This is a genomic window from Cupriavidus sp. MP-37 (genome assembly GCF_020618415.1).
Classification (GTDB): Bacteria; Pseudomonadota; Gammaproteobacteria; order Burkholderiales; family Burkholderiaceae; genus Cupriavidus.
On sequence record NZ_CP085344.1, the window covers coordinates 1,777,260 to 1,890,763 of the forward strand.

Genomic DNA, 113,504 nt, shown 5'->3' on the forward strand with positions numbered 1-113,504 from the left:
CGTGCTGTTCCTGGTGGCGCAGACCTACCTGCAGGACGTGATGAAGCTGGCCAGCGACGGCACCGCCGCGCTGCCGCTGCTGTCGGCGCTGCTGCACCCCGACCGCTGGCTGCTGTGGCTGGGCCTGCTGTTCGTGCTGAGCGTCTATTATTTTCCGCAGGGCGTGGTGGGGCGGCTGCGCGGCAGCGCGCCGGTCCAGGACATCGCCAGCTGAGCGGAGACTGCCCATGTACGTGATCGACTGGCTGCACCGGAACGCGCAGCATTTCCCCGACAAGGTCGCGCTGGTGGACGTGGAGAGCGGCCGCCACGTGACCTATCGCCATGTCGACGAGCGCGCCAGCCGCTTTGCCGAATACCTGCGCGACCATCTGCGCCTGGCACCGGGCACGCGCGTGGCGGTGCTGGCGCACAACAGCTCTGACTACCTCGAGATGCTGTATGGCTGCGCCAAGGCGGGCATGGTGATGGTATGCCTGAACTGGCGCCTGCCCGCGGCCGAACTGCTGCCGATCCTGCAGGATTGCACTCCGCAAGTGCTGGTGGCGGGCGACGGCTTCCTCGGCGTGGCGGCGGAGCTCGCCCGTGCCATGCCGTTGCGCGCGGTGCTGCACCTGGCCGATGACGAAGCCGCCGACGTGCCCGGCGGCTGGACCGAATATGAAGCCGTGCTCGATGCCGCGTCCGGACGCATCATCGAGATGCCGTGCCGCGACGAGCATGAAATCTGGCACCTGCTGTACACCTCCGGCACCACCGGCAAGCCAAAGGGCGTGATCCAGACCTACGGCATGGTGTTCTTCAACGCCGTCAACGCGATGCTGGCGAACCAGATCACGCGCGATGACGTATTCCTCAACGTGCTGCCGTTCTTCCATACCGGGGGGCTGAACCTGTACGCCAACCCGGTGCTGCACGCCGGCGGCACGGTGCACATCATGCGGCAGTTCGAGCCACAGGCGGTGCTGGCCCGGCTCGACCGCGGCAGCGGCGAGGGCATCACCATGTTCTTCGCGGTGCCGGCGATCTACCTGTTCCTGAGCCAGCATCCGCGCTTTGCCCAGACGGACTTGTCGGGCGTGCGCAATATGGCGGCAGGCGGCTCGCCGGTGCCGCGGCCATTGCTGGAGGCCTACCTGGCCAAGGGCGTGACCATCCGCTTCGGCTTCGGCATGACCGAGACCGGACCCACGGTGTTTGTTTGCGACGAGGACACCGCGCGCCGCAAGCTCGGCAGCATCGGCAAGCCGGTCGGGTCGATGCTGACCCGCATCGTCGATCCGCTCGGCGTGGAGGTAGGCCCTGGCGAGCGCGGCGAATTGCTGATCAAGGGGCCGGGCGTGACGCCGGGCTACTGGAACCTGCCCGAGGCCACCGCGCAGGCGCTGCGCGACGGCTGGCTGCATTCCGGCGACATCGCCTATTGCGACGAAGACGGCGACTACTACATCGTCGACCGCGCCAAGGACATGTTTATCTCGGGCGGCGAGAACGTCTATCCGGCCGAGGTCGAGAACGTGCTGTTCCAACTGCCGGGCGTGGCCGAGGCCGCGGTGATCGGCACGCCAGACCCGCGCTGGGGTGAGGTCGGCATGGCGCTGGTGGTGCTGCGCCCCGGTGCCGCGCTGGACGCCGATGCCGTGGTCGCCCACTGCAAGGCGCACCTGGCCGGCTACAAGGTGCCGCGCCAGGTGCGCTTTCTCGAGGCGTTGCCGCGCACGCCGTCCGGCAAGGTGGAAAAGCACAAGCTGCGTGCGGGCCTTGCCGGCAACAACGGCTGAGGCGCGCACCAGTTGTCGTGGTTCTTGACGTTGTACCGTTGTTCGCGGTCGCAGTCTTCGCAGCTTTCGCAGTCTTCCATCGACGTATGTCTCGACGGCCCCGGCACGGGGCGACAGAAGGAGGTTGACATGCAATCCACGCAGCATTCGCCGCGGTGGCACCGCGGCCTCAGGCTCACGGCACTGGCGGCGGCCGCATCGCTGCTGGCGGCCTGCGGGTCCAGCGACGACAACGGCAACGGCAACGGCGGCAAGCCCAATACCAAGCCCGCCTATATCGGCGCGGTCACCATCAACAGCTACGACGGCGCCACCGACGACCTGCTGACCGCGGGCCTCGGCAAGGACGGGCTGGCCAGCAGCACGGCACCGCTGCCGCTCAACCCGACCGCGCCGACCGCGGCCGAACTGCGGCGCTATGCGATCTATACCAACTACCGCGCCATCGTCGACACCAGCGCCGGCGGCGGCTATGGCTCGCTCTACGGGCCCAACGTCGATGCGCAGGGCAACGTCACCGCGTCGGAAGGCAAGGTCGCGGGCGTCGAGTACCTGGCGTATTCGGACGACGGCTCGGGCCAGCAGAACGTGACCATGCTGGTGCAGATCCCGACCACGTTCAACCCCGCCAGGCCGTGCCTGATCACCGCGACGTCGTCGGGCTCGCGCGGCGTGTATGGTGCCATCGGCACCGGCGAGTGGGGCCTGAAGCGCGGCTGTGCGGTGGCCTATACCGACAAGGGCACCGGTGCCGCGCCGCATGACCTCGATACGGACACGGTGGCGCTGATCGACGGCACCCGCACCACGCGCGCGGCCGCCGGCAACAACGCGCACTTCGCCGCGCCCGCCGGCGCCACCTCGCTGGCGGAATTCACTGCCGCCAATCCGCACCGGCTCGCGTTCAAGCACGCGCATTCGCAGCGCAACCCGGAGAAGGACTGGGGCAAGTTCACGCTGCAGGCGGTGGAGTTTGCGCTGTGGGCCATCAATGACCGCTTCGGCGCCGTGTCGGCCAACGGCACGCGCCAGCGCACGCTGGACCAGGACAAGGTGCTGGTGATCGCATCGAGCGTGTCCAATGGCGGCGGCGCCGCGGTGGCGGCCGCGGAGCAGGATGGCGGCGGCCTGATCGACGGCGTGGCGGTGGCCGAGCCCAACCTGAACATGCCGCCCAACACCGGCATCGTGGTGCGCCGCGGCGCGGCCCAGGTGGCGGCTTCGGGCCTGACGCTGTACGACTACACCACCACGGCCAACCTGCTGCAGCACTGCGCCGGGCGCGCCACCGCGCTGACCCAGGCGCCGTTCTACGCCAACCCCACCATGGCGCCGTTCTTCGCCGCGCGCTGCCAGACGCTGGCCGAGAAAGGGCTGGTCACCGGCGCCAACACGGACCAGCAGAGCGCCAGCGCGCTGCAGGCGCTGCGGGCCGCGGGCTGGGAACCGGAATCGGATGACCTGCACCCGTCGCTGGCTGCGTTCGACGTAGCGGCCGCGATCGCGGTCACCTACGCCAACGCCTATGCGCAAGCCAGCGTGACCGACCGCCTGTGCGGCTACAGCTTTGCCGCGACGCTGACGGACCTGAAGCCCGCCGCGATCGCGCCGGCCCCGCTGGCGTCGATGTACGCGACCGGCAACGGCATTCCGCCGCAGGCGCCGGTCCAGCTGATCAATGACCGCGATCCGCAGCACGGGCCTTACCTGAACCTGCCGTCCGTATCCGCCTCGACCCAGCGCGCCGACCTGAACTACGACGGCGCCAGCTGCCTGCGCAACCTGCTGACCGGCTCCGATGCGGCGGCACTGGCACTGCAGGCCGGCCAGGCGCTGACGCTGCGCAATGGCAACCTGCGCGGCAAGCCGGCGCTGATCGTGCATGGGCGCAGCGACGCGCTGCTGCCGGTCAACCATACCTCGCGCCCGTACCTGGGCCTGAACCGCCAGCAGGAAGGCGTGACCAGCAAGCTGTCCTACGTCGAGGTCGAGAACGCCCAGCATTTCGATGCCTTCATCGGCGTGGTGCCGGGCTACAGCAACCGCTATGTGCCGCTGCACGTCTACCTGAACCGGGCCCTCGACGCGGTCTACGACAACCTGACCACGGGCAAGGCGCTGCCGCCGTCGCAGGTGGTGCGGACCACGCCGCGCGGCGGCACCCTCAACACGCCGGCGCCGGCGCTGCTGCCGACCAACGTGCCGCCGATCGCCGCCACGCCGGCGCCCGGCAACGCCATCACCGTCAACGCCAATACCGTACAGGTGCCCGACTGATGCACGACGACCCGCCGCGCGTCCTGTCGCAACGCGATTTCGACCGCTTCGCCGCGCTGTCGCGCGACGATAACCCGATCCACTGCGATCCGGCCTTTGCCCGTGGCACGCATTTCGGTGCCACGGTGGCGCACGGCATGTTGCTGTTCTCGCTGCTGTGCGCGCACAGCGCGCGGCAGTTGCCGCGGCCGGCTTTGCCGGTCGCGCAGGCGCTGATGTTTCCCGCGCCGGCGTTCGTTGGCGATGCCGTGCAGTTCGGCCTGTCCCCGCAGCCGGCGCCGTCGGGGCTGACGGCCTATGCCACCACGGTGAGCAGTGTGGGTAACGGCCAGACGCCGCGGGTGACGGCCACCGGCGCATCGCGCTGGCTGGCGGACGCGAGTCCTGCGGCACTGGCCGGCCTGCCGGCGGGACCGGAACCTGCGGCCGAGGACGGCGACGCCGCCCTGTACGGCCTGCGTCCGGGCCAGCATGCGGCCGCCGTGCGGACCTTCACGGCGGCGGACCTGGACGAGTACATCGCGCTGACCGGTGACGCCAACCCGTTCCACGCCGATGCGGGCTTCGCCCGCGCGCGGGGCTTTGCCGGGCCGGTGGTGCCGCTGCCGTTGCTGGCGGGCATGTTCTCCGACCTGCTCGGCACCCGGCTGCCCGGGCGCGGCACCGGCTGGATGAAGCAGTCGCTGCGGCTGGCCGCGCCGGCCCGGCTCGATGAACCGCTGACGGCGCGGGTGCGGATCGTGCGGCTGCGGGCGGACAAGGAACTGGTCAACCTGGCCAGCGTGGTCATCGGCGCCGACGGCCGGGTGGTGGTGCAGGGCGAGTCGCTGGTGCTGGTGCGCAACCTGGCCGACAAGGCTGCCGACCGCGCGGCGTAATGGCGCGCGTACCGCGGGCATCACATGCCGGCGCGGCAGCATAGATGCTGCGCAATGCGGATTACGCGATTCCGCGCGGAATGCGGCCTTGAAATGTCACGGCAAAGCCTTATCTTTCGGTATGACATCGAGTGTCCGGCAGGGCATACGGGCGCGCCGGCAAGCGGCCGGCGCCAGCGCCCCCGCATCAGGACACGACCTATCCGAGAGAGGGAATCCTTATGCGTCTTGACAAGCTGACCACCCGGTTCCAGGAAGCGCTGGCTGATGCGCAAAGCCTGGCGCTGGCCAACGACAACCAATACATCGATCCGCAGCACGTGCTGCGTGCCCTGCTGGCGCAGGACGACGGCGCCGCCAAGGCGCTGCTGGCGCGCGCCGGCGCCAACGTGCAGGGCCTGCAGACGGCGCTGGACGCCGCCATCAAGCGCCTGCCGCAAGTGCAGGGCACCAGCGAGGTCCAGATCGGCCGCGACCTGGTGAACCTGCTCAATGCCACCGAGAAGGAAGCGATTAAGCGCGGCGACCAGTTCATCGCCAGCGAGCTGTTCCTGCTGGCCGTCGCCGACGACAAGGGCGATGCCGGCCGCCTCGCGCGCGAGCACGGGCTCAACCGCAAGTCGCTGGAAGCGGCGATCCAGGCCGTGCGCGGCGGCGATTCGGTCAACAGCGCCGAGGCCGAAGGCCAGCGCGAGGCCCTGAAGAAGTACACCATCGACCTGACCGAGCGCGCTCGCATCGGCAAGCTCGATCCCGTCATCGGCCGCGACGACGAGATCCGCCGCGCGATCCAGATCCTGCAGCGCCGCACCAAGAACAACCCCGTGCTGATCGGCGAGCCGGGCGTCGGCAAGACCGCCATCGTCGAAGGCCTGGCGCAGCGCATCGTCAATGGCGAGGTGCCCGAGAGCCTGAAGAACAAGCGCGTGCTGGTGCTGGACATGGCCGGCCTGCTGGCCGGCGCCAAGTACCGCGGCGAGTTCGAGGAGCGGCTCAAGGCGGTGCTGAACGACGTCGCCAAGGACGAGGGCCAGACCATCGTCTTCATCGACGAGATCCACACCATGGTCGGCGCCGGCAAGGCCGAGGGCGCGATCGACGCCGGCAACATGCTCAAGCCGGCGCTGGCGCGCGGCGAGCTGCACTGCATCGGCGCGACCACGCTGGACGAATACCGCAAGTACATCGAGAAGGATGCCGCGCTCGAGCGCCGCTTCCAGAAGGTGCTGGTCGACGAGCCGACCGTGGAGGCCACCATCGCCATCCTGCGCGGCCTGCAGGAAAAGTATGAGCTGCACCACGGCGTCGAGATCACCGACCCGGCCATCGTCGCCGCGGCGGAGCTGTCGCATCGCTATATCACCGACCGCTTCCTGCCCGACAAGGCCATCGACCTGATCGACGAGGCCGCCGCGCGCATCAAGATGGAAATCGATTCCAAGCCGGAGTCGATGGACAAGCTCGAGCGCCGCACCATCCAGCTGAAGATCGAGCGCGAGGCGGTCAAGAAGGAGACCGACGAGGCTTCGCTGAAGCGCCTGGAGCTGATCGAGCAGGAGATCGCGCGCCTGGAGAAGGAGTACGCCGACCTCGACGAAATCTGGAAGGCCGAGAAGGGCGCCGCGCAGGGCACGGCCGCGCTGAAGGAAGAGATCGAGAAGGTCAAGCTCGAGATCGCCAAGCTGCAGCGCGAAGGCAAGCTCGACAAGGTGGCCGAGCTGCAGTACGGCAAGCTGCCGGGCCTGGAAGGCAAGCTCAAGGCCGCGACCGATGCCGAGGCGCGCGAGCAGAAGCAGCCCAACAAGCTGCTGCGCACGCAGGTGGGCGCCGAGGAAATCGCCGAAGTGGTCAGCCGCGCCACCGGCATCCCGGTAGCGAAGATGATGCAGGGCGAGCGCGAGAAGCTGCTGAAGATGGAAGACCGCCTGCATGCGCGCGTGGTCGGCCAGGACGAGGCCGTGCGGCTGGTGTCCGACGCCATCCGCCGTTCGCGTGCCGGGCTCGCGGACGAGAACCGGCCTTATGGCTCGTTCCTGTTCCTGGGCCCGACCGGCGTCGGCAAGACCGAGCTGTGCAAGGCGCTGGCCGAGTTCATGTTCGATTCGGAAGAGCACCTGATCCGCATCGACATGAGCGAATTCATGGAGAAGCACAGCGTCAGCCGCCTGATCGGCGCGCCGCCGGGATACGTCGGCTATGAAGAAGGCGGCTACCTGACCGAAGCCGTGCGCCGCAAGCCGTACAGCGTGGTGCTGCTCGACGAAGTCGAGAAGGCCCATCCGGACGTCTTCAACGTGCTGCTGCAGGTGCTGGACGACGGCCGCCTGACCGACGGCCAGGGCCGCACCGTGGACTTCAAGAACACCGTGATCGTGATGACGTCCAACCTCGGTTCGCAGATCATCCAGTCGATGGCGGGCGAGCCGCAGGAAGCGATCAAGGGCGCGGTCTGGCAGGAAGTGCGCACGCATTTCCGGCCGGAATTCCTCAACCGCATCGATGAAGTCGTGGTGTTCCACGCGCTCGACCAGAAGCATATCGAGTCGATCGCACGCATCCAGCTGCAGCGCCTGCAGGCCCGCCTGGCCCGCATGGACATGACGCTGGAGGTCAGCGACGACGCGCTGGAAAAGATTGCGAGCGCGGGTTACGACCCGGTGTTCGGGGCGCGGCCGCTCAAGCGCGCGATCCAGCAGCAGATCGAGAACCCGGTGGCACGGGCCATCCTCGAAGGCAAGTTCGCGGCCAAGGACGTGGTGCCGGTGGATTATGCGGACGGCGAGTTCACGTTCGGGCGGAAGCTGGATTGATCCCCGCTGCGCCTCCCCGCAAGGGGGCGCCGACAAGCATTGCGAAACCATCCCTGCGCGAGCGCGCAGGGATTTTTTTTCATCGTCGACGCCGTGTAATGCGGTCCGCATGCGTGCAAATATTTCACGCGGCAATGGGTGGCGGGGCGGCGGCCGCCAAGGCATGGCAGGCCGGCACCGAGTGGCACGCTTTTCGCGTTGCAAAAGGGTTGAGTTTCCGTACAAGGCGCTGCGCCGACGCAGCCCGATCCCCCAGGAGCCCTTTATGAACGACAAGCCTTTCCTCACAGACGTCAAGACGCTGCGTGAGCGTGCCCGCCAGCACATCGATGAAGGGGCGGTGACCGCGGGCTATGCCGCCGATCGCGACACCGTGCTGAAGCTGCTGAACGACGCGCTGGCCACCGAACTGGTCTGCGTGCTGCGCTACCGCCGCCATTACTTCATGGCCAAGGGCCCGAACTCGAAGAGCGTGGCCGATGAATTCCTGGCGCATTCCAACGAAGAACAAGGCCATGCCGACCAGATCGCCGAGCGCATCGTGCAGCTGGGCGGCGAGCCTGACTTTGCCCCGGACGGCCTGACCAGCCGCTCGCATGCTGAATATGTGGCCGGCACCTCGCTGACCGACATGATCAAGGAAGACCTGGTGGCCGAACGCATCGCCATCGACAGCTACCGGGAAATCATCCAGTTCCTGGGCGAGCGCGATCCGACTTCGCGCCGGCTGATGGAATCGATCCTGGCCGTGGAAGAGGAGCATGCCGACGAGATGGCCGACCTGCTGAGCCGGCAGGGCGGCGGCTGATGCGATTGCCGCGCACTTGATATGGGTCAAGCCGCGGCGGCGGCCGGCCCGATAAGATCGGCCCTGTCATGGAGATGCGGGGGCGCTCTTCATGACTTGTCTACCCGTTTCCAGAATGGAAACTTCGCCCGCACCGGTTTGCCGGTGCGGGCGTTTTCTTTTGTGCGTGCCGTCGGAGCCACCTGCGCGCGCAAGCTTCCGTGCCGGCGCGTGCCCCAACGGGCATGCCCATATTTCCGCCGGATCTTATGCAGAAAACGGCGAAGGATCGGCGAAAGCCTTCGTTCCGTTCCGGTTGCCCCGTCGGTAGTCTTGCTCCTGACACAAGCCGGCCCCGCCAGGGCAGGCAATGCAAACAGGCGCACGGCGCCATTCACGACACTGACGGGAGCAACACAAGATGATCCGCAAACTGGCCATCGGCCTGGCTGTCCTGGCAGCAATCAGCGCGGCGCAGACCGCGAGCGCTGCCAACCTGCTGAACGTTTCCTACGATCCGACGCGTGAGCTGTATGTCGATGTCAATGCCGCCTTTGCCAAGGCCTGGAAGGCCCAGGGCGGCGACGCCGTCAGCGTGCGCCAGTCGCACGGCGGCTCGGGCAAGCAGGCGCGCTCGGTCATCGACGGGCTCGACGCCGACGTGGTCACGCTGGCGCTGGGCTACGACATCGACGCCATCGCCGAGAAAGGCCTGATCAAGCCGGACTGGCAGAAGCGCCTGCCGCACAATGCCTCGCCGTACACCTCGACCATCGTGTTCCTGGTGCGCAAGGGCAATCCCAAGGGCATCAAGGACTGGGGCGATCTGGTCAAGCCGGGCGTGCAGGTGATCACGCCCAATCCCAAGACCTCGGGCGGGGCACGCTGGAACTACCTGGCGGCGTGGGGCTATGCATTGCGCCAGCCGGGCGGCAACGATGGCAAGGCGCGCGAGTTCGTCGGCGAACTGCTCAAGCATGTGCCGGTGCTCGACTCCGGCGCGCGCGGCGCCACCACCACCTTTGTCGAGCGCGGCCTGGGCGATGTGCTGATCGCCTGGGAAAACGAAGCCATCCTGGCGATCAAGGAGCTGGGCCCGGACAAGTTCGACATCGTCGCGCCGTCGGTGTCGATCCTGGCGGAGCCGCCGGTGGCGGTGGTTGACAAGGTGGTCGACAAGAAGGGCACGCGCAAGGCGGCCGAGGCCTACCTGCAGTTCCTGTACACCGAGGAAGGGCAGGAGATCGCGGCGAAGAACTACTACCGCCCGATCTCGCAAAAGGTCGCGGCGAAGTACGCGGCCAATTTCCCGAAGGTGAAGCTGTTCACCATCGACGAGGTGTTCGGCGGCTGGCAGAAGGCGCAGAAGACCCACTTCGCCGATGGCGGCTCGTTCGACCAGATCTACCAGCCCGGCAAGAAATAAGAGCCCCAGACCGGCGGACCGGGCCGCGTGGGGCGGCCGCAGCGCCCGCCGGTCCATCAGACCAAGGAAGCCCGATGTCCATCCTGACGCTGTCCGGCAGCCCGTCGGCCCAGTCCCGCTCCGGTCTCGTGCTGGCGCACGCCCGCATCGAAGCGCCGCTCGACGCGGTGCCCGGCGCCTATGTCCGGCGCGCCGCCGCCACCGCGGTGGCCGAGCGATGTTCCGCCTGATCTGATGGATTGACCGCAGTGGCGCCGGCCCGCCCGGCGCAACGGCAGCGACGCCATGCCACCCGCCACGCGGGGCCGGCAGGGAGGCTGGCTGCCGTGACCATCCCGGACATCGATCTGGCCCGCAGCACCTCGGCGCGGGCCCAGGAGGACCTCACATGACAACAACCGACCCGCTGCGCACGGCAAACCAGCGCCGCCGCCTGGTTACCGCCGCGCTGGTGCTTGCCGCCGGACTGGCCTACGGCCTGCTGCCCGGCCGCGCCCAGGCGCAGTCGAACCATATCGATCCCAAGGTGCTGCGCATCGGCTACCAGAAGTACGGCACGCTGACGCTGCTGAAGGCGCGCGGCACGCTCGAGAAGCGCCTCGCGCCGCAAGGCATCAGCGTCAGGTGGACCGAGTTTCCGGCGGGGCCGCAACTGCTTGAAGGACTCAATGTCGGCGCCATCGACTTCGGCACCGTCGGCGAGGCGCCGCCGATCTTTGCCCAGGCCGCGGGGGCGCAGCTGGTCTACGTCGGCAACGAGCCGCCGGCACCGGTGGCCGAGGCCATCGTCGTGCCCAAGGGCTCGGCGCTGCGCTCGGTCGCCGACCTGCGCGGCAAGCGCGTGGCGCTGAACAAGGGCTCGAACGTGCATTACCTGCTGGTGCGCCAGCTGGAGCAGGCCGGCATTCCCTACAGCGAGATCCAGCCGGTCTACCTGCCCCCGGCCGATGCGCGCGCCGCCTTCGAGCGCGGCGCGGTGGATGCCTGGGTGATCTGGGACCCGTTCCTCGCCGCTGCCGAGAAGCAACTGGGCGCGCGCGTGCTCGCCGATGGCCGCGGCGCGGATGGCAGGAACGTGGTCAGCAACCACCAGTTCTACCTGGCCTCGCGCCCCTATGCACAAGCAAGGCCGGAGATCGTCAGCCTGATCCTGGACGAATTGGCCACGCTGGGCACCTGGGCGCAAAAAAACCCCAAGGAGGCCACCACGGTGCTGACCGGTGAAACCGGGCTGCCGGCCGATGTGCTCGCGCTTGCGGTCTCGCGCTTCTCGTACGGCGCGCGTCCGGTCAGCGCCGAGGTGCTGGCCGAGCAGCAACGCATTGCCGATGCGTTCCATGCGCTGAAGCTGATTCCCAAGCCGGTCAGGGTTGCCGATGCGCGCTGGAACGCGCCGCAGCAGCAGGCCCGGCGATAACACACCAGCGAACAAGAACAGGAGCACGACATGCAGGTATTCTGGTTTATCCCCACCCATGGCGACAGCCGCTACCTCGGCACTTCGGAAGGCGCGCGCGAGGTCAGCTTCGATTACCTGAAGCAGGTCGCCGTGGCCGCCGATACGCTGGGCTACGAAGGCGTGCTGATCCCGACCGGGCGCTCGTGCGAAGACCCATGGGTGGCGGCATCGGCGCTGGCGGCCGTCACGCAGCGCCTGAAATTCCTGGTCGCGGTGCGCCCCGGCCTGATGGCGCCGACGCTGGCGGCGCGGATGGCGGCAACCTTCGACCGCATCTCCAACGGCCGGCTGCTGATCAACCTGGTCACCGGCGGCGATACCGCCGAGCTGGAAGGCGACGGCCTGTTCCTGGACCACACCGCGCGCTACGAGGCCTCGGCCGAGTTCCTGCGCATCTGGCGCCAGGTGCTGGCCGCCAGCCATGACGGTGACAAGGTGGATTTCGAGGGCAAGCACCTGAGCGTGAAAGGTGCCACCGTGCTCTATCCGCCGCTGCAGCAGCCGCATCCGCCGGTGTACTTCGGCGGCTCGTCGGCGCCGGCGCATGCGCTGGCCGGCGAGCAGGTCGATACCTACCTGAGCTGGGGCGAGCCGCCCGCTGACGTGGCGCAGAAGCTCGACGACGTGCGCCGGCAGGCCGCGCGCCATGGCCGCACGGTGAAGTTCGGTATCCGCCTGCATGTGATCGTGCGCGAGACCGAAGCCGCTGCCTGGGCTGCAGCGGACGACCTGATCAGCCGGCTCGATGACGAGACCGTGGCGCGTGCGCAAGCCGTGTTCGCCAAGATGGATTCCGAAGGGCAGCGCCGCATGGCCGCGCTGCACGCCGGCGGCACCCGCCGCACGCGCGAGGCGCTGGAGATCAGCCCCAACCTGTGGGCCGGCGTTGGCCTGGTGCGCGGCGGTGCCGGCACCGCGCTGGTGGGCGATCCGCACACCGTGGCCGAGCGCATGCGCGAATATGCCGAGTTGGGCATCGATACCTTCGTGCTGTCCGGCTACCCGCACCTGGAAGAGGCCTATCGCTTTGCCGAACTGGTGTTCCCGCTGCTGCCGCGCTCGGTGCGCGACAAGCTGCCGGGCAGGGTGCTGTCGGGCCCGTTCGGTGAAGTCATGGCGACTGGCATCGTGCCGCGCGCCGCGCAGAGTTGAGGGGACGGCAAGCATGAACGCTCCTCTGTTACTACCGTCGCGCCAGGCACCCCGGGCACTGGCGCGCGCGCTGGCGCCGTGGATCGTGCCGGTGTTGCTGATCGTTGCATGGCAACTGGCCTCGCAGAACGGCTGGCTCTCCAGCCGCGTGTTGCCGGCCCCGCTGGCCGTGGTGCAGGCCGCCTGGGAACTGGCGCGCTCGGGCGAGTTGTGGAAGCACGTAGGGGTCAGCACCTGGCGCGCGCTGCTGGGGTTTGCCATCGGCGGCGGGCTGGGCCTGCTGCTGGGGCTGCTGACCGGCACCTTCCGCAGCGCCGCCACGCTGCTCGACAGCACGCTGCAGATGGTGCGCAACATCCCGGCGCTGGCGCTGATCCCGCTGGTGATCCTGTGGTTCGGCATCGACGAGACCGCCAAGCTGTTCCTGGTGTCGCTGGGCGTGTTTTTCCCGGTGTACCTGAACACCTACCACGGCATCCGTTCGGTCGATGCGGGGCTGGTCGAAATGGCGCGCAGCTACGGCCTGTCCGGCTGGCAGCTGTATCGCGAGGTGATCCTGCCCGGCGCGCTGCCGGGCATCCTGGTGGGGGTGCGCTTTGCGCTCGGGCTGATGTGGGTGGTGCTGATCGTCGCGGAAACCATCTCCGCGCAGTCGGGCATCGGCTACATGACCATGAATGCGCGCGAGTTCCTGCAGACCGACGTGGTGCTGGTCGGCATCCTGCTGTACGCGCTGCTGGGCAAGCTGGCCGACTGGCTGTCGCGCGGGCTGGAGCGCTACTGGCTGCGCTGGCACCCCGGCTACGCCGCGGCCTGAGCGGCGCGGCATCCAATCAAGGCAAGGAGAGCGAGATGCAGATGTATCCGGTGGAACAGGCGGCCCTGGCCGAGCTGGAAGCGGGCCTGGCGCGGCGCCAGGCCACCCCGGCGGCGGCCGCGGCGCCCGAGGCGCCTGGCAAGGCGGCGGGCGGGGTGGCGCTGCGCGTGAGCCAGGTGGTCAAGCGCTACGACGGCCGCGCGGTGCTGCACGACGTGGCGCTCGACGTCGCGCCGGGCGAGTTCGTGGCCATCGTCGGTCGCAGCGGCTGCGGCAAGAGCACGCTGCTGCGGCTGGTGGCCGGGCTGGAAGCGGCCGATGGCGGCAGCATCACGGTCAGGGGCGAGGCCGTTGCCGCGGGCCGCGCGCGGGCGGCCGACGTGCGCGTGATGTTCCAGGACGCGCGGCTGCTGCCGTGGAAGCGCGTGCTGGACAACGTGGCGCTGGGCCTGCCGCGGGCACGCCGCGCCGAAGCCGCCAGGGTGCTGGCGCAGGTAGGCCTGGCCGAGCGCGCGCAGGCGTGGCCGGCGCGGCTGTCCGGCGGCCAGCGCCAGCGCGTGGCGCTGGCGCGCGCGCTGGTGCATCACCCGCAGCTGTTGCTGCTCGACGAGCCGCTGGGCGCGCTCGATGCACTGACACGCATCGAAATGCAGGCGCTGATCGAAGCGCTGTGGCGCAGGCTGGGCTTTACCGCGCTGCTGGTCACGCACGACGTGTCCGAAGCGGTGGCGCTGGCCGACCGCATCGTGCTGATCGAGGACGGCCGCATCGCCATGGACACGCGCGTGGCGCTGGCGCGTCCGCGCGAACGCGGCACCGCTGGCTTTGCGCAACTGGAGGCCGAGGTGCTGCAGAGGGTGATGCGGCCGTCGCCAGCTGCGGCCGGTGCTGCCGGTGCGCAGCCTGCCGCGCCAACTGCGGTGGCGCCGCTGAATGTGAGCTGGGCGGCCTGACGGCATCGCGCCCGGCCACGCATGGCCTTAGTGCCGGCCGCGCATATCGTCAGTGCCGAATCTTCATACGCCGGCGCCCGCCAAGCTCCTATCATGAGCAGGCAGGGGCTGCTGGCATCGCGCTTGCCCTTACCAATCAGACCGCCGGCCCGAGCGGCCCGGTCAACCCAAGGATCACCATGCCAGGCGTGCATGAACCCGCGGGCGCAGCGTCTGCGCTCCAACGCTATCTCGAATCGCTGCCGCGCCAGCCGCTGGCGGACCGGCAACTGTGGCGCGATGCGCGCGGGCAGGTGCAGGGCCAGTTCTTCAACTGCTCGCTGACCAGCGCGTTCGAGCCGCTGGTCACGCTGGCCGACCGGCAGGTGGTGGCGCATGAAGGCGCCATCCATACCTACGCCGAGGACGGCGTCGGCCTGGCGGCGTGGAAGCTGTTCGCGATGGCGGCGGACGACCACACGCTGGTGTCGCTGGACCGGCTCTCGCGCCTGTTGCATGCCATCAACTACTTTGCCGCGGACGGCGAGCACAAGCTGGTGCTGAACGTGCACAACCGGCTGCTGGCCGCGGTGGCCGACGACCACGGCGCGGCCTTCCGGCGCGCGCTGCAGTCGCTGGGGTTGCCGCTGGAGCGCTTTGTGATCCAGGTGCCGGCCAGCGCCAATGACGACCTCGGGCTGCTGCTGCATGTAGTCGGCAACTACCGGCGCAATGGCTTTGCGGTGAGCCTGCAGGCCTCGGATCCGGCGGAGGCGGGGGCGCTGATGGCGCATGCGCTGCCGGACTGGCTCAAGCTCGACATGCGCCGCACCTGGACCGACCGCCAGCTGTCCGGCCTGCGCGCCAGCGCGGCCAGCGCCGGCGTCACGCTGATCGGGCGGCGCCTGCAGGATGCCGAGAGCATCGAGCGCCTGCAGGCCGCCGGCATCGGGCTGGGGCAGGGCGCCTTTGCCGGCGGGCTGGTGAGCGCGGCCGGGCTGCGCGCGGTAGACGGTGCGGCTGCGCATGCCGCAAGACCCCATGCACTGAGCGAGGAACCGGTATGACGCAATCGGACAGGACCGCGCCGGGCCGCGCCACGCGGCTGGAAATTCCCCGTCATCTGCAGATGCTGACGGTGCCGGGGTTGCACGGCAGTGGCCCGGGGCACTGGCAGAGCCGCTGGGAACAGCAGTTTCCGGACTGGCAGCGGGTCGAGCAGCACGACTGGTCGCGGCCGAGCCTGCCGCTGTGGGCCGAGCGCGTCTCGGAAGGCGTGATGCGGGCCCGGCGCGTGGCCGCGCGCGGCGCCGTGCTGGTGGCGCACAGCTTCGGCTGCCTGGCCACGCTGCGCCAGGCGGCGCTGGACCCGGTCGGCATCGCCGGCGCGTTGCTGGTGGCGCCGGCGGATCCGGACAAGTTCGGCGTGGCGGCATTGCTGCCGGCCTACCGGCTGCCGTTCCCGACCATACTCGCGGCCAGCCGCAACGACCCGTGGATGCCGCAGCGCACCGCATTCTCGTGGGGCACGCTGTGGGGCAGCGAGCTGGTCGACGTCGGCTATCTTGGGCATATCAATGCCGATTCGGGCCTGGGCGAGTGGCCGGAAGGCCTCGCGTTGCTCGATGCGCTGGTGCAGCGTATCGCCCAGGCCGGCGACAGCGGCACCGCAAGTGCTTCAACCACCCCTTGGGAGGCAGGGGTGGAGGTCGCCTCGACGGTCCCTTATATCTAAACCGTCTAAGAAAATTCATAAAGATTCGTTCTTTTTATAAAGGCGGCTCTGCAGAATCTGTCTCGTAGGCCGGCGCAATATGCGCCGGCGTCATAAAGAACGGCGTGCCGGACCGGGCCCAGCCTGGCAGCGCACCGCTCACAGACGAGACGACATGCCTCCATCCATCTCCCTGGCGGACACGCCGCCGCCAGTCGCCCCCCGCGCGCCCGAGTCCGGCGCGCGCGCGCCGCGCAACCCGTCCAGGCAGCGCTTCACCGTGCTGCCGGGCTTCGGCCTGTCGCTCGGGTTCACGCTGTTCTACCTGACGCTGATCGTGCTGGTGCCGTTGTCGGCCACGTTCCTGAAGACGTTTACGATGACGTGGGACGCGTTCTGGAGCGCGATCACGGCGCCGCGCGTGGTGGCATCGCTGCAGCTGAGTTTCGGCGCGTCGCTGATCGCGGCCATCGTCAATACGGTGTTCGGGCTGATCGTGGCATGGGTGCTGGTGCGCTACCGCTTCGTCGGCAAGCGCCTGATCGATGCGCTGGTCGACCTGCCGTTCGCGTTGCCGACCGCGGTGGCGGGCATCGCGCTGACCGCGCTGTTCGCCGGCAACGGCTGGATCGGCCGCTACCTGGAGCCGCTCGGCATCAAGGTCGCGTTCACGCCGCTGGGCGTGGTGGTGGCGCTGACCTTTATCGGCCTGCCGTTCGTGGTGCGCACGGTGCAGCCGGTGCTGGAAGACGTCGAGCAGGAACTGGAAGAAGCGGCGGCCAGCCTGGGTGCCAACCGGCTGCAAACCTTCCGCCGCGTGATCCTGCCGGCGATCCTGCCGGCGCTGCTGACCGGCTTCGCACTGAGCTTCGCGCGCGCCACCGGCGAGTACGGCTCGGTGGTGTTTATCTCGGGCAACATGCCGATGGTGTCGGAGATCGCGCCGCTGATGATCTATTCCAAGCTGGAGCAGTACGACTATGCCGGCGCCACCGCGGTGGCGGTGGTGATGCTGGTGATCTCGTTCGCGCTGCTGCTGCTGATCAACCTGCTGCAGGCCTGGACGCGCCGCCACCAGTCGGGTGCGCGCGCGGCGCTGGCACCGGAAGCGCCCGCCACGGGCAAGGAGTTCTGAGATGGCCGGAGCAATCTCGGCACGCCTCGGCGGGCAGGGCGGCGCCAGGGCCCACCACCGCTTCGATGCAACGGGCGAGGCGCCATGGGTGCGCTACACGCTGATCGCGGTGGCGGTGCTGTTCCTGACGCTGTTCCTGTTCGTGCCGCTGGCGTCGGTGTTCTATGAAGCCTTGCGCAAGGGCGTGCAGACCTACTGGGAAGCGTTGGTCGAGCCCGACGCGCTGGCCGCGATCCAGCTCACGCTGACGGTGGCGGCGATCGCGGTGCCGCTGAACGTGGTGTTCGGCGTGGCGGCGGCGTGGGCCATCGCCAAGTTCGATTTCCGCGGCAAGAACCTGCTGATCACGCTGATCGACCTGCCGTTCTCGGTGTCGCCGGTGATCTCCGGCCTGGTCTACGTGCTGCTGTTCGGCGCGCAGGGCTGGCTGGGGCCGTGGCTGGAAGCGCACGACATCAAGATCATGTTCGCGGTGCCGGGCATCGTGCTGGCGACGATCTTCGTGACCTTTCCCTTCGTGGCGCGCGAGCTGATCCCGCTGATGCAGGCGCAGGGCAGCGAAGAGGAGGAGGCTGCGATCGTGCTGGGCGCGTCGGGCTGGCAGACCTTTCGCCATATCACGCTGCCCAATATCCGCTGGGGCCTGCTGTATGGCGTGATCCTGTGCAATGCGCGGGCGATGGGCGAGTTCGGCGCGGTGTCGGTGGTGTCGGGCCATATCCGCGGGCTGACCAACACCATGCCGCTGCACGTGGAGATTCTTTACAACGAATACAACTTCGCGGCCGCGTTCGCGGTGGCGTCGCTGCTGACACTGCTGGCGCTGGTGACCCTGGGCATCAAGACGCTGGTGGAATGGCGCGCCCGCAAGGAAACCGAAGAGGCCGCGCCGGAGCGGCCGCTGGCAAGCCTGCCGGCTTCAGTGCAAGGACAAGCATCATGAGCATCCAGGTCAAGAACGTAGAGAAGCGCTTTGGCGATTTCGTCGCGCTGGACCATGTCTCGCTCGATTTCGAAGAGGGCGAGCTGACCGCGCTGCTGGGGCCGTCCGGCTGCGGCAAGACCACGCTGCTGCGCATCATCGCCGGCCTCGAGCGCGCCGATGCCGGCCAGATCCTGCTGGCGGGGCGCGATGCCTCGGACCAGCATGTGCGCCAGCGCCAGGTGGGCTTCGTGTTCCAGCATTACGCGCTGTTCAAGCATATGAGCGTGTTCGAGAACGTCGCCTTCGGCCTGCGCGTGAAGCCGCGCGCCGAGCGCCCGAGCGAAGCGCAGATCCGCGAAAAAGTGCATGCGCTGCTCGATCTCGTGCAGCTCGACTGGCTGGCCGATCGCTACCCGTCGCAACTGTCGGGCGGGCAGCGCCAGCGCATCGCCCTGGCGCGCGCGCTGGCGGTGGAGCCGCGCGTGCTGCTGCTCGACGAACCGTTCGGCGCGCTCGATGCCAAGGTGCGCAAGGAACTGCGCCGCTGGCTGCGGCGCCTGCACGACGAGCTGCATGTGACCAGCGTGTTCGTCACGCACGACCAGGAAGAAGCGCTGGAAGTGGCCGACCAGGTGGTGCTGATGAATCGCGGCCGCGTCGAGCAGCACGGCTCGCCCGAGGCGGTCTACAACCATCCGGCCACGCCGTTCGTGTTCGGCTTCCTCGGCAACGTCAACCTGTTCCACGGGCGGCTCGAAGTGGGCGAGAGCGGCGGCCTGCTGCATACCGGCGAGGCGGTGCTGCCGGTGGTCGGCAGCGGCCACGAGAGCGCCGGCGATGCGGTCGCCTATGTCCGCCCGCACGACCTGGACCTGGAGCGCTATGCGCCCGGCGCCGACGGCATTGCCGTGACGCTGCGCCGTGCATTGACGCTGGGCCCGGTGGCGCAGCTCGAGCTTGAGCGCGAAGACAACCAGGACGTGATCGAAGTGGCGCTGCCGCTCGAGCGCTTCCGCCACGCGGGCTTCCGCGAGGGCGAGCTGCTCGCCGTGCGCCCGCGCCAGCTGCGCGTCTTTACGCAAGCCAACGGCACCGCCCCCACCCAAAAACCAGAGGCCGCACGATGAACTTCCAGCAACTCCGTTCGATCCGCGAGGCGGTGCGCCGCCAGTTCAACCTGACCGAGGTCGCCAACGCGCTCTATACCTCGCAGCCCGGCGTGTCGCGCCAGATTCGCGAGCTGGAAGAGGAACTGGGCGTCGAGATCTTCGAGCGCTACGGCAAGCGGCTGACCGGGCTGACCGAGCCCGGCCGCGAGATCGTGCGCATCGTCGAGCGCCTGCTGCTCGAGGCCGAGAACCTGCGCCAGGCCGGCGACGAATACGCCGGCCGCCACACCGGCCGGCTCACCGTCGCCACCACCCACACGCAGGCGCGCTATGCCTTGCCGCGCGTGGTGCAGGCCTTCCGCCGCGAATACCCGCATGTGACGCTGGCACTGCAGGAGGCGTCGCCGACGCATATCGTCGAGCTGCTGCTGACCGGGCAGGCCGATATCGGCATCGCCACCGAAGCGCTGGCGACCGAGGCCGGACTGACTTCGTTCGAGGCGTACAGCTGGCAGCACGTGCTGGTGGTGTCGCCGGACCACCCGCTCACGCGGCTGCCGGAACCGACGCTTGAAGACGTCGCCGGCTTCCAGCTGATCACCTACGACGCCGGCTTCACCGGCCGCCGCAAGATCGACAGCGCCTTTGCCGAGGCCGGCCTGCAGCCCGAGATCGTGCTGACGGCGCTCGACGCCGACGTGATCAAGACCTATGCCGAACTGGACCTGGGCGTCGGCATCATCGCCTCGATGGCCTATGACGAGCGCAAGGACTCGGGCCTGGTGCGGATCTCGGCCGACCACCTGTTCGCGCCCAACACCACCAGCGTGGCGGTGCGCCGCGGCGCCTACCTGCGCGGCTATGCGCACGCCTTCATCAACATGTTCGCGCCGCACCTGTCGCGCGATACCGTGAGCAGCGCGCTGTCCGAGCAGGACCGCCAGGCCCTGGCGGCCTGACCGGCGCGCGTCGCCGGCGGCACCTGCGCGCGCTGGGGGCCACGCCGTCCGCACCCGCACGGTGCCGTTCGCACCCCGTGCCCGCCGTTCGTCGCAACAGACTTTCTTCAGCCCCCGCCGCGGGGTACATTCCCTGCACGTGCCCGCGCTGGCATTCCGGCTGGCGCCGCACGTGTACCGCAGCGCAACAAAGTTTGCGCACGGCCGCCGGTCGGCAAGGACCGGGCAAGGGAGAGAGAGACGATCATGCGCGACGACGAACCGCTGCTGCGCTGGCAGTGGCGTGGCTATGCCCGCAACCACCAGCATCCCCGCAACCTGCTGCTGCATATTGTGGCCGTGCCGATGTTCATGGCCGGCACCGTGCTGGGCCTCTACGGCTTGCTGCGCCTGAACTTGCCGGCGATCGCGCTGGGCCTGGTCTGCATGGGCATGTCGATGGCGCTGCAGGGCCGCGGCCACCGGCTGGAAGCCCATGCGCCGGAGCCGTTTGCCGGGCCCGCTGACATCGCGGGACGGATTCTGGCCGAGCAATGGATCACCTTTCCGCGCTATGTGCTGTCGGGGCAATGGTGGCGCGCGCTGGTCGGCCGCGACCCGGCGCCTGTGCGTTCCGGCGATGCGACCGGACAGGGTGGCTGACGACCCGCATGTCGCCGTCACATCACCTGCTGTATTGCGCACGGCGAAAGCCGCGCTAACATGAACGCCATGGACCGCTGCTTCTCACACGCCTGCACCGCCATCCCGTCGCGCCTGAATATCCTCGGGCGCGACCTGCTGTTCGTGCTGTGCATGAACTCGGTGATCGCCATCAGCCTGAACTACGGCTTCCAGACCGGCGGCTCGCTGTGGCACAACTTCGTCTACAGCCAACTGATCGGCCTGTCGATCTGGGCGCTGATCGACATCCCGCGGGTGGTGATCTGGTGGAACGACCGGCCGCGGCGCTGGCCGTTCCTGCTGCTCGCCGCCGCGGCGGTGCCGGCCGGCGTGATATTCGGCAGCTGGGCCACGCGCGTGGTGCTGGACCTGCCGCCCAAGTCGGCCGACGAGGCCGGCGGCATGCTGCGCATGTGCCTGGTGGTGGGCATGCTGGCGGCCGCGTCGATGATCTATTTCTACTGGTCGCGCGAGAAGCTGGCGTCGCTGGAGCGGCAGGCGGCGCTGGACGCGCTGCAGCGTGAGGAAGCCGAAAAGCAGCTGGTGCGCGCGCAGCTGATGGCGCTGCAGGCACAGATCGAGCCGCACTTCCTGTTCAACTCGCTGGCCAACCTCGACGGGCTGATCGCCACCGATCCGCCGGCGGCGCGCCAGCTGCTGCAGCGGCTGATCGGCTTCCTGCGCATGTCGCTGGCGCATACCCGCGCCGAGCAATGCACGCTGCGCCAGGAGTTCGAGCTGCTGCGCAGCTATCTCGAGATCCAGGCGATGCGTTTCGGCCAGCGGCTCTCGTACGACATCGACCTGCCGCGCGAACTGGCGAAGGTAGAGATCCCGCCGATGCTGATCCAGCCGCTGGTGGAAAACGCGGTCACGCACGGCATCGAGCCCTGCATGATCGGCGGCCATATCCGGCTGTCGGCGCGCGCGGCTGGCGACAATGCGGTGCAGGTGGTGATCGCCGATACCGGGGTGGGTTTCGGCCATGCCTCGGGCAAGGGCTCGGGACTGGGCATCACCCATGTGCGCGAGCGGCTGGCGCGCATCTTCGGCGCGGCGGCGACCATGCAGATGGAAGAAAACACGCCGCGCGGCGTGGTGGTGCGGCTGACCTTGCCGCTGGAGCGCCCGGCCGAGGCGCCCACCGTGACCCAGACCGTCACCGCCGTGCCGGAAGGCATGCCGGTATCCGCCCCGGCCATGCCGCGGCTCTGACGGCCTGCCGGTTCGCCTGACAAGAACTAGCGCTGCAGGCGCCGGTATCGGTGCGCCTGCAGCGCCACCAAGCTGCTGACGCCAACGTCCCCACGCCCCCCAACGCCCCCACGCCCCCATGACCCCGACTCTGCTGATTGCCGACGATGAAGCGCTGCTCGCCCGCGTGCTCGAATCCGAACTGGCGGCCCTGTGGCCCGAGGCCAGGGTGGTGTCCGTGGTCCACGACGGCGTGGCGGCCCTGGCGGCGGCGCGCGAGCACCAGCCGCGCGTGGCCTTCCTCGATATCCGCATGCCGGGCATGAGCGGCATGGACGTGGCGCGCGAGCTGATCGAATTCGATGCTCCGCCGCTGGTGGTGTTCGTCACCGCCTACGACCAGTTTGCGCTGGAGGCCTTCGAGCGCGCCGCGGTGGACTACGTGCTCAAGCCGGTGCAGCGCGAACGGCTGGAAGCGACCGTCCAGCGCCTGAAGGACCGGCTGGCCGCGCCGGCGGAAGCGGAAGGCGGCGACGAGGAAGCCGCGGTGGCCGAGACCGACCGGCTCGGCCAGTTGCTGGCTCGCCTCGAATCGCTGGAAAACGCCGCCCCTGGCGCGCCGCAGCGGCAGTACCTGCGCTTTATCAAGGCACTGGTGGGGCAGGAGGTGCGCATCATTCCCGTCGATGAAGTGATCTACCTGGAAGCCACCGACAAATACGTCAACGTGGTCTCCGGCGCCGGCGAAGCGCTGATCCGCACCAGCCTGCGCGAACTGACGCAGCAGCTCGATCCCGAGCGCTTCTGGCAGGTGCACCGCGGCACCGTGGTCAACATCAGCTGCGTGGCCAGCGCGGTCAACCAGTCGCTGGGCCGGCTGTCGCTGCGGCTGCGCGACCGCCCGGAACTGCTGCCGGTGGCGCGCCAGTACGCGCACCTGTTCAAGCAGATGTGAGGGCGAGGGCAGGACATGCGCCGGCCCGGGCCGGGGCGGCGCGGCCGCCACCTGCCAGCAGCGTGCGCGGGTTTTCCTCTATGATGCGGGCTTCGGCCCGTATTTTTTGCCCGCCGCCCAGCCCACCGCATCGCCCCTCCGACCGCCCGCGCCATGTCCACCGCCGCCCTCGAACCCACGCCCAATTCCCTTCGCCACGACGCCCAGGTGATCGGGCTGGTGGGGCTGGCGCATGGGGTCTCGCATTTCTACCACCTGTTGCTGGCGCCGCTGTTCCCGTGGATCAAGGCGGAGTTCGGCCTCAGCTATGCCGAGCTAGGCCTGCTGATGACGGTGTTCTTCGCGGTCTCGGCGGTGGTGCAGACCGCGTCCGGTTTTGTCGTGGACCGCTTCGGCGCACGGCCGGTGCTGTTCGGCGGGCTGGCTTGCCTGGGCGCCGCGGCCTTGCTGCTGTCGGCCAGTCACGGCTATGCCGGGCTGCTGTTCGGCGCGGCGGTGGCGGGGCTGGGCAACGGCGTGTTCCACCCGGCCGACTTCACGCTGCTGAACAAGCATGTGTCGCAGCCGCGACTGGGCCACGCGTTCTCGGTGCACGGCATTTCGGGCAACCTGGGCTGGGCGGCGGCGCCGCTGTTCCTGGTGGCGATCGCCAACCTGGCCAGCTGGCGCGTGGCGCTGGCGGCGGCCTCGGCGGTGGCGTTTATCGTGCTGGCGGTGCTGGTGGCGCTGCGCCACGTGCTCGACCCGCGCGAAGTGCAGGGCGCGGTGGGCCGGCCCGCGGCGCGGGCCGCGGGGGCGGGCGGCAGCGTGCTGGGCTTTCTGCGCCTGCCGCAGGTGTGGGTGTGCTGGGGCTTCTTCCTGCTGACGACGTTCTCCGCCGCCGGCATCCAGAGCTTTGCGCCCACCGCGCTGACTTATCTCTACGGCATGCCGTTCACGCTGGCCACCGCGTCGTACACCGTCTACATGCTGTGCAGCGCCGGCGGCATGATCGTCGGCGGCTTTGCCGCCAGCCGCACCAGCAATCATGACCGCTTGATCGCGGTGAGCTTTACCGTGTCGGGGCTGATGGCGGTGCTGGTGGGGCTGAACCTGGTGCCGGCGCTGCTGGTGCCGGTGCTGATGGGCGTGATCGGCTTTGGCGCCGGCACCGCCGGCCCCTCGCGCGACCTGCTGGTGCGCGCGGCGGCACCGGCCGGCGCCACCGGGCGCGTCTACGGCGTGGTCTATTCCGGGCTGGATATCGGCCTGGCCTGCGGCCCGCTGTTCTTCGGCGCGCTGATGGATGCCAGGCTGCCGGCCTGGGTCTTCTTCATGATCGGCGGCTTCCAGCTGCTGTCGATCTTTACCGCGGTGACCGTCGGCAACGGCAACCGCTCGCGCAGCCAGGCCGCGGCACGGGCGGAGGCCGCCTAGCCCGGGCCAGACCACCTGGCGCGCCAGCCCACCGCTATCCGAATCCGCTTGCCTGAGGAACGTTTCCATGCCAACGACGCCGGCCAACGCCACCCAGCCTGAAGAGACCGATCGTGGCACGCCGCTGCCGGGCGGCCATATCCTGGTCGATGCGCTGCTGGCGCACGGCGCCGAGCTGGCCTTCGGCGTGCCGGGCGAAAGCTACCTGGCGGTGCTCGATGGCTTCCACCGCCGCCGCGACCGCTTGCGCTTCATCGTCTGCCGCCAGGAGGGCGGGGCCGCGGTGATGGCCGAAGCCTACGGCAAACTGACCGGCCGTCCCGGGCTGGCCTTCTGCACGCGCGGGCCTGGCGCCACCAATGCCAGCATCGGCGTGCATACCGCGTTCCAGGACTCGACCCCGATGATCCTGTTCATCGGCCAGGTCGGCACTGATTTCATCGACCGCGAGGCCTTCCAGGAAATCGACTACCGCCGCATGTTCGGCCAGATGGCCAAGTGGGTGGCGCAGATCGACCGGGTCGAGCGCATCCCCGAATACATCGCGCGCGCTTACCAGACCGCCACCTCGGGCCGTCCGGGCCCGGTGGTGCTGGCGCTGCCGGAAGACATGCTGGCGCAGACCGCCGCGGTGCCGCAGTTGCAGGCCTATCAGCGCGTCATGGCCTGGCCCGGCGAGGCCGAGCTGGCGCGGCTGGCCGAAATGCTCGACGCCGCCGAGCGCCCGTTCGTGCTGGCCGGCGGCAGCGGCTGGACGCCGCAGGCCTGCGCCGACCTGCAGGCCTTTGCCGAGCGCTTCAGGCTGCCGGTGGGCTGCGCCTTCCGCGGCCAGGACCTGTTCGACAACCGCCATCCCAACTACGCCGGCGATGTCGGCATCGGCATCAATCCCGCGCTGGCCGAGCGCATCTGCAACGCCGACCTGGTGCTTGCGATCGGCCCGCGGCTGGGCGAGATGACCACCGGCGGCTACGCACTGATCGCCGCGCCGCGCCCCGTCCAGAAGCTGGTCCATGTGCACGCCGGCGCCGAAGAGCTGGGCAGCGTGTACCAGGCCGACCTGATGATCCAGGCCGCGATGCCCGCCATCGCCGCGCGCCTGGCCGGCCTGCAGCCGCCGGCCGCGCCCCGCTGGCAAGCCTGGACCGAAGCCGCGCACGCCGATTACGAACGCTACCTGCAGCCGCCGCCGTTCACCGGGCAGGGCGTCGACATGGCCGAAGTCATCCGCACGCTCGACCAGTCGCTGCCGGCCGACGCGGTGGTGACCAACGGCGCCGGCAACTATGCCGGCTGGCTGCACCGCTATTTCCACTATCGCCCGTTCACCGCAGGCGGCCGCGGCCAGCTGGCGCCGACCAGCGGCGCGATGGGCTATGGCGTGCCGGCGGCAGTGGGTGCCAAGATCGCCTTCCCGCAGCGTACCGTGGTGGCGCTGGCCGGCGACGGCTGCTTCCTGATGAATGGCCAGGAACTTGCTACGTCGATGCAATACCAGGCGCCGGTGATTATCATCGTCGTCAACAACGGCATGTACGGCACCATCCGCATGCATCAGGAACGCGAATACCCGACGCATGTGTCCGGCACCGAGCTGCGCAATCCCGATTTTGCCGCGCTGGCGCGCGCCTATGGGGCACGCGGCGCTACCGTGACCACCACCGGGGCCTTTGCGCCGGCGTTGCGCGAGGCGCTGGCCGCGCCGGTGTCGACGCTGATCGAAATCCAGGTGGACCCGGACGTGATCACGCCGCGCACCACGCTGAGCGCGATCCGGGCGCAGGCGCTGGCCAGCCAGAAACCGTGACGCTGCGCGACCCGACCGCATACTTTCTTACCGACCAGGAGACCCCGAGATGAAGCCCGTCACCACCGACCTGTGCGACGCCCATGAAGACCGCCTTGCCGACGGCACGCTGCGCGTGATGGCGCCGGTGTTCCGCGCCTTCGGCAAGCAGCTTGCGTTTGCCGGTCCGGCGGCGACGCTCAAGGTATTCGAAGACAACTCGCTGGTGCGCGCCACGCTGGAGTCGCCGGGCCACGGCCGCGTGCTGGTGATCGACGGCGGCGGCTCGCTGCGCTGCGCGCTGGTGGGCGGCAACCTGGGCCTGCTGGCCGAGAAGAACGGCTGGGTCGGCATCGTCGTCAATGGCTGCATCCGCGATACCGCCGAACTGGACGTGTGCGACATCGGCATCCGCGCGCTGGCCGCGCACCCGCAGAAGAGCCAGAAGCGCAACGTGGGCGAGAGTGAGGTCACGGTGCAGATGCCGGGCGCCGTGGTGCGCCCGGGCAACTGGATCTATGTCGATGCCGACGGGATCCTGGTCGCCGACGAAAAGCTGGAGCGCTGAGCATGCCGCGCGTCTTTGTCTACGGCACGCTGCGCGCCGGCGAGGTCAACGACCTGAACGCCGCCGCCCGGCGCCACGGCATTGCCGCGCCCACGCTGCTGGGCACGGCTGCGGTGGCCGGCAGGCTCTATGACTTTGGCACCTATCCCGGCCTGGTGCCGGATGCCGGCGGCGGGCCGGTGGTCGGCGATATCTACGAGATTGCCGAAGCCCTGCTGCCGGTGCTGGATGAAATCGAGGAAGTTTATCCGGGGCAAGCGACGCTGTTCGTGCGCGAGGAACAGGCGGTGCAGCTCGACGGCCAGCCCGTCGCCTGCCTGCTGTACCCGGTGGCCGACGCCGCGGTCGCTACGCTGCCGCGCATCGACAGCGGCGACTGGGTCGCCTATCGGCGCGCCCGCGATACGGCCGCGGCCTGAATCCGGGACGCGTTTCAAACAGGCGCGCCCATTTGCGGTGCCCTTGGCGGCGCCGTTTGCTTTTTTTTTGCGTAGCATGGCCGACCATGACATCGACCCATGGAACCGACGGCCATGCCTGCTCCGCAAGTCCCGCAGCCAGTCTCGCAATCGTGCTTCATCGATGCCGGCGACGTGAGCCTCGCCGCTAGGCGCTGGGGCGAGCCCGGGCCGATGCGGCCCACCGTCGTGCTGGTGCATGGCTATCCCGACAACAGCGAGGTCTGGCACGCCGTGGCGGCGCAGCTGGCCGGGCGCTTCGACGTGGTGGCCTACGATGTGCGCGGCGCCGGGCGCTCGACCGCACCGCAGGCAACCGCGGCCTACCGGCTGCAGAAGCTGGCCGACGACTTCATCGCCGTGATCGACGCGGTGTCGCCGCAGCGCGCGGTGCACCTGGTCGGCCACGACTGGGGCTCGATCCAGGGCTGGGAATTCGTTACCGATCCCCGTCTCCAGGGGCGCATTGCCTCCTTCACCTCCTGCTCCGGCCCGTGCCTGGACCACGCGGCCATCGCGCTGCGCGAACTGCGCCAGCAACAATCGCCGGCGGCGCTGGGTCAGGCGCTGCGCCAGCTTGTGGCATCCTGGTACATCGGCTTTTTCCACTTGCCATGGCTGCCCGAGTTGTCCTGGCGCCTCTGGCTGGGCCGGGCGTGGCCCAGCTACCTGCGCCTGACCGAGGGCTTGCGCGTCGGACCGAACCCCACCCAGGCCGCGGACGGTTGCCATGGCGTGCGGCTGTACCGCGCCAATATCCTGCCGGCGCTGCGCGCGCCACGACGCCGAGCTGCGCATGCGCCGGTGCAGCTGATCGTGCCGCTGCATGACCGTTACGTGAAGCCCGCGGTGACCGAGGGCATGCACCGCTGGACCTCGCAACTCTGGCGCCGCACGGTGCCGGCGCAGCACTGGCTGCCATTGGCGGACCCGGCCGGGTTTGCGGCGATGGTCGGAGAATTTGTCGACCATATCGAGGGCGCGCCGGCCTCAACGGCGCTGCGCGCGAGTCGCGTCCACTAGCAGTTTGCGCCACATCTGCCCATTTTTCATTATGTGAAAAATGGTTTTGGACCACAAAAATACCGGTTTGCGAAGCACAACGCCATTTCTCATGATGGAAGATTCTGTCCCGCATCATGGAATATTTTTGGCAACTATATGATTTAAAAGAAAAATAAAACCAGGGCAAGGCACGGGTTCGGGGTTGTTGCGACGCCGCAGCGTTCTCTACACTCTTATATAAGACACAGGACCTTGGGAGCGTAACCAGCGGCCAGCGCATCGGCGACGCGACGCAGCCCGGGTCAGGCGAGCACGAAATCGTCAGCCATCCCCCATCACGTTCAGGAGAGTGATCATGAACCGCCAAGAGCAGATCCAGGCCCTGCAGAAAGACTGGGATACCAATCCGCGCTGGAAAGGTATCCGGCGCAACTTCACGGCCGAAGACGTGGTGCGCCTGCGTGGATCGGTCCAGGTGGAGCACACCCTGGCACGCCGGGGGGCCGAGAAGCTGTGGAAGCTGTTGCACACCGAGCCGTTCGTCAACTCGCTTGGCGCGCTGACCGGCAACCAGGCCATGCAGCAGGTCAAGGCTGGCCTGAAGGCGATCTACCTGTCGGGCTGGCAAGTCGCCGGCGACGCCAACCTGGCCGGCGAAATGTACCCCGACCAGTCGCTGTACCCGGCCAACTCGGTGCCGCAAGTGGTCAAGCGCATCAACAACACCTTCCAGCGCGCCGACCAGATCCAGTGGAGCGAAGGGACGGGCGACACCGACTTCTTCGCCCCGATCGTGGCCGACGCGGAGGCCGGCTTCGGCGGCGTGCTGAATGCCTTTGAACTGATGAAGGCCATGATCGAAGCGGGCGCCGCCGGCGTGCACTTCGAAGACCAGCTCGCCTCGGTGAAGAAATGCGGCCACATGGGCGGCAAAGTGCTGGTGCCGACCCGCGAAGCCGTCGCCAAGCTGACCGCCGCGCGCCTGGCCGCCGACGTCTCGGGCGTGCCGACCCTGGTGATCGCCCGTACCGACGCCGAGGCCGCCGACCTGCTGACCTCGGACATCGACGACAACGACAAGCCGTTCTGCACCGGCGAGCGCACCGTGGAAGGCTTCTACCGCGTCCGCAACGGCCTGGAGCAGTCGATCTCGCGCGCGCTGGCCTACGCCGAGGTGGCCGACCTGGTGTGGTGCGAAACCGGCAAGCCGGACCTGGAGTTCGCCAAGAAGTTTGCCGAAGCCGTGCACGCCCGCTTCCCGGGCAAGATGCTGGCCTACAACTGCTCGCCGTCGTTCAACTGGAAGAAGAACCTCGACGACGCCACCATCGCCAGGTTCCAGCGCGAACTGGGCGCGATGGGCTACAAGTTCCAGTTCATCACGCTGGCCGGCTTCCACTCGCTCAACTATTCGATGTTCAACCTGGCCTACGGCTACGCCCGCAACCAGATGAGCGCGTTCGTCGAATTGCAGGAAGCCGAGTTCAAGGCCGCCGAGAAGGGCTTCACCGCGGTCAAGCACCAGCGCGAAGTCGGCACCGGTTACTTCGACGCTGTGACCCAGACCATCGAAGGCGGCCAGTCGTCGACGACCGCGCTGAAGGGTTCGACCGAAGACGAGCAGTTCTTCGAAGACAAGAAAGTGGCCTGACTCTCCTGGTCACTCCCGCCGGCTCGTGGGTCCGGCGGGATTCGGAAGGGCGTGCGACCATCACGCTCTTCCTTTTAGGCGACGCGCCGTTCTCTCTCAGGGACGGCGCGATTTTTTTATTCTCAATGCGACTGCCGCACATGCGCCGGATGCGGGAGCGCGTACCGGCGATTCACTCGAAGGTGCCAGCCGCCTTGGAGAGCGTCCACCCCACGCCGAGACATAGACCAACCCATCCAAGCGCGATCAGGGCGACGTCGTGCCAGTTCATCGTGCGACGCCCAGGCCGACGCAATTTGAAGGTGTCCCGTGACGAAGGCATGGCTGTCTCCCTCGAAAGCATGGGAACAGGCTAGGGCACCGATCCGGGATTTCACGGAACGATTTGTAAAGGTTTGTTGCGGTGCGGATGAGCCACTCCCATTGATCCGGCAAGTCCATTCCCTTCATCGCGCGGGCGGGCACGACCGTGGTTCCTGCGGCCGGACCGCGCTGACTCGCTGGGGGAATCGCTGCAAACGTGCACGGGGCCGCCGCACTTTTTGCGCCCTTCGAACTGGAAGATTATCCAAATGCAACAAATTGTCATTTTTGGCGGCTTGCAGCATTTGGGTGATTCCCTCGCGCGGGCAGATGGCTTAAAGTGCCGGGGCCTTTATCGGCACACTCCGAGCCACCTGACCCAGAACAACATCATGAAAGCAACTCTCTCGCTCGCTTCCTGCGCCGTCGCGGCGGCACTGCTGGCCGGCTGTTCCGGCGGCATGCCCACCAGTGTCGACGGCATGCTGAGCGCCGGCACCTCGCTGGCCAAGGCTGCCACGCTGTCGGACGCCGATGTCAAGAGCCTGTCGGACCAGGCCTGCGCGGAATCGGACAAGACCAACAAGATCGCCGCGGCCAACAGCACTTACAACAAGCGCCTGGTCAAGATCATGAGCGGGCTGAAGAACAGCGACGTGCCCAATGTCAATGCCAAGGTCTACCTGACCAAGGACGTCAACGCCTGGGCCATGGCCAACGGCTGCGTGCGCGTGTACAGCGGCCTGATGGACATGATGACCGACGACGAAGTGCGCGGCGTGCTGGGCCACGAGCTGGGCCACGTGGCGCTGGGCCACACCAAGAAGGCCATGCAGGTGGCCTACACCGCCACCGCGGCGCGCGGCGCGGCGGCTTCGGCCGGCAACGGCGCGGTGGCGGCGCTGTCTCAATCGCAGTTGGGCGAACTGGGCGAGAAGCTGATCAACGCGCAGTTCTCGCAGTCGCAGGAGACCGCGGCCGACGACTACTCGTTCGACCTGCTGACCAAGAACAAGGCCAGCACCAAGGGCCTGGTCACGGCGTTCCAGAAGCTGGCCAAGCTCGACGGCGGCAAGTCCAGCATGTTCTCGTCGCACCCGGGCTCGGAAGACCGCGCCAAGCACATCGAGCAGCGCATGAGCAAGGCTTCGTAAGCCGCCCGCGCAAGCAAAAAAACCGCCCGCACCGGTCATGCCGGTGCGGGCGGTTTGACTTTGGCGCGCGCTGCGCCCTGGTTCAGCGGTAGACGATCACCGGAATGTCGGTATGCGTCAGCACCTTCTGCGTCTCGCTGCCGAGCAGCAGGCCGGACAGTCCGCGGCGGCCGTGCGAGGCCATGAAGATCACGTCGCAGCCATGGCGCTCGGCCGCGTCGATGATGCCCAGGTAGGGCACGGCAAAGGTGGACATGTCGGCGTCGAAGGTCACGCCGGCCGCCGTGGCCAGGTTCTCGACCTCTTTCAGATACAGCTTGGCCTGGTTCTCGATGCGGTCCTTGAACGCCTGCGGGGCCTCGACCACGATCTCGCTGAACGGCGTGTACGGGTATTCCTCCAGGCAGACATAGGCCGTGACGCGCGCGCCGATGGCCTTGGCGAGCTCCAGTCCGCCGTTGATGGCTTTCTTGGAGAGTTCCGAGCCGTCGGTGGGAAGCAGGATATGTTGGAACATGCGGGGCTCCTTTGCTGACTAGGGGTCGGGGCAGGGCGCCCGCCGCTTCGCGGTGCGCGCGGTGCGGCCGCGGCGCCGGGCAACGCCTGTCTTGAATCCATTGTAGTCAGTGTGCCGAGAGGGCCATTGCGTCATGTCAATGCGATCCGAAGTGCTCCGGCACGCCTGCATTGGGCCCGGTGATCAGTCCGCGAGCACTTCCGCCACCGGCAGCGCCGAGGCCTGCTCGGCGCGCCGCCAGTAGGACGGGTTGCCGTAGGTGTTCTTCAGGTGGTCGATAAAGAGCCGCACCCGCAGCGGCAGGTGCTTGCGCTGCGGGAATACCGCGTGGATGCCGATCGGCGGCGCCTGGAACTCGTCGAGCACCGTGACCAGCCGTCCGCTGGCAATCTCGCTGCCGACTTCCCACCACGAGCGCCAGGCCAGCCCGTTGCCTTGCAGGCACCACTCGTGCAGCACCGCGCCGTCGCTGCATTCCATGGTGCCGCCCACCTTCACGGTCACGGCGCGGCCTTCCTCCTGGAACACCCAGCCGCGCTGCATGTTGGCGCTGGCGCCGAAGGCCAGGCAGTTATGGCGCTGCAGGTCCTCCGGCGTCATCGGGCGCCCGGCGCGCGCCAGGTAGTCCGGCGCGGCCACCACCACGCGGCGGGTTTCGGCCAGCCGGATCGACACCAGGCTGGAATCGGGCAGGTCGCCCAGGCGGATGGCGCAGTCGAAGCCTTCGTTGACCAGGTCGACCACGCGGTCGGATAGGTCCAGCGTGATCGACACATCGGGGTGCGACTCAATGAACAGTGGCACCAGCGGCGCCACGTGCTTGCGCCCGTAGCCGGCCGGCGCGGTCACGCGCAGGTGGCCGCTGGCCTTGACGCCGCCCGCCGAGACGCTGGCCTCGGCGTTATGCAGGTCGTTCAGGATGCGCTGGCAATCTTCCAGGAAGGCCGAGCCCTCGAAGGTCAGGCTGATCTTGCGGGTGGTGCGTACCAGCAGCTTGACGCCCAGCCGCTCTTCGAGCGCATCGATGCGCCGGCCGATGATCGCGGGCGCCACGCCCTCGGCCGCGGCGGCGGCGGACAGGCTGCCGCGCGAGGCGACGGATACAAAGGTCTCCAGTTGTTTGAAATGGTCCACAAATGTTTCGCCTGATATGCGCGGAGATCCCGCGGTGTGCCGCGCCGGCCACGCAACGGGTGCCGTGACGGGCCGCTGGTCGCCAGTAAAGAGGATTTGGTGCGGAGTTTCGTTTTAGTCAGCCAAGATTAGTTGTGTAAAAGTAAAAGATCAAGTGACCGACGACCACTTTGCCGCAGTGCAGCGTCTCCCTACAATTCGATGCATTCAATGGTGTACAGCGCCACGCAGCCGTGGCCTGGCCGCCGCTCCATCCAGTTGCCCACCGCGTTGCAGGTTGCCCAGGCCCTCATGAACAAGATCCGCGCCGTCGTCTTCGATGCCTATGGCACGCTGTTCGACGTGTATTCCGTTACCGCGCGCGCGGAACAGCTGTTCCCCGGCCGCGGCGAGGCGCTGGCGCTGCTGTGGCGCGACCGCCAGATCGACTACACGCGCATCCGCACCATGGCCGCGCCCGACGGCGCGCACTACAAGCCGTTCTGGGCCATCACCGTGGACGCGCTGCGCTACGCCGCCGAGCGCCTGGGCCTGCCGCTGGACGAGGCGGCCGAGGCGCAGCTGCTCAAGGAATACGCGTGCCTGTCGGCGTTCCCGGAAAACCTGGGCGCGCTCAAGCGCCTGCGCAAGGCCGGGCTGCCGCTGGGCATCCTGTCCAACGGCAACGCCGAGATGCTCGACATCTCGGTCAAGAGCGCCGGCATGCATGGGCTGTTCGACCATGTGCTGTCGGTCGATGCGGTGCGCCAGTACAAGACCGCGCCGGCCGCCTATGCGCTGGGGCCGCTGGCCTTCGGGCTGGAGGCGCAGGAGATGCTGTTCGTCTCGTCCAACGGCTGGGATGCCTGCGGTGCCACCTGGTATGGCTACACCACCTTCTGGATCAACCGTGCCGGCCATCCGGCGGAGCGGCTCGACGTGGCCCCCGCCGGCACCGGGCACGACATGAACGACCTGCTCGAATTCGTCCGCGCCCATGGCGTGGCGGCATAGCAGGGCGCCCAACAACCAAAGCTATCGCTATCGTTTAACAGGAGAACACTGATGGCTATCACGCTGCCCGCGGGCATGAAGATTACCGGCGAGATCCTGCCGGCCTACGAAGATATCCTCACGCCGGAAGCCCTGGCCCTGGTAGACAAGCTGCACCGTGCCTTCGAGCCGCGCCGTCAGGAACTGCTGGCCGCGCGCGTCGAGCGCGCCAAGCGCCTGGACGCCGGCGAGGTGCCCGACTTCCTGCCGGAAACCAGGAGCATCCGCGAAGGCGACTGGAAGGTTGCCCCGGTGCCCAAGGCGCTGGAATGCCGCCGCGTGGAAATCACCGGCCCGGTCGAAGCCAAGATGGTGATCAACGCCTTCAACTCGGGCGCTGACAGCTACATGACCGACTTCGAGGATTCCAACACCCCCAACTGGCACAACCAGCTGCAGGGTCAGGTCAACCTGAAGGCCGCCGTGCGCCGCACGCTGACGCTGGAATCGAAGGGCAAGCAGTACAAGCTGAACGACAAGATCGCCACGCTGCAGGTGCGTCCGCGCGGCTGGCACCTGGACGAGAAGCACGTCACCATCGACGGCAAGCGCGTCTCGGGCGGCATCTTCGACTTCGCGCTGTTCCTGTTCCACAACGCCAAGGAGCAGATTGCCCGCGGCGCCGGCCCGTTCTTCTACCTGCCGAAGATGGAAAGCCATCTGGAAGCGCGCCTGTGGAACGACATCTTCGTGATGGCGCAGAACGAAATCGGCCTGCCGCAAGGCACCATCAAGGCCACCGTGCTGATCGAAACCATCCTCGCCGCGTTCGAGATGGACGAGATCCTGTATGAGCTGCGCGAGCACAGCGCCGGCCTGAACGCCGGCCGCTGGGACTACATCTTCTCGTGCATCAAGAAGTTCAAGAACGACAAGGACTTCTGCCTGGCCGACCGCGCCAAGGTCACCATGACCGCGCCGTTCATGCGCTCGTATGCGCTGCTGCTGCTCAAGACCTGCCACCACCGCGGCGCTCCCGCGATCGGCGGCATGAGCGCGCTGATCCCGATCAAGAACGATCCGGAGAAGAACGCCATCGCCATGGAAGGCATCATCAGCGACAAGCGCCGCGACGCCACCGATGGCTATGACGGCGGCTGGGTGGCGCACCCGGGCCTGGTCGAGCCGGCGATGAAGGAATTCGTCGCGGTGCTGGGCGACAAGCCCAACCAGTTCGAGAAGCAGCGTCCGGACGTGCAGGTGAAGGGCGCCGACCTGCTGAACTTCCAGCCGGAAACGCCGATCACCGAGCACGGCCTGCGCATGAACATCAACGTCGGCATCCACTACCTGGGCGCCTGGCTGGCCGGCAACGGCTGCGTGCCGATCCACAACCTGATGGAAGATGCCGCCACCGCCGAGATCTCGCGCTCGCAGGTGTGGCAGTGGATCCGCTCGCCCAAGGGCAAGCTGGAGGACGGCACCAAGGTCACGGCCGAGCTGGTGCGCAAGCTGATCCCGGAAGAGCTGGCCAAGGTCAAGGAACTGGTTGGTGGCGACACCAGCACCTATGACCGCGCCGCCGAAATTTTCGAGCAGATGTCGACGTCGGAGGACTTTGCCGAGTTCCTGACGCTGCCGCTGTACGAAGAAGTCTGAACGCGAACCGGCTCGCCGGATATCAGGGAACCGCAGCCTCGGCTGCGGTTTTTTGCTTTTTGGCGCGCGCTGACCCGCGTTAAGCCCGCCTTACACCTGTCATGCAGTGCAGCAATACAGCGTAAGCACTTGTAACTTTAGTGTCGGCGGCTGCACTTTATGTTGTCCGTTCTCCAATACTTTTTGGGTTTATCCCTAGGCCTGAACTGGAACAAACCCTCTAGGATGCGGGTTCGATGGTGCGCTGCAAGATTGCCGGCGCGGCACGGTCATGGCGCTGCGCCGTGACGCTTTGCCAGCGCCGGTGCGCCATTCCGTCCGATCCACCCACAGGAGATCTGCATGTCACCTTTTACGCCCGAACAATTTGCTGCGGCGCAGAAGTCCAATGTGAGCCATTTGTTCGCGCTGACGAACACGGCATTTGAAGGTTTCCAGAAGCTGACCGAACTGAACCTGCAGGCCTTCCGGACCTCGCTCGCCGAAGGCCAGGAAAACGTCGAGGCGGTGCTGGCCGGCAAGGACCCGCGCGAAGTGTTCGCGGCCCAGGGCAACCTGGTGCAGCCGGCTGCCGAGAAGGCCGTGGCGTATGCCCGCCACGTCTATGAAATCGCCGCCAATACGCAGGCCGAGCTGAGCAAGGCCGTCGAGGCCCAGTACGAACAGCACAACCGCAACGTCCAGGCTTTCGTCGACACCTTCGTGAAGAACGCGCCGGCCGGTTCGGAAGCGCTGACCGCGCTGCTGCAGTCTGGTGTTGCCGCCGCCAACACCACCTATCAGTCGTTCCAGGACGCCGCCAAGCAGACCGCTGAAGTCGCCAAGGCCAACCTGGCCAAGACCGCCGCAGCCGCGTCGGGTGCGGCCGCGAACGCGACTCCCCGCGCCGCCAAGGCGTAACAGTACAGCGCTGGCCGGCACCACCGGCCAGCGCGCTGACCACAGATCGCAGGCATGCAGGCCGGGAACCCCGCGTTCCCGGCCTGCAGCACCGCGACACCAGATCTTCCCGCCCAAGCCATGCGAACCGGGACCGGCACGGTCCGGCCCGGCATGGCCGCGCTTTGCCTGCGCCACGGCGGGAACTTGCTCGGGGCTACCGGGGGAATGCCCCTTCCTGCACGGCAGGGCACTTTCAACTTACGACGACGCAATCAGCATGACGAAGAGAATCGCATTGGTAACAGGTGGCATGGGCGGCCTCGGCGAGGCCATCAGCATCCGGCTGCACGACGCCGGCCATAGCGTGGTGGTAACGCACTCGCCCGGCAATGCCAAGGCCGGGGACTGGCTGGCCACGATGGCCGCCAGCGGCCGCGAGATGCGCGCCTATGAGGTCGACGTCTCCGACTATGACGCCTGCCAGGCCTGCGCGGCGCGCATCCTGGCCGACGTCGGCCACGTCGACATCCTGGTGAACAATGCCGGCATTACGCGCGACATGGCCTTCAAGAAGATGGACAAGCCGAACTGGGACGCGGTGATGCGCACCAACCTCGATTCGGTGTTCAACCTCACCAAGCCGCTGTGCGAAGGCATGGTCGAGCGCGGCTGGGGCCGCATCATCAATATCTCGTCGGTCAACGGCTCCAAGGGCGCGTTCGGCCAGACCAACTATGCCGCGGCCAAGGCCGGCATGCATGGCTTCACCAAATCGCTGGCGCTGGAAGTGGCGCGCAAGGGCGTGACCGTCAACACGGTCTCGCCGGGCTACCTGGCCACCAAGATGGTCAACGCCGTGCCCAAGGAGATCATGGAGACAAAGATTCTGCCGCAGATCCCGGTTGGCCGCGTCGGCAAGCCCGAGGAAGTAGCGGCGCTGATTGCCTACCTGTGCTCGGAGGATGCGGCCTATGTGACCGGTTCCAATATCGCCATCAACGGCGGCCAGCACATGCAGTAAGCGGTCGGCTCCGGCCTTGGCCTGCTCCCGGAACGTCGTTTCCGGGAGCGGTACTGCCCAAGTGCCAGCCGCCGGTCATCGTCGCGTTGCTGCCGCAAGCCGGATTCTTGTCCATACTGAAGCTTGACCGGCGGACCGCCTCACCCCGCCGGGGACCACCGCGGACGGAGGGACATCGTGTTCAAGCACATCTTGCTGGCCACCGACGGCTCAGAACTTTCAAGAATGGCGATGGAGGCGGCCATCGGCTTTGTCAAAGCCGACGGCACCAGGCTGACCGCCTACACGTGCATGGAGGAGTATCCCTATCTGGCATCGGGCGATGCCGGCCATCCCAGGCGCAAGGCCTTCGAAGAGCAGGAAGCCGAGCGGGCGAGGGCCCGGCTCGAGCAGGTGGTCGCCGCGGCCGAGGCGGCAGGCGTGTCCTGCGCCACGGACATGACCGCGACCGTTCCCTATAAGGGCATCATCGATGCCGCGGCAAGGCACGAGTGTGATGTGATCTTCATGGCGTCGCACGGCCGCCGGGGCCTGGACGCCTTGCTGGTCGGCAGTGAAACGCAGAAGGTGCTCACCCATTGCCGGGTGCCCGTGCTGGTCTACCGCTGAAGCGCGGCGCGGCGCGCCGTGCCTGCGGCCGCAGCGCGGGCTTGCCGTCGACACTCCAGCCCACGGAGGTACTGCCATGACGGGAATCGAACAGGAAAAGGTAGTCGGCGTACTCAACCGGATACTCGAGGCCGAGCTCGCCGGGGTGGTGCGCTACACGCATTATTCGTTCCTGATCTTCGGCTTCGGCCGCATACCCGTCGTGTCGTGGCTGCGGGAGCAGGCCAGCGAGTCGCTGCTGCACGCGCACCAGGCGGGCGAATGGATCACCACACTGGGCGCCTATCCTTCGCTTGGCATCGGCGAGCTGCTGGACGCCCACACCACCGATATCGCCGCGATCCTGCGTGAATCGCTGGCCACCGAACAGCAGGCGCTTGCGCTGTACCGCGAACTGCTGGCCCTGGTCGAGGGCCGCTCCGTGGCGCTGGAAGAATATGCGCGCCAATTGATCCAGCTGGAAGAGCTGCATGCGGGCGAGGTCGAGAAAATGCTGCGCAAGCCCGGTGCCGCGGTAGCGGGGCAGGCAGCGAAGGGCTGACCGGCGCCGGCCCGATGGATCCCCGGCATCTGGCGGGTTGCCGCTTCGATTGACCTGCCAGTCGGCGCCGCCTACTTGCTGCCGTCGCGCGCATCCCCGCCGATCGCATCGATGATGATCATGGTGCGGTCCAGCACCCCGCGCTCATCGAAGTACGCGCTGAAGTGCGCCGGCTGATACGCGCCGGCGTAGAGCCGGTACGACCAGGCCTCGCGTTTCATCATCGGGTAGTACTCGACCGGCTCGCGCGGCAGGCCGAAGTGCTGGGCCACGTCCTGCTTGGTCCACACGCCCGGGCGGGCGGCGTAGATTTCCTTTTCGGTCAGCATCTGGCGGAAGCTGGTCAGCTTGCCGGCGGCGTCGAAGTCGGCGGCATAGACCTCGAAGCCGAGCGGCTGCTTGGAATAGATCCAGCGGCTGGTGCCGTTCGCCAGCGAATAGGTTTCGGAAGGCGCGCCGAAGGTATCGCGCACGGCGCTCTGCGGGCTGCCAAGCATGTTTTGCGCGGTCTGCACGGGTTGCAGGGTCGCGCAGGCGCACAGCAGGGTGGCCGCGGTGGCGGCCAGCCAGACGGACAGGCGATGGCGCATGGTCGATCTCCGGTAAGCGGTCGGTGGGAATCCGTTCAGCATAGCGCAACGCTTGCGGGCGCGTGCCGGCGCTTCCCGTGCCCGGCCTTCACCAGCCAAACCGGTAATCCCGTGCGGCGTGCAGCCGCCAGCTGCCGTCGCCCGGCAGCTCCAGCACCTGGTGGTGGTACTTCAGCAGCGTGGGCCGGTGGCTGACACTGACCAGCGTGGCCTGCAAGCCGGCCAGCAACTGGTACAGGGCTTCTTCATTGACGATGTCGAGCGCACTGGTGGCCTCGTCCAGCATCACATAGCGCGGCCTGGCCAGCAGCACGCGCGCGATCGTGAGCCGCTGCTGCTCGCCCAGCGACAGCACCTTGCTCCAGTCCACTTCCGTGTCCAGCCCGCCGAAGCGGCCGGCGATGTCGCGCAGGTTGACGGTCTCCAGCAGTTGCAGCAACTCTTCGTCCGGCACCTGGCGGCCGACATGGTTGGGGTAGAGCAGCTGGCTGCGCAGGCTGCCGACCACCATGTAAGGATGCTGCGGCAAGAACAGCATGTCCTGCGGCGCCGGCCGCACGATGCGGCCGCTGCCGCTGTTCCACAGTCCCGCGATGGCGCGCATCAGCGAACTCTTGCCGCCGCCGCTGGCGCCGACGATCAGCAATCCTTCGCCGGGATTGATCGACACGCTCAGGTCCGTGACCAGCGTGCGCTCCTGGTTAGGCGTCTGCAGCGTGACGTGTTCCAGCGCCAGCCGCGCATCCTGGTGCGACGCAATGGTGTCTGCCGCCCGCGGCGCGCCGGCCGGTTTGCCGGTCAGGGTGCTGGAGAACGTGTCCAGGCGGTCCAGCCCGGCCACGAACCGGCTCAGGTCTTCAAAGTTGTCGACGATCACCGTCAGCGCATTCAGCACGGCGGCGAAGGCGCCCGCGGCGCGGATCGCGCTGCCGACTTCCAGCTCGCCGTCCAGCACGCGCGAGGCCACGATGGCGCTGGGCAGCAGGATGGTCAGGAAGCCATAGCCATACTGGAACAGGTTCAGACCAAGCTGCCACCTGATGAGCCGCTCGAAGTTCTGGAACGCCTTGCCGAAGCGCCCGCGGACATGCGAAGACTCCTGCGGCTCGCCGCGATAGAACGCAATCGACTCGGCGTTCTCGCGCACCCGGATCAGGCTGAAACGGAAATCGGCCTCGCGCTTGAGCTGGTAGAAGTTCAGCCCGATCAGCACGCGCCCGAAGCAGGCGATCGAGACAAAGGTGCCGGCGATGGCGTACACCACCAGGAAATAGACCAGCTCCCTGGAGATGATCCACAGCACCGCGCTGAACGCAATCAGCTGCAGCAGCGCGCCGATGCCGATCGACAGGAAAAACAGCGACTGCCGCGTAAAGGTGTTGATGTCCTCGGAGATGCGCTGGTCGGGATTGTCGATGCCGGCATCCGCATTGAGCTTGTAGAAAATGCGGTTCTTGAAATATCCGTCCAGGTAATGGTGGGTCATCCAGCGCCGCCAGTGCAGGCCCAGCGTGTTGCGGATGTAGTAGTAGACCGCGTAGACGGGAATCGCGACGATCAGGATATACAGGCAGGTACGGATCGAGGCCCAGAAGCGGTCGGCGTCGCGGGCCGCCAGCGCCGAGGTGAACTCGCCGGTCTGCTCGTTGATCAGCACTTCCGCCTGGGTCTGGCCCAGCAGCAGCAGGACCAGCACCACCAGCAGGCCGGCGGCCTTCCATCGTTCCTGCGAGACCCAGTAGGGTTTGGCGATCACCCAATAGCGGGTCCAGACGTGCCGGGTGGACGTGGCGGGGCGTTTGCCGGCGGGCGAAGTGCTGTCGGCCACCTGCGGCTCGGGCACGGCGCTCATAATCCACCTCCGGGGTGCTGAGCGGATTTCGTTATCGTCACATCCCCTGCGGGCATGGCGCACCTGTACGCGGCGGAAAATGACTATTGAAATATAGGCCAGCAAAAACGGTGCCCGGTGCTATTGCACGAGCCCCGCGCGCGCCGAGGCAACCTGCACTGGCTTGACGCCGGCTCCGAAGCTGATTCCAATCCCGGGTGACCGTTCCCTATCACAGGCCGCCCCCGCATGGACCGCTTCGACGCGCTGCAACTTTTCACCCGGATCGTGGAACTGGGCTCTTTCACCCGTGCCGCGAGCGCGCTGGACATGCCGCGCGCCACCGCCACGCATGCGATCAAGGAGCTGGAAGCACGCGTCGGGGCCCGGCTGCTGGAGCGCACCACGCGGCAGGTGCGCCCGACGCTGGACGGGCAAGCCTTCTATGAGCGCGGCAAGCGCGTGCTGCAGGCGCTCGAAGACGCCGAAACCTCGCTCAGCACGCAGGCAGCCGACCCGCGCGGCACGCTGCGGCTGGACCTGCACGGCACCCATGCGACGCTGATCATCCTGCCGCGCATCGGCGAGTTCCGCGCGCGCTACCCGCATATCGAGCTCGTCATCAGCAGCGGCGACCGCCTGGTCGACCTGATCGGGGAGGGCATCGATTGCGTGGTGCGCGCCGGCCGGCCGCGCGATTCGTCGCTGGTGGCCAGGCGCCTGGCGGAGATGCCCGAAGTGCTGTGCGCCAGCCCCGCATACCTGGCGGCGCACGGCATGCCCCAGCATCCGTCGGAACTGGCCGGACACGTCGGCGTGGGCTTTTTTTCGCGCAACCATGACAGCCGCTATCCGTTCACGCTGACCGTCGATGGCGAGGTGCGCGCGTTCCGGGCCAGCGGCTGGATTTCGGTCAGCGATGCCGAGTGCTATACCAGCGCGGCGCTGGCCGGCTGCGGCCTGATCCAGGTGCCGCGCTTCCGCGTCGAAGATCATTTGCGCGCGGGGCGGCTGGTGCCGGTGCTGGAAGCGTGGCCATGCCCGGACCTGCCGGTGTCCGCGCTGTACCCGTTCCACCGGCAGCTGGCGCCGCGCGTGCGGGTCTTTGTCGACTGGGTGGCGGGAATCTACGCGGAACGATTCGGGCCGCCGCGCGCCTTCACCGGTGATGCGCATGGTGGAAACCCGGGCGTGCCCCCGGCCTGAACCCCCACTAAGATGAAGGATCCGCCGCCGTGCGGCGCACAACGATAACGCGGAGACTTCATCTATGGATCGTCGACAGTTCCTGAGCACCGCGGCATTCGCGGTGGCGGCCGGCGTGGCGCCGCACGCCATGGCGCAGCAGTGGCCCGCCCGCGCCATCCGGCTGGTGGTGGCCTATCCGCCGGGTGGCGGCACCGACGTGGTGGCACGGCTGTTCGCCGACTATCTCACGCGCGTGACCGGGCAGTCGGTGGTGGTGGAGAACAAGCCCGGCGGCGCCACCATTCCCGCCACGCAGGACGTGATCCGCGCCAGGAACGACGGCCAGACCCTGCTGGTGACGCTGGGCTCTTCGGCCACCTCGGGCGCGCATATCAACCGCGTGCCCTACGATCCGTTGACCGACCTGACCGCGCTCGCCGAACTCGGCCGCGCGCCGGTGCTGCTGGCCGCCAACAAGGACGCGCCGTATAACACGCTGAAGGAACTGGTCGCCTACGCCAAGGCGAATCCGGGCAAGCCGATCCACTCGGCCTCGTACGGTCCGGGCACCTCGTCGCACTTCGGTCCGCTGCTGTTCAACCGGCTCGCCGGCACCAACCTGGAGCCGGTGCTGTACAAGGGTTCGGCGCCCGCCACGCAAGACCTGGTGGGCGGCGTGGTGCCGCTGATGATCGACGGCCTGACCACCGGCGTGCCGCTGTACCAGGCCGGCAAGACCAAGGTGCTGGCCACCACCATTCCGGAGCGCTCCGAACTCGCGCCCGGCGCGCCCACGTTCCGCGAACTGGGCTACCCCGAGATGGAGCAGCTCAGCGGCTATTTCGCGCTGTTCGGCCCGAAGGCGATGCCAAAGGAAACGGTGGAGGCGGTCTCCGCCGCGGTGCGCAAGGTGCTGGCCGATCCTGCTTACCAGAAGCGGTTGGCGGGCGTGGGCGTGCTGCCGCCGCAGGCGGTCACGCCCGAAGCGTTCGCCGCGCAGATCCGTGCCGACCACGCGCGCTGGGGACAGTTCATCAAGGACATCGGCTTCAAGATCGACGGCAGTTGAGCCCCGGGCGCGTCACGCGTCGTCCTGCTGGCTGGCCTTTGCACGCGCGGGCACCGGCGCTTTTTTCCTGGGCTTGGCCTGGTTGAACGCGATCGCGGCGCGGACCAGAGCCTGCAGGGCGCGTGCGTCGATCTTGTCGCCCTCGGCCAGGTCGATGGCCCGCCATTTGTTGCCGCCCAGGCCGGCATTGAAGAGGTGGTCCGGGTCGGGCAGGCTGGCCCCGTTGGTAAAGGTGATCTTGACCTTGGCCTTGTGGGCGTTGGCGACGGCGATCATGCCGTCGCGCGACCATACCGGGCTGCCCATCCATTTCCATTCCTCGACGATGCCGCTGTCGGCGGCGAGGATGGCCTTGCGCAGGCTGGCCAGGGTCTGGCCGCGCCAGTCGGCCAACCCGGCGATCAACTGGTCGATCTGTTCCGATGGATGCATCGATGCTCGTTCCTCTAGGTTCTGGCTGACCGACTTATCATAGCCGCTGGGTTCGATCTCGTCGCCGCTCGTCAACCAGTGGAGTTCAGCCATGGCCAACAGCACGTCCAGGACCCCGGCAGGGAGCGCGCGCAAGTCCGCGCAGAAGACCGCCACCCGCCCCGCCACCGGCAAGCCGGTGCTGCTGGCGGGCGGCAATCCGCAGATTCCGAAAGGCGACGGCGATGCGCCGGTGCAGGCCTACCTCGCGGCGATGCCGGGCTGGAAGCAGGACGCGGGCCGCCGCCTAGACGCACTGATCGAGCGCAACGTGCCCGATGTCAGCAAGGCGGTGCGCTGGAATTCGCCGTTCTATGGCCGGGCGGGGCAGGGCTGGTTCCTGAGCTTCCATTGCATGACCCGGTACATCAAGGTGGCGTTTTTCCGCGGCATGTCGCTGGATCCGGTGCCGCCGGTCGAGTCCAGGGACAAGGACACGCGCTATTTCCATATCCACGAGGGCGAGGCCTTCGACGAGGACCTGCTGGCGCACTGGATCCGGCAGGCCGCGGCGCTGCCGGGGTGGCAGCCGTAGCCGCGCGGCCAGCGCAGGCCGGTGGCGGCTGCGCCGAGCGGCGCTCGGCAGGAGCGCGTGGGAGATGCCTTGTGGCCTATATTGAAGTCCTGCGCGGCATGGGCGCCGGCGTTGCCGGACGGACCGCGCGAGCAAGGAGTGCGCCATGAAGATCGCAAGCATCGAGGCCATCGTCCTGCGCATTCCGTTCACGGTCGGCGGCGTTTCGGCCGCGGGCGTCTGGGGCGGTGCCGGCATGCAGGCGGCCGATTCGCTGCTGCTCAAGGTGAGCACCGATGATGGCCTGGTCGGCTGGGGCGAAACCTTCGGCTTCGTCGGCATTCCGGCGGTGAAGGCGGCGATCGAGCAGATGCTGGCGCCGGCCTGCATCGGCCGTGACGCGAGCCGGATCGATGCAATCGGCCTGGACCTGCAGCGCCGGTTCCATGTGTTCGGGCGCAGCGGGCCCCTGTTCTACGGGCTGTCGGCGCTCGATATCGCGCTGTGGGACCTCTGCGGCAAGGCGGCGGGGCTGCCCGTCCACCGTTTGCTTGGCGGCGCGCGCTGCGAGCGGTTGCCGGCCTACGCCAGCCTGATCCGGTACGCCGATGCCGAAGCGATCGCGGTCAACGTCAGGCGTGCCATCGCCGATGGCTACCGCAGCCTGAAGCTGCACGAAGTCGACCTGGCCGTGATCCGCGCCGCACGCGCGGCCGCGGGGCCGGAAATCGAAATCACGCTGGATACGAACTGCCCGTGGACGCTGCATGAGGCCATCGACATGGCCCGCGTCCTGCAGCCCTTGTCGCTAAGGTGGCTGGAAGAGCCGCTGTGGCCGCCCGAGAACTACGCCGGACTGGCGGCCCTGCGCCAGCGCTGCGCGATTCCGGTTGCAGCCGGCGAGAATGCGACCACGCTGATGGAGTTCGAGCATCTGCTAAGCCTTGGCGCCGTCGATGTGGTGCAGCCCAGCCCGGCCAAGATGGGCGGCATCAGCGCCCTGCGCGATGTCTTTGCCCTGGCCAGGGCGCACAACGTGCAGGTGATGGTCCATACCTTCTACGATGGTCCCGGGCTGCTGGCCGCGATGCATGCCACCGCGGCGCTGGGCGACGCCGCCGCCATGATCGAATGGCGCTACTTCGACATGGCCGCGCAGGTGCTTGGCGATGCCGTGGTGCCGCGCGACGGCAACATCGCGCTACCCACCGGGCCGGGCCTGGGCATCGACCCGGATCCGGAAGTGATCCGACGCTACCGCGTGGGGTGAGAGGACGATAGCGGGCGAACTTCCGTGCGCGCCTCGTGTCGTTAGTTCCATGGCCGTGCCATCGCCGGCAAACAGGACGACGCATGCACCTTGACATCCTTCTCGCCCATCCCTGGTTCAGCACATGGACCGCCGCGCTGGTTGCCGTCATCGTCGCGCTGACCGCGCATCGCCTGGGCGGCCTGCTGCTGTTGCGCATGACGCGCGCCACGCCGGTGCTGCATGCCATCGTGGTCAAGTCGCGGGCACCGGCCAAGGCGGTGCTGCCGCTGCTGGCGTTGCAGACCGTATGGCAGGCGGCGCCGGACGACCTGCGCTGGATCGACAACGTGCGGCATCTCAACGGGCTGCTGATGATCGTCGCCACCACCTGGCTGGCGGCCCGCATCATCGCGGGCCTGGCGCAGGGAGTGCTGGCTCAGCATCCGGTCGACGTGGCGGACAACATGGGGGCGCGGCGCATCCATACGCAGACGCGGGTGTTGTCGCGCATCGCCATGTCGCTGGTGATGCTGATCGGCGCGTCGATGGTGCTGATGACATTTCCCGGCGCGCGGCAGGTCGGCGCCAGCCTGCTGGCCTCGGCGGGGGTGGTCGGACTGATCGCGGGCTTTGCCGCCAAGCCGGTTTTCAGCAACATGATTGCCGGCCTGCAGCTGGCGCTGACCCAGCCGATCCGGCTGGACGATGTGCTGATCGTGGAAGGCGAGTGGGGCCGCGTGGAGGAGATCACCGGCACGTACGTGGTGCTGCGGATCTGGGATGAGCGCCGACTGATCATCCCGCTGCAGTATTTCATCGAAAAGCCGTTCCAGAACTGGACCCGCAGCAGCGCGCAGCTGCTGGGCTCGGTGTTCTTCCATGTCGACTACGGCATGCCGCTGGCACCGCTGCGCAAGGAGCTGGAGCGCATCGTCCATGCCGCGCCCGAGTGGGACCGGCGCTTCTTCAACCTGGTGGTGACCGATGCCACCGAGCGCACCATGCAGCTGCGCGTGCTGTGCACCGCGGCGTCTTCCGGGCTGGCGTGGGACCTGCGCTGCGTGGTGCGCGAAGGGCTGATCGACTTCATGCAGCGCGAGTATCCGCAGTTCCTGCCCCGCCTTCGCATCGAAGGAGAGGACGAGGGCGATGCCGTGCGGCGCGGCGCCGCCGTGCACGTAGCGTGAGGCGGCGCGCGGACATCGGCGCTGGTCGAATCAGAAATCGATCTTCTCTCCCGGCTGCGGCACGATCACCTGCGTGGCCGCGCCGGTGCCCAGCGCGGCGTTGAATTCCGCCGGCGTGCCGCGCAGCTGTGGCGAGGTCTGGTAGTGGATCGGGATTGCATAGCGCGGCCGGATCAGGTCGCGCACCGCGATGGCCGCGTCCTGCGGCCCCATGGTGGAGTGGTCGCCGATCGGGATCAGCACCAGGTCGGGCCGGTACCGCTCACCGATCAGCCGCATGTCGCCGAACAGGCCGGTATCGCCCATGTGCCAGATGCGGAAGCCGTTCTCCATCTCGACGATGTAGCCCACCGGTTCGCCGCCGTAGTGGCTCTCGTCCTTGCCGGTGGCCGGGTTCTTCCTCACCAGTTCGGACGCGTGCTCGGCATGTACCGCGGTGATCTTCGGTCCGGTGGGGCCGAACGGCATCACGGTGCCGCTCTTGCCGAAGCGCTGTGCCAGCGCGGCCGGGACCATGCCGAGGCTGACCAGCGCGTGGCCCATGCCGCCCCCGTTGTAGATCGGCGCGTTGTTGAGCTGCGCCAGCGCCGGGGCGTCGCCGAGGTGGTCGCTGTGCGCGTGGGTCACCAGGATCAGGTCGACCTTGCCCAGCGCGGGCAGCTGCCTGAAGCCGGCGGGCGTCTTCGGGTTGGTGCTCAGCCACGGATCGATGACGATGACTTTGCCGCCCGGCGAAGTGATGCGGACCGCGGCGTGGCCGAGCCACAGGACCTCCGTCTTGCCGGCGGCGGCAGGGGTGGTGGCGGGCGCCTGCGCGACCGCGGTGGGCGGCGGCGCAGGTGTGCCGCAGGCAGCGAGCGTGGCGGCGGCGAAGGCGACGGCGGCTGCGACGGCGACTGCGCGGAATCTGATCATGGTCTCTCCTAGCGGATAAAGACGCCCAGCCCTTCGTGGTCGTAGTACTCCAGCCAGACCTGGTTGCTGGCGAATGCCGCGCGCGAGATCGTGCCGGGGCTGGCGTTCTCGTTGTGGAGCGTGAAGGTGAAGACATCCCCATCCCAATGCGCCAGTGGCAGCACCAGCGGCTTCGCGCCCAGCGTCATGACCAGCGCGCCGCCCTGTTCGGCGACCTGCAGCGGGCCATAGTAGTCGTTGCGGTAGGTGCCGGCATAGGTCGACAAGGCGCGCGCGGGCAATGGGTTGGACGGCCGCGGCTGGCCCACCAGCCTGCCTTCCGGCAGCAGCAGCGGCGCCAAGGCCTCGGCGAAGATCGCGCCCCAGTCGCGGCGGAAGGCGCCGTACTGGACCAGGTCGAAGAACTGCGCATTCAGCGTTTCCGGGATGCCGATGGGGTAGCCGTTGGTCAGCGTGACGATGGCCAGGTTCAGCGACGGCACCGCCGTAAAACTGGTGGCGCCACCCACCGCGAACCCGCCGGAATGGTTGTAGCTGGTCAGCCCCAGCTCGGTCGTGCCGACATTGAAGCCGTAGCCGTAATAGCTGGCGGGCCGGCCTTGCACCGGCGGGCCGCTTTGCATCTGCGGCGACAGCGCCGGCGCCAGCGCCGCGGCGTCGACGATGCGCTGGCCGGCGAACTCGCCTTTGGCCAGCACCAGGATCAGCCACTTGGCCAGGTCGTTGACCGAGGCGCTGACGCCGCCGGCGGGCGATTGCGCATCGGGCATGGTGCCCATGCCTTGCACCCAGGCGCCGTTGACCTTGACGTGCCCGAGCGCGCGGTTGTCGCGCGCGGCAAAGTCGGCGTAGCGCGAGCTGGTGCGGGTCATGCCCAGCGGCTGGTAGATGGCCTGCTCGGACAGCGTGGCCCAGTCGGTGCCGGCGGCGTTGGCCACGGCCTCGGCCGCGGCGGTCATGCCGAAGTTGGTGTAAGCGTAGACCGCGCGCAACGGATGCAGCGGCAGGAAGCGCAGGCGTGCCAGCACCTCGCGCCGATCGTAGCCCATGTCTTCGAGCCGGTCGCCGGCGTGGTCGGGCAGGCCGGAACGATGCGCGTAGAGGTCGCCGATGGTGACCGCCTGCGTGGTTTCCGCATCGGCCAGCGCGAACCCTGGCAGGTGCCGGATGACCGGGGTGTCCCAGCCGATGCTGCCGCGCCCGACCTGCCGCGCCACCACCGTGGCGCCGATCGGCTTCGACACCGAGGCCAGCTGGAACACGGTATCGGCATCGACCGGCGCGGGGTCGCTCACCAGCCGGCGGCCGAAGCCCCTGGCGTAAACGGCCTGGTTGCCGCGCACCACCGCGACGGCCATGCCAGGCACGCCCGAGCTGGCCATCAGGTTGGCCGCGAGGGTATCGACCTGGGCGATGGCGGCGGTGATCTGCGCTTCGGGAACCGGATCGGGCGGCGGCGCTGGCGCAGGATCGTCATCGCCGCCGCAGGCGGGCAGGGTGGGGACCAGCAGGCCGCTGAGCGCGGCTCCCAGGAAACGGCGACGCTCTTGCAGTTTGCCCACGGCAGGTCTCCCGACGGCGGCGCGAGCGCGCCTTTGGGATTTACTGTAGGCGATTGGCGCGGGCATTCCCGGCCGATCTGGAAAAACAAAAGGCCCGCACTTGCGTGCGGGCCTTCTGCCGAAACTTGGTGCCCAGGAGAGGACTCGAACCTCCACAGTGTTGCCACCGCTAGGACCTGAACCTAGTGCGTCTACCAATTCCGCCACCTGGGCAGGTGGTGAGCCGCGAATTCTACCGAAGGCGGCGGAATTTGCAAGCCCTTGCATGGGCCTCGCGTGAAAAAACCTGGGCGACCGCTGTCAGCGGCGGTCGTGGTGCGCCGGCAATCAGAACGACGGCACCATCGCGCCCTTGTACTGCGCCTTCATGAACTGGCGCACGTCTTCCGACTGGTACGCGGCCACCAGCTTCTTGACCCACGGCTTGTCCTTGTCCTGGGTGCGCACCACGATGATGTTGGCGTACGGGCTGTGGATGTCTTCCAGCGCGATCGCGTCCTTGGTCGGCTGCAGGCCGGCGGCGAGCGCGTAGTTGGTGTTGATCACGGCAGCGCCGACATCGGGCAGGGCGCGCGCCAGCTGGGCGGCGTCGAGTTCCACGATTTTCAGCTTCCTGGGGTTCTCGGCCACGTCCAGCGGCGTGGCATTGGAACCATTGGTGCCGGCGCCGGCCTTCAGCTTGATCACGCCTTGCGCCTGCAGCAACAGCAGCGCGCGGTTTTCATTGGACGGGTCGTTGGGCACCGCCACCTTGGCGCCCTGCGGCAGGTCCTTGGGCGACTTCAGGGTCTTCGAGTAGACGCCCAGCGGCGAGATATAGGTGTAGCCCACGCTCTGCATCTTGTAGCCGCGCTGCTTCACCTGGCTGTCCAGGTACGGCTGGTGCTGGAAGCTGTTGGCGTCCAGGTCGCCGGCGTCGAGCGCTGCGTTGGGCTGCACGTAGTCGTTGAACTCGACGACCTTCACGTTCAGGCCATTGCGCTTGGCCACCTTCTGGACCACCTGCCAGACTTCGGCGTCCGGTCCGCTGACCGTGCCGACACGGATGGTCTGTTCCTGGGCCGAGGCACTGCCGGCGGCGATAAAACCCACGGCGGACACTGTTGCCGCCAGACGCTTGATGAAAGACGTGCGCATAGGAGTTGTGAAGATCTTGTTGTGATGTGGCGAGTGAGAGGCAATCGCCGGGCAGGGATCGCCTGTCCGGAGAGAGGGCACAGATTAACGCAATTGCGTCCGGATGGCGCGGCGTGGACGATCCTGGCGTCTATTTCTTTTTCATAAGCTTATGAAGCCAGGCGGCGCCCGCCTGCCGGCATTAAATGCCATGGCGCCGCGGCTCAGTCCGCAAAGACTTCGCGCAAGGTCCGCAACGTGTCGGCCACGGTCCGCTCGCTCAGGCCGCCTGCCCGCTTCACCAGCCGGGACTTGTCGACGGTGCGCAGCTGGTCCAGCAGGATCAGGCCGGTCTTGCGCTGGAAGGTCACGGGGATGCGGAACGGCGCCGGCCGGCTGCCGGTGGTCATTGGCGCCACCGTCACGGTGCGCAGGTAGTCGTGCATCTCGGGCGGAGACAGGATGACGCAGGGGCGCGTCTTCTCGATCTCGCTGCCGACGGTGGGATCGAGCGCGACCAGCCAGACGTCGCCGCGCGCTACCATTTCAGCTCCGCGTCGTCGGCGTTGGGGAGGTCGCCCAGCACCAGGCTGTCGTCGCCGGCCGCGGCGATCTGCTGGCTGGCTTCCGCCCAGCCTTGCCGCGGCGCCTGCCGGGGCCGGCGCAGCACCAGCGTGTCATTCACGATTTCCATTTCCACTTCATGCTCCAGACCCAGCTGTGCCAGGATTGCCTTGGGGATCAGGACACCTTGTGAGTTGCCCATCTTGCGGATCGTCGCCTTCATGTCTTGTCGCTCATGGTGTGGCCAGTACTGGCGGCAGCACAATGTTATTACACCACCGGCAACAATGAAACAGGCAGGCACGACGCTGCATGGAAATGTGGCATTCCGGCACAGCCGGCAACAGGCGAATTGTCCGAAAACGACCGCGCCGCGCGCACCGTCCGGCTCAGTCGGCTACCGCGCCGTAGCCCTGGCCCTTCCACTCGATAAAACACAGCCCGTGCCCGAACGGGTCAGACAGCGTGGCCTGCCGGCCCCAGGCAAACTCCTGCGGCCAGTCCTCGATCTCGGCGCCGGCCTCGAGCGCGCGTTCGATGGCTTGCTCGAGGTCGGCGACGACGAAATCGAGATGCACCGGGGTCCAGTGGCGGCGATAGTCGCGCCGGGTCGCGGCGCGCGTGGTCGGGCGCGTGCCGGCGGGCTTGGCGAGCAGGTAGATCGGGGTATTGCCGCCCAGCATTTCGGCGACGGTGCCGTCGAACAGCTTGCGCTGCAGCCGCAATCCCAGCCCTTGCGCGTAGAAGTCGATGCCGCGCGCCAGATCGTCGACATCGATATTGATCAGCAACTCCATCACAGCCTCCTGCAGCGTTCCGGGTGAAAGCGGCCGCATTGTGCGCCGGGTCTCCTGACAGCTGCTGTCAGGAGTGATGTTCCAGCCGGGCGCGGCGTTTGCGCGGGGCTCCAGCGGGCGCGAATCTGGCCGATATGTGGGAGGGGGCGGCTCGACCCATGTTGCAGTGCGCAGACAAAAAGGTCTCGCGAATACGCGGAGACTTCATAATATCGACTTATCGCAAATGGGAGAGTGAAGTTGCGTTTTGAGCACTTGGTTGAGATCAACGATCCGGGCAACCCGCAGCTGGAACCGCTGACGGCCGAGCAGCTGTGGCAGGGCCTGGTGCTGCGCGCCGAGTCTCCCGAGCTGTTCGTGCTGGGCCTGGACAGCGCCGAGGTGGTGGACCGCGGCGACAACTGGATCGACCGCGTGCTGCATTTCGGCGAAGCGTCGATCGAGGATCACGTGGTCTACGAGCCGCGCCGGCTGGTGCGTTATGAAACCGCGGCCACGGCCGAGCATGCCGGCGGCACGCTGACCATGGCGATCGAGACCCCGGGGCCGGGCGCGCTGCTGCTGCGCTTTATCTACGACACCACCATGCCCGCCGTCGATGCCAGCGGCGACGACCGCTACGCCGAGATCGTCAAGTCCGCCTACCACGCGGCCGACATCGACACCGTCCGCAAGATCCGCGAGATCGCCGACACCGGGCGGCTGGGGTGAGCGAGGGCCCCGCCACGCCGGAGGGCTCCGGCCAGCAGTCGGGCCTGCCGACCCGGCAGGCGCTGCGCGCGCGCTACGGCGAACGGCTGCGCTGGCTGGTGCTGGCAACGCTGATGCTGGGCACGATCTCGTCGATCGTCTCGTCCACCATCGTCAATGTGGCCATTCCGGACCTGAGCCGGCATTTCGTGCTGGGGCAGGAGCGCGCGCAATGGGTCGCGGCCAGCTTCATGATCGCGATGACGCTGTCGATGCTGCTGACCCCCTGGCTGCTGAACCGCTACGGGCTGCGGCGCACCTTCCTGGGCGCGGCGCTGCTGCTGGGCGCGGGCGGGCTGGTGGGCGGCTTCTCGCCGACCTACGGCGTGATGATCGCCATGCGCGTGGCCGAGGGCATCGCCGCGGGCATCATGCAGCCGCTGCCTAATATCCTGATCCTGCGCGTCTTTGAAGAGCGCGAGCAGGGCAAGGCGATCAGCCTGTTCGGCTTCGGCGTGGTGCTGGCGCCGGCGCTGGGGCCCAGCCTGGGCGGCTTCCTGGTCGAGGCCTTCGGCTGGCGCTCGATCTTCTTCGTGGTGGTGCCGCTGACGCTGCTGGCGGTGCTGATGGCGCGCCGCTTCATGGCGGTGGACTCGATCATGATGGGCGAGCGCCAGCCGCTCGACTGGCGCGGGCTGGGCCTGGCCGGCATCGCCACGGTCAGCCTGCTCAACGGCGTGGTCGAGATGCGCGAGAGCGTGCCCGCGGGCCTGGCGCTGGCGGGCTTCGGCGTGCTGATGCTGGCGGCTTTCGTGATGTGGCAGCTGCGCGCGGCGTACCCGCTGATGAACATGCGGCTCTACAGCTACCGGCAGTTCGCCGCCGGCGCGGTGGTGGCCTTCATCTACGGCGCGGGCCTGTTCGGCTCGACCTACCTGTTGCCGGTCTATATGCAGATGGCGCTGGAATACACGCCGTCGCGGGCCGGCCTGGTGCTGTTCCCGGCGGGCGTGGTGCTGGCGCTGACGATTGCGCTGGCGGGGCGCTTCACGCACCGGATCCCGCCGCATGTTCAGGTGTCGTTCGGGCTGGCGCTGCTGTCGCTGTCGTTCCTGCTGATGGCGCTGGGCTCGCGCGCGACGCCTTACCTGGTGCTGGTGGCGCTGGCCGTGCTGGGGCGGATCGGCCTGGGCTGCATCCTGCCATCGCTGACGCTGGGCGCGATGCGCGGCGTGGACTTCTCGCTGATCGCGCAGGGTTCGAGCTGCATCAACTTCCTGCGGCAGCTGGGCGGGGCCATCGGCGTGAGCCTGGCGGGCGTGGGGCTGCAGTGGCGCCTGGCCGAGCATGGCGCGTTGCTGGGCCAGGCCGGCGACACCGCGCTCCAGGCGGCGCGCATCCGCGCCTTCGACGAAACCTTCCTCGCGGTGGGCGTGGTGATCGCCAGCGCAATGCTGGCGGCCTGGCGTATCCGCCCGCGCCCGGCGCCGGCGGCCTGAAGCCGCCGGGCCGGAAGCGTTCAGCTGGCGGCGCCGCTGCGCAGCTCTTCCACCAGCGCGATGTACTGCTCCATCGCCTGTTCGCGCGCGGTGCCGCGCAGCGCTTCCCACGCCTCGAACTTGTAGCGGCCGACGAAATCGGTCATGCCGGGCTTGTCGCCGTGGGCATCGCCTTCGCTGCCTTGCTTGAATAGCGCATACAGGCGCAGCAGGGACATATTGCTGGGGCGTTCGCTCAGTTGCTTGACGTCGATCTGGGCCTGTTCGAAGCGTGCCTGCAGGTCGCTCATGGGGTTCCTCCGGTGTGGGCTGTCTGGATTGCGAAAATGCAGCCCGATGATAGCCGCCCGGCGCGGCCGCGCCGTCCGTATAAAACCGAAGAAGCCCTCGATTCCGGGCCCAACGGATACAATCGCGCCATGTCCTGGATTCTTGCTGTTGAAACTTCTACGGAGTGGTGCTCGGTCGCGCTCGGACGCGCGGCAGGCGCCGGCCTGGAGTGCCTGGTGCGCCATGAGCACACCGGCGCACGCTCGTCGGCGCGCGTGCTGCCGGCCGCCGGCGAATTGCTGGCCGAAGCCGGCATTGCGCTGGGCGATTGCATGGCCATTGCCTTCGGCGCCGGCCCGGGCTCGTTCACCGGCCTGCGCACCGCCTGCGGCGTGGCGCAGGGGCTGGCGTTCGGCGCCGGCCTGCCGGTGGTGCCGGTCAACACCCTGATGGCATGCGCCGAGCGCGCCCGTGCCGCCGCGCCGGCGCTGCCGGACGGCACCGCGGTGCTGGTGGCGCTGGATGCGCGCATGGACGAGGCCTATGCCGCGGCGTTCGGCTGGAACGCGGTCGCGCAGGAGTGGGCCGAAGTCACGCCGATGCAGGTCGGGGCGCCGGAAACGGTGGCCTTGCCCGCCGGCGAGTTCTGGCTGGCCGGCAATGCGTCCACGGTGTTTGGCGAGCGCCTGGCGGGCCTGGCCCGCGCCGCCCGCGTGCTGCCCGAGGCGATGCCCCATGCGCAGCCGATGGTTGCCATCGCGCTGCGCGCGCTGGCGCGCGGCGAGGCCATCGACGCCGACCAGGCCATGCCGGTCTACCTGCGCGACAAGGTCGCCCAGACCATCGCGGAACGTGAAGCCGCCGCGGCGGCGCGCGCCGCGGCCCGGCCGGGGAGCGCATCGTGAGCGCCGCGTATCCCCTCGCCGACCGCCACGACTGGCCCGCGGTGCCGGCCATGCCGGCGTTGCCGGCGGGCTGGTCGCTGGGGCGCATGAGCGCGCTGGACCTGCAGGCGGTGGCGGGGATCGAGGCGCGCGCCTACAGCCATCCGTGGACGCGCGGCAACTTCGAGAACTCGGTCAAGTCCGGCCATCTCGGCCTGACGCTGCGCGATCCGGCGGGCACGCTGGTGGCCTACGCCGTGCTGATGCCGGTGGTCGATGAAATGCACCTGCTCAACATCACGGTCGAGCCGCAGCGCCAGCGCCAGGGGCTGGGGCGCCTGATGCTCGCGGTGGTGCTGGCGACCTCGCACGCGCACCGCATCCACACCATGCTGCTGGAAGTGCGGCCCTCCAATACCGGGGCGATCGCGCTGTACCAGGCGGCCGGGTTTGCCGAGATCGGCCGCCGCAAGGGCTATTACCCGGCGCCCGGCGGCAAGCGCGAAGACGCGCTGGTGCTGCGCCGCGCCTGGCCGGCGCAGGATGCCGCCAACGCAGGCACGGAGGGGCAGGCATGAGCCGCCGTGCACAGTTCCTCGAGGCGCTGGGCATTGCGACCGAATGGGTGCCGCGCGCGCCCAAGGCCGTGCAAACCGAGGCGCAAACTGAAGTCACGGCGCCGCCCATCGCGATGCCGGTGGCCGAGCCGCCTGCAGCTGCGGTCGCGCATGCCGAGCCAGCGCTGGCCGTACCCGTGGCGCAGCCGGCAGCCCGTGAGCGCATTGCGCCAGCGCCGGTCCCGCTCGGACCTGAAGCCGGCGATGCCCAAGGCGAACGTGAAGCGGCCATCGCCACGATGGACTGGCCGGCGCTGGATGCCGCGGTGGCGGGCTGCACCGCCTGCGGGCTGTGCCAGACCCGCACCCAAACCGTCTTCGGCGTGGGTGACCGCCAGGCGGAATGGATGCTGGTGGGCGAAGCCCCCGGCGAAAACGAAGACCTGCAGGGCGAGCCCTTCGTCGGCCAGGCCGGCAAGCTGCTCGACAACATGCTCGGCGCGCTCGGGCTGGCGCGCGGGCGCAATGTCTTCATCGCCAACGTGCTCAAGTGCCGCCCGCCCGGCAACCGCAACCCGGAACCGGAAGAGGTGGCACAGTGCGAGCCCTTCCTGCGCCGGCAGATCGCGCTGGTCAGGCCCCGCGTGATCGTGGTGCTGGGCCGCTTTGCCGCGCAGTCACTGCTGCGCACCACCACGCCCATCGGCAAGCTGCGCGGAACCGTGCATGCGTATGAAGGCATCCCGGTGGTGGTGACCTACCATCCCGCCTACCTGCTGCGCACGCTGACCGACAAGGCGCGCGCCTGGGAAGACCTGTGCCTGGCCCGGGAGGTCCATGACCGTGCGGGAGCTGGGGCCTGATCTCTCGCTGACCCGCGGCGGCGACGGCCCCGGGCCGTCGGACGCGCCGCTGTGGCGCCGCGCCGCGTCGGCGCGCGCGCGTGACCTGGCCTGGACCACGCTGTCGCCGCCGCTGCTGGACGCCGTGCCTGGCGCCGCGCTGGCGCGCTGGCCGGCCGGCACCCTCGAGGCCTGGCAGCGCTGGCTCGAGGGCGCGGATCCCGCCACGCTTCCCGCCACCATCGACGAACTGGCCGATGGCCACGCCGCGCTCGCCGCCGATGCCGACCACGACCCTGCCAACCGCAGCCTGCGCCTCGGCCGGCATGCGGAGCGGCTGCTGCATTTTGCCTTGCGCCATATGGAAGGGCTGTCGCTGCTGGCCGCCAACGTGCCGGTGCGGCGCGCGGGCCGGCACGGGGTGCGCACGCTGGGCGAGCTGGATTTCGTCTGGCGCGACCTGGGCTCGGGCGCGGTGGTCCACTGGGAAATGGCAGCCAAGTTCTACCTGATGGCGGCAGACGGCCACCAGCCGCCGCGGGCGCAGGATTTTGTCGGCCCGAACCTGGTCGACCGCCTCGGCGACAAGCTCGGCCATATCGTGCACCGCCAGCTGCCGCTGGGGCATACCGCCGAGGCGCAGGCCGCGCTGGGCCATACCGTCGACCGCAGCGAAGTCTACCTGCTGGGCTGGCTGTTCTATCGCGACGGCCAGGTGCCGGCCGGGCTGGAGACGCTGGGCATCGCGCCGGACCACTTGCACGGCTGGTGGTCCACGCTCGACACCTGGGCCGCGCGCGCCGCCGCGCGGCCGGGCCTGCGCTGGTGCCGCCTGCCGCGTACCGGGTGGCTGTCGGGGGCGCTGGTGCCGGAAGCCGGCACGGCGGACGCCGGTGCGCTGCACGCGCTGCTGGCGCAGCGCTTTGCCGATCCGCGCCATGACCACGGCTGGCGCCGCGAGTCGCCGGTGATGCTGTGCGAGCTGGAACCGGCCGGGCCGCAGGCGCCGGGCTGGTGGCGCGAATGCTCGCGCGGGTTCGTGGTGCCGCCGGGGTGGCAGGAGCGGGCGCTGGCGCGCACCGGCGAGCCGCCGCGGGCAGGCCCGCAAGCCGCCCCGGACGACGCCTGATGCGGCCTGGCCGGCCTCTGGCGCGGCCGCGCCGTGATTGGTGTGCTAGTGGTGCTTGTCCTCGCCGATCATCGCCAGCGAGTTGAAGGTGCGTACGTTGTACTTGTGCAGCTTGAGCACCAGCGCCATGGTCACGCAGATAAACAGGCCCAGCGCGATGATGACCACGCCGATCGGCACGTTGAGCTTGATCAGCAGCGCATACAGGCACAGCATCAGCAGCACCGAGACGTTCTCATTGAAGTTCTGCACCGCGATCGAGTGCCCGGCCGACAGCAGCACATGGCCGCGGTGCTGCAGCAGCGCATTCATCGGCACCACGAAATAGCCCGACATCGCGCCCACCAGCATCAGGAACACATAGGCGATGGCCATGTACAGCGGCATGTGCAGGCCCAGCACGTCGAGCGTGACCTGCGGCATTGCGTCCTTGGTGTAGAACGCCATCAGCATCACGGTGGCGCCCATCGCCACGCCGAACGGCAGCACCGACAGCGATTTGCGCAGCGGAATGCGCGCCGCCGCCAGGATCGCGCCGACGGCCACGCCCACCGCCACCACGGCCTGCAGCAACGCGCCCTGCGACAGGTTCAGCCCCAGCGATTTCTCGGCCCACTTCAGCACGATGAACTGCAGCGTCGCCCCCACGCCCCAGAACAGCGTGGTCACCGCCAGCGAGATCTGGCCCAGCTTGTCGCGCCACAGCGCCAGGAAGCAGTCGCCGAACTCGGCGATCAGCTTGATCGGGTTCTTTTCCTGCGCCGGATAGCGGGCGCCGGTGTCGGGGATGAACAGGTTGAAGACCGAAGCGATCACGTAGAACAGCATGATCACGACCATCGCGGCCTCGGCCGGGGTGTCGATGCCGGTATTGATCCAGGGCACGTCGAGGCGCAGCAGCAGCCCGGAGACATGCACGGAAATCAGCGCACCGCCCACCACCGTGCCGAGGATGATAGAACCCACCGTCAGGCCCTCGATCCAGCCGTTGGCCAGCACCAGTTTTTCGGGGGGCAGCAGCTCGGTCAGGATGCCGTACTTGGCCGGCGAATACGCCGCCGCGCCGAAGCCGACCACGCCGTAGGCCAGCAGCGGATGCAGCCCGAACATCATGATGGCGCACCCGACCACCTTGATCGCGTTGGTGATGAGCATCACCCGCCCCTTGGGCATCGAGTCGGCGAAGGCGCCGACGAAGGCGGCAAGAATGACGTAGGAGAGAACGAAGAACAGCTTGAGCAGCGGGGTCATCCACTGCGGGGAATGCAATTCGGTGAGAAGGGCGATGGCGGCGATCAGTAAGGCATTGTCGGCCAGCGAGGAAAAAAACTGCGCGGCCATGATGGTGTAAAAACCCTTCTTCATGCTGTCGACTTTCTCTCCATCGCGCGCTCCATTCAGGTTGGCCAGGCCGGTGCCGGCCGCAGAGGCCATGGTTTGCAGGGAACCTTGTGCCGCGGCCGTGTCGAATTGTGTCGTAGGTGCTGCGCTGCGGCGCCGTGAGGCTTGCCTGACAGTCATTGACATAATGCTTCGCTTTTAGAACATGGCCGGAGCGTCCGGCTTTATATCACGAAAACATGACATTCCCGAACCCCGGCAACGGCTCTTTTTGACAGCAAATTGCCTTGCCGATTCCCCGATGACCCCCGGCAACAGCATCCGAATGTGTTCAAATAACGGCTGCCACCGCGGCCCGCCGGACCGGACTTTCCTTGATCTGGTGTGCGCCCGGCGGGATATGGTGACTGGGATACCTGGGCGTGCCAATTGCGGGCATCCCGCATATCGGCCGCCACAACCGTCGCCACAGCCCTTGCCGGTAGGTGCTGCGGCACACCGACAGGTGACGTTTGCGCCATCGATACTGAGACAGAGCCGTCCCTCCAGCCTGCGTCGTGCGTACCTGCCGCCCGCGCCGCTGCCGGCCCGTCCGCTACCCTGATGTGACTTCCATGCCAAGACCGATCCAAGCCGTCATCCACCAACCCGCCCTGGCCAACAATCTCGACGTGATCCGCCGCAAGGCGCCCGATTCGCGCGTCTGGGCGGTCGTCAAGGCCAACGCCTACGGCCATGGCATCCGCCGCGTGTTTGCTGCGCTGCGCGGTGCCGACGGCTTCGGCCTGCTCGACCTGAATGAGGCCGTGCTGCTGCGCGAGCTCGGCTGGCAGGGGCCGATCCTGCTGCTGGAGGGTTTCTTCCAGCCGCAGGACATTGCCTTGATCGAGCAATACCGGCTGACCACCGCGATCCACTGCGACGAGCAGCTGCGCATGCTGGAAAGCGCGCGCCCGAAGGGCCCGCTGGCGATCCAGCTCAAGCTCAACACCGGCATGAACCGGCTCGGCTTCCATCCGGCGGCATACCGCGCCGCCTGGGAGCGCGCGCGCGCCATGCCGTGCGTGGGCAGCATCGTCCATATGACGCATTTTTCCGATGCCGATGGCCCGCGCGGCATCGCCCACCAGGTCGAGGCCTTCGACGCCGCCACCGCCAACCTGCCGGGCGAGGCCAGCCTGTCGAATTCCGCCGCGGTGCTGTGGCACCCGCAGGCGCACCGCGCCTGGGTGCGCCCCGGCATCATCGTGTACGGCGCCTCGCCCACCGGCCGCGATGCCGATATCGCCGGCACCGGGCTGCAGCCGGCGATGTCGCTGCACAGCGAACTGATCTCGGTGCAGGACCTGCAGCCGGGCGATACCGTCGGCTACGGCTCGCTGTTCACCGCGGAGCGGCCGATGCGCATCGGCGTGGTTGCCTGCGGCTATGCCGACGGCTACCCGCGCCATGCCTCGGGCTGGGGCGAGCAGCGCGCGCCGGTGCTGGTCGACGGCGTGCGCACCGAACTGGTCGGGCGCGTGTCGATGGACATGCTGTGCGTCGACCTGACGCCGTGTCCCAGGGCCCGCGTCGGCAGCCCGGTCACGCTGTGGGGTCAGGGCCTGCCGATCGACGAAGTGGCGCAGGCCAGCGGCACGGTCGGCTACGAGCTGATGTGCGCGCTGGCGCCGCGGGTGCCGACCACGGTGGCGACCATCACGGCATCGGACAGCGCCGCGCCCGCGGTCGCCTGACCTGGCCTGATTTGCCCTGATCAGCGGGGCGGATGCGGGCGCAGCGCCGCCCGGTTACGCTCTGCGCGCGTGCGCTGCCCCAGGCCGCTTCGCCCACTACGCTACCTCCGCGGGCCGGGCCGCTTCACGCCCGGCCCGATTCTTTCTGCAAGGACCTCCGTTGGCCAAGAGCAAGACTGTCTATACCTGTACCGAATGCGGCGGCACCACGCCGCGCTGGGCCGGCCAGTGCCCGCATTGCCAGCAGTGGAACACGCTGGTGGAAACGGTGGCGGAATCCGCCGCCAACAAGCGCTTCCAGCCGCTGGCGGCATCGGCCACGGTGCGCAGGCTGGCGGAGATCGAGGCGGCCGACGTGCCGCGCTTTTCCAGCGGCATCGATGAGTTCGACCGGGTCCTGGGCGGCGGGCTGGTGTCGGGCGGCGTGGTGCTGATCGGCGGCGATCCCGGTATCGGCAAGTCCACGCTGTTGCTGCAGGCGCTGGCCAACCTGGCCGGACAGCGCCGCGTGCTCTATGTCAGCGGCGAGGAATCCGGCGCACAGATCGCGTTGCGCGCGCAGCGCCTGGGCGTGGAAAGTCCGTCGCTGGGGCTGCTGGCCGAAATCCAGCTGGAGAAGATTCAGGCCACACTGGAAGCGGAAAAGCCCGAGGTCGCGGTAATCGATTCGATCCAGACGCTGTATTCCGAGGCGCTGACCTCGGCGCCGGGGTCGGTGGCGCAGGTGCGCGAATGCGCGGCGCAGCTTACGCGCATTGCCAAGAGCAGCGGCACCACCATCATCCTGGTCGGCCACGTGACCAAGGAGGGCAGCCTGGCAGGGCCGCGCGTGCTGGAGCATATCGTCGACACGGTGCTGTACTTCGAAGGCGATACCCATTCGTCGCACCGGCTGATCCGCGCCTTCAAGAACCGTTTCGGCGCGGTCAATGAACTGGGCGTGTTCGCGATGACCGAGCGCGGCCTGCGCGGCATCAGCAATCCGTCGGCGCTGTTCCTGTCGCAGCATGAAGAGACCGTGCCGGGCTCGTGCGTGCTGGTGACGCAGGAGGGCACGCGGCCGCTGCTGGTCGAAATCCAGGCGCTGGTCGATACCGCGCATGTGCCCAACCCGCGCCGGCTGGCGGTGGGGCTGGAGCAGAACCGGCTGGCCTTGCTGCTGGCAGTGCTGCACCGGCACGCCGGCATCGCCTGCTTTGACCAGGACGTGTTCCTGAACGCGGTGGGCGGGGTCAAGATCACCGAGCCCGCCGCCGACCTGGCGGTGCTGCTGTCGATCCACTCGTCGATGCGCAACAAGCCGCTGCCGCGCGGCCTGGTGGTGTTCGGCGAAGTCGGCCTGGCCGGCGAAATCCGCCCCAGCCCGCGCGGGCAGGAGCGCCTGAAGGAAGCAGCCAAGCTGGGCTTCACGCTGGCCGTGATCCCGAAGGCCAACGCGCCCAAGCAGAAGATCGACGGGCTCGAAGTGATCGCGGTGGAGCGCATCGAGCAGGCCATCGACCGCGTGCGGCATCTGGATTGAAGCAGCGAGGCCCCGCGTCGATGCGCCACAGCGCAGGGCCCTGCGCCGCATGTGGCGCCAACGGCAGGCGCGGCAAAATCGGTAATAATGCGCAGCACAGCCGCGCCCTCGCACCGACGGCAACGATTACCGGATCACCTGAGTTCCAATGATGCAAGCCAATTCCCGCGCCTATTTCCTGCTGATTGCCATCGTCTCCTTCGCCCTGGTCGGCGTCGCGCTCTACCTGCAGTTTGAAAAGGGCTACCAGCCTTGTCCGCTTTGCGTGATGCAGCGCTTCGCTTTTGTCGGCATCGGCGTTTTCTCGCTGCTGGCCGCGGTGGCGCAGAACACGCGCTCGCTGTGGCAGGGCCTGGGCATGCTGTCCGGCATCGCCGGCATCGCGGTGGCGGTCTACCATGTGTCGCTGCTGCTCAATCCCAAGGCGTCGTGCGGCATCGATCCGCTCGAGAACTGGGTCAACGCGCTGCCCACCGCCAAGGTGCTGCCGCAGCTGTTCTACTCCGACGGCCTGTGCACCGCGCCGCTGCCGCCGGTGCTGGGGCTGTCGGTGCCGGCGTGGTCGCTGATCTGGCTGTTTATCCTGACGCTGACGCTGGCGGTGGGGCTGATCCGCAGGGAGAAGAATTTCCGCTGAGGGATGGCGGTGTTCGAAGGAAAAACCGGCGCTGTGTGAACTGACCCCAAAAAGTTGGACAGTGATTGGCTAGGCTTGAGAGGGCTGAGTCCTGTACTTCACGGGACTCAGCCCTTTTAGTTTGAGTTTGATGCGGTCGTGATTGTAGTAGTGAATGTATTGGGCCAGGCCTTGCTGTAGTTTCTCGACGCTGGCGAATTTGTTCAGGTAGAAGAATTCGGACTTCAGGGTGCCGAAGAAGCTTTCCATGGCGGCGTTGTCCAGACAATTGCCCTTGCGCGACATGCTGGGACGGACGCTGCGCTTTTTGAGCATTCGCTGATAGGCCGGCATCTGATACTGCCAGCCCTGATCGGAATGCAGTACGGGTCGATCCTTCGGGCCGAGGCGGCGGAACGCCTTCTTCAGCATATTCCTCACCATCTCAAAGGCGGGCCTGCGGGCAGTCTCGTAGGCGATGATCTCGCCGTTGTACAGGTCCAGCACCGGGGAAAGGTAGAGCTTCTCGCCGGCCACGTTGAACTCGGTCACGTCGGTTACCCACTTCCGATTCGCGCGTTTGGCGTGGAATCGCCGTTGCAGAACGTTGGGCGCGACACGACCCACCATGCCCTTGTAGGATCGGTATTTCTTCGGCCGGACCAACGACTTCAATCCCATCTCGTGCATGAGCCGCTGAACCGTCTTGTGGTTGACGACCGTACCGGTTTGCCGGATCGCCGCTGTGATGCGGCGGTAGCCATAACGACCCATGTGTCGGGCGAAGAGTTCGCGAATGCGCGTTTTCAGCTCCGCATACTTGTCCTGCGCCTGGAGCACTGCCTGCTGGTAGTAGAAGGTGCTGCGCGCCAGCCCCGCCACCCTCAGCAAACCGGACAATGGGTACTGCTGCCTCAGCTCAAGCACTATTTGCGCCTTTTGGGTTGCGCAGATGTCTTGCTCGCTTGAACCAAGGCTTCGAGCTTTTTTAGGTACGCGTTCTCCATGCGCAGGTAGTTCAACTCTTCAAGGAGTTCCTCGCGTGTGCGCGTACGGTCGTCTGAAGACCGCGATGGCTTTGTCTTGGGAGTCCGTTGTGGCATCTTGCTGGGCCGCCGCCCCTTAGGCCGAGGCGTCAGAGCTTCTAAACCCCCAGCATCATACTGGCGTTCCCACACACCAATGGCGCCGATATTGCGAATGTCGTACAGTGCCGCCACTTCCCGATGCGACAAGCCTTGGCGGCGCATCCGCTCAAGCACCGAGAGCTTGAACTCGGCGCTGTAGGTCTTGTACCTGCGCCTCAGGCTGGCTTCACCGTGCAGCCGATAGGCTGCCACCCAGCGTCGCACCGTCCCGTCGTCTATTCCATGGCGCTTGGCAAGCGCACCAGCTCCTACCTGCCCGCGCAGATATTCCTTGATGACCGACAGTCTGAACTGCTCGGTGTACCTATACATGAAAACACCCCAAAAGTTGGTGTCCAACTTTTGGGGTGCAGTTCAGTGTGCGCCGGTTTTTTGTTGAATGGGAACTTCAAATTCCAGCGGGTTTGCTCCCCTCTCCCGCATGCGGGAGAGGGGCAGGGGGTGAGGGCAGGCGCTGGCATACCGACGCACTGTACTGCGTGGATGCTCCGGCCCTCACCCCCACCCCTCTCCCACTTCGCGGGAGAGGGGAGCGTCCGCGAAGGGTGTCGGGGTTTGCCGAAGCTGTCGGTGTTGAATCCGAACGATCAAGCAATCTGCTCGATCTGCTCCTGCAGCTCCAGCCACTTCTCTTCCAGCGTCTCCAGCTCGCCGTTGACCTCGCCCTGGCGTTTCAGCATCTCCATCAGCTTGGTCTTGTTGGCCTCGGCATAGCTGCCTTCGTCGGCCATGAACCGGTCGATCTCCGCTTTGGCGGCTTGCAGCACCGCCATGCGCTTTTCGACCTTTTCCAGTTCCCTGGTCAGCGGCTTGCGCAGCGCCGACAGCCGCTGGCGCTCGTCGGCCTCGGCGCGGCGCTGGTCCTTGCGGTTGACCGTTGCCGCGGCATCTCCGGCGGTTTCGGACTGATGCGCCGCGGCCGCGGCGTTGCGCTTGGCCGCGGCCTGCTGCAGCAGCCAGTCGCGGTAGTCGTCGAGGTCGCCGTCGAACGGACGGATGGTGCCGTCGGCCACCAGCATGAACTGGTCGGCGGTGGCGCGCAGCAGGTGCCGGTCGTGCGAGACCAGGATCAGCGTACCTTCGAACTGCGCCAGCGCCATCGTCAGCGCCTCGCGCGTATCGAGGTCGAGGTGGTTGGTCGGCTCGTCGAGCAGCAGCAGGTTGGGTTTTTGCCACACGATCAGCGCCAGCGCCAGCCGCGCTTTCTCGCCGCCGGAGAAGGGCTCGATCGGCGTGGTGGCCATGTCGCCGCGGAAGTTGAAGCTGCCGAGGAAGTCGCGCAGTTCCTGCTCGCGCACGTCGGGCGCCAGGCGCGCGAGGTGCTGCAGCGCGGAGTCATGATCGCGCAGCGTTTCCAGCTGGTGCTGGGCGAAGTAGCCGATCTGCAGCCCCTTGCCCAGGCGCAGGTTGCCCTTGAGCGGGTCCTGCGTGCCGGCCAAAGTCTTGACCAGCGTCGACTTGCCCTGGCCGTTCGCGCCCAGCAGGCCGATGCGCTGGCCGTTCTGGATCGACAGCGCCAGGTTGTGCAGGATGGTGACGGGCGGATCGGCTTCGGCGTAGCCACAATCGACGCCGTCGAGCACCATCATCGGGTTGGGCGCCGCATCCGGCTCGCGGAACTCGAAGGCAAAGCCGGCGGCGACGTGCACCGGCGCCAGCCGCTCCATCTTTTCCAGCGCCTTGACCCGGCTCTGCGCCTGGCGCGCCTTGGTCGCCTTGGCCTTGAAGCGGGTGATGAACGATTCCAGGTGCGCGATTTCCTTCTGCTGGCGCACGTAGGCCGCCTGCTGCTGCGCCATCTGCTGCAGCCGCAGGGTTTCGAACAGCGTGTAGTTCCCGCCGTAGCGGCGCAGCTGCTGGTTCTCGATATGCACCGTGACATTGCAGATCGCGTCGAGGAATTCGCGGTCGTGCGAAATCATCACCAGCGTGCCGGGATAGCGCGCCAGCCAGTCTTCCAGCCAGACGATGGCGTCGAGGTCCAGGTGGTTGGTCGGTTCGTCGAGCAGCAGCAGGTCGGACGGGCACATCAGCGCCTGCGCCAGGTTCAGGCGCATGCGCCAGCCGCCCGAGAACGACGCCACCGGCTGCGACACCTGCGCCAGCGTGAAGCCCAGCCCCAGCAGCAGCGCCTCGGCGCGCGCCGGGGCGGTGTAGCCGTCGGCGTCGGCATAGGCGGCATGGGCTTCGCCTTCGGCGCTGCCGTCGCCGCTGGCCTGGGCCGCGGCAATCGCGGCCTCGATCTCGCGCAGGCGGGTGTCGCCGTCGATCACGTAGTCAACCGCGGTGCGGCTCACCGCCGGCGTTTCCTGCGCCACGTGGGCGACCCGCCACTGCGCCGGCACGCTGACATCGCCTCCGTCCGGATGCAGTTCGCCGCGCAGCAGCGCAAACAGCGTCGACTTGCCGCTGCCATTGGCGCCGACAAGGCCCACGCGCTCGCCCGGATTGAGCGTCACGCTGGTGTGGTCGAACAGCACCTTGGTGCCGCGCTGAAGGACGAGCTGGTCGATTCGGATCACGAGAGGGGAAATGCCTGAGTGAAAAACAGAAAAAGCGCCGTGAGCGCGGGCCGCGGCCGGCGCTGTGGCGCTGGCCCGCATTGTAGCGTTTCCGGTGCGCCGCACGCCGTGCCGGTGCACGGGCCGCGCCAAAGCGGGTCGGTGCTTGCACCGCGAAAGTGCCGGTAATGCCGGCAAAACTAGGGATTACCCTCGGTCTGGAAAAACTCTATTTTCTTGAAAGTCGGTTGCGTGTAAATTCATTTTCACAACGAAGCGCACCATGACGCGCCGCCCACACCAGCCGCTTTCACCATGCCCATTGGCCATTCGATCTCGGACCGCATTGCACGCAGCCTGCCGGCGCTGACGCCGGCGCATCGCCGCATGGCGGAATACGTACTGGCCAACCTGTTTCGCGCGGCGACCATGCGCATCGATGAGTTCGCCGCGGCGGTGGAGGTGTCGGTGGCGACGGCCAACCGCTTTGCGCGGGCGCTGGGATTCGATGGCTATCCGCAGTTCCGGGCCGAGCTGGTGCGCGGTTTCGAGGCCACGCTGGCGCCGGTGGAGCGGCTGCGCAGCGAGCTCGAGCGGCCCGCCACGGCCGCCGAAGTCTTCGCGGCCTCGCTGGAAGACGCCGCGGCCAATGCGGAAGCCACCCGGCGCAATCTCGATCCGGCCGCGTGCGAGCGCGCGGTGGCGGCGATCCTCGCCGCGCAGCGCGTCTACGTGGCCGGCTTCGGCGCCAGCGGCTTCCTCGCAGGCCTGCTGCAGCACGGGCTGGAAATGCACTGCCGCATGGTGACCTCGGTGGCGGGCGCGGGCGGCGCCTCGCATGCGGCGCGGCAGCTGTTCAAGCTGCAGCCGAGCGACCTGCTGATCGTGATCGCCTTTCCGCGCTACGTCACCGACACCATCGAGCTGGCCCAGCGCGCCAAGCAGCGTGGCGGCCAGGTGCTGGCGCTGACCGATGGCCCGACCTCGCCGCTGGCGCCGCTGGCCGATATCGCGCTGTATGCGCAGGCCGGCAACCGCCTCTCGGCCAATTCCGATGCCACCGTGCTGGCGCTGATCGAGGCGCTGTGCGGCGCGGTGGCGCATCGGGCCGAACGGCCGGTCAAGGCCGCCGCCGAAATGACCGAATTCCTGCTGCCGTGGCTGTATGGCACGCCCGAAGCCGAGCCCGCGCGCCGCTCCGCTCCGATGCCAGTGCAACCCACCGAAGCCAAGACCGGCGCGCGCCGCGCGCGGTCGTCCAACACCCGCAAGTCCTGAATCCCTGAGTCTCCTTATGCAAGCAGCTGTCATTGCCATCCACGGCGGCGCCGGCACCATCACCCGCGCGGCGATGGATGCGGCCCGCGAACGCGAATACATCGAAGCGCTGCAACAGGTGCTGCAAGCCGGCCAGCGCATCCTGGCCGATGGCGGCAGCGCGCTCGATGCCGTCACCGAGGCGGTGCGCCTGCTCGAAGAATGCCCGCTGTTCAACGCCGGCAAGGGCGCGGTGCTGACTCATGCCGGCACCTATGAACTGGATGCCGCGGTGATGGATGGCGCCACCCTCGATGCCGGCGCGGTGGCGTGCGTCACGCGCCTGCGCAACCCGGTGCTGGCCGCGCGCGCGGTGCTGGACCACAGCGAGCATGTGCTGTTTGCCGGCGCCGGCGCCGAGGCCTTCGCGCAGGCGCAGGGGCTGGAACTGGTGGCGCCCGACTACTACTTCACCCAGGCGCGCCACGACCAATGGCAGCGTGCGCGCGGCAACGCCGGCATGGCCTTGCTCGACCACGACGCTGCCACGCTGGCCGCGCAGCAGGCACAGGGCACGGATCCGATCGATCCCGACAGCAAATTCGGCACCGTGGGTGCGGTCGCCTGCGACAGCCGCGGCAATCTCGCGGCGGCCACGTCCACCGGCGGCGTCACCAACAAGCAGGCGGGCCGTGTCGGTGATACCCCGCTGATCGGCGCGGGCTGCTATGCCGACGACGTCGCGGCGGTGTCCGCCACCGGCACCGGCGAAATGTTTATCCGCATCGTGGCCGCGCACGATGTCGCGGCGCAGATGCGCTATGCCGGCGTGTCGCTCGAAGAGGCGGCGCGGCGCGTGGTGATGGAGAAGCTGCCCGCGATCCAGGGCCGCGGCGGCCTGATCGCGGTCGACCGCGCCGGCAACGTGGCGCTGCCGTTCAACACCGAAGGCATGTATCGCGGAGTCGCCCGGGTGGGCTGGGCCGTCGACGTGTCGATCTACGGCTGAAGCGCCGCGCACCAGCCTGTCCCGCATCCCGCCATACAAGGAGTCCCCGTGGTCACTACCCCAGCGCCAGCGCGCGTTTCCGCATCCGGCCTGGTCCTGCCGCCCGAGCGCGTGGTCCAGGTCGACGGGCTTACCGTGCGCTTCGCCACCTCCGAGCGCACCGTCGAGGCCGTGCGTAACCTGTCCTTCCATGTCGACCGCGGCGAGACGCTCGCGGTGGTGGGCGAATCGGGCTCGGGCAAGTCGGTGACCTCGCTGGCGCTGATGCGGCTGGTCGAGCATGGCGGCGGCAGGATCGCAAGCGGCAGCATGCTGCTGCGCCGGCGCGGCGGCGAGGTGATTGACCTCGCGCGTACCGATAACGCCACGCTGCGCAGCGTGCGCGGCGCCGATGTGGCGATGATCTTCCAGGAGCCGATGACCTCGCTCAACCCGGTGTTCCCGGTGGGCGAGCAGATCGCCGAATCGATCCGCCTGCACCAGGGCAAGAGCCGCACGGCGGCGCGCGCCGAGGCGCTGCGCATGCTGGAGCTGGTGCGCATCCCCGAAGCGCGCCGCGTGCTCGAGCGCTATCCGCACCAGCTTTCCGGCGGCATGCGCCAGCGCGTGATGATCGCCATGGCGCTGTCGTGCAAGCCGGCGCTGCTGATAGCCGACGAGCCCACCACGGCGCTCGACGTGACCATCCAGGCCGAGATCCTGCAGCTGATCCGCGGCCTGCAGGCCGAGATGCAGATGGGCGTGGTCTTCATCACCCATGACATGGGCGTGGTCGCCGAAGTGGCCGACCGCGTGCTGGTGATGTACCGCGGCGAGAAGGTGGAAGAGGGCACGTCCGACGACGTGTTCCGCGCCCCGGCGCATCCGTACACGCGCGCGCTGCTGTCGGCGGTGCCGCGCCTGGGCGCCATGCGCGGCACCGACCTGCCGGCCAAGTTCCCGCTGCTGCGGCTGGACAGCGCCAGCCCCGAGGCTGCCGCGCCGCAGGATACGGTGGCGCCCGGCGTGGCGCCGATCCTGCGGGTGCAGGACCTGGTCACGCGCTTCGACGTCCCCGGTGGCCTGTTCGGCCGCGTGACGCGGCGCGTGCATGCGGTCGAGCAGGTCAGCTTCGACCTCTATCCCGGCGAAACGCTGGCGCTGGTGGGGGAATCCGGCTGCGGCAAGTCCACTACCGGCCGTTCGCTGCTGCGACTGGTGGAAAGCCAGAGCGGCACCATCGAATTCAACGGGCAGAACATCAGCAAGATGGAAGGACCGGCGCTGCAGACCCTGCGCCGCAATATCCAGTTCATCTTCCAGGACCCGTTCGCGTCGCTCGATCCGCGCGTGTCGGTCGGCTATTCGATCATGGAGCCGCTGCTGGTGCATAACGTTGCCCGCGGCAAGGACGCCGAGCAGCGCGTGGCCTGGCTGCTCGACAAGGTGGGGCTGGACCCGTCGCACGCGGCGCGTTATCCGCACGAGTTTTCCGGCGGCCAGCGCCAGCGCATCTGCATTGCGCGCGCGCTGGCGCTGAACCCCAAGGTGGTGGTGGCGGATGAATCGGTATCGGCGCTGGACGTGTCGATCCAGGCGCAGATCGTCAACCTGATGCTGGACCTGCAGCGCGAGCTGGGCATCGCCTTCCTGTTTATCTCGCACGACATGGCGGTGGTCGAGCGCGTCAGCCATCGCGTGGCGGTGATGTACCTGGGCCAGATCGTCGAGATCGGCCCGCGCCGGGCGATCTTCGAGAACCCGCAGCACCCGTACACGAAAAAGCTGATGGCGGCGGTGCCAATCGCTGCCCCGGCGCGGCGCCACCTGCGGCGCGAGCCGCTGAACGACGAGATCCCTAGCCCGATCCGCGCGGTCGGCGACGAGCCGGTGGTGCAGCCGCTGGTGCCGGTCGCGGGCAGCGGGGCGCTCGGCCACTATGTCGCGCGGCATGCCGTCGGCGGCGCTTATTGAAGTTCTGGAAGTACCAAATCACCAAGGAGAATCGACGATGTCTGCACGTATGGTTTCGCCCCGATGGATGGCCGGCGCCTTTGCCGCCGGCGCCCTGGGCCTGCTGGCTTCGGCCCCCGTCTTTGCGGCGAAGGATGCCGTGATGGCGGTGTATTCGACCTTCACCTCGCTCGATCCGTACGACTCGAACGACACGCTGTCGCAGGCCGTCGGCAAGACCTTCTACCAGGGCCTGTTCGGGCTGGACAAGGACATGAAGCTGGTCAACGTGCTGGCCGACAGCTACGAGGCCAGCAAGGACGGCCTGACCTACACCATCAAGCTGAAGAAGGGCATCAAGTTCCATGACGGCACCAGCTTCGATGCGGCCGCCGTCAAGGCCAACCTGGATCGCGTCACCAACCCGGCCAACAAGCTCAAGCGCTACACGCTGTTCAACCGCGTGGCGAAGACCGACGTGGTCGACGCCAACACCGTCAAGGTCACGCTGAAGGAGCCGTTCTCGCCGTTCATCAACGTGCTGGCGCACCCGTCGGCGGTGATGATCTCGCCGGCGGCGCTGCAGAAGTACGGCAAGGACATTGCCTTCCATCCGGTCGGCACCGGCCCGTTCGAGTTCGTCGAGTGGAAGCAGCCCGACCACCTCAAGGGCAAGAAGTTTGCCGGCTACTGGAAGACCGGCTACCCGAAGATCGACACCATCACCTGGAAACCGGTGGTCGACAACAACACCCGCGCCGCCATCATGCAGACCGGCGAGGCGGACTTTGCCTTCAGCATTCCGTTCGAGCAGGCAGCGGTGCTGAAGAACAGCCCCAAGGTGGACCTGATCGCCGCGCCGTCGATCATCCAGCGCTACCTGACCATGAACACCATGGTCAAGCCGTTCAACGACCCCAAGGTGCGCCAGGCCATCAACTACGCCATCAACAAGGAAGCCTTGGCCAAGGTGGCCTTTGCCGGCTACGCGGTGCCGGCCGAGGGCGTGGTGCCGCACGGTGTGGACTATGCCGAGAAGCTGGGCCCGTGGCCGTATGACCCGGCCAAGGCGCGCGCGCTGCTGAAGGAAGCCGGCTACCCGAACGGCTTCGAAACCACGCTGTGGTCGGCGTACAACCACACCACCGCGCAGAAGGTGATCCAGTTCGTGCAGCAGCAGCTGCAGCAGGTCGGCATCAAGGCGCAGGTGCAGGCGCTGGAAGCCGGCCAGCGCGTGGAGAAGGTCGAGAGCGTGCCTAGGCCCGAGGACGCCGGCGTGCGCATCTACTACGTGGGCTGGTCGTCGTCGACCGGTGAATCCGACTGGGCCCTGCGTCCGCTGCTGGCCTCGGAGTCGATGCCGCCCAAGCTGCTGAACACCGCCTACTACAAGAACGAGCAGGTCGATGCGGACATCGCCGGCGCGCTGCGCACCACCGACCGCGGCGAGAAGGCGCGCTTGTACAAGGACGCGCAGGAACGCATCTGGAAGGACGCGCCGTGGGCCTTCCTGGTGACGGAGAAGGTGCTGTTCGCGCGCAGCAAGCGCATGAGCGGCGCGTATGTGATGCCGGACGGGTCGTTCAATTTTGACGAGATCGATGTCAAGCAGTGACGGGTGAGACGAGCGGCGGCACTTCGTTGAGGTGCTGGCCCTCACCCCCGCCCCTCTCCCGCGCGCGGGAGAGGGGAGAACACAACGGGTCGTTCCAGCTCCGGCGGTTTGCTCCCCTCTCCCGCATGCGGGAGAGGGGCCGGGGGTGAGGGCGGGCGCGGGCAGTACTCCAGCCGCCTCAAGGACCCTGACTCAACGAGCAGCAAAGCAGTAAGCCGAGAGCGGCCGCCTGCCTCGCGACGCGGGGTTCGCAGGCGGGCGGCCCGCGGCCTTTCTTCATGGTGTGTGATGCTGAATTACTTCCTCAAACGTGTGCTGGGCGTGATCCCCACGCTGCTGATCGTGGCGGTGCTGGTGTTCCTGTTCGTCCACCTGCTGCCGGGCGATCCGGCGCGCCTGGCGGCGGGTCCGGAGGCTGACTCGGCCACGGTCGAACTGGTGCGCAAGGACCTGGGCCTGGACCGGCCCCTGCACGAGCAGTTCGTCAATTTCTTCTCCAATGCGCTGCGCGGCGAGTTCGGCAATTCGCTGCGCACCAAGCGCCCGGTGAGCGAGGAGATCGGCGACCGCTTCATGCCGACGCTGCTGCTGACGGTGGCGTCGATGGCGTGGGCGGTGGTGTTCGGCATGGCGATCGGCATCGGCTCGGCGGTGTGGCGCAATCGCTGGCCCGACCGCTTCGGCATGACGCTGGCGGTTTCCGGGATCTCCTTCCCGGCGTTCGCGCTGGGCATGCTGCTGATGGAGGTGTTCTCGGTGCAGCTCGGCTGGCTGCCGTCGATCGGCGCCGATACCTGGCAGCACTACGTATTGCCCTCGGTCACGCTCGGCGCCGCGGTGGCGGCGGTGATGGCGCGCTTTACCCGCGCGTCGTTCGTCGAGGTGCTGCAGGAAGACTTTATCCGCACCGCCCGCGCCAAGGGCGTGCGCGAGACGCTGGTGGTGGCCAAGCATGGCCTGCGCAACGCCATGATCCCGGTGGTGACCATGATGGGCCTGCAGTTCGGCTTCCTGCTGGGCGGCTCGATCGTGGTAGAGAAAGTGTTCAACTGGCCGGGCCTGGGACGCCTGCTGGTCGATGCCGTCGAGATGCGCGACTACCCGGTGATCCAGGCCGAGGTGCTGCTGTTCTCGCTCGAATTCATCCTGATCAACCTGGTGGTGGACATGCTCTACACCGTGATCAATCCCACCATCCGCTACAAGTGAGGCCGGCATGACTGAGCTTTCCACGCCCGCCGCAGCGCAAGCGGCATCCGCCACCGCCTCCGGGCCGGAAGCCGTGCGCACGCCCTGGACCGAGTTCTGGCGCAAATTCCGCAAGCAGCACCTGGCGCTGGGCGCCGGCGCGTTCGTGCTGCTGCTGGTGCTGGTGGCGATCCTGGCGCCGCATATCGTGCCGTACGACCCCGAGAATTTCTTCGACTACGACGCGCTCAACGCCGGCCCGTCGGCCGCGCACTGGATGGGCGTCGATTCGCTCGGGCGCGACATCTTCAGCCGCATCCTGGCCGGCACCCGCATCTCGCTGGCGGCGGGCTTCCTGTCGGTGATCATCGGCGCGGTGGTCGGCACCGTGCTGGGCCTGCTGGCCGGCTACTACGAAGGCTGGTGGGACCGCATCGTGATGCGCGTCTCCGACGTGCTGTTCGCCTTCCCCGGCATCCTGCTGGCGATCGGCATCGTCGCCATCCTCGGCAACGGCATGACCAACGTGATCTTCGCCGTGGCGATCTTCAGCATCCCCGCGTTCGCGCGGCTGGTGCGCGGCAATACGCTGATGCTGAAGCGGCTGACCTATGTGGAGGCCGCGCGCAGCATCGGCGCGTCGGACTGGACCATCCTGATGCGCCATATCCTGCCGGGCACGGTGTCGTCGATCGTGGTGTATTTCTCGATGCGGATCGGCACCTCGATCATCACCGCGGCCAGCCTGTCGTTCCTGGGACTGGGCGCGCAGCCGCCTACGCCGGAATGGGGTGCGATGCTCAACGAGGCGCGTGCCGACATGGTCACCGCGCCGCACGTGGCGATCTTCCCGAGCCTGGCGATCTTCCTCACCGTGCTGGCCTTCAACCTGCTGGGCGACGGGCTGCGCGACGCGCTCGACCCCAAGATCGACCGGCGCTGAAACCATGGCTGCATCGATCCCGCGCATCGGCGCGCTGGCCTCCGGGCCGCTGGACAGCATTGCCGACGTCGCCGGCGTCACGGTCGGCCACTGCACGCTCGACGACGGCGGCGTGCAGACCGGCGTGACCGTGATTTGCCCGCATGGCGGCGATCCTTACCGCGACAAGGTGCCGGCCGCGGCCACCGTGCTCAACGGCTTCGGCAAGAGTGTGGGCCTGGTGCAGGTGGACGAGCTGGGCGTGCTGGAAACGCCGGTGGCGCTGACCAATACCTTTGCCGTCGGCACCGTCGCGCAGGCGCAGATCCGCGCCGCGGTGGCGGCCAATCCGGAGATCGGCCGCGCACTGCCAACGGTCAATCCGCTGGTGTTCGAATGCAATGACGGCTACCTGAACGATATCCAGCGCATGGCGGTGGCCGGCTCGCACTACGATGCGGCGCTGGCCGACGCGGGAGCCGGATTCGCACAGGGCGCCGTGGGCGCCGGCCGCGGCATGTCGGCGTTCGGCGTCAAGGGCGGCATCGGCACGGCTTCGCGCGTGGCCGGCGGCTACCGTGTCGGCGCGCTGGTGCTGGCCAACTTCGGCACGCCGGAATCGTTGACCGTGGCCGGCCGGCTGGTCGGCCCGGAGCTGGCACGCCGGCTGGCGCCGCCCGCCAGCGCGGCGCAGCCGGAGAAGGGCTCGATCATCATGATCGTCGCCACCGACGCGCCGCTCGACGCGCGCCAGCTGCGCCGGCTGTCGCTGCGCGCGGGAGCAGGGCTGGCGCGCACCGGGTCCGTGTTCGGACATGGCTCGGGCGATATCGCGCTCGCGTTCTCGACCGCGTACACCGTGCCCGACGATGCGGCGCGGCCGATGCCGGCGGTTGCCATGCTGCATGAAACCCTGCTCGACCCGCTGTTCCGTGCCGCGGCCGACAGCGTCGAGCAAGCCATCCTGCATGCGCTGTGGCAGGCCGGGCCGGTGCAGGGCCGCGACGGCCACCGCCGCGCCGCGCTGCTCGACGTGATGCCCGAACTGCGCCAGACCTGCTGATGAAAATCCTTGTTTCCACCGATATCGAAGGCGTGGCCGGCGTGTTCCACGCCGAGCAGACCCGCCCGGGCAATGGCGAATACGAACGCGCGCGCGCCTGGATGACCGGCGAGGCCAACGCGGCCATCGAAGGCGCCTTTGCCGGCGGCGCGGCCGAAGTGCTGGTCAACGATTCGCACGGCGGTTTCCGCAACCTGCTGCCGGACCAGCTCGACCCGCGCGCGCGGGTGGTGCTGGGCAAGCCGCGCTACCTGGGCATGATGGCGGGCGTCGAGGCCGGCGTCGACGGCGTGCTGATGATCGGCTACCACGGCCGCGCGCAGAGCCGCGGCGTGCTCGCCCACACCATCAACAGCGGCGCCTTTGCGCGAGTCTGGCTCAACGGCAAGGAACTCGGCGAGGCCGGGCTGTACGCCGCGCTCGCCGCCGAATTCGGTGCGCCGGTGCTGATGGCCAGCGGCGACGACGTGTTCGTGCAGGAAACCCATGCGCTGATGCCGTGGGTGCGCTATGTCGAGACCAAGACCGCGGGCGGCTTCGGCAGCGGCGCCTCGCTGTCGCCGGCGGCCGCGCGCGCGGCCATTGCCGCGGCGGCGGCGAGCGCGGTGCGCGAGCGCGCGCAGGCGCAATGCCTGCGCATCGCCGCGCCGGTGGCGTGCACCCTGCAGACCCAGACGCCGGCGCACGCCGACCTGTTCTGCCAGTGGCCGACGCTGGAGCGGCGCGACGGCGTGACGCTGTCGTTCCAGGCCGATTCGGTGCAGGCCGCGGTGCGCATGCTGAACTGCCTGTCGGCGATGTCGTTCATGCTGAAGTAGGCCGGCGCGGCGTGGCGGGACGTGCGCGGCGCACGGATCGGCGACAATGGCGGGTCGAGCAACAGGCACGCACTACGCAACGCATGACCCAGGCACACGAAGGCGGCTGGATCCCGGTACGCAAGGACTTCGTCGATCCCGCCACACGCTGCCACGCGCGCGGCGCCAGCCGCCGCCATCACGGCTTTCCCGACGGCCAGGCTTTTATCCTGCGCGACGCCGCCGGGCACGAATACCCGTTCGGCGAGGACTGCGCGCGCGCCGCGCTGGCGCAGCCCGCGCTGCTGCGGCAGGTGCCCGACTACACCGAACGCGACGTGGTGCCGCGCATGGCCCTGCCGGAGCTGCCGCCGGGCCCGGGCCGTCGCGATCCCGCGCAGGCCCGGGCGGCCGAGCGTGCCGCGGCGATCCGCTACCTGGTGCTGCGCATGGAAAAGGTGGCCGCGGTGCCGCGCGTGCAGCCCACCGTGCGCTTTCCGGCGCTCGACGCCGTCTATGAGCAATACCAGCGCAGCGGCGACATCGCCCCGGCGCAGGTGCGCCGCATTCTGGCGATCGAGCGCAGCCCGTCGACGCCGCCGCGCCTGCGCGCGACCAACCTGCTCGACGTCTATACCGCCCATGTGAAGCTGGAGCGGCTGATTGCGGCCTCGACCAGCGTCGACAACATCCGCTTCCTCCGCAGCCTGCATGACTGGCTGGCGCGCCACCTGGTGCTGAGCGCGGGGCAGCTGGCCGCGGCCGGGATCGCGATGCATCCGCAGGCGTTTACGTCGGACGGGATCTGGGGTCCCGCAGCGGAGCCACCGCCGGCGGCGGGCAAATTCCAGTCGGGGTCGCTGTTCTAGCCGCGACTGGCGAGACCCGTCGAATTGGCGTTTAATGCCTGCATCGCATCCGCGGGTGACGCCATGAGCCATTTTTCTCGCAGCTACGCCGAAGCGCGCCAGACCTTCCTGGACGCTGCCCGCGCCGCGGGCGCCGCGCTGGCGCAATTTCCGCATCCCACCCGGCGCGGCAGTGCCGGCGAAGACCTGGCGATCGACGTGGCGCTGGCCGGCGCCGCCGAGGCCCGGCGCTGCATCATGGTGACCTCCGGCACGCACGGTGCCGAAGGCTTTGCCGGCTCGGGGGCGCAAACGGCGCTGCTGCGCGACGCCGCGCTGCTTGCCGAATGCGCCGCCGCCGATGCCTGCCTGCTGCTGGTGCATGCGGTCAACCCCTATGGCTTCTCCTACCTGCGCCGGGTCAACGAGGACAACGTCGACCTGAATCGCAACTTCATGGATTTCTCGCAGCCGCTGCCGCATAACGCGGCCTATGCCGAAATCGCGCCGCTGCTGCTGCCGGCGCAATGGCCGCCGTCGGAGACCGACCAGGCCAGGCTGATGAAGGCGGTGGCAGAGCGCGGCATGGCGTGGTACCAGGCCGCGGTCAGCCGCGGCCAGTACCAGGACCCGGACGGCATGTTCTACGGCGGCGACAAGGCCACCTGGAGCAACTACACGCTGTGCCGCATCCTGGCGCGCTTCGGCGCCGGCCGCGCGGCGCTGCGCTGGATCGACGTCCATACCGGCCTGGGGCCGTGGGGCTACGGCGAGCCCATCCACATGGGCCCCGACACGCCGGAATCGATCCGGCGCACGCGCGCGATCTGGGGCGAGCGCGTGACCTCGATCTACGACGGCTCGTCGACCTCGGCCAACCTGACCGGGCTGGCCTGGCACGCCGTGCCGCAGACCCTGCCGGCGGTGGACTACGCCGGCATCGCGCTCGAGTTCGGCACGCTGCCGGTGGGCGAGGTGCTGGATGCCCTGCGCGGCGACCACTGGCTGCACCGGCATCCCGAGGCCGACGAAAACCAGCGCGCGCTGGTGCGCCAGGCGATGTGGCGCGCCTTCTACGGCGATGCCGACGACTGGCGCGACGGCGTGGTGGCGCAGGTGGGCGACGCCGTGCGCAGCACGATCGCGTCCGCCTAGTCTGGTGGGGTTCAGGCCGCAGGCGTCATCTGGTATTGTCCGGGCTTGGCGGTAGAGTGCCGAGCCAGGCACTGCCGCGATGCCCGGGCCGGAGTATGCCGCAGCCGGGCCAGAGAGCCAGACCAACACCAAGAACAAGACGGAAGCGGCCGCCGCGCGGTGCGCTTCCGCCATCAGCTCGGCAGGGAGGCCGGCGCGCGATGACGCTCTACGAACTGAAACCCAGGTTCCAGGCCTGGCTGCGACCCATGGTGCAAGACCTGGCGCAACGCGGCGTGACCGCCAACCAGGTCACGCTGGCCGCCGCCGCGGGATCGCTCGCGGTGGGCGTGCTGGCCACGCTGGGCATGCTGGTGGCCGAGACCCCGGCGCTGTTCCTGCTGTTCCCGCTGTGGTTGTTCGGGCGCATGGCGCTCAATGCCATCGACGGCATGCTGGCGCGCGAGCATGGCCAGCAGAGCGTGCTGGGCGCCTACCTGAACGAGCTTGGCGACATGGTCTCGGACCTGGCGCTGATCCTGCCGCTGGCGGCGCTGCCCGGGTTCAGCCTTGGGCAGGTGGGCACCTTCGCGCTGCTGGCGCTGCTGGTCGAAGCGGCCGGGCTGATCGGGCCGCTGGCCGGCGCCAGCCGGCGCTACGACGGCCCGCTCGGCAAGAGCGACCGCGCCTTCGCGGTCGGCGCCATCGCGCTGTGGGCGGGCCTGGGACTGGGTTTCGGCGCGACCGCCAGCTGGCTGTGGCTGCTGCTGTCGCTGTTGTCGCTGTTCACGATGGCCAACCGGGTGCGCCGCGGCATTGCCGAGGCGCAGTCCCGCCTTGCGGAGTAGCGCGATGGACCGACTGTCTTCCCGCCAGCCGCTGCAGCGGCAATTCGAGACCCACGACGGCCAGGCGCTGTTCTATCGCCACTGGCCCGCGGTGGAAGGCCCGGCGCGCGGCGCCGTGGTGCTGTTCCACCGCGGCCACGAGCACTCCGGCCGGGTCGCGCACCTGGCCGACGAGCTCAACCTGCCCGGCTACGACATCTTTGCCTGGGATGCGCGCGGCCATGGCAATTCGCCCGGCGAGCGCGGCTACAGCCCCAGCCTGGCAGATTCGGTGCGCGACATCCAGACCTTCACCGACCACATCGCCGAAGTCCACGGCATCCCGCTGGAACGCACCGCGGTGGTGGCGCAGAGCGTGGGCGCGGTGCTGGCCGCGACCTGGGCGCACGACTACGCGCCGCCGATCCGCGCGCTGGTGCTGGCGTCGCCGGCGTTCAAGGTCAAGCTGTACGTGCCGTTCGCGCGGCCGGGCCTGAAGCTGATGCAGCGGCTGCGCGGCAAGTTCTTCGTCAACAGCTACGTCAAGGCAAAGTTCCTGACGCACGATCCCGAGCGCATTGCCAGCTATGACAGCGATCCGCTGATCACGCGGCCGATCGCGGTCAATATCCTGCTGGACCTGTACCAGACCGCCGAGCGCATTGTCGCCGATGCCGCCGCGATCACGGTGCCGACGCAGCTGCTGATCTCCGGCGCCGACTGGGTCGTGCACCGTGGCCCGCAGGACCGCTTCTACGAGCGCCTGGGCGCGCGCACCAAGGAGCGCATCGTGCTGGACGGCTTCTATCACGACACCCTCGGCGAGCGCGACCGCAAGCTGGCGGTCGATGCCGCGCGCCGCTTTATCGTGCGCGAATTCGACACCCCGTCGGCGCCGCGCTCGCTGCTCGATGCCGACCAGATCGGCCCGTTCCGCGAGGAGGCGGACCGGCTGGCGTCGGCGCCCGGCGCGCTGGCCGCCTGGTACTGGCGCGCGGCGCGCGCCAACCTGAAGCTGGGCGGGATGCTGTCGGATGGCGTGCGGCTGGGCCACCAGACCGGCTTCGACTCGGGCTCGACGCTCGACTACGTTTACCGCAACACGCCGTCGGGCCGCGGCGCGCTGGGCCGGCTGGCCGACCGGCAATATCTCGACGCGATCGGCTGGCGCGGCATCCGCCAGCGCAAGCTCCACGCCGAGGCGCTGATCGCCGAGGCCGTGCGGCGCCTGCGCGCGGCCGGCATGCCGGTGCGCATGGTCGATATCGCCGCCGGGCATGGACGCTACGTGCTGGAAGCGCTGGGCGCGCTGGAGGGCGGCGCGGCCGCGGTCGAGTCGATCCTGCTGCGCGACTACAGCGCGCTGAACGTGGAGCAGGGCCGCGCGCTGATTGCCGCCAAGGACCTGCAGGGCGTGGCGCGCTTCGAGCAGGGCGATGCCTTCGACGGCGACAGCCTGGCCGCGCTGGCGCCGGCGCCGACCCTGGCGGTGGTGTCCGGCCTGTACGAGCTGTTCCCCGACAACGCCATGGTGCGGCGCTCGCTCGAGGGCCTGGCACGCGCGGTGCCGCCGGGCGGCTACCTGGTCTATACCGGCCAGCCCTGGCATCCGCAGCTGGAGTTCATCGCGCGCGCGCTGACCAGCCACCGCGCCGGCGCCGCCTGGGTGATGCGGCGCCGCTCGCAGGCCGAGATGGATGAACTGGTGCGGACCGCGGGCTTCGACAAGGTCACGCAGCGCATCGACCCGTGGGGCATCTTCACCGTCAGCCTGGCGCGCAGGCGCGGCGCATGAGCACGGTGCCGACGCAGGCCGGCGCCGCGGTGCAGCCGCGCCGGCCGTGGGGCCTGGCGTGCCTGCTGCTGGCGCTGGCCGGCGCCTTGTTCTTCTCCAGCTACGGCTTCGCCAACTGGCTGGCGAGCCAGCGCGCCGAGGTGCCGTCGTTCTATTTCGAATGGGAGCGGGGCATTCCGTTCCTGCCCTGGACCATCGTGCCGTACTGGTCGATCGACCTGCTGTATGGCCTCTCGTTCTTCCTGTGGCGCGGCCGCGCGGCGCTGTTCACCCACGTCAAGCGCCTGGTGCTGGCGCAGCTGGTGTCGGTGGCGTGCTTTATCGCCTTCCCGCTGCGCTTCAGCTTTGCGCGGCCCGCTGCCGACGGCCTGCCGGGCCAGCTGTTCACGCTGCTGGGCGGCTTCGACCTGCCGTTCAACCAGGCGCCGTCGCTGCATATCAGCCTGCTGGTGATCCTGTGGGTTGCCTTCGCGGCGCACCTGCGCGGCGGTTGGCGCTGGCTGCTGCATGGCTGGTTTGCGCTGATCGGGATCTCGGTGCTGACCACCTGGCAGCACCACCTGATCGACGTGCCCACCGGCGCGCTGGTGGGCTGGCTGTGCGTCTACCTGTTGCCGATGCAGCTGCCCGCGACTGCCGCCGGCGTGCCGGATGCGCGCACGCGCCAGCTGTCGCGCCGCTATGGCGTGGGCGCGCTGGTGGCGCTGCTGTGCGCGGTGCTGGCAATAGGCGGGTCGGTGACGCTGGCCTTCCTGCTGCTGTGGGCCGCGCTGGCGCTGGCCTGCGTGGCCCGCGTCTACGCGCTGGCGGCGCCGGCGTGGTTCCAGAAGGACGGCGACGGCAAGATGGCGCCGGCCGCGCGCTGGGTGCTCGCGCCTTACCTGCTGGGCGCCTTCCTCAATTCACGCTGGTGGACGCGGCGCGCGCCGCTGGCCAGCGCGATCGCGCCCGGCGTCTGGGTCGGCCGCTTTCCGACGCGCGCCGAGCTGCGCGCGCTCGGCGCGGATGCCGTGCTCGACCTCAGCGCCGAGCTGCCGCGCGCGGCCACGGCATCCGGCCTGGCGTATCGCTGCGTACCGGTGCTGGACCTGACCGTGCCGACGCCGCAGCAGATCGGGCAGGCCGTGGCGCAACTCGACACCTGGCAGCGGCAGGGCCGCCGCGTGCTGGTCAGCTGCGCGCTGGGCTATTCGCGCAGCGCGCTGGTGGCGGCGGCCTGGCTGGCGCGCCGGCACGGCCTGCGCGATGCCGCCACGGCCCTGGCGGCGCTGCGCCAGCATCGCCCGGCCGTGGTGCTCGGGCAGGAACATGCCGACGCGCTGCAGCGCTGGCTTGACGGTGCGGCCACGCAGGAGCCGGGCGATGGCCGCTGACCCGGACGCAGCGTTGGCGCCCGGCACCGACGCCTGGATCGCGCACGCGGTGACGGGCGCGCTGGCGGGGGCCGCGTGGCTCGGCGCGGCGGGACTGGGTTTCGCCATGCTGGCGGCCGGGCTGGGCGCGGGCACCGCGAGCTCGCGCTGGCCGGCGGCGCTGGCGCTGCTGCTGGCGTTGCCCCAGCTGTGGCTGCTGCTGCGTGTCGCAATCGACCGCCGCCTGTTCGCTGCGCTCGCCGGTGGCGCGCCGGGCGAGCCCGACCTGGCCGGCCTCGATGCCGCGTTGCTGGCACTGGGCTGGATGCCCGCCGCGCGCGCCGCCCGCCCGTTGCCGGAGCGCGCCCGCGGCGCGCTGCGCCTGGTGCGCGCCAGTGCCGCGCTGACCGTGTGCCAGCTGCTGCTGGCCCTGCTATCGCTGATACTGAGGTAAACAACCATGTGGCTTGCCCGCGCGACCGCGCGCGCCATCATCGTCTTCGCCCGGCTGCTGACCGGCATGCGCGCCAACTGGCAGGGCTGCATCCCGGCCGCGGTGCAGCGCGTCTACTTTGCCAACCACAGTAGCCACGGCGATTTCGTGCTGATCTGGGGCTGCCTGCCGCCCGACCTGCGCATGGTCACGCGGCCGGTGGCGGGCGCCGATTACTGGGAGAAATCTCCGCTGCGCCGCTTTATCGGCCGCGACGTGTTCCGCGCGCTGCTGATCGACCGCACCCGCAGCGACCCCGGCAGCGACCCGGTGGCGCTGATGCGGGCCGGCCTGGCGGCGGGCGACTCGCTGATCCTGTTTCCCGAAGGCACGCGCAACACCACCGACGCGCGCCTGCTGCCGTTCAAGAGCGGCATCTACCACCTGGCGCGGGCCTGCCCGGAGGTCGAGTTCGTGCCGGTGTGGATCGACAACCTGAACCGCGTCATGCCCAAGGGCGAAGTGGTGCCAGTGCCGCTGCTGTGCACCGTGACCTTCGGCCAGCCGCTGCGGCTGGCCACCGACGACAGCAAGGAAGCGTTCCTTGCGCGCTGCCGCGCGGGCCTGCTCGCGCTTGCCCCGGAACTGGAATGACCGCCATGCCCACCCTGCATTGGAGCCGCGAAACCTGGCTGCTGTTCGGCGGCCTGTTCGGCGTGCTGCTGCTGGCCTCGACCGTGACCGCGCTGCTGCGCTGGCGCGTGGCGGGCGGCGGCCAGCACGCGGTGATCGACAACCTGGCGCAGCGCGTGTCGGCCTGGTGGTGGATGATCGGCATCATGGGCGTCGCCTTTGCGCTGGGGCGCACCGCGGTGATCGTGCTGTTCTACCTGCTGTCGTTCTTTGCGCTGCGCGAGTTCGTCACCATCACCACCACGCGGCGCGGCGACCATCGCGCCGTCGTCGCCGCGTTCTTCGTGTTCCTGCCGCTGCAGTACGTGCTGGTCTATATCGGCTGGTACGGCATGTTCTCGATCCTGATCCCGGTCTACGCCTTCCTGGTGCTGCCGATCCTGGCCGCGCTGTCGTCCGAGACCACGCGCTTCCTGGAGCGCTGCGCCGGGGTGCAGTGGGCGGTGATGGTATGCGTGTTCTGCATTTCGCACGTGCCGGCGCTGCTGACGCTGCCGATCCCGGGCTTCGACGGGCGCAACCTGCTGCTGATCGCCTTCCTGGTGATCGTGGTGCAGGGCAGCGACGTGCTGCAGTATGTGTGGGGCAAGCTGTGCGGCAGGCGCAAGATCGCGCCGCTGCTGTCGCCGTCCAAGACCGTCGAGGGCTTTGTCGGCGGCGTCGCCAGCGCCACCGCGCTGGGCGCGGCGCTGTGGTGGATCACGCCGTTCTCCCCATGGCAGGCCGGCGCGATTGCGCTGGTGATCGCGCTGATGGGCTTTCTCGGCGGCCTGGTGATGTCGGCGATCAAGCGCGACCGCGGCATCAAGGACTGGGGGCACATGATCCAGGGCCACGGCGGCATGCTCGACCGGCTCGACTCGGTGGTGTTCGCCGCGCCGGTGTTCTTCCACATCACGCGTTACTGGTGGGTGCCCTGATCCGCGCGGGGCTTACAACGCCATCTCACGACGCCATCTCACAACGCCATCTCTTCGCACCACGCCACCACTGCGTCGCGGAAGTCCTGGCAGATCGGCGACAGGTAGCCGTCGGCGCGCCACAGCACGGCCAGTTCGTGCTGCCAAGCCGTGCCCGGGGCGTCGATCGCGGCCAGTCCCTGGCCCTCGGCCTGGCGCAGCATGCGCGGCGGCATGATGCCGAGCAGGTCCGAGTGCCGCAGCAGCTCGCCGAAGGCGACCGGCGACGCCGTGCTTTCCACCGCCACGCGCGGCGGCGGCAAGCCGACCGCGGTAAACCGTTCCTCCAGCCACTGGCGCAGGTACAGCGAACTGGCCGGCACCACCCAGCGTTCGCCGGCGAGGTCGGCCAGGGTGCGAAAGCCGTCGCGGCGCGGATGCGCACTGCGGCACACGATCTGCATGCTGAGCGGCCCCAGCGGCAGCCACGCAATCTCCGCCGGCAGGCTGGCCGGACGCGCGCCGAGGATCAGGTCGGCTTCGCCATCCTGCAGCATCGCCATCAGGCGCGCGCTCAAATGGGTTTCGATCGAGAACGTGGCCAGCGGCCGGCTCAGGAAGAAGCGCGCCAGCAGCGGCGACAGCAGCGAGGGCAGCAGGTAGGGGATGGCGCCCAGTCGCACCGTGCCTGCGCGCGCGGCGCGCTGCTCGGCCAGCTCGTTGCGCATGTCGCTGGCGGCCAGCGAGATCCGGCGCGCATGGGCCGCCAGGGTGCGGCCCGCGCCGGTCGGCACCAGCCCGCGCGGGGTGCGCTCGAACAAGTGCATGCCGGCTTCGCCTTCGAGCCGCGCCAGCGTCTTGGACAGGCCGGACTGGGTCATGCCCAGGGTGTCGGCGGCGCGGTGCAGGTTGCCCTGGTCGATCACGACCAGGAAGGCTTCTAGATCCTCGAATCGCATGGGGCGGGATGGCGCTGGGGGTGCGGGCCATTGTAGCGCCATGCCTGGCGGGACTTGGTTCGCGCCGCGCGGGAATCGCGCCGGCCCGGGGAGCGGTCTAGACTGCCTGGCATCCCTCGCGCACCGCAGCGGACACTGCAGCGGGCACTACAGAAGGGAGCCAAGCCCAGGAGACAGACCGATGCCATACCGTTCCGCATGGCTGCGCACAGCCATGGCCGCCATCTTGCTGGCCGCCGTTCCCACCGTGATGCCGGCCGCCGCCGTGGCCGCCGATCCCGCCTCTGCCGAACCCTATCCGTCGCGGCCGCTGACCATCGTGGTGCCGTCGGTGGCGGGCAACGTCAACGACGCGGTGGCGCGGCTGATCGGGCAGGAGCTGACCAAGAGCTGGGGCCAGCCGGTCATCGTCGACAACAAGCCCGGCGCGGGCACCACCACCGGCACCAAGTACGTCGCGCGGGCGGCCAGGGATGGCTACACCGCGCTGCTGACCTTTACCGCGCACGTGCAGAACCCGTCGCTGTACCGCGGCATCGGCTATGACCCGATCGCGGATTTCACGCCGGTCAGCGAAGTGGCGATCTCGTCCACCATCCTCGCGGTGTCGCCGGATTTTCCGGCGCGCACGCTGCCGGAGGTGGTGGCGCTGCTCAAGGCCAATCCGGGCAAGTATCCGTATGGCTCCTACGGTGCCGGCACCACCGGACATATCCTCGGCGAACTGCTCAAGCGCGAGGCCGGCCTGCAGATGGAGCACGTGGCCTACAAGGGCGGCGCGCCGCTCGCCACCGATCTCGCTGCCGGCCATGTGAAGCTGGGCTTTATTGCCGTGGGTACGGCGATGCCGCTGCTGCAGGGCGGCAAGCTGGTGCCGGTGGCGATTGCCGGCGCCGAGCGCTCGGCGTTGCTGCCCAAGGTGGCAACCTTCCGCGAAGCCGGCTACCAGGGCTTCGAGCCGGATGCGTGGATGGGCCTGCTGTTCCCCGCCGGCGTGCCCAGGGTGCGGGTCGAAGCGCTGTCGCGCGAGGTGGCGCGCATCGTGCGCCTGCCGGAGATCGCCAGGAAGATGCAGGACCTGAACCTGGTGCCGGTCGGCGGCACGCCCGAGGCCTTCGCCACGGTGATGAAGAACGACCGCGACAAATGGAGCCGCATCATCCGCGATGTCGGCATCACGCTCGAATGACGGAGACACCGATGCAAGCCGACGATTACCAGGGACTGGTCTGTTCGCGCTGGTGCCACTGGAGCGAGCTGGCGCTGCAGCGCATCGCGCGCCGGCCGCTGGCAGCGGGCCAGGTGCGCATCCGCGTGCGGCACGCCGGGGTGGGCTTCGCGCTGAGCCTGTTCGTGTCCGGCAAGTACCAGCGCAAGCCGCCGCTGCCGTTCACGCCGGGCACCGAGGTCGCGGGCGAGATCATCGAAGTGGCGCCCGACGTCACGCAGCTGCGCCCGGGGCAGCGCGTGGCCGCGGCGCTGGACTGGGGCGGCATCGCCGAGGAAGCGGTGGCCACCGCCGACACCGTTTATCCCATCCCCGACGGGCTGCCCCTGGCGCATGCCGCCGCGCTGCCCATCACCTACGGCACGGTGTGGGCCGCGCTGGCGTGGCGCGCGGCGCTGCAGCCGGGCGAGACCATGCTGGTCCACGGCGCCAGCGGCGCGCTGGGCACCGCCGCGGTACAGGTCGGCAGGCTGATGGGCGCGCGCGTGATCGCCACCGCCAGCACCGCGGCCAAGCGCGAGGCGGCGCTGCGCAATGGCGCCTCGCACGCGCTGGAGCCGGACCCGGCCACGCTGGCGGCGGCGGTCAAGGCGCTGTGCCCGGCCGGCGGCGCCGACGTGGTGTTCGACCCGGTCGGCGGCGATCTCTTCGACGCCTCGCTGCGCTGCGCGGCGCCCGGCGCGCGGCTGCTGTCCATCGGCTATGCCAGCGGCCGCATCCCGGCGGTGCCGGCCAACCTGCTGCTGGTGAAGAACCTGGCGCTGATCGGCTTCAACTACGGCTATTACATCGGCTGGGGCCTGACCGACGAGCGCCGCCGCTTTGCGCCGCGGGTGCAGGCGATGGTCGGCGAGATCATGCAGGCGGCGGCCAGCGGCAGGCTGGCGCCGCCGGTGCTGCAGCACTTTGCGCTGCGCGACTGGCTGGACGCGGTCGACACCACCATGTCGCGCCGCGCCATCGGCAAGGTCATGCTGGATATCTGAACGGAGCCAACTTATGCACGATGCAACCGCGGCGAGCGCGGACGATGCGATGTTCGATGGCCTGACCGTGCTCGACCTGAGCCAGGGCATTGCCGGTCCGTACTGCGGGCTGATCCTGCGCCAGCAGGGCGCGCGCGTGATCAAGGTGGAGCCGCCGGGCGGCGACTGGTCGCGGCAGATGGGGCGCATCCGCGCCGGCCAGACCGCGATCGCGGTCGCCTGCAACGCGGGCAAGGAAAGCGTGGTGCTGGACGCGCGCAGCGCCGACGGCCGGGCCGCCATCGGCCGGCTGGCGCAGTGCGCCGACGTGGTGATCCAGAATTTCCGTCCCGGCGTGGCCGAGCGCATGGGCGTCGGCTACCAGGCCCTGGCCGCGCACAACCCGGCGCTGGTCTATGTCTCGATCTCGGGCTACGGGCACGCAGGGCCGCTGGCGAACCGGCCGGCGGTGGACACCACCATGCAGGCCTACAGCGGCCTGATGCACCTGAACCGCGATGGCGCCGGACAGCCGCGACGCATCGCCTTCTTCATGGTCGACCTGGCCACCGGGCTGTATGCGGCGCAGCAGGCGTCGGCGGCGTTGTACAAGGCCGCGCGTAGCGGCCGTGGCCGGCATGTGCGGCTGTCGCTGCTGGAAACCAGTGCCGCGCTGCAGTCCTACCTGATGGTCGACGATGCCATGTTCCCGGAAGCCGAACTGGCGGCGGCCAACGCGCCGACCGGCCTGTTCGAGGCGGCCGATGGCGCGCTGTACCTGAGCATGCTCAACGACGCGATGTTCCTGCGGCTGGCCACGCTGCTGGGTTTCGACGACTGGCTTGCCGACACCACGCTGCACAGCAGCGCCGGCCGGCTGCCGCGTGCGGTGGAGCTGGGCCGGCGCGTGGCGCACGCGTTCGCCGCGCAGCCGCTGGCGCACTGGGAGGCGCTGCTGACCGAACACGATGTGCTGTTCGCGCGCGTAGCCCATGCCCGCGAGCTGCTGCAGAGCGCGCAGTGCGCGCAGGCGGGCGTGTTTGGCCGGTTGCCGCTGGCGGGCATCGGCGAGGTGCCGTGGGCCAACCTGCCTGGCATGGCGGGACGAGAGCGGCCGGCGGGGAGCGCGCCGGCGCTGGGCGAGCATACCGGGGCGGTGCTGGCGGAGTTCGGCATCCGCGCCTGAAGCGGACCGGCAAAAGAAAAACGGACGGTGCGCGATTGCGTACCGTCCGTGTTCCGTTGTGCGTTGGTAGGCTCGATTGGACTCGAACCAACGACCCCCACCATGTCAAGGTGGTGCTCTAACCAGCTGAGCTACGAGCCTAGCGAAGGCGCGAATTATAGAGAGCCCGTTACGATTGCGCAAGCACCCGCGCGCGACTTTTTGCGCGAGTGCCTGCCACAGCGCGTCAGGCCACCGCGACGCGGTCGCGCAGTTCGCGCTTGAGCACCTTGCCGATGGCGCTGCGCGGCAGGCTCTCCACCTCGTGGATCGCGGCCAGCCGCTGGGTTTTGCCCAGGCGTTCGTTGGCCCACGCCAGCACCTCGTCAGCGCTGGCGCCGGCGCCGGCGTGCAGGACGACAAAGGCCACCGGCGTCTCGCCCCAGCGTTCCGACGGCACGCCGACCACCGACACTTCCGACACCGCCGGGTGCTCGCGCACCACCGCCTCGAGGTCGCTAGGATAGATGTTGAAGCCGCCCGAGATGATCATGTCCTTCTTGCGGTCCAGCAGCACCAGGAAGCCGTCCTCATCGAAGCGGCCGATGTCGCCGGTGCGGATAAAGCGCTGGCCCTGCGCGTCGTGCCATTCGGTCTCGGCGGTCTTTTCGGGCTGGTTGTGGTAGCCGTTCATCATCGCCGCCGAGCGGCCCACCACTTCGCCGGTGCTGCCGGGCGGCAGTTCGCGGCCGGCTTCGTCGATGATGCGCACGTCGGCACCGGTGGCGGGGCGCCCGACGGTGTGCAGCTTGTGCGGGAACTGGTCGGCGAACAGCAGGCAGCCGCCGCCGCCTTCGGTCATGCCGTAGAGCTCGGTCAGCGCGCCCGGCCAGCGCCGCAGCACTTCGGCCTTCAGGGCGGGGCTGAACGGCGCGCTGGTGCAGAACTTGTGCCGGAACGACGACAGGTCATGTTGATCGAACGCCGGATGCGCCAGCAGCCGCTGGTACTGCACCGGCACCAGCATGGTGTGCGTGACGCGATGCCGCTGCGCCAGCGCCAGGTACTGGGCCGCATCGAACTTCGCCATCAGGATGGCGGTGCCGCCCAGCCCGATGGTGGGAAAGAAGCTGGCCAGCGTGGTGTTGGAATACAGCGGCGTCGACAGCAGCGTGACGGCGTCGGTGCCATAGCCGGTGGCGGCGCCGCGCGACACATGGGCCCAGCGCATGCCGTGCGATTGCACGATGCCCTTGGGCGTGCCGGTGGTGCCAGAGGAATAGATGATGTTGAGCGGCATCTCCGGGTGGATATCGGGTTCGGCCACCGGCGTGCCGGCGGGCGCGAGCCAGTCCGCGTAGGGCTGGCCCGCCGCGCTGCCGTCCAGCGTGACCACCGGCGTGCCGGCCAGCCTGGCGCGCACCGGCGCCAGCACGTCGGCGACGCTGGCGTCGGTGAACACGATGCGCGCGCCGGCGTCGGCAATCATGCCGGCCAGGCTGTCGGGCGTGGACGAGGGCGCGAGCGGCGCGACCACCACGCCGGCGCGCACCGCGCCGAGGTACACCGCGGCGTATTCGATCGACGATGCGGCGCAGATGGCGATGGCTTCGCCGGGCCGCACCCCGTCGCGCGCCAGTGCCGCGGCAACGCGGTCCATGGCGGCGTCGAGCCCGGCGTAGTCGAGCGCGCGCTCGCCATGCATCAGCGCGCGCTGCGCGGGGCGCTGCGCGGCGTGCTCGCGCACAAGCACGGACATGGTGGTGAAAGGGCGTTGGAGCGGAGTCGGTTGGGTCATGTCGGGCAGCGTTGGTGGATGCGGCAAGCCTTACTGGATCTGCGCGCCGGAGTCCTTCACCACCTTGCTCCAGCGGTTGATCTCGGCGTCGATATGGGTGCGCAGCGCGGCGGGCGTCGAGCCCACCGGTTCATAGCCGTTGGCGGCCAGCGTCGCCGTCAGGTCCGGCTGGCGCAGCACGGTGGCGATCTCGGTGCTGAGGCGGTCGATCACGGGCTGGGGCGTGCCGGCCGGTGCCAGCATCGCGTACCAGCCGGTGATGCTGATGCCGGGCACGCCGGCCTCGGCCAGCGTCGGTACTTCGGGGGCGACCGCGGCGCGCTGGCTGCCGGTGACGGCGAGCGCGCGCAGCTTGCCGCTCTTCACATGCGGCAGCGTGGTCGAGATGCTGTCGAAGGTGAGCTGGACTTCGCCCGACAGCATCGCCGTGACGACCTGCGCGCTGCCCTTGTACGGCACATGGGTCATCTTGATACCCGCCACCGAATCGAACAGCTCGCCCGCCAGGTGGCCGGTATTGCCGTTGCCCGCCGAGGCAAAGGTGAGCTTGCCGGGCGCGGCCTTGGCCTCGGCGATCAGCTCCTTCACATTGGTGGCCTGCAGCGACGGGCTGCCCGCCAGGATCATCGGCAGGTTGGCCACCAGCGACACCGGCGCGAAATCCTTGCGTGTGTCGTACGGCAGTCTGGGATACAGGCTCGCATTGATGGCATGCGCGGCCAGCACCATGATCAGCGTGTAGCCGTCGGGCCTGGCGCGCGCCAGCGCCTGGCTGGCGATGGTGCCGCCGGCGCCCGGACGGTATTCCAGCACCACCGGCTGGCCCAGGCGCTCCTGCAGCTTCGCGGCGACCGGACGCGCCAGCAGGTCGGCGCTGCCGCCGGGCGGGTAGGGGATCAGCAGCTGGATCGGACGCGCCGGCCAGGTTTCGGCGGCGGCGCCGGCCGGCAGGGCGGCTGCGGCGGCCGTGGCCAGCATGGCCGCCAGCCATGCGCGGCGGCCCCGGGCGGGGCGCGATGGGAATGGCATCAGCGTGTCTCCTCGTTTGCCGGCCGCTGGTGCAGCCGTTGTCCCTTGTTGCCGGAACCGGCTGGGACGTTGGTGTCACAAACGGTAAACGCGTCAGCCCGCCAGCGGAATTCTTAAATCGATAAGTCTGGCTTTTTGCGGGCGAAGCGCCCGCGGCTAATGGCTGGCGGGATGCGCCGGGCTGAACCAGTAGGGCACCAGCGCGGCGGCGATCAGCACCGCCGCCGACAGGAAGATCGCCGCATAGGTCGACGGCAGCGGCCAGCCGCGCACATGGCCGGCATTGGCAATCAGCCCGAAGGCCCAGGAGGCCAGTGCCGAGCCCAGGAACACGAAGGTATTGAGCAGCCCGAGGCCGCGTCCGCGCTGCGATGGCGGGATCAGCCCGCGGCCCTGCGCCATCACCAGCGGATGCAGCATGCCGATGGTCGACAGCAGCGCCATCATGGCCACGCCATAGCCGATGCCGTTGTCGGGCCACAGCGCCAGCAGGATCGCACCGCCCATGGCAAAGCACGACCAGCCGGCGATGGTGGCCTTGAGTGTGCTGCGCCGCACCAGCACCGGCAGCAGGAAGGCGGTCAGGAAGCCGGCCAGGCTCAGCAGCGTCAGCGCCACGCCGCGCGGCGCCGAGCCCAGGCTGAACACGTCGGCCAGGTAGGGCCCGCTCCAGGCATTGCGGAAGGCGGTGCCGGCGGCCATCGCCACGCATAGCGGGATCAGCGTCCACAGCGGCGCCAGCTTGAGCAGTTGCAGGCTTTCCGACAGCATCGCCGCCCACGACGCGCTGCGGGCCTCGGCATGGCCCTGGTCGCGCACGCAGCGCCACACGCCATAGCAGGCCGCCACCATGCCCAGCGCCGACACCGCCATCGACGGGCGCCAGCCGACCAGCGAGACGGCCCACCCCAGCGGCGCGGTCGCGCACAGCGAGCCGATCATGCCGGTGGCGTTGGAGCGGCTGACCACGCGGGTGTAGTCGCGCTCGGACAGTTGTTCCGAGGCGAAATGCAGCAGCCCCATGAACACCGGCGCGCACGCCAGCCCCAGGCCCATCTGCGCCAGCGTGGCCGCGGTGCCGTTGGGTGCCAGCACGAACAGGATCGACGACAGCGCGCCCACCGCCAGCAGCAGCGCGGTCGGACGGCCCACGCCATAGCGGTCGAAGGCGATCCCCACCGGGATCTGCGCCACGGCAAAGGCCAGGAAGAACGAAGACGACAGCGCGCCGAAGCCCGCCGGCGACAGGCCGAAATCGTGCTGCAGCTCCGGCGCCATCACTGCCAGGCACGAGCGGAAGAACTGGCTGAGCGCGAACGCGAAGGTCAGGATGGCGATGCCGCGCACGGCGTAGGTCGCCGGGTGTCGCGCGGGCAGGGTGCCGGCGCCGGGAGGCGATCCGGGAGGGGGGATATGGCTGGGGGTCACGACGTCGGTGGCGCTGTCTCTGCAGCGAGTGTAGGGCCTGCGCGCGTTGCCGGATCAACGGTTGGCCGGTGTTCGCCCAGATTGCGCGGGCGTCGCCCCTGTACCGCTTGTTTGCTCCCTCTCCCGCTTGCGGGAGAGGGTTGGGGTGAGGGCGGGAGCATCGACGAAGTCAAGCCGTCGGTATGCGAGCGCCTGCCCTCACCCCCGGCCCCTCTCCCGCAAGCGGGAGAGGGGAGCAAACAATGGCCCGGATCAATTACCCCGGCAACGCGTCGTACGTCAGCAAAAACACCTGCTCATCGCCCGCGCTGACCGGCAGCCAGACGATTTCCAGTTCCGGGAAGACGGCCTCCACATTGGCATGCTCGTTGCCGATCTCCACCACCAGCACGCCACCCGGGTTCAGCCGTGACTTGGCGCCGGCGATGATCCGCCGCACCACGTCCATGCCGTCGTCGCCGCCGGCCAGCGCGATGCGCGGCTCGGCCAGGTATTCCGGCGGCAGCGCCTGCATCGAGGTTTCGTTGACGTAGGGCGGGTTGGTCAGGATCACGTCGTAGGTGGCGCCGTGCGGCAGCGGTGCGTACAGGTCGCCTTCGTAGAGACGGATGCGGTCGTCCATCTTGTAGTCGGCAACGTTGCGGCGCGCCACGGCGAGCGCATCGGACGAGATGTCGACCGCATCGATCTTCGCGTTCGGCCACACATGCGCGGCCACGATCGGCAGGCAGCCGGAGCCGGTGCACAGTTCCAGCACCGGGCCGATGCTGTCGCTCTCGCCGACCCAGGGCTCCAGCCCTTCCTGCAGCAGTTCGCCGATAAAGCTGCGCGGCACGATCACGCGCGAATCGACGTAGAAGCGCAGGCCGTGCATATAGGCTTCGTGCGTGATGTAGGCGGCCGGCACGCGCTCGTTGACGCGGCGGTCGATCACCTTCAGCACGGCCTCGACTTCCTCGGGCAGCAGCCGCGCATCGAGGAAGGGATCGAGCGTATCGAGCGGCAGGTTGAGCGTATGCAGCACCAGGTAGGCCGCCTCGTCATAGGCGTTGGCGCTGCCGTGGCCAAAGGACAGGCGCGCGGCGGTAAAGCGCGACACGGCCAGGCGCAGCAGGTCGCGCACGGTGCGCAGGGGAGAGGGCGTTGCCATTGAGGGTTGTCTTTGCGTAAAAATCAGGCGATCAGGCGTTCCAGCACGCCGCGGTACACGTTCTTCAGCGGCTCGATGAAGCGCACTTCGACGTGCTCGTCGATCTTGTGGATGCTGGCGTTGGGCGGGCCGAACTCGATCACCTGCGGGCAGATCCTGGCGATAAAGCGTCCATCGGAGGTGCCGCCGGTGGTCGACAGCTCGGTGTCGAAGCCGGTCTCGGCCTTGATCGCCGCCGACAGCGCTTCGGACAGCTCGCCGCGCGGCGTCAGGAAGGGCTCGCCGCCGAGGGTCCAGTCGAGCGTGTAGTCGAGGCTGTGGCGGTCCAGGATGGCATGCACGCGTGCCTTCAGGCCCTCGGGCGTGCTGGCCGTCGAGAAGCGGAAGTTGAAGTCGATGGTGACGTGGCCGGGGATCACGTTGGTGGCGCCGGTGCCGCCGTGGATGTTCGACATCTGCCAGCTGGTGGGCGGGAAGTACTCGTTGCCCGCGTCCCACACTTCGGCGGCCAGTTCGGCCAGCGCCGGCGCGGCGTCATGGATCGGGTTGCGGCCCAGGTGCGGATACGCGATATGGCACTGGATGCCCTTGACCGTGAGCTTGCCCGACAGCGAGCCGCGGCGCCCGTTCTTGACCATGTCGCCGAGCGCGTTGACCGAGGTCGGCTCGCCGATCACGCAGTAGTCCAGGCGCTCGCCGCGCGCGGACAGCGCCTCGACCACCTTGACGGTGCCGTCGTGCGCCGGGCCTTCCTCGTCGCTGGTGATCAGGAAGCCGATCGAACCGGCGTGCGCGGGATGGGCCTTGACGAACTCCTCCACCGCCACCACGAAGCCGGCGATCGAGGTCTTCATGTCGGCGGCGCCGCGGCCGTACAGCTTGCCGTCGCGGTGGGTCGGCTCAAACGGGTCCGAGTGCCATTGCTCCAGCGGGCCGGTCGGCACCACATCGGTATGGCCGGCGAACACCAGCAGCTTGCCGTCCTTGCCCTGCGTGCCGCGCTTGACCGCCCACAGGTTGGTGACGCGGAAATCGTCGGGCCCGCTGACCAGCGCTTCGCAGTCGAAGCCAAGCGCCTTCAGGCGGGTTTCCAGGATGGCCTGGCAGCCTTCGTCGGCGGGCGTGACGGAGCGGCGGCGGATCAGGTCTTCGGTAAGGGCGAGGGTGGGGTTCATCGGACGGCGGAATCGGAAAATCAGAACTGGCTGGCGTACTGGTCGGCGGAGAAGCCGACCATCACCTTGCCATCGTGGGCCAGCACCGGGCGCTTGATCAGCGACGGGCTTTGCTGCATCAGCGCGATCGCGCCGGCTTCTTCCCCGGCGCGGGCCTTGTCGGCATCGGACAGCGCGCGCCAGGTGGTGCCCTTGCGGTTGAGCAGCGTGGCCAGCGGCACGTGCCGCAGCCAGCCGCGCAGCATGGCCTCGTCCACGCCCTGCTTCTTGAAGTCGTGGAAGGTGTAGGCCACGCCGTTGGCATCCAGCCAGGTGCGGGCTTTCTTGACGGTATCGCAGTTGGGAATGCCGTAGAGCAGGACGGTCATGTTTCAAGTCTCATCACGTTCAACGTCATTCCCGCGCAGGCGGGAATCCAGCGTCTTTGAAGTCACTGGGTTCCCGCCTTCGCGGGAACGACGGGCCTTTCAGCGGACCAGCAGGTTCAGCGCGATCACCAGCCCGCCCAGGCCCAGCGCCACGCCGCCCATCGCCACCGCGGTCATCAGGCGCAGGCGCCGGTCCAGCCGGGCGGCTTCCTTGCGCAGCGCGTCGATGGTGATGGCGTGCTGCTCGGCCAGCAGCTTGACCGCCTCGGCTTGCTGCACCACCGCGGCTTCCAGTTCGGCGATGCGGGCTGCGGGATCGCGCGCGTCGGCCACCGCGCCTTCGGGCGTGCCGTCCTTGCGCTTGTTCTTCTTCAGTTTCTCGAGGGTCTTGTTGGCCTGCTCGAGAATGGTGGGCAGCAGGGAAAGCACGGTACTGACGGTGGTGGGATCCAGGGCCATGAGTCGCTTGCGGAGGGAGGGCATGTTCAGCCTGGCCAGGCGGGTGACGACGGTAAATCAGCCCCGGAGCCGGGCCCCGGGGCGGCGCAGCCCATGCGGGCCGCGCGCGGCGCTCAGTCGCCGCGCAGCAGGTCGTTCAGGCTGGTCTTGGCGCGGGTCTGCGCGTCGACCTTCTTCACGATCACGGCGCAGTACAGGCTGTACTTGCCGTCCTTGGACGGCAGGTTGCCCGCCACCACCACCGAGCCGGCCGGCACGCGGCCATAGTGGATCTCGCCGGTTTCGCGGTCGTAGATCTTGGTCGACTGGCCCAGGTACACGCCCATCGAGATCACCGAGTTTTCCTCGACGATCACGCCTTCGACCACTTCCGAGCGCGCGCCGATAAAGCAGTTGTCTTCGATGATCACGGGGTTGGCCTGCAGCGGCTCCAGCACGCCGCCGATGCCCACGCCGCCCGACAGGTGCACGTTCTTGCCGATCTGCGCGCACGAACCGACCGTGGCCCAGGTGTCGACCATGGTGCCTTCATCGACATAGGCGCCGATGTTGACGTACGACGGCATCAGCACCGCGTTCTTCGCAATGAACGAACCGCGGCGCGCCACCGCGGGCGGCACCACGCGGAAGCCGGCGCGGGCGAAGTCGTCGCCGCTCCAGTTGGCGAACTTGGTCGGCACCTTGTCGTAGAACTGGGCAAAGCCGCCGGCGCTCATGGGCGCGTTGTCTTCGAGGCGGAACGACAGCAGCACGGCCTTCTTGACCCACTGGTTGACGATCCAGTCCTTGCCTTGCTTCTCGGCCACGCGCAGCGCGCCCGAATCCAGCTGGCTGATGACGTTGGCAACGGCCTCGCGGATGTCGTTGGGGGCGGACTTCGGCGACAGGCTGGTGCGGTCTTCCCAGGCCTGGTCGATCAGGGCTTGCAGAGCTTGCGTCATGGTTGGTTTCTCAGGGTTGATGTTGATGTTCGGTCGTCGAGTCTCAGCCTCGACCTCTTGTTTGCTCCCCTCTCCCGCTTGCGGGAGAGGGGCAGGGGGTGAGGGTGGGCGGTTCTACGGGCGTGGTGCCTTGCTAAACCACCCCTCACCCCGACCCTCTCCCCTTGAGGGGAGAGGGAGAACACAATTGGACCATCAGGCCTCAGGCCAGCGATTTGCAGAATTCCACGATCCGCCGCGCCCCCTCCACGCATTCCTCCGGCGTCGCCACCAGCGCCATGCGCACGCGGTTGGCGCCGGGGTTGATGCCGTCGGCCTCGCGCGCCAGGTAGCTGCCGGGCAGCACGGTCACGTTCTGCTCGGCCAGCAGCCGCGCGGCGAATTCGGTATCGGACAGGCCGGTGCGCGAGACGTCGGCCCACAGGTAGAAGCCGGCATCGGGCAGCGCCACGTCGAGGACTTCCGCCAGCATCGGCGTGACTTCGCTGAACTTGCGCACGTAGGCGGCGCGGTTTTCGCGCACATGCGCTTCGTCGTTCCACGCGGCGATGCTGGCGCTCTGCACCGCGGGGTTCATGGCGCCACCGTGGTAGGTGCGGTACAGCAGGAACTGCTTCAGCAGCGCGGCGTCGCCGGCGACGAAGCCCGAGCGCAGGCCGGGCACGTTGGAGCGCTTGGACAGGCTCGAGAACACCACCAGGCGTTCGAAGCTGCGGCCCAGCCGGTGCGCGGCCTCGAGCGCGCCCAGCGGCGCGCGGCCCTCGTCGAAATAGATCTCGGAATAGCACTCGTCGGAGGCAATGACGAAGCCGTAGCGGTCGGACAGCGCGAACAGCTGCTTCCAGTCTTCCAGCGACAGCACCGCGCCGGTCGGGTTGCCGGGGGTGCAGACAAAGAGCAGTTGCACCTTCTGCCAGACCTCGTCGGCAATGCGGTCGAACGCCGGGGCGAAATTGCGCGCCGGGTCGCTGTTGGCGAAGACCGGCGTGGCGCCGGCCAGCAGCGCCGCGCCTTCGTAGATCTGGTAGAACGGGTTGGGGCACAGCACCAGCGCGCCCGGCCGGGTGCCGTCGACCACGGTCTGGGCAAAGGCGAACAGCGCCTCGCGCGAGCCGGTCACGGGCAGCACTTCGGTGGCGGCATTGACCCTGGGCAGGCCGTAGCGGCGCTCCAGCCAGCCGGCAATGCACTGCCGTAGTGCATCGGAACCGGCCGTTGTGGGATAATTCGCCAGCCCCGCAAGCGACTCTGCCAGCGCTTGCTTGATGAACGCAGGCGTCGGATGCTTGGGTTCACCAATGCCGAAGCTGATGGCCGGCTTGTCGGCAGCCTTTACTTGCGCAAAGAGCACCCGCAGTTTCTCGAACGGGTAGGGCTGGAGCAGGTCGAGGCGCGGATTCACAGTGTCAGTCGGGGCCGGTTAAAACGACGCATTATAGAGGAACGGCGCGGGTTTCCGTGTGCCGGCCCGGCCCGCCAGGCGGTCTTTGGCGAGGGGCGGGCCGCCACGGATGGCGGGCATCACGCCACGGTGATGCCGCCGGCGCCGTCCGGAAGCTGCCTGCCGCGCAGGGCGGGCGGCCCGGCTCGCCTCGCACCGATTCCCTTTATGAGCACAAATACCGTTGCGGCGCCGCTGGCGCCGGCCGACCGCCATGCGGTCAAGGCATCGCTTTCCATCCTGATCGGCGCCTCGGTGTGGGGCATCGCCTGGTTCCCGTACCGCGTGCTGGCCGGCTGGGGGCTGGGCGGCATGCACGCCGCGGCGCTGGTCAGCGCGGTGGCGGCGGTGCTGTCGCTGCTGGCCTTCCGCCGCCACCTCGGCGGCCTGCGCGCGCACTGGCTGTTCGTCGCGATCGGCCTGGCGGCGGGCGTGACCAACGCCGGCTTCGTCTGGGGCAGCGTCAACGGGCATGTGATGCGGGTGCTGCTGCTGTTCTACCTGACGCCGGTCTGGACCGCGCTGTTCGCGCGGCTGTTCCTGGGCGAGCGCTTGTCGGCGGCAGGGCTGGCGCTGGTGGGGCTGGCGCTGTTCGGCGCCGGGCTGATGCTGTGGACGCCCGCGGTGGGCGTGCCGCTGCCCGGCTCCGCGGCGGAATGGTCCGGGCTGATCGGCGGCATGGGCTTTGCCGTCAACAATGTGCTGTCGCGCCGCGCCGGGCAGCGCTTTCCGGACACCGACGCACGCGTGCGCACGGTGGTGGTCTACCTGGGCTGCACCGTGGTCGGCGTGCCGGCCGCGCTGCTGCTCGACGGCCCGGCGGTGGCGCTCGTGCCCGGCGCGCAGGTCAGCGCGGCCATGCTGGTGCTGGGACTGGCGGCGGTGCTGGTGGTCAGCAACTCGGTGGTGCAGTACGGGCTGCAGCGGCTGCCGGCCAACCGGGTGTCGCTGCTGATGCTGTTCGAGATCGTCATCGCCGCGGTGTCGTCGTGGTGGCTGGCGACCGAGGTGCTGAGCTGGAAGGAGGCCGCGGGCGGCCTGTGCATCATCGCCGCCGGCGCCTTGTCCGGACTGGTGCACCGCAGCCGCGCCGCGCCCGCGCCGGCCACAGGCGCCGAGGCCGCGGCCTGCCACTAGACCGCCACTAGAACCGCCACTAGCCCGCTACTAGCCCGCCACGGCTCAGTGCAGGATCACCCGCGACACCATCGCCACCAGCGGCGCGCGCACCGCGCGCTCCACGCCGCGGTGCAGGTGCAGCGGCCGCAGCAGCATCTTGACGGTCATCTCGATCGGGATATTGCGGCGGATCACGCCTGACACGCGCGTATTGAGCGCGCGCACCTCGTCCTCGGAAACCGACTCGACGCCGCGTTCCATGCGCAGCACATTGCGCAGCGCGATCGCCGCGTCCTCGTTCTTGATCTCCAGCAGCCGGCGCGCCAGCGCGCCCAGCACGCGCAGCCGGCCCAGGCGCTCGGCCGCGGCGAAGCGGTTGAAGAAGTGGAAGAAGTGCTTGTAGTGCCGCACCTCGTCGTTGGAGATGCGCCGCGTCAGGTCGCGCAGCACCGGTTCGTCGCTGGCCTGCTCCAGCGCCCGGTAGTAGGCGGCCGTGCCGGTTTCGACCACGCAGCGGGCCGCCATCTCGAGCGCCTCGGTCGGCTCGAACTGGTCGATCGAGCAGGTCTGGCGGTACTCGTCGAAAAAGCGCGCATAGCCGCGCTCCCAGTCGAATTCCGGCCAGACATGCTCGACATAGCGCCGCAGCGCCAGGCCATGCTGCAGTTCCTCGGCTTCCCAGTGTTCGGCCAGCCAGCCGGCGGCTTCGGGCACGCGGGCGTAATAGGTGGCGAGGTTGCCCGCATAGGTGTCGGAGCCGCTCTCGATGAACGATGCCGACACCAGCAGGTAGAACAGGTCGCGGTCGCCGCGCACGCGCGCGACGTCGATCGCCTCGTAGCGGATGTCGCTGACAGACCACGGCCGGGCGGCCGCTGACGGTTCACTCATGCTCTGTCCTCCTGGTTGGCCCTGGTCTGAAGAAGGGCTGCGGGGGCGTTCATGGTGCGTGGGACCGGAGCGCATCCGGCATCACGCCGACAGAGCAGAGACTAGCATTTACCCTGATTAGTTTCCCGGCAAGCGTGGCGGCCGGCCCATGCCGGGTTTGCCAAAGTGCTTGCGAAACCGCTTGTAAGGGTCGGAAACGCAAAGGAATTCCACCACCCGGCAGCCACCCCGGGAGCACCCCAAACGGGCCGGCGAAGGCATCTGCGATGGTATGATTAGCCCCAATTCACGGGCCCGAGGGGTGTTTTGAGGTGCTGGCGTCACGCCGCGCCGGCTCCCGCGCAGCCCGGCTTTTCCGAACCGTGCAATAGCCCCGATACCCGATACCAGGCCGCCCCCGCTTTCCTGCCGGAGTGGCCGATACCACACGAGAAACCGTGCGACTATCCTCGATCAAGCTGGCGGGCTTCAAGTCATTCGTCGATCCCACCAATTTCCAGGTGCCGGGCCAACTGGTCGGCATCGTCGGTCCCAACGGCTGCGGCAAATCCAACATCATCGACGCGGTGCGCTGGGTGCTGGGCGAGTCACGCGCATCTGAACTGCGTGGCGAATCCATGCAGGACGTCATCTTCAACGGCTCCACCGCGCGCAAGCAGGCCGGCCGCGCCAGCGTCGAGCTGGTGTTCGACAACGCCGAAGGCCGCGCCGCGGGCCAGTGGAGCCAGTACGCCGAAGTCGCGGTCAAGCGCGTGCTGACCCGCGACGGCACCTCGTCCTACTACATCAACAACCAGCCGGTGCGCCGCCGCGACATCCAGGACATCTTCCTGGGCACGGGCCTGGGCCCGCGCGCCTACGCCATCATCGGCCAGGGCATGATCTCGCGCATCATCGAGGCCAAGCCCGATGACATGCGCATCTTCCTGGAAGAGGCGGCGGGCGTGTCCAAATACAAGGAGCGCCGCCGCGAGACCGAGAACCGCTTGTCCGACACCCGCGAAAACCTGACCCGCGTCGAAGACATCCTGCGCGAACTCGGCAGCAACCTCGAAAAGCTCGAAGGCCAGGCCGAAGTGGCGCAGCGCTTCAAGACGCTGCAGGCCGACGGCGAAGAGAAGCAGCACCTGCTGTGGCTGCTGCGCAAGCGCGAGGCCCAGCAGGAGCAGGAACGCCACCAGCGCGCCATCGAACAGGCCCAGATCGACCTGGAAGCGCAGACCGCGCAGCTGCGTCATGTCGAAGCTGAATTGGAAACCCTGCGCGCGGCGCACTACGCCGCGTCCGACGGCATGCATGCCGCCCAGGGCGCGCTGTACGAGGCCAATGCCGAAGTCAGCAAGCTGGAAGCCGAGATCCGCTACGTGGTCGAATCGCGCAACCGCGTGCAGGCCCAGATCGCCGCGCTGACCGCGCAGCGCGAGCAATGGCAGGCCAAGGCCGAACAGGCCACCGACGAACTGGCGCAGGCCGAGGAAAACCTGGCCGTGGCCGAGGGCCGCACGGTCGAGGCGCAGGAGGCCGTGGCGCAGCAGAACGACGAGCTGCCGACGCTCGAAGCGCAATGGCGCGACGCCCAGCAGCTGCTCAACGAGCAGCGCGCCGGCATCATGCAGGCCGAGCAGGCGCTGAAGCTCGAAGCCGCGCAGCAGCGCAGCGCCGACCAGATGCTGCAGCAGCTGGAACAGCGCCGCGAACGGCTGTCGGCCGAAGACAAGGGCCTGGACCGCCCCGACGAAACCCGCCTGGAGCAGGCCCGCGCCGAGCTGGCCGAGCAGGAGGCGCTGGTCGAGGAAGCCCAGGCCGTGCTCGCCGACGCCGAAGAAAACGTGCCGCGCCTGGACGAGGCGCGCCGCGCCGCGCAGGCGCGCGTGCACAGCGAAGCCGCCGCCATCGCCACGCTCGAGGCGCGCCTGTCGGCGCTGCGCCAGCTGCAGGAAAACGTGCAGACCGACGGCAAGGTGCAGCCCTGGCTGGCCAGGCATGAACTGGCCGAGCTGCCGCGCCTGTGGAAGAAGGTCCATATCGAGCCGGGCTGGGAGAACGCGCTCGAATCCGTGCTGCGCGAGAAGCTGGCCGCGCTGGAAGTGTCGAACCTGGACTGGGTCAAGGCCTTCCTGTCCGACGCGCCGCCGGCCAAGCTGGCGTTCTACTCGCCGCCGGCCGCGGCCCGTCCGCTCGAAACGCCGGCCGGCCTGCGCCCGCTGATGGCGCTGGTGCAGATCACCGAGCCCGGCATCCGCGCGGTAATGCAGGACTGGCTCGCCGACGTCTATGTCGCCACCGACATGGCGCAGGCGCTGGCCGCGCGCAACACGCTGCCCGACGGCGCCTCGTTCGTGGTGGCCGAAGGGCACCTGGTGGGCCGCAACGCCATCCAGATCTACGCCGCCGATTCCGAGCAGGCCGGCATGCTCGCGCGCGAGCAGGAAATCGAAAACCTGCAGAAGCAGGCGCGCGCACAATTGCTGCTGTCCGACCAGGCCAAGACCGAAGCGGTGCGCGCCGAAGCGGCCTACACCCAGGCCAGCCAGGCGCTGGGCGACGCCCGCGCCCGCGCCGAGCAGGCCACCCGCCGCGTGCATGCGCTGCAGATGGACGTGCTCAAGCTGTCGCAGGCGATGGAGCGCTATGCCGCCCGCAGCGGGCAGATCCGCGAGGAACTCGAAGAGATCCACGCGCAGATCGAAGAGCAGCGCGCCATCCGCGCCGAATCCGAAGCCAGCTTCGAGCAGCACGATGCCGCGCTGGCCGAGATGCAGGCCACCCACGAAGACCAGCAGATGGCCTTCGAGGCGCTGGACAGCAAGCTTTCCGGCGCGCGCCACCAGCTGCGCGACCTCGAGCGCGCGGCGCAGGAAGCGCTGTTTGCCGAACGCAACCTGGCCAGCCGCATCGACGAGCTGCGCCGCAATATCCAGGTGGCGGCGGACCAGGCCGAGCGCATCGCCGAATCGCTCGAGAACGCCCGCGCCGAGCTCGAGACCATCAACGAGCAGACCGCGCATACCGGCCTGCAGGAAGCGCTGGAGCGCCGTGCGGAGAAGGAAGAGAAGCTGACCATCGCGCGCACCGAACTCGATGCGCTGTCGGCGCAGCTGCGCCAGCACGACGAGCAGCGCCTGGCCGCCGAGCGCAGCCTGCAGCCGCTGCGCGACCGCATCACCGAGCTGCAGCTCAAGGAACAGGCGGCGCGCCTGAACCAGGAGCAGTTCAGCGAGCAACTGGCCACGGCCGAAGTGGACGAGGCCGCGCTGGCCGGCAAGCTGACCGGCGACCTGAAACCGTCCTACCTGCAGGGCGAAGTCACGCGCATCAACAACGCCATCAACGCGCTCGGCCCGGTCAACATGGCCGCGCTCGACGAACTGGCCGCGGCGCGCGAGCGCAAGACCTTCCTCGACGCGCAGTCGGCCGACCTGAACGACGCCATCGGCACGCTGGAAGATGCGATCGCCAAGATCGACCAGGAAACCCGCGCGCTGCTGCAGGGCACCTTCGACCAGGTCAACCACCATTTCGGCGAGCTGTTCCCGTCGCTGTTCGGCGGCGGCCAGGCGCGCCTGATCATGACCGGCGAGGAAATCCTCGACGCCGGCGTGCAGGTGATGGCGCAGCCGCCCGGCAAGAAGAACTCGACCATCCACCTGCTGTCGGGCGGCGAGAAGGCGCTGACCGCGATCGCGCTGGTGTTTGCGATGTTCCAGCTGAACCCGGCGCCGTTCTGCCTGCTGGACGAGGTCGACGCGCCGCTGGACGACGCCAATACCGAGCGCTACGCCAATATGGTGGCGCGCATGTCGGACAAGACCCAATTCGTTTTCATCTCACATAACAAGATCGCCATGGAAATGGCTCATCAACTCATTGGCGTGACCATGCAGGAGCAGGGCGTTTCGCGGATCGTGGCAGTAGATATGGACGCGGCAGTGTCGATGGCGGAGGCGGCATGAAGCTCAACATGGACCTGCAGACCGCGCTGATCGTCGCGGGCCTGGTTTTCGTGGTGCTGGTGTTCGGCTACAACCAGTGGCAGATCCGCAAGGCACGCCGTCCGCGCGAGCTCAGGCCCGAAGACGACCTGCCGCCGATGCGCGAGCCGGTGGTCGGCCAGAGCACCGCGCCGGAAACCGCCGCACGCCTGCACGAAGCCGCCGCCGAACAGCCGCCGCGACGCGAGCCGACGCTGTCGCAGGCGCCGGCCAGCGCCGGCGTCGCCGTGGCTGACAACAACCACGCCGCTGCGGCCGCGGCCGCAGCAGCCAGCACCGCCGATGCCGACGAAGCCGTCGCCGAGGAAGTCGCCGTCGCGGCCGCGGCGGCGCGCGCGTCGGCCGATGAGGCGGAAGTCGCCAGCGCTGCGACACCTGCCCCGGCACCTGCGCCAGCACCCGCAACCGCACTGGCACCTGCACCTGCACCCGCACCGGTCGCTGCCGTGCCGGACGGCCAGCCCGCGCCGGCCGTGGTCGATCCGCTGATCGACTGCATCGTGCCGCTGCACCTGGAGCGCAAGGCTTCCGGCGACCGCATCCTGCCGCTGACCGGCCGGCTGCGCCGCGCCGGCACCAAGCCGGTCCATATCGAGGGGCTGCGCGCCGAAGCCAACGCCTGGGAACCCGTCACCGCTGGCCATCAGTACGAAGACCTGCAGGTGGGCGTGCAGCTGGCGAATCGCGGCGGCCCGCTCAATGCGCTGGAGTTCTCGGAATTCATCACCGCGGTGGAGTCGCTGGCCGAATCTCTCGATGCCTCGGCCGACCTGCCCGACATGGGCGAGACCGTGGCCAACGCGCGCGAGTTGGACGCCTTTGCCGCCGCCTGCGACGTGCAGCTCGGTGTCAACGTGATCTCCGACGGCGCGCCGTGGTCGGCCGCCTATGTGCAGAACGTGGCGACGCAGGACGGGCTGGTGCTGTCGCGCGACGGCACCCGCTTTATCCGCTACCAGGCCAATGCCGAGGGCGTGCAGCGCCCGCTGTTCACGCTGCAGTTCGGCGACACCAACTTCCTGCGCGACGACCTGACCGTCAAGGCCGGCCGCCAGATCACGCTGCTGCTCGACGTGCCGGTGGCCGACCAGGCCGCCAGGCCGTTCAAGACGGTGTGCGAGTACGGTCATACGCTGGCCCAGCGCATGGGCGCGCAGCTGGTCGACGACAACATGCGGCCGCTGACCGAAGCCTCGTTCGTCGCCATCTTCAACCAGCTCGAGGCGCTGTACCAGAAGCTGGAAGCGCGCGGCATGCCGGCGGGTTCGGCGGTGGCGCTGCGCCTGTTCAGCAACTAGCCGGAGCCTGCCATGACCGCAAAACACCGCGGCGCGCAGGCAGATGCCTCCGCGCCCGCCGGCGCCTTGCCGGCCGATGCCGCAGCCAGCCGCGTGGCCTGGCTGCGCGATGAGCTGGACCGCCACAACTACCAGTATTACGTGCTGGACGCGCCCACCGTCCCCGATGCGGAATACGACGCGCTGTTCAGCGAACTGCTGGCGCTGGAGCTCGAGCATCCCGAACTGCAGACGCCGGACTCGCCCACCCAGCGCGTGGGCGGCGAGCCGCTGTCGGCGTTCGACTCGGTGCGGCACCGGGTGCCGATGCTGTCGCTCAACAACGCCTTCGCCGACGACGACGTGCTCAACTTCGACCGCCGCTGCGCGCAGGGGCTGGGCCGCAGTGCGCCCGCGGCCGGCGAGGCCGACCTGTTCAGCGCCGCCGACGCAGTCGAATACGCCTGCGAGCTGAAGTTCGACGGCCTGGCCATGTCGCTGCGCTATGAAGACGGGCGCCTGGTGCAGGCCGCCACGCGCGGCGATGGCGAGACCGGCGAGGACGTCACCGTCAACGTGCGCACCATCAAGGCGATCCCGCTCAAGCTGCGCGGCCAGGCGCCGGCGGTGCTGGAGGTGCGCGGCGAGGTCTTCATGTTCCGCCGCGACTTCGACAAGCTCAACGCGCGCCAGGCCGAGGCCGGCGAGAAGACCTTCGTCAATCCGCGCAACGCCGCCGCCGGCAGCCTGCGCCAGCTCGATCCGCGCATCACCGCCAGGCGTCCGCTGTCGTTCTTTGCCTACGGGCTGGGCGAGCTGCAGGGGGTGGAGCGGCCGCCCACCCACAGCGCGATGCTCGACGGCTTCGCCGCGCTGGGTTTGCCGGTGTGCAAGGATCGCGCGGTGGTGAAGGGCGCGCAGGGACTGCTCGATTTCTACCGCGATATCGGCAAGCGCCGCGACGACTTGCCCTATGACATCGACGGCGTGGTCTACAAGGTCAATGCCCTGGCCGAGCAGGAGCGGCTGGGCTTTGTCTCGCGCGCGCCGCGCTTTGCGCTGGCGCACAAATTCCCGGCGCAGGAGATGACCACCATCGTCGAGGACATCGAGGTGCAGGTCGGCCGCACCGGCGCGATCACGCCGGTGGCGCGGCTCAAGCCGGTGTTCGTCGGCGGCGTGACCGTGACCAATGCCACGCTGCACAACGAGGACGAGATCCGCCGCAAGGACGTGCATATCGGCGACACCGTGATCGTGCGCCGCGCCGGCGACGTGATCCCGGAAGTCGTCGCCGTGGTGACCGAGCGCCGGCCGGCCGATGCCCGCGCCTTCGTGATGCCGGGCGCCTGCCCGGTGTGCGGTTCGCATATCGAGAAGCTCGAGGACGAAGCCATTGCCCGCTGCACCGGCGGCCTGATCTGCGCGGCGCAGCGCAAGCAGTCGCTGCTGCATTTCGCGCAGCGGCGCGCCATGGATATCGAAGGCCTGGGCGACAGGCTGGTCGAGCAACTGGTCGACCAGGGCATCGTGCGCACGCCGGCCGACCTGTACAAGCTCGGCGTCGCCAAGCTGGCCGCGCTGGAGCGCATGGCGGACAAGTCGGCGGCCAACCTGGTCGCGGCGATCGACAAGTCGCGCGCGACCACCATGAACCGCTTTATCTTCGCGCTCGGCATCCGCCACGTCGGCGAAGCTACCGCGAAGGACCTGGCCCGGCACTTCGGCAAGCTCGATGCGCTGATGGCGGCCGACGAAGCCGCGCTGCTCGAGGTCAACGATGTCGGCCCGGTGGTGGCGCAGTCGATCGCGCACTTCTTCGCCGAGCCGCACAACGTCGAGGTCATCGAGCAGCTGCGCGCCGCGGGCGTACACTGGCCGGAAAGCGAGCCGGTGGCCAAGGCGCCGGCGCCGCTGTCGGGCAAGACCTTTGTCCTGACCGGCACGCTGCCGACGCTGTCGCGCGAAGACGCCAAGGAACTGCTGGAAGCCGCCGGCGCCAAGGTGGCGGGCTCGGTGTCGAAGAAGACCGACTACGTGGTCGCCGGTGCCGAGGCCGGCAGCAAGCTGGACAAGGCCGAGGCGCTGGGCGTGCCGGTGCTGGACGAGGCCGGCATGCTGGCGCTGCTGGCGCAAGCCGGCGCCGCGCCCGCCGGGGAATAACCGGGAGCAGAACCATGATCCGCGAGATTCTCAAGATGGGCGATCAGCGCCTGCTGCAGGTGGCAAGGCCGGTGGAGCGCTTCAACACGCCGGAACTGCGCACGCTGATCGAAGATATGTTCGACACCATGGACCACGCCAACGGCGCGGGCCTGGCCGCGCCGCAGATCGGCGTGGACTTGCAGGTGGTGATCTTCGGCTTCGACCGCAATCCGCGCTACCCGGATGCGCCCACCGTGCCCAAGACCGTGCTGATCAACCCGGTGCTGGAAATGCCGTCCGACGAGATGGAAGACGGCTGGGAGGGCTGCCTGTCGGTGCCAGGCCTGCGCGGCGTGGTGCCGCGGCACGTGCGGCTGAAGTACAGCGGCTACGACCTGATGGGCAACCGCATCGAACGCGTGGCCGAGGGCTTCCATGCGCGCGTGGTGCAGCATGAGTGCGACCATCTGCAGGGGATTCTTTATCCGATGCGGATCAAGGATTTCCGGCAGTTTGGGTTTACGGAGATCCTGTTTCCGGATTTGCCGGCGAACAGCGACGACTGACGGCGCATGAAGCACCGCTGGTTTGCTCCCCTCTCCCGCTTGCGGGAGAGGGGCAGGGGGTGAGGGCAGGCGCTCGCATACCGACGGCTTGACTTCGTCGATGCTCCGGCCCTCACCCCAACCCTCTCCCGCAAGCGGGAGAGGGAGCACACCATCGGTAGAGAAATGCGGGAGGCGATTTGCCAGAACCCATCAAAAAAAGCGGCCATCGCGGCCGCTTTTTTCTTTATCAGAACTTCTCGAACTGGCCCAGGAACCGCCACTTGCCCGGCGGCAGATCACCCAGCACCACGCGTCCCATGCGCACGCGCTTGAGGCCCACCACCTGCAGTCCCACCTGCTCGCACATGCGGCGGATCTGGCGCTTGCGGCCCTCGCGCAGCACGAAGCGCAGCTGCTCTTCGTTCTGCCAGCTGACCTTGGCCGGCCGGAGCGGCACGCCGTCCAGCGCCAGGCCGTGGCGCAGCAGTTCGAGGTCGTCGGCCGGGAATTCGGCGCTGATGTTGCGCTCGACCGGCCCGTGCGGCGAGTGCCAGACCACGCGCACCAGGTATTCCTTCTCGACGGTCGAATCCTCGCCGATCAGCGCGCGCGCGACGCGGCCGTCCTGCGTCAGCACCAGCAGCCCGGTGGAGTCGATGTCGAGGCGGCCGGCCGGCGCCAGGTTCTTGCGTTGCCACGGCGCGAAGCGCTTGCGCGTAGGGTCGCCTTCCCACTGGTTTTCGGGGGTGAACAGCGCCGCGGCGGGCTCGTAGCCGTCCTCGGCCTGGCCGGAAACGTAGCCGACCGGCTTGTTCAGCAGCACGGTGACGCGCTCGCCTTGCTCGGAGCGCGCTTCCTGCCGGATCTCGATCTCGGCGTCGGGACGGATGCGGCTGCCGAGTTCGGTCACGGGCTTGCCGTCGACCAGGACCCAGCCGCGCGGGATCCATTCGTCGGCCTCGCGGCGCGAGCACAGGCCCAGTTCGGACATGCGCTTGGACAGGCGTACCAGGCCGTCGTCGTGGCTGGATTCGGCGCGTTGCGACGCTGCCGACACGGGGCGGGGCGCCGGCGCTTGCGGCCGTGCCGCGCCAGCGGTGCGGATGCGGTCGGCCGCGTCGCTGAAGCGGCGTGCCGGCGCCGTGCCTTCGCGGCGGCGCTCGCCCGACGGCGCGGGGCGCGGGCGGCGCTCGTCGTCACCGGGGCGGCGCGGGCGCGCGTCGGCGCCTTCGAAACGGCGCGGGCGGTTGTCGTCGTCGCTAAATCGGCGCGGCGGGCGCGACTCGTCTTCGAAGCGGCGCGGACGCGCTTCACCACGGTCGGCGCCAGTGCGGCGCGGGCGATTGTCGTCGTCGCCAAAGCGGCGCGGCGGGCGCGATTCGCCGCCTTCGAAACGGCGCGGGCGCGCTTCGCCACGGTCGGCGCCAGTGCGGCGCGGGCGGTTGTCGTCGTCGCCAAAGCGGCGCGGCGGGCGCGACTCGCCTTCGAAGCGGCGCGGACGCGCTTCACCACGGTCGGCGCCAGTACGGCGCGGACGATTGTCGTCGTCGCCAAAGCGGCGCGGCGGGCGTGACTCGCCGCCTTCGAAGCGGCGCGGGCGCGCTTCACCGCGGTCATCGCCAAAGCGGCGCGGACGGCTTTCCTCTTCACCGAAGCGTCGCGGGCGCGCCTCGCCGGCATCCGGGCGGCGCGGACGCGGCTGCCGTTCGCCGTCGGCGGGGCGGGGCGCGCGCGGCTGGCGCGGCTGGGCTGGCGCTTCGCCCTGGGCCACGGCTCCACTCTTGCCACCGGTCTTGCCGCCGGCGCGCTGCTGGGCGCGCTTGATGCCTTCGGAAACGGCCTGCACGCGCTTGCGGTTCAGGTCGGACACGCGCACGGGGCGGGTGCCGCCCTTGCGCGCGGCCGTGCCGGTATCACTGGCGGCCTTGATGCCTAGCGTCTTGCGCTTCGGCGAATTGCTGTCGGTCATATATCGATGCTGCCCGCCCGCCTCAGATGGCGAGGGCGGCGAGCAAGTCCTGTTCAAGCTGAATCTGCAATCGGTTGTCGGCGGCCAGGCGGCTGCCGTCTACCAGGAACACGTCTTCGACGCGTTCGCCCAGGGTGTTGATGCGTGCCGTATGCACGGACACGCGATGCCGTGCCAGTACGCGGGCGATGGCGTACAGCAGGCCGGTGCGGTCGTTGGCGGACAGCGACAGCAGGTAGTACTGGCCGCGCTCGTCCGGGCGCAGGTCGACGCGCGGCTTGATCGGGAAGCTGCGCGACTGGCGCGACAGCCGTCCCTGCGTGGGCTCGGGCAGCGCGCCCTGCAGGCGCAGCCGCTCGCACAGCTCGTGCTCGACCAGCGCGATGATGTCGCGGTAATTGCCGCCATCGCCGGCCATGCCGGGGTCGGTGACCTGGAACGTGTCGAGCGCGTAGCCGTGGCGCGTGGTGTGGATCTTGGCGTCCTGGATCGAGAACGCCTTGCGCTCGAAATAGCCGCAGATGCGCGCGAACAGGTCGGGCTGGTCCTTGATGTAGACCGCCACCTGCAGGCCCTCGCCGGCCGGCGACACGCGCGCCTTGACCACCGGCACCGGGCTGTCGACCTTGTTGTAGAGATGGCGCGTCAGCCAGGCGATATCGTGCGAATCGTGGCGCAGGAAGAAGGCCACGTCCAGCTGCGCCCACAGCGACTTGCCCAGCGCCGGGTCGAAGGCCTTCAGGCGCAGTTCCGAGATGGTGTCTTCCTTGCGCTGCGACCACAGCGAATGCGAGTCGACCCGCGCCCCGCCCAGCACGCGCAGCGTGATGTGGTACAGGTCTTCCAGCAGCTTGCCCTTCCAGGCATTCCACACCTTGGGGCTGGTGCCGCGGATATCGGCCACGGTCAGCAGGTAGAGCGCGGTCAGGTAGCGTTCGTTGCCCACGACTTTGGCGAAGGCATGGACCACGTCCGGATCGGTCAGGTCCTGCTTCTGCGCCACGTGGCTCATGGTGAGGTGGTGCTCGACCAGCCAGCAGATCAGGTCCGCATCTTCGCGCGCAATGCCGTGCTGCCTGCAGAAGCGGCGCGCATCGACGGTGCCGAGCCGCGAATGGTCGCCGCCGCGGCCCTTGGCGATGTCGTGGAACAGCGCCGCTACCCACAGCACCCAGGGCTTGTCGAAGCTGGCCATCAGCTGGCTGCAGAACGGGAACTCGTGGGTGTGCTCGACGATGGCGAAGCGGCGCATGTTGCGCACCACCATCAGGATGTGCTGGTCGACGGTGTAGACGTGGAACAGGTCGTGCTGCATCTGTCCGACGATGCGCCGGAAGTTGATCAGGTAGCGGCCCAGCACGCTGGTCTGGTTCATCAGCCGCAATGCATGGGTGATGCCCTGCGGCTCCTGCACGATCGCCAGGAACAGGCGGCGGTTCTCGGGATCGTTGCGCCAGCGCGCGTCCATCACCGTGCGCGCGTTGTACAGCCCGCGCAGCGTGCGCGGGGCCAGCCCCTTCACGCCGGGCGTGCGCTCGTACAGCAGGAAGGTTTCGAGGATGGCGTGCGGGTCGCGCTCGTAGACGTCGTCGCTGGTGATCTCCAGCATGCCCTGGCGCTCGACGAAGCGTTCGTTGAGCACGCGCGTCACCTGCGATTCGCTCGGGAACAGCATCGCCTCGATATTGAGCAGCAGCACGCTGTTGAGCTGGGTCACCGCCTTGGCGGCCCAGTAGTAGCGGCGCATCAGCTGCTCGCTGGCGCGCTTGTGGGCGTTCTGGCGGTAGCCGAAGGCTTCGGCCAGCGCGGTCTGCAGGTCGAACACCAGCACGTCCTGGCGGCGCCCGGCGACCAGGTGCAGGCGCGCGCGGATGGTCTTCAGCAGGCGCTCGTTGCGGGCCAGCTCCTGCGCTTCGCGCTGGGTCAGCAGGCCCTTCTCGAACAGCTCCTTCCAGCTGTCGCCCAGGCCCGCGGCCTTGGTCATCCACAGGATCACCTGCAGGTCGCGCAGCCCGCCGGGGCTCTCCTTGCAGTTGGGCTCGAGCGCGTAGGGCGTGTCCTGGTACTTGGCGTGGCGCTGGCGCATTTCCAGCAGCTTGGCCTGGAAGAACGCCGCCGGATCCAGGTCGGCCTGGTAGCGGCTGCGCAGCGCCTCGAACAGCTTGCGGTTGCCGGTCAGCAGGCGCGCCTCGAGCAGCGAGGTCTGGATGGTGACGTCCTGGCGCGATTCGCGGATGCAGTCATCGACGGTGCGCACCGCCGAGCCGATCTCGAGCCCCAAGTCCCAGCACAGGCCGATAAAACGTTCCAGCTTGCCGGCGGTATCCCGGTCGGGCTCGGCCGGCAGCAACAGCAGCACGTCGACGTCCGAGTACGGGAACAGTTCGCCGCGGCCGTAGCCGCCCACCGCCACCAGCGCCGCGTCGGCGGGCATTGCCAGCCCGCGCCAGGCTTCGCCCAGCGCGGCATCGACGGCGCGGCGCAGGCCCGTGGTCAGCGTGGCGGCGTTGGCGCTGGCGTTGAAGTCCGCAAACAGCGCCTGCTTGTCGGCTTTGAGCTGGTCGCGCACGCGCGCCGCCAGCAGCAGTTCCGGCGTGGTGTCCATGGAGAGGGCGGAAGGGTTGGTCGGCACGGCTGGAAAAAGAAGGGCGCCCGGTCAGGCGCCCTGGCTGCTGCGCGGCGTCAGGCCGCCACGGAATCGGTAATGAAGGCCGGCGGCGCCGGGGTGCCGGCGGACACCGTCAGCACCTCGTAGCCGGTCTCGGTGACCAGCACCGTATGCTCCCACTGCGCCGACAGGCTGCGGTCGCGGGTCTTCACGGTCCACTGGTCGGGCATGGTGCGGATATCGCGCTTGCCGGCGTTGATCATCGGCTCCACGGTGAAGATCATGCCGGCCTTGATCTCGGCGCCGGTGCCGGGACGGCCGTAGTGCAGGATCTGCGGGTCTTCGTGGAAGTTCTTGCCGATGCCGTGGCCGCAGTACTCGCGCACCACGCTGTAGCCGGCGGCTTCGGCGTGCACCTGGATGGCGTGGCCGATATCGCCCAGGCGCGCGCCATGGCGCACCTGCGCGATGCCCTTCCACATGCACTCGTAGGTCACCTGCGCCAGGCGCTTGGCCAGGATCGAGCCCTCGCCGACGATGAACATGCGGCTGGTGTCGCCGTAGTACCCGTCCTTGGTGATCACGGTGATGTCGAGATTGACGGCGTCGCCGCTCTTGAGCACGCGCTCGCCCGGAATGCCGTGG

At 68.6% G+C, this 113,504-nt stretch carries 101 protein-coding genes and 2 tRNA genes (2 of these 103 cut by a window edge); 72 read left to right on the plus strand and 31 right to left on the minus strand.

What is annotated here, in order from left to right:
* The 28 genes from LIN44_RS08350 to LIN44_RS08485 form a co-directional block, all read left to right on the plus strand.
* On the plus strand, positions 1-214 hold the end of the coding sequence (locus LIN44_RS08350; protein ID WP_227314291.1) for a branched-chain amino acid ABC transporter permease. The gene continues 863 nt to the left of window position 1, outside the view; only the last 214 of its 1,077 coding nucleotides appear in the window; its start codon lies beyond the left edge, outside the window; its stop codon occupies positions 212-214.
* A 13-nt stretch (positions 215-227) separates the two neighbouring features.
* The gene (locus LIN44_RS08355) at positions 228-1,781 is read left to right on the plus strand and encodes a long-chain fatty acid--CoA ligase (RefSeq protein WP_227314292.1); all 1,554 of its coding nucleotides are present in this window, start codon (positions 228-230) and stop codon (positions 1,779-1,781) included.
* Positions 1,782-1,910: 129 nt separating this feature from the next.
* The gene (locus tag LIN44_RS08360; RefSeq protein ID WP_227314293.1) at positions 1,911-4,058 is read left to right on the plus strand and encodes a D-(-)-3-hydroxybutyrate oligomer hydrolase; all 2,148 of its coding nucleotides are present in this window, start codon (positions 1,911-1,913) and stop codon (positions 4,056-4,058) included.
* On the plus strand, positions 4,058-4,936 hold the full coding sequence (locus LIN44_RS08365) for a MaoC/PaaZ C-terminal domain-containing protein (RefSeq protein ID WP_227314294.1): 879 nt from the start codon (positions 4,058-4,060) through the stop codon (positions 4,934-4,936). The genes LIN44_RS08360 and LIN44_RS08365 overlap by 1 nt, the downstream gene beginning before the upstream one ends.
* 221 nt (positions 4,937-5,157) lie before the next feature.
* On the plus strand, positions 5,158-7,746 hold the full coding sequence (gene clpB, locus LIN44_RS08370; protein WP_227314295.1) for an ATP-dependent chaperone ClpB: 2,589 nt from the start codon (positions 5,158-5,160) through the stop codon (positions 7,744-7,746).
* 265 nt (positions 7,747-8,011) lie between these two features.
* Positions 8,012-8,554: a bacterioferritin gene (locus tag LIN44_RS08375; RefSeq protein ID WP_092308920.1), complete on the plus strand. Its 543-nt coding sequence runs from the start codon at positions 8,012-8,014 to the stop codon at positions 8,552-8,554.
* A 400-nt stretch (positions 8,555-8,954) separates the two neighbouring features.
* The gene (locus LIN44_RS08380; protein WP_227314296.1) at positions 8,955-9,959 is read left to right on the plus strand and encodes a sulfate ABC transporter substrate-binding protein; all 1,005 of its coding nucleotides are present in this window, start codon (positions 8,955-8,957) and stop codon (positions 9,957-9,959) included.
* A gap of 74 nt (positions 9,960-10,033) precedes the next feature.
* A complete protein-coding gene (locus tag LIN44_RS08385; protein WP_227314297.1) occupies positions 10,034-10,189 on the plus strand; it encodes a hypothetical protein in 156 nt (51 codons plus the stop codon).
* Positions 10,190-10,347: 158 nt separating this feature from the next.
* Complete coding sequence (locus tag LIN44_RS08390; protein ID WP_227314298.1) at positions 10,348-11,376, plus strand: sulfonate ABC transporter substrate-binding protein; 1,029 nt, start codon at positions 10,348-10,350, stop codon at positions 11,374-11,376.
* Between the two features lie 30 nt (positions 11,377-11,406).
* Positions 11,407-12,570, plus strand: a complete 1,164-nt coding sequence (ssuD, locus tag LIN44_RS08395) for an FMNH2-dependent alkanesulfonate monooxygenase (RefSeq protein WP_227314299.1) — start codon at positions 11,407-11,409, stop codon at positions 12,568-12,570.
* 13 nt (positions 12,571-12,583) lie between these two features.
* Positions 12,584-13,387 carry an aliphatic sulfonate ABC transporter permease SsuC gene (gene ssuC, locus LIN44_RS08400; protein WP_227314300.1) on the plus strand — a complete coding sequence of 268 codons (804 nt, stop codon included), beginning with the start codon at positions 12,584-12,586 and terminating at the stop codon, positions 13,385-13,387.
* A 35-nt stretch (positions 13,388-13,422) separates the two neighbouring features.
* The gene (locus tag LIN44_RS08405) at positions 13,423-14,340 is read left to right on the plus strand and encodes an ATP-binding cassette domain-containing protein (protein ID WP_227314301.1); all 918 of its coding nucleotides are present in this window, start codon (positions 13,423-13,425) and stop codon (positions 14,338-14,340) included.
* A 179-nt stretch (positions 14,341-14,519) separates the two neighbouring features.
* On the plus strand, positions 14,520-15,386 hold the full coding sequence (locus tag LIN44_RS08410) for an EAL domain-containing protein (protein ID WP_227314302.1): 867 nt from the start codon (positions 14,520-14,522) through the stop codon (positions 15,384-15,386).
* Positions 15,383-16,054, plus strand: coding sequence for an alpha/beta hydrolase (locus tag LIN44_RS08415; protein WP_227314303.1), 672 nt, complete (start codon positions 15,383-15,385; stop codon positions 16,052-16,054). The genes LIN44_RS08410 and LIN44_RS08415 overlap by 4 nt, the downstream gene beginning before the upstream one ends.
* A 154-nt stretch (positions 16,055-16,208) precedes the next feature.
* A complete protein-coding gene (gene cysT, locus LIN44_RS08420) occupies positions 16,209-17,168 on the plus strand; it encodes a sulfate ABC transporter permease subunit CysT (protein WP_227314304.1) in 960 nt (319 codons plus the stop codon).
* Position 17,169: 1 nt separating this feature from the next.
* The gene (gene cysW, locus LIN44_RS08425) at positions 17,170-18,111 is read left to right on the plus strand and encodes a sulfate ABC transporter permease subunit CysW (protein ID WP_227314305.1); all 942 of its coding nucleotides are present in this window, start codon (positions 17,170-17,172) and stop codon (positions 18,109-18,111) included.
* Positions 18,108-19,220, plus strand: coding sequence for a sulfate/molybdate ABC transporter ATP-binding protein (locus LIN44_RS08430; RefSeq protein WP_227314306.1), 1,113 nt, complete (start codon positions 18,108-18,110; stop codon positions 19,218-19,220). The genes cysW and LIN44_RS08430 overlap by 4 nt, the downstream gene beginning before the upstream one ends.
* Positions 19,217-20,161: a CysB family HTH-type transcriptional regulator gene (locus tag LIN44_RS08435; RefSeq protein ID WP_012353037.1), complete on the plus strand. Its 945-nt coding sequence runs from the start codon at positions 19,217-19,219 to the stop codon at positions 20,159-20,161. The genes LIN44_RS08430 and LIN44_RS08435 overlap by 4 nt, the downstream gene beginning before the upstream one ends.
* Before the next feature lie 246 nt (positions 20,162-20,407).
* Positions 20,408-20,803: a terminase gene (locus LIN44_RS08440; RefSeq protein ID WP_227314307.1), complete on the plus strand. Its 396-nt coding sequence runs from the start codon at positions 20,408-20,410 to the stop codon at positions 20,801-20,803.
* 60 nt (positions 20,804-20,863) lie between these two features.
* Positions 20,864-22,039: a sensor histidine kinase gene (locus LIN44_RS08445; RefSeq protein WP_227314308.1), complete on the plus strand. Its 1,176-nt coding sequence runs from the start codon at positions 20,864-20,866 to the stop codon at positions 22,037-22,039.
* A 118-nt stretch (positions 22,040-22,157) separates the two neighbouring features.
* Positions 22,158-22,973: a LytTR family DNA-binding domain-containing protein gene (locus LIN44_RS08450; protein WP_227314309.1), complete on the plus strand. Its 816-nt coding sequence runs from the start codon at positions 22,158-22,160 to the stop codon at positions 22,971-22,973.
* Between the two features lie 153 nt (positions 22,974-23,126).
* Positions 23,127-24,389, plus strand: a complete 1,263-nt coding sequence (locus LIN44_RS08455; protein WP_227314310.1) for an MFS transporter — start codon at positions 23,127-23,129, stop codon at positions 24,387-24,389.
* A gap of 67 nt (positions 24,390-24,456) precedes the next feature.
* Positions 24,457-26,196 carry a thiamine pyrophosphate-binding protein gene (locus LIN44_RS08460; RefSeq protein WP_227314311.1) on the plus strand — a complete coding sequence of 580 codons (1,740 nt, stop codon included), beginning with the start codon at positions 24,457-24,459 and terminating at the stop codon, positions 26,194-26,196.
* Positions 26,197-26,245: 49 nt separating this feature from the next.
* Complete coding sequence (gene rraA, locus LIN44_RS08465) at positions 26,246-26,743, plus strand: ribonuclease E activity regulator RraA (RefSeq protein ID WP_227314312.1); 498 nt, start codon at positions 26,246-26,248, stop codon at positions 26,741-26,743.
* Between the two features lie 2 nt (positions 26,744-26,745).
* Positions 26,746-27,162, plus strand: a complete 417-nt coding sequence (locus tag LIN44_RS08470; RefSeq protein ID WP_227314313.1) for a gamma-glutamylcyclotransferase — start codon at positions 26,746-26,748, stop codon at positions 27,160-27,162.
* A 114-nt stretch (positions 27,163-27,276) separates the two neighbouring features.
* Positions 27,277-28,224 carry an alpha/beta fold hydrolase gene (locus LIN44_RS08475; protein ID WP_227314314.1) on the plus strand — a complete coding sequence of 316 codons (948 nt, stop codon included), beginning with the start codon at positions 27,277-27,279 and terminating at the stop codon, positions 28,222-28,224.
* 337 nt (positions 28,225-28,561) lie between these two features.
* Positions 28,562-29,857 carry an isocitrate lyase gene (gene aceA / locus LIN44_RS08480; RefSeq protein ID WP_227314315.1) on the plus strand — a complete coding sequence of 432 codons (1,296 nt, stop codon included), beginning with the start codon at positions 28,562-28,564 and terminating at the stop codon, positions 29,855-29,857.
* 695 nt (positions 29,858-30,552) lie between these two features.
* The gene (locus LIN44_RS08485; protein WP_227314316.1) at positions 30,553-31,314 is read left to right on the plus strand and encodes a M48 family metalloprotease; all 762 of its coding nucleotides are present in this window, start codon (positions 30,553-30,555) and stop codon (positions 31,312-31,314) included.
* Between the two features lie 82 nt (positions 31,315-31,396).
* Here the strand turns inward: LIN44_RS08485 and LIN44_RS08490 are convergent, their stop codons facing one another.
* Together LIN44_RS08490 and LIN44_RS08495 are read right to left on the minus strand one after the other, a co-directional pair.
* Positions 31,397-31,831 carry a universal stress protein gene (locus tag LIN44_RS08490; RefSeq protein WP_012353026.1) on the minus strand — a complete coding sequence of 145 codons (435 nt, stop codon included), beginning with the start codon at positions 31,829-31,831 and terminating at the stop codon, positions 31,397-31,399.
* A gap of 183 nt (positions 31,832-32,014) precedes the next feature.
* Positions 32,015-32,965, minus strand: coding sequence for a LysR family transcriptional regulator (locus LIN44_RS08495; RefSeq protein WP_227311787.1), 951 nt, complete (start codon positions 32,963-32,965; stop codon positions 32,015-32,017).
* Between the two features lie 291 nt (positions 32,966-33,256).
* On the opposite strand from LIN44_RS08495, the gene LIN44_RS08500 reads away from it, so the two are divergent.
* The 6 genes from LIN44_RS08500 (at position 33,257) to LIN44_RS08525 (ending at position 38,649) form a co-directional block, all read left to right on the plus strand.
* Positions 33,257-33,958, plus strand: coding sequence for a haloacid dehalogenase type II (locus LIN44_RS08500; protein WP_116295444.1), 702 nt, complete (start codon positions 33,257-33,259; stop codon positions 33,956-33,958).
* Between the two features lie 51 nt (positions 33,959-34,009).
* Complete coding sequence (gene aceB / locus LIN44_RS08505; RefSeq protein WP_227311788.1) at positions 34,010-35,596, plus strand: malate synthase A; 1,587 nt, start codon at positions 34,010-34,012, stop codon at positions 35,594-35,596.
* Positions 35,597-35,938: 342 nt separating this feature from the next.
* A complete protein-coding gene (gene phaP3 / locus LIN44_RS08510) occupies positions 35,939-36,496 on the plus strand; it encodes a TIGR01841 family phasin PhaP3 (protein WP_227311789.1) in 558 nt (185 codons plus the stop codon).
* 259 nt (positions 36,497-36,755) lie between these two features.
* Entirely contained in the window at positions 36,756-37,499 is a 744-nt protein-coding gene (gene phbB, locus LIN44_RS08515; RefSeq protein WP_227311790.1) for an acetoacetyl-CoA reductase, read from the plus strand.
* 177 nt (positions 37,500-37,676) lie between these two features.
* Positions 37,677-38,108 carry a universal stress protein gene (locus LIN44_RS08520; RefSeq protein ID WP_227311791.1) on the plus strand — a complete coding sequence of 144 codons (432 nt, stop codon included), beginning with the start codon at positions 37,677-37,679 and terminating at the stop codon, positions 38,106-38,108.
* 76 nt (positions 38,109-38,184) lie between these two features.
* Positions 38,185-38,649 carry a bacterioferritin gene (locus LIN44_RS08525; protein WP_227311792.1) on the plus strand — a complete coding sequence of 155 codons (465 nt, stop codon included), beginning with the start codon at positions 38,185-38,187 and terminating at the stop codon, positions 38,647-38,649.
* Between the two features lie 71 nt (positions 38,650-38,720).
* On the opposite strand, the gene LIN44_RS08530 is transcribed toward LIN44_RS08525, so the two are convergent.
* Positions 38,721-39,239, minus strand: coding sequence for a hypothetical protein (locus LIN44_RS08530; RefSeq protein ID WP_227311793.1), 519 nt, complete (start codon positions 39,237-39,239; stop codon positions 38,721-38,723).
* 88 nt (positions 39,240-39,327) lie between these two features.
* Complete coding sequence (locus LIN44_RS08535; RefSeq protein ID WP_227311794.1) at positions 39,328-41,091, minus strand: ABC transporter ATP-binding protein/permease; 1,764 nt, start codon at positions 41,089-41,091, stop codon at positions 39,328-39,330.
* A 228-nt stretch (positions 41,092-41,319) separates the two neighbouring features.
* Between LIN44_RS08535 and LIN44_RS08540 the strand changes: the two genes are divergently transcribed.
* Together LIN44_RS08540 and LIN44_RS08545 are read left to right on the plus strand one after the other, a co-directional pair.
* On the plus strand, positions 41,320-42,276 hold the full coding sequence (locus tag LIN44_RS08540) for a LysR family transcriptional regulator (RefSeq protein ID WP_227311795.1): 957 nt from the start codon (positions 41,320-41,322) through the stop codon (positions 42,274-42,276).
* A gap of 64 nt (positions 42,277-42,340) precedes the next feature.
* A complete protein-coding gene (locus LIN44_RS08545) occupies positions 42,341-43,327 on the plus strand; it encodes a tripartite tricarboxylate transporter substrate binding protein (protein ID WP_227311796.1) in 987 nt (328 codons plus the stop codon).
* Between the two features lie 12 nt (positions 43,328-43,339).
* On the opposite strand, the gene LIN44_RS08550 is transcribed toward LIN44_RS08545, so the two are convergent.
* Positions 43,340-43,759: a DUF1801 domain-containing protein gene (locus LIN44_RS08550; protein ID WP_227314363.1), complete on the minus strand. Its 420-nt coding sequence runs from the start codon at positions 43,757-43,759 to the stop codon at positions 43,340-43,342.
* A gap of 91 nt (positions 43,760-43,850) precedes the next feature.
* On the opposite strand from LIN44_RS08550, the gene LIN44_RS08555 reads away from it, so the two are divergent.
* The 3 genes from LIN44_RS08555 to LIN44_RS08565 all read left to right on the plus strand — a co-directional run bounded on the left by LIN44_RS08555 (position 43,851) and on the right by LIN44_RS08565 (position 46,751).
* A complete protein-coding gene (locus LIN44_RS08555; RefSeq protein WP_227311797.1) occupies positions 43,851-44,333 on the plus strand; it encodes a DUF1801 domain-containing protein in 483 nt (160 codons plus the stop codon).
* A gap of 145 nt (positions 44,334-44,478) precedes the next feature.
* Positions 44,479-45,582, plus strand: coding sequence for a mandelate racemase/muconate lactonizing enzyme family protein (locus LIN44_RS08560; protein ID WP_227311798.1), 1,104 nt, complete (start codon positions 44,479-44,481; stop codon positions 45,580-45,582).
* A gap of 83 nt (positions 45,583-45,665) precedes the next feature.
* Complete coding sequence (locus LIN44_RS08565) at positions 45,666-46,751, plus strand: mechanosensitive ion channel family protein (RefSeq protein WP_227311799.1); 1,086 nt, start codon at positions 45,666-45,668, stop codon at positions 46,749-46,751.
* Positions 46,752-46,781: 30 nt separating this feature from the next.
* Here LIN44_RS08565 and LIN44_RS08570 read toward each other — a convergent pair whose 3' ends face one another.
* The 7 genes from LIN44_RS08570 to LIN44_RS08600 all read right to left on the minus strand — a co-directional run bounded on the left by LIN44_RS08570 (position 46,782) and on the right by LIN44_RS08600 (position 51,705).
* Positions 46,782-47,666, minus strand: a complete 885-nt coding sequence (locus LIN44_RS08570) for a metal-dependent hydrolase (RefSeq protein ID WP_227311800.1) — start codon at positions 47,664-47,666, stop codon at positions 46,782-46,784.
* An 8-nt stretch (positions 47,667-47,674) separates the two neighbouring features.
* Positions 47,675-49,228, minus strand: a complete 1,554-nt coding sequence (locus LIN44_RS08575; RefSeq protein WP_227311801.1) for a serine hydrolase — start codon at positions 49,226-49,228, stop codon at positions 47,675-47,677.
* Between the two features lie 126 nt (positions 49,229-49,354).
* Positions 49,355-49,441, minus strand: a tRNA-Leu gene (locus LIN44_RS08580).
* A gap of 114 nt (positions 49,442-49,555) precedes the next feature.
* Complete coding sequence (locus LIN44_RS08585; RefSeq protein ID WP_227311802.1) at positions 49,556-50,365, minus strand: MetQ/NlpA family ABC transporter substrate-binding protein; 810 nt, start codon at positions 50,363-50,365, stop codon at positions 49,556-49,558.
* A gap of 203 nt (positions 50,366-50,568) precedes the next feature.
* The gene (locus tag LIN44_RS08590; RefSeq protein ID WP_116356652.1) at positions 50,569-50,889 is read right to left on the minus strand and encodes a type II toxin-antitoxin system PemK/MazF family toxin; all 321 of its coding nucleotides are present in this window, start codon (positions 50,887-50,889) and stop codon (positions 50,569-50,571) included.
* A complete protein-coding gene (locus LIN44_RS08595; RefSeq protein WP_227311803.1) occupies positions 50,883-51,131 on the minus strand; it encodes an AbrB/MazE/SpoVT family DNA-binding domain-containing protein in 249 nt (82 codons plus the stop codon). Before LIN44_RS08595 ends, LIN44_RS08590 begins: the two co-directional genes overlap by 7 nt.
* Positions 51,132-51,297: 166 nt before the next feature.
* Positions 51,298-51,705, minus strand: coding sequence for a VOC family protein (locus LIN44_RS08600; protein WP_227311804.1), 408 nt, complete (start codon positions 51,703-51,705; stop codon positions 51,298-51,300).
* A gap of 240 nt (positions 51,706-51,945) precedes the next feature.
* On the opposite strand from LIN44_RS08600, the gene LIN44_RS08605 reads away from it, so the two are divergent.
* Positions 51,946-52,416, plus strand: coding sequence for an SRPBCC family protein (locus LIN44_RS08605; RefSeq protein ID WP_227314364.1), 471 nt, complete (start codon positions 51,946-51,948; stop codon positions 52,414-52,416).
* On the plus strand, positions 52,413-53,894 hold the full coding sequence (locus tag LIN44_RS08610; RefSeq protein WP_227311805.1) for a DHA2 family efflux MFS transporter permease subunit: 1,482 nt from the start codon (positions 52,413-52,415) through the stop codon (positions 53,892-53,894). Before LIN44_RS08605 ends, LIN44_RS08610 begins: the two co-directional genes overlap by 4 nt.
* Before the next feature lie 20 nt (positions 53,895-53,914).
* Here the strand turns inward: LIN44_RS08610 and LIN44_RS08615 are convergent, their stop codons facing one another.
* The gene (locus LIN44_RS08615) at positions 53,915-54,184 is read right to left on the minus strand and encodes an acyl-CoA-binding protein (protein WP_012353003.1); all 270 of its coding nucleotides are present in this window, start codon (positions 54,182-54,184) and stop codon (positions 53,915-53,917) included.
* A gap of 129 nt (positions 54,185-54,313) precedes the next feature.
* On the opposite strand from LIN44_RS08615, the gene tsaB reads away from it, so the two are divergent.
* The 4 genes from tsaB to LIN44_RS08635 are packed head-to-tail and all read left to right on the plus strand — an operon-like array spanning position 54,314 to position 57,576.
* Positions 54,314-55,069: a tRNA (adenosine(37)-N6)-threonylcarbamoyltransferase complex dimerization subunit type 1 TsaB gene (tsaB, locus tag LIN44_RS08620; RefSeq protein ID WP_227311806.1), complete on the plus strand. Its 756-nt coding sequence runs from the start codon at positions 54,314-54,316 to the stop codon at positions 55,067-55,069.
* The gene (gene rimI / locus LIN44_RS08625; protein ID WP_227311807.1) at positions 55,066-55,626 is read left to right on the plus strand and encodes a ribosomal protein S18-alanine N-acetyltransferase; all 561 of its coding nucleotides are present in this window, start codon (positions 55,066-55,068) and stop codon (positions 55,624-55,626) included. Before tsaB ends, rimI begins: the two co-directional genes overlap by 4 nt.
* Positions 55,623-56,468, plus strand: a complete 846-nt coding sequence (locus tag LIN44_RS08630) for a uracil-DNA glycosylase family protein (RefSeq protein WP_227311808.1) — start codon at positions 55,623-55,625, stop codon at positions 56,466-56,468. The genes rimI and LIN44_RS08630 overlap by 4 nt, the downstream gene beginning before the upstream one ends.
* Entirely contained in the window at positions 56,443-57,576 is a 1,134-nt protein-coding gene (locus tag LIN44_RS08635) for a DUF1853 family protein (protein WP_227311809.1), read from the plus strand. Before LIN44_RS08630 ends, LIN44_RS08635 begins: the two co-directional genes overlap by 26 nt.
* Positions 57,577-57,621: 45 nt before the next feature.
* On the opposite strand, the gene lplT is transcribed toward LIN44_RS08635, so the two are convergent.
* Positions 57,622-58,941, minus strand: coding sequence for a lysophospholipid transporter LplT (lplT, locus tag LIN44_RS08640; protein ID WP_227314365.1), 1,320 nt, complete (start codon positions 58,939-58,941; stop codon positions 57,622-57,624).
* Between the two features lie 590 nt (positions 58,942-59,531).
* Here lplT and alr point away from each other — a divergent pair.
* The 3 genes from alr (at position 59,532) to LIN44_RS08655 (ending at position 62,812) form a co-directional block, all read left to right on the plus strand.
* On the plus strand, positions 59,532-60,653 hold the full coding sequence (gene alr / locus LIN44_RS08645; protein ID WP_227311810.1) for an alanine racemase: 1,122 nt from the start codon (positions 59,532-59,534) through the stop codon (positions 60,651-60,653).
* A gap of 160 nt (positions 60,654-60,813) precedes the next feature.
* Complete coding sequence (gene radA / locus LIN44_RS08650) at positions 60,814-62,175, plus strand: DNA repair protein RadA (RefSeq protein WP_227311811.1); 1,362 nt, start codon at positions 60,814-60,816, stop codon at positions 62,173-62,175.
* Positions 62,176-62,326: 151 nt separating this feature from the next.
* On the plus strand, positions 62,327-62,812 hold the full coding sequence (locus LIN44_RS08655) for a disulfide bond formation protein B (RefSeq protein ID WP_227314366.1): 486 nt from the start codon (positions 62,327-62,329) through the stop codon (positions 62,810-62,812).
* Between the two features lie 69 nt (positions 62,813-62,881).
* Here the strand turns inward: LIN44_RS08655 and LIN44_RS08660 are convergent.
* Both LIN44_RS08660 and LIN44_RS08665 read right to left on the minus strand, forming a co-directional pair.
* Positions 62,882-64,251 (minus strand): IS3 family transposase gene (locus LIN44_RS08660; protein WP_227314337.1). Its coding sequence is split into 2 segments (ribosomal slippage): positions 62,882-63,768 and positions 63,768-64,251, totalling 1,371 coding nucleotides; the frame shifts between segments, so codons are not numbered across the junction.
* A gap of 275 nt (positions 64,252-64,526) precedes the next feature.
* Positions 64,527-66,461: an ATP-binding cassette domain-containing protein gene (locus tag LIN44_RS08665; protein WP_227311812.1), complete on the minus strand. Its 1,935-nt coding sequence runs from the start codon at positions 66,459-66,461 to the stop codon at positions 64,527-64,529.
* A gap of 294 nt (positions 66,462-66,755) precedes the next feature.
* On the opposite strand from LIN44_RS08665, the gene LIN44_RS08670 reads away from it, so the two are divergent.
* The 16 genes from LIN44_RS08670 (at position 66,756) to LIN44_RS08745 (ending at position 84,225) form a co-directional block, all read left to right on the plus strand.
* On the plus strand, positions 66,756-67,718 hold the full coding sequence (locus tag LIN44_RS08670; protein ID WP_227311813.1) for a MurR/RpiR family transcriptional regulator: 963 nt from the start codon (positions 66,756-66,758) through the stop codon (positions 67,716-67,718).
* 16 nt (positions 67,719-67,734) lie between these two features.
* Positions 67,735-68,706 carry an isoaspartyl peptidase/L-asparaginase family protein gene (locus LIN44_RS08675; RefSeq protein ID WP_227311814.1) on the plus strand — a complete coding sequence of 324 codons (972 nt, stop codon included), beginning with the start codon at positions 67,735-67,737 and terminating at the stop codon, positions 68,704-68,706.
* 48 nt (positions 68,707-68,754) lie between these two features.
* Positions 68,755-70,659, plus strand: a complete 1,905-nt coding sequence (locus tag LIN44_RS08680; protein WP_227311815.1) for a dipeptide ABC transporter ATP-binding protein — start codon at positions 68,755-68,757, stop codon at positions 70,657-70,659.
* Positions 70,660-70,696: 37 nt separating this feature from the next.
* A complete protein-coding gene (gene gsiB / locus LIN44_RS08685) occupies positions 70,697-72,253 on the plus strand; it encodes a glutathione ABC transporter substrate-binding protein GsiB (RefSeq protein WP_227311816.1) in 1,557 nt (518 codons plus the stop codon).
* A gap of 288 nt (positions 72,254-72,541) precedes the next feature.
* Positions 72,542-73,462 carry a glutathione ABC transporter permease GsiC gene (gsiC, locus tag LIN44_RS08690; protein ID WP_227311817.1) on the plus strand — a complete coding sequence of 307 codons (921 nt, stop codon included), beginning with the start codon at positions 72,542-72,544 and terminating at the stop codon, positions 73,460-73,462.
* 7 nt (positions 73,463-73,469) lie between these two features.
* On the plus strand, positions 73,470-74,384 hold the full coding sequence (gene gsiD / locus LIN44_RS08695) for a glutathione ABC transporter permease GsiD (protein WP_227311818.1): 915 nt from the start codon (positions 73,470-73,472) through the stop codon (positions 74,382-74,384).
* Positions 74,385-74,388: 4 nt separating this feature from the next.
* Entirely contained in the window at positions 74,389-75,426 is a 1,038-nt protein-coding gene (locus LIN44_RS08700) for a P1 family peptidase (protein ID WP_227311819.1), read from the plus strand.
* Positions 75,426-76,244 carry a M55 family metallopeptidase gene (locus LIN44_RS08705; protein ID WP_227311820.1) on the plus strand — a complete coding sequence of 273 codons (819 nt, stop codon included), beginning with the start codon at positions 75,426-75,428 and terminating at the stop codon, positions 76,242-76,244. The genes LIN44_RS08700 and LIN44_RS08705 overlap by 1 nt, the downstream gene beginning before the upstream one ends.
* Before the next feature lie 83 nt (positions 76,245-76,327).
* Positions 76,328-77,092 (plus strand): hypothetical protein, encoded by a 765-nt coding sequence (locus LIN44_RS08710; protein WP_227311821.1) that lies wholly within the window; start codon positions 76,328-76,330, stop codon positions 77,090-77,092.
* 63 nt (positions 77,093-77,155) lie between these two features.
* Positions 77,156-78,226, plus strand: a complete 1,071-nt coding sequence (locus tag LIN44_RS08715) for a M14 family metallopeptidase (RefSeq protein ID WP_227311822.1) — start codon at positions 77,156-77,158, stop codon at positions 78,224-78,226.
* A gap of 200 nt (positions 78,227-78,426) precedes the next feature.
* The gene (locus LIN44_RS08720; RefSeq protein ID WP_227311823.1) at positions 78,427-79,053 is read left to right on the plus strand and encodes a CDP-alcohol phosphatidyltransferase family protein; all 627 of its coding nucleotides are present in this window, start codon (positions 78,427-78,429) and stop codon (positions 79,051-79,053) included.
* A 4-nt stretch (positions 79,054-79,057) separates the two neighbouring features.
* The gene (locus LIN44_RS08725; RefSeq protein ID WP_227311824.1) at positions 79,058-80,827 is read left to right on the plus strand and encodes a bifunctional alpha/beta hydrolase/class I SAM-dependent methyltransferase; all 1,770 of its coding nucleotides are present in this window, start codon (positions 79,058-79,060) and stop codon (positions 80,825-80,827) included.
* Entirely contained in the window at positions 80,824-82,200 is a 1,377-nt protein-coding gene (locus LIN44_RS08730; RefSeq protein WP_227311825.1) for a phosphatase PAP2/dual specificity phosphatase family protein, read from the plus strand. Before LIN44_RS08725 ends, LIN44_RS08730 begins: the two co-directional genes overlap by 4 nt.
* Entirely contained in the window at positions 82,190-82,633 is a 444-nt protein-coding gene (locus LIN44_RS08735) for a hypothetical protein (protein ID WP_227311826.1), read from the plus strand. Before LIN44_RS08730 ends, LIN44_RS08735 begins: the two co-directional genes overlap by 11 nt.
* A gap of 6 nt (positions 82,634-82,639) precedes the next feature.
* Positions 82,640-83,266, plus strand: coding sequence for a 1-acyl-sn-glycerol-3-phosphate acyltransferase (locus tag LIN44_RS08740; protein ID WP_227311827.1), 627 nt, complete (start codon positions 82,640-82,642; stop codon positions 83,264-83,266).
* Positions 83,263-84,225 carry a phosphatidate cytidylyltransferase gene (locus LIN44_RS08745; protein ID WP_227311828.1) on the plus strand — a complete coding sequence of 321 codons (963 nt, stop codon included), beginning with the start codon at positions 83,263-83,265 and terminating at the stop codon, positions 84,223-84,225. Before LIN44_RS08740 ends, LIN44_RS08745 begins: the two co-directional genes overlap by 4 nt.
* 38 nt (positions 84,226-84,263) lie before the next feature.
* Here LIN44_RS08745 and LIN44_RS08750 read toward each other — a convergent pair whose 3' ends face one another.
* On the minus strand, positions 84,264-85,163 hold the full coding sequence (locus tag LIN44_RS08750) for a LysR family transcriptional regulator (RefSeq protein WP_227311829.1): 900 nt from the start codon (positions 85,161-85,163) through the stop codon (positions 84,264-84,266).
* Positions 85,164-85,344: 181 nt separating this feature from the next.
* Between LIN44_RS08750 and LIN44_RS08755 the strand changes: the two genes are divergently transcribed.
* The 3 genes from LIN44_RS08755 to LIN44_RS08765 are packed head-to-tail and all read left to right on the plus strand — an operon-like array spanning position 85,345 to position 88,542.
* Positions 85,345-86,352 (plus strand): tripartite tricarboxylate transporter substrate binding protein, encoded by a 1,008-nt coding sequence (locus LIN44_RS08755; RefSeq protein ID WP_227311830.1) that lies wholly within the window; start codon positions 85,345-85,347, stop codon positions 86,350-86,352.
* Positions 86,353-86,363: 11 nt separating this feature from the next.
* Positions 86,364-87,377 (plus strand): NADPH:quinone oxidoreductase family protein, encoded by a 1,014-nt coding sequence (locus LIN44_RS08760; RefSeq protein WP_227311831.1) that lies wholly within the window; start codon positions 86,364-86,366, stop codon positions 87,375-87,377.
* Between the two features lie 13 nt (positions 87,378-87,390).
* Positions 87,391-88,542 (plus strand): CaiB/BaiF CoA-transferase family protein, encoded by a 1,152-nt coding sequence (locus LIN44_RS08765; protein ID WP_227311832.1) that lies wholly within the window; start codon positions 87,391-87,393, stop codon positions 88,540-88,542.
* A 64-nt stretch (positions 88,543-88,606) separates the two neighbouring features.
* On the opposite strand, the gene LIN44_RS08770 is transcribed toward LIN44_RS08765, so the two are convergent.
* From LIN44_RS08770 to dapC, 10 genes are all read right to left on the minus strand, one after another.
* Positions 88,607-88,683: transfer RNA gene (locus LIN44_RS08770), tRNA-Val, on the minus strand.
* A gap of 85 nt (positions 88,684-88,768) precedes the next feature.
* On the minus strand, positions 88,769-90,319 hold the full coding sequence (locus LIN44_RS08775) for a class I adenylate-forming enzyme family protein (protein WP_227311833.1): 1,551 nt from the start codon (positions 90,317-90,319) through the stop codon (positions 88,769-88,771).
* 30 nt (positions 90,320-90,349) lie between these two features.
* Positions 90,350-91,348, minus strand: a complete 999-nt coding sequence (locus LIN44_RS08780) for a tripartite tricarboxylate transporter substrate binding protein (RefSeq protein ID WP_227311834.1) — start codon at positions 91,346-91,348, stop codon at positions 90,350-90,352.
* A gap of 156 nt (positions 91,349-91,504) precedes the next feature.
* Positions 91,505-92,776, minus strand: a complete 1,272-nt coding sequence (locus LIN44_RS08785; protein ID WP_370641553.1) for an MFS transporter — start codon at positions 92,774-92,776, stop codon at positions 91,505-91,507.
* A 256-nt stretch (positions 92,777-93,032) separates the two neighbouring features.
* The gene (gene prmB, locus LIN44_RS08790; RefSeq protein ID WP_227311835.1) at positions 93,033-93,926 is read right to left on the minus strand and encodes a 50S ribosomal protein L3 N(5)-glutamine methyltransferase; all 894 of its coding nucleotides are present in this window, start codon (positions 93,924-93,926) and stop codon (positions 93,033-93,035) included.
* Between the two features lie 23 nt (positions 93,927-93,949).
* Positions 93,950-95,101, minus strand: a complete 1,152-nt coding sequence (gene dapE, locus LIN44_RS08795) for a succinyl-diaminopimelate desuccinylase (protein ID WP_227311836.1) — start codon at positions 95,099-95,101, stop codon at positions 93,950-93,952.
* Positions 95,102-95,121: 20 nt separating this feature from the next.
* Positions 95,122-95,469, minus strand: coding sequence for an ArsC family reductase (locus LIN44_RS08800; protein WP_227311837.1), 348 nt, complete (start codon positions 95,467-95,469; stop codon positions 95,122-95,124).
* 99 nt (positions 95,470-95,568) lie between these two features.
* Positions 95,569-95,952 (minus strand): hypothetical protein, encoded by a 384-nt coding sequence (locus LIN44_RS08805; protein ID WP_227311838.1) that lies wholly within the window; start codon positions 95,950-95,952, stop codon positions 95,569-95,571.
* Between the two features lie 89 nt (positions 95,953-96,041).
* Positions 96,042-96,869: a 2,3,4,5-tetrahydropyridine-2,6-dicarboxylate N-succinyltransferase gene (gene dapD, locus LIN44_RS08810; RefSeq protein ID WP_116295395.1), complete on the minus strand. Its 828-nt coding sequence runs from the start codon at positions 96,867-96,869 to the stop codon at positions 96,042-96,044.
* 202 nt (positions 96,870-97,071) lie between these two features.
* A complete protein-coding gene (gene dapC, locus LIN44_RS08815; RefSeq protein ID WP_227311839.1) occupies positions 97,072-98,271 on the minus strand; it encodes a succinyldiaminopimelate transaminase in 1,200 nt (399 codons plus the stop codon).
* 207 nt (positions 98,272-98,478) lie between these two features.
* Here dapC and LIN44_RS08820 point away from each other — a divergent pair, with 207 nt between their 5' ends.
* A complete protein-coding gene (locus LIN44_RS08820) occupies positions 98,479-99,447 on the plus strand; it encodes a DMT family transporter (RefSeq protein WP_227311840.1) in 969 nt (322 codons plus the stop codon).
* Positions 99,448-99,492: 45 nt separating this feature from the next.
* Here LIN44_RS08820 and LIN44_RS08825 read toward each other — a convergent pair whose 3' ends face one another.
* Positions 99,493-100,320, minus strand: coding sequence for a ferritin-like domain-containing protein (locus LIN44_RS08825; RefSeq protein ID WP_227311841.1), 828 nt, complete (start codon positions 100,318-100,320; stop codon positions 99,493-99,495).
* A 437-nt stretch (positions 100,321-100,757) separates the two neighbouring features.
* On the opposite strand from LIN44_RS08825, the gene smc reads away from it, so the two are divergent.
* The 4 genes from smc to def are packed head-to-tail and all read left to right on the plus strand — an operon-like array spanning position 100,758 to position 108,300.
* A complete protein-coding gene (gene smc / locus LIN44_RS08830; protein WP_227311842.1) occupies positions 100,758-104,273 on the plus strand; it encodes a chromosome segregation protein SMC in 3,516 nt (1,171 codons plus the stop codon).
* Positions 104,270-105,610 (plus strand): cell division protein ZipA C-terminal FtsZ-binding domain-containing protein, encoded by a 1,341-nt coding sequence (locus LIN44_RS08835; protein ID WP_227311843.1) that lies wholly within the window; start codon positions 104,270-104,272, stop codon positions 105,608-105,610. The genes smc and LIN44_RS08835 overlap by 4 nt, the downstream gene beginning before the upstream one ends.
* Positions 105,611-105,622: 12 nt before the next feature.
* Entirely contained in the window at positions 105,623-107,752 is a 2,130-nt protein-coding gene (ligA, locus tag LIN44_RS08840) for an NAD-dependent DNA ligase LigA (protein ID WP_227311844.1), read from the plus strand.
* Positions 107,753-107,766: 14 nt separating this feature from the next.
* Entirely contained in the window at positions 107,767-108,300 is a 534-nt protein-coding gene (gene def / locus LIN44_RS08845) for a peptide deformylase (protein ID WP_227311845.1), read from the plus strand.
* Between the two features lie 229 nt (positions 108,301-108,529).
* On the opposite strand, the gene LIN44_RS08850 is transcribed toward def, so the two are convergent.
* The 3 genes from LIN44_RS08850 to map all read right to left on the minus strand — a co-directional run.
* Positions 108,530-110,251 (minus strand): pseudouridine synthase, encoded by a 1,722-nt coding sequence (locus LIN44_RS08850; protein ID WP_227311846.1) that lies wholly within the window; start codon positions 110,249-110,251, stop codon positions 108,530-108,532.
* Positions 110,252-110,273: 22 nt separating this feature from the next.
* The gene (locus tag LIN44_RS08855; RefSeq protein WP_227311847.1) at positions 110,274-112,856 is read right to left on the minus strand and encodes a [protein-PII] uridylyltransferase; all 2,583 of its coding nucleotides are present in this window, start codon (positions 112,854-112,856) and stop codon (positions 110,274-110,276) included.
* Positions 112,857-112,933: 77 nt separating this feature from the next.
* On the minus strand, positions 112,934-113,504 hold the 3' portion of the coding sequence (gene map, locus LIN44_RS08860; RefSeq protein ID WP_111517873.1) for a type I methionyl aminopeptidase. Its footprint extends 248 nt past the window's final position; only the last 571 of its 819 coding nucleotides appear in the window; its start codon lies off the right edge, out of view — the gene reads right to left on this strand; its stop codon occupies positions 112,934-112,936.

Bases quoted from the DNA above. Each gene is read 5' to 3' on its own strand.
- LIN44_RS08355 (WP_227314292.1), top strand. From the start codon at position 228: ATGTACGTGATCGACTGGCTGCACCGGAACGCGCAGCATTTCCCCGAC.
- LIN44_RS08360 (WP_227314293.1), top strand. From the start codon at position 1,911: ATGCAATCCACGCAGCATTCGCCGCGGTGGCACCGCGGCCTCAGGCTC.
- LIN44_RS08365 (WP_227314294.1), top strand. From the start codon at position 4,058: ATGCACGACGACCCGCCGCGCGTCCTGTCGCAACGCGATTTCGACCGC.
- clpB (WP_227314295.1), top strand. From the start codon at position 5,158: ATGCGTCTTGACAAGCTGACCACCCGGTTCCAGGAAGCGCTGGCTGAT.
- LIN44_RS08375 (WP_092308920.1), top strand. From the start codon at position 8,012: ATGAACGACAAGCCTTTCCTCACAGACGTCAAGACGCTGCGTGAGCGT.
- LIN44_RS08380 (WP_227314296.1), top strand. From the start codon at position 8,955: ATGATCCGCAAACTGGCCATCGGCCTGGCTGTCCTGGCAGCAATCAGC.
- LIN44_RS08385 (WP_227314297.1), top strand. From the start codon at position 10,034: ATGTCCATCCTGACGCTGTCCGGCAGCCCGTCGGCCCAGTCCCGCTCC.
- LIN44_RS08390 (WP_227314298.1), top strand. From the start codon at position 10,348: ATGACAACAACCGACCCGCTGCGCACGGCAAACCAGCGCCGCCGCCTG.
- ssuD (WP_227314299.1), top strand. From the start codon at position 11,407: ATGCAGGTATTCTGGTTTATCCCCACCCATGGCGACAGCCGCTACCTC.
- ssuC (WP_227314300.1), top strand. From the start codon at position 12,584: ATGAACGCTCCTCTGTTACTACCGTCGCGCCAGGCACCCCGGGCACTG.
- LIN44_RS08405 (WP_227314301.1), top strand. From the start codon at position 13,423: ATGCAGATGTATCCGGTGGAACAGGCGGCCCTGGCCGAGCTGGAAGCG.
- LIN44_RS08410 (WP_227314302.1), top strand. From the start codon at position 14,520: ATGCCAGGCGTGCATGAACCCGCGGGCGCAGCGTCTGCGCTCCAACGC.
- LIN44_RS08415 (WP_227314303.1), top strand. From the start codon at position 15,383: ATGACGCAATCGGACAGGACCGCGCCGGGCCGCGCCACGCGGCTGGAA.
- cysT (WP_227314304.1), top strand. From the start codon at position 16,209: ATGCCTCCATCCATCTCCCTGGCGGACACGCCGCCGCCAGTCGCCCCC.
- cysW (WP_227314305.1), top strand. From the start codon at position 17,170: ATGGCCGGAGCAATCTCGGCACGCCTCGGCGGGCAGGGCGGCGCCAGG.
- LIN44_RS08430 (WP_227314306.1), top strand. From the start codon at position 18,108: ATGAGCATCCAGGTCAAGAACGTAGAGAAGCGCTTTGGCGATTTCGTC.
- LIN44_RS08435 (WP_012353037.1), top strand. From the start codon at position 19,217: ATGAACTTCCAGCAACTCCGTTCGATCCGCGAGGCGGTGCGCCGCCAG.
- LIN44_RS08440 (WP_227314307.1), top strand. From the start codon at position 20,408: ATGCGCGACGACGAACCGCTGCTGCGCTGGCAGTGGCGTGGCTATGCC.
- LIN44_RS08445 (WP_227314308.1), top strand. From the start codon at position 20,864: ATGAACGCCATGGACCGCTGCTTCTCACACGCCTGCACCGCCATCCCG.
- LIN44_RS08450 (WP_227314309.1), top strand. From the start codon at position 22,158: ATGACCCCGACTCTGCTGATTGCCGACGATGAAGCGCTGCTCGCCCGC.
- LIN44_RS08455 (WP_227314310.1), top strand. From the start codon at position 23,127: ATGTCCACCGCCGCCCTCGAACCCACGCCCAATTCCCTTCGCCACGAC.
- LIN44_RS08460 (WP_227314311.1), top strand. From the start codon at position 24,457: ATGCCAACGACGCCGGCCAACGCCACCCAGCCTGAAGAGACCGATCGT.
- rraA (WP_227314312.1), top strand. From the start codon at position 26,246: ATGAAGCCCGTCACCACCGACCTGTGCGACGCCCATGAAGACCGCCTT.
- LIN44_RS08470 (WP_227314313.1), top strand. From the start codon at position 26,746: ATGCCGCGCGTCTTTGTCTACGGCACGCTGCGCGCCGGCGAGGTCAAC.
- LIN44_RS08475 (WP_227314314.1), top strand. From the start codon at position 27,277: ATGCCTGCTCCGCAAGTCCCGCAGCCAGTCTCGCAATCGTGCTTCATC.
- aceA (WP_227314315.1), top strand. From the start codon at position 28,562: ATGAACCGCCAAGAGCAGATCCAGGCCCTGCAGAAAGACTGGGATACC.
- LIN44_RS08485 (WP_227314316.1), top strand. From the start codon at position 30,553: ATGAAAGCAACTCTCTCGCTCGCTTCCTGCGCCGTCGCGGCGGCACTG.
- LIN44_RS08490 (WP_012353026.1), bottom strand. From the start codon at position 31,831: ATGTTCCAACATATCCTGCTTCCCACCGACGGCTCGGAACTCTCCAAG.
- LIN44_RS08500 (WP_116295444.1), top strand. From the start codon at position 33,257: ATGAACAAGATCCGCGCCGTCGTCTTCGATGCCTATGGCACGCTGTTC.
- aceB (WP_227311788.1), top strand. From the start codon at position 34,010: ATGGCTATCACGCTGCCCGCGGGCATGAAGATTACCGGCGAGATCCTG.
- phaP3 (WP_227311789.1), top strand. From the start codon at position 35,939: ATGTCACCTTTTACGCCCGAACAATTTGCTGCGGCGCAGAAGTCCAAT.
- phbB (WP_227311790.1), top strand. From the start codon at position 36,756: ATGACGAAGAGAATCGCATTGGTAACAGGTGGCATGGGCGGCCTCGGC.
- LIN44_RS08525 (WP_227311792.1), top strand. From the start codon at position 38,185: ATGACGGGAATCGAACAGGAAAAGGTAGTCGGCGTACTCAACCGGATA.
- LIN44_RS08530 (WP_227311793.1), bottom strand. From the start codon at position 39,239: ATGCGCCATCGCCTGTCCGTCTGGCTGGCCGCCACCGCGGCCACCCTG.
- LIN44_RS08535 (WP_227311794.1), bottom strand. From the start codon at position 41,091: ATGAGCGCCGTGCCCGAGCCGCAGGTGGCCGACAGCACTTCGCCCGCC.
- LIN44_RS08540 (WP_227311795.1), top strand. From the start codon at position 41,320: ATGGACCGCTTCGACGCGCTGCAACTTTTCACCCGGATCGTGGAACTG.
- LIN44_RS08545 (WP_227311796.1), top strand. From the start codon at position 42,341: ATGGATCGTCGACAGTTCCTGAGCACCGCGGCATTCGCGGTGGCGGCC.
- LIN44_RS08550 (WP_227314363.1), bottom strand. From the start codon at position 43,759: ATGCATCCATCGGAACAGATCGACCAGTTGATCGCCGGGTTGGCCGAC.
- LIN44_RS08555 (WP_227311797.1), top strand. From the start codon at position 43,851: ATGGCCAACAGCACGTCCAGGACCCCGGCAGGGAGCGCGCGCAAGTCC.
- LIN44_RS08560 (WP_227311798.1), top strand. From the start codon at position 44,479: ATGAAGATCGCAAGCATCGAGGCCATCGTCCTGCGCATTCCGTTCACG.
- LIN44_RS08565 (WP_227311799.1), top strand. From the start codon at position 45,666: ATGCACCTTGACATCCTTCTCGCCCATCCCTGGTTCAGCACATGGACC.
- LIN44_RS08570 (WP_227311800.1), bottom strand. From the start codon at position 47,666: ATGATCAGATTCCGCGCAGTCGCCGTCGCAGCCGCCGTCGCCTTCGCC.
- LIN44_RS08585 (WP_227311802.1), bottom strand. From the start codon at position 50,365: ATGCGCACGTCTTTCATCAAGCGTCTGGCGGCAACAGTGTCCGCCGTG.
- LIN44_RS08590 (WP_116356652.1), bottom strand. From the start codon at position 50,889: ATGGTAGCGCGCGGCGACGTCTGGCTGGTCGCGCTCGATCCCACCGTC.
- LIN44_RS08595 (WP_227311803.1), bottom strand. From the start codon at position 51,131: ATGAAGGCGACGATCCGCAAGATGGGCAACTCACAAGGTGTCCTGATC.
- LIN44_RS08600 (WP_227311804.1), bottom strand. From the start codon at position 51,705: ATGGAGTTGCTGATCAATATCGATGTCGACGATCTGGCGCGCGGCATC.
- LIN44_RS08615 (WP_012353003.1), bottom strand. From the start codon at position 54,184: ATGAGCGACCTGCAGGCACGCTTCGAACAGGCCCAGATCGACGTCAAG.
- tsaB (WP_227311806.1), top strand. From the start codon at position 54,314: ATGTCCTGGATTCTTGCTGTTGAAACTTCTACGGAGTGGTGCTCGGTC.
- LIN44_RS08630 (WP_227311808.1), top strand. From the start codon at position 55,623: ATGAGCCGCCGTGCACAGTTCCTCGAGGCGCTGGGCATTGCGACCGAA.
- LIN44_RS08635 (WP_227311809.1), top strand. From the start codon at position 56,443: ATGACCGTGCGGGAGCTGGGGCCTGATCTCTCGCTGACCCGCGGCGGC.
- lplT (WP_227314365.1), bottom strand. From the start codon at position 58,941: ATGAAGAAGGGTTTTTACACCATCATGGCCGCGCAGTTTTTTTCCTCG.
- alr (WP_227311810.1), top strand. From the start codon at position 59,532: ATGCCAAGACCGATCCAAGCCGTCATCCACCAACCCGCCCTGGCCAAC.
- LIN44_RS08655 (WP_227314366.1), top strand. From the start codon at position 62,327: ATGCAAGCCAATTCCCGCGCCTATTTCCTGCTGATTGCCATCGTCTCC.
- LIN44_RS08670 (WP_227311813.1), top strand. From the start codon at position 66,756: ATGCCCATTGGCCATTCGATCTCGGACCGCATTGCACGCAGCCTGCCG.
- LIN44_RS08675 (WP_227311814.1), top strand. From the start codon at position 67,735: ATGCAAGCAGCTGTCATTGCCATCCACGGCGGCGCCGGCACCATCACC.
- gsiB (WP_227311816.1), top strand. From the start codon at position 70,697: ATGTCTGCACGTATGGTTTCGCCCCGATGGATGGCCGGCGCCTTTGCC.
- gsiC (WP_227311817.1), top strand. From the start codon at position 72,542: ATGCTGAATTACTTCCTCAAACGTGTGCTGGGCGTGATCCCCACGCTG.
- gsiD (WP_227311818.1), top strand. From the start codon at position 73,470: ATGACTGAGCTTTCCACGCCCGCCGCAGCGCAAGCGGCATCCGCCACC.
- LIN44_RS08700 (WP_227311819.1), top strand. From the start codon at position 74,389: ATGGCTGCATCGATCCCGCGCATCGGCGCGCTGGCCTCCGGGCCGCTG.
- LIN44_RS08705 (WP_227311820.1), top strand. From the start codon at position 75,426: ATGAAAATCCTTGTTTCCACCGATATCGAAGGCGTGGCCGGCGTGTTC.
- LIN44_RS08710 (WP_227311821.1), top strand. From the start codon at position 76,328: ATGACCCAGGCACACGAAGGCGGCTGGATCCCGGTACGCAAGGACTTC.
- LIN44_RS08715 (WP_227311822.1), top strand. From the start codon at position 77,156: ATGAGCCATTTTTCTCGCAGCTACGCCGAAGCGCGCCAGACCTTCCTG.
- LIN44_RS08720 (WP_227311823.1), top strand. From the start codon at position 78,427: ATGACGCTCTACGAACTGAAACCCAGGTTCCAGGCCTGGCTGCGACCC.
- LIN44_RS08725 (WP_227311824.1), top strand. From the start codon at position 79,058: ATGGACCGACTGTCTTCCCGCCAGCCGCTGCAGCGGCAATTCGAGACC.
- LIN44_RS08730 (WP_227311825.1), top strand. From the start codon at position 80,824: ATGAGCACGGTGCCGACGCAGGCCGGCGCCGCGGTGCAGCCGCGCCGG.
- LIN44_RS08735 (WP_227311826.1), top strand. From the start codon at position 82,190: ATGGCCGCTGACCCGGACGCAGCGTTGGCGCCCGGCACCGACGCCTGG.
- LIN44_RS08740 (WP_227311827.1), top strand. From the start codon at position 82,640: ATGTGGCTTGCCCGCGCGACCGCGCGCGCCATCATCGTCTTCGCCCGG.
- LIN44_RS08745 (WP_227311828.1), top strand. From the start codon at position 83,263: ATGACCGCCATGCCCACCCTGCATTGGAGCCGCGAAACCTGGCTGCTG.
- LIN44_RS08750 (WP_227311829.1), bottom strand. From the start codon at position 85,163: ATGCGATTCGAGGATCTAGAAGCCTTCCTGGTCGTGATCGACCAGGGC.
- LIN44_RS08755 (WP_227311830.1), top strand. From the start codon at position 85,345: ATGCCATACCGTTCCGCATGGCTGCGCACAGCCATGGCCGCCATCTTG.
- LIN44_RS08760 (WP_227311831.1), top strand. From the start codon at position 86,364: ATGCAAGCCGACGATTACCAGGGACTGGTCTGTTCGCGCTGGTGCCAC.
- LIN44_RS08765 (WP_227311832.1), top strand. From the start codon at position 87,391: ATGCACGATGCAACCGCGGCGAGCGCGGACGATGCGATGTTCGATGGC.
- LIN44_RS08775 (WP_227311833.1), bottom strand. From the start codon at position 90,319: ATGACCCAACCGACTCCGCTCCAACGCCCTTTCACCACCATGTCCGTG.
- LIN44_RS08780 (WP_227311834.1), bottom strand. From the start codon at position 91,348: ATGCCATTCCCATCGCGCCCCGCCCGGGGCCGCCGCGCATGGCTGGCG.
- prmB (WP_227311835.1), bottom strand. From the start codon at position 93,926: ATGGCAACGCCCTCTCCCCTGCGCACCGTGCGCGACCTGCTGCGCCTG.
- dapE (WP_227311836.1), bottom strand. From the start codon at position 95,101: ATGAACCCCACCCTCGCCCTTACCGAAGACCTGATCCGCCGCCGCTCC.
- LIN44_RS08800 (WP_227311837.1), bottom strand. From the start codon at position 95,469: ATGACCGTCCTGCTCTACGGCATTCCCAACTGCGATACCGTCAAGAAA.
- LIN44_RS08805 (WP_227311838.1), bottom strand. From the start codon at position 95,952: ATGCCCTCCCTCCGCAAGCGACTCATGGCCCTGGATCCCACCACCGTC.
- dapD (WP_116295395.1), bottom strand. From the start codon at position 96,869: ATGACGCAAGCTCTGCAAGCCCTGATCGACCAGGCCTGGGAAGACCGC.
- LIN44_RS08820 (WP_227311840.1), top strand. From the start codon at position 98,479: ATGAGCACAAATACCGTTGCGGCGCCGCTGGCGCCGGCCGACCGCCAT.
- LIN44_RS08825 (WP_227311841.1), bottom strand. From the start codon at position 100,320: ATGAGTGAACCGTCAGCGGCCGCCCGGCCGTGGTCTGTCAGCGACATC.
- LIN44_RS08835 (WP_227311843.1), top strand. From the start codon at position 104,270: ATGAAGCTCAACATGGACCTGCAGACCGCGCTGATCGTCGCGGGCCTG.
- ligA (WP_227311844.1), top strand. From the start codon at position 105,623: ATGACCGCAAAACACCGCGGCGCGCAGGCAGATGCCTCCGCGCCCGCC.
- def (WP_227311845.1), top strand. From the start codon at position 107,767: ATGATCCGCGAGATTCTCAAGATGGGCGATCAGCGCCTGCTGCAGGTG.
- LIN44_RS08850 (WP_227311846.1), bottom strand. From the start codon at position 110,251: ATGACCGACAGCAATTCGCCGAAGCGCAAGACGCTAGGCATCAAGGCC.
- LIN44_RS08855 (WP_227311847.1), bottom strand. From the start codon at position 112,856: ATGGACACCACGCCGGAACTGCTGCTGGCGGCGCGCGTGCGCGACCAG.